The sequence below is a fragment of the Streptomyces sp. NPDC107522 genome, assembly GCF_055657525.1.
On the sequence record NZ_JBVKAU010000007.1, the window covers coordinates 1 to 111677 of the forward strand.

At 70.5% G+C, this 111677-nt stretch carries 109 protein-coding genes, 1 rRNA gene and 1 pseudogene (1 of these 111 running past the window's edge); 68 read left to right on the forward strand and 43 right to left on the reverse strand.

The window, feature by feature from the left end; all coding sequences use genetic code 11:
* The first annotated feature begins 142 nt into the window (after positions 1-142).
* The 10 genes from rrf (at position 143) to ACZ7L6_RS23230 (ending at position 8503) form a co-directional block, all read left to right on the forward strand.
* A 5S ribosomal RNA gene (rrf, locus tag ACZ7L6_RS23185) occupies positions 143-259 on the forward strand.
* 62 nt (positions 260-321) lie between these two features.
* Complete coding sequence (locus ACZ7L6_RS23190; RefSeq protein ID WP_471926841.1) at positions 322-966, forward strand: HAD family hydrolase; 645 nt, start codon at positions 322-324, stop codon at positions 964-966.
* Positions 967-1035: 69 nt separating this feature from the next.
* Complete coding sequence (locus tag ACZ7L6_RS23195; protein ID WP_471926843.1) at positions 1036-1767, forward strand: VC0807 family protein; 732 nt, start codon at positions 1036-1038, stop codon at positions 1765-1767.
* A gap of 81 nt (positions 1768-1848) precedes the next feature.
* Positions 1849-3099 (forward strand): MFS transporter, encoded by a 1251-nt coding sequence (locus tag ACZ7L6_RS23200; protein WP_471926845.1) that lies wholly within the window; start codon positions 1849-1851, stop codon positions 3097-3099.
* Positions 3050-4222 (forward strand): acetoin utilization protein AcuC, encoded by a 1173-nt coding sequence (locus tag ACZ7L6_RS23205; protein ID WP_471926847.1) that lies wholly within the window; start codon positions 3050-3052, stop codon positions 4220-4222. The genes ACZ7L6_RS23200 and ACZ7L6_RS23205 overlap by 50 nt, the downstream gene beginning before the upstream one ends.
* 481 nt (positions 4223-4703) lie before the next feature.
* Positions 4704-5519, forward strand: a complete 816-nt coding sequence (locus ACZ7L6_RS23210) for a phosphatase (protein ID WP_471926849.1) — start codon at positions 4704-4706, stop codon at positions 5517-5519.
* A gap of 129 nt (positions 5520-5648) precedes the next feature.
* Positions 5649-5861, forward strand: a complete 213-nt coding sequence (locus tag ACZ7L6_RS23215; protein WP_004984898.1) for a helix-turn-helix domain-containing protein — start codon at positions 5649-5651, stop codon at positions 5859-5861.
* A gap of 157 nt (positions 5862-6018) precedes the next feature.
* Positions 6019-6117, forward strand: coding sequence for a 30S ribosomal protein bS22 (locus tag ACZ7L6_RS23220; protein WP_003948845.1), 99 nt, complete (start codon positions 6019-6021; stop codon positions 6115-6117).
* 257 nt (positions 6118-6374) lie between these two features.
* A complete protein-coding gene (locus tag ACZ7L6_RS23225) occupies positions 6375-7436 on the forward strand; it encodes an NAD-dependent epimerase/dehydratase family protein (protein ID WP_433045179.1) in 1062 nt (353 codons plus the stop codon).
* Positions 7437-7450: 14 nt separating this feature from the next.
* Positions 7451-8503 carry a lysophospholipid acyltransferase family protein gene (locus tag ACZ7L6_RS23230; protein ID WP_471926851.1) on the forward strand — a complete coding sequence of 351 codons (1053 nt, stop codon included), beginning with the start codon at positions 7451-7453 and terminating at the stop codon, positions 8501-8503.
* Positions 8504-8658: 155 nt separating this feature from the next.
* Here the strand turns inward: ACZ7L6_RS23230 and ACZ7L6_RS23235 are convergent, their stop codons facing one another.
* The 3 genes from ACZ7L6_RS23235 to ACZ7L6_RS23245 form a co-directional block, all read right to left on the reverse strand.
* A complete protein-coding gene (locus ACZ7L6_RS23235) occupies positions 8659-9897 on the reverse strand; it encodes a DUF5667 domain-containing protein (protein ID WP_471926853.1) in 1239 nt (412 codons plus the stop codon).
* 251 nt (positions 9898-10148) lie between these two features.
* Positions 10149-10922, reverse strand: a complete 774-nt coding sequence (locus ACZ7L6_RS23240; RefSeq protein WP_433045185.1) for an ECF subfamily RNA polymerase sigma factor, BldN family — start codon at positions 10920-10922, stop codon at positions 10149-10151.
* Positions 10923-12250: 1328 nt separating this feature from the next.
* Positions 12251-13186, reverse strand: coding sequence for an HAD family hydrolase (locus tag ACZ7L6_RS23245; RefSeq protein WP_471926856.1), 936 nt, complete (start codon positions 13184-13186; stop codon positions 12251-12253).
* A 170-nt stretch (positions 13187-13356) separates the two neighbouring features.
* Here ACZ7L6_RS23245 and ACZ7L6_RS23250 point away from each other — a divergent pair, with 170 nt between their 5' ends.
* The 5 genes from ACZ7L6_RS23250 to ACZ7L6_RS23270 all read left to right on the forward strand — a co-directional run bounded on the left by ACZ7L6_RS23250 (position 13357) and on the right by ACZ7L6_RS23270 (position 19127).
* Positions 13357-13644: a glutaredoxin family protein gene (locus ACZ7L6_RS23250; protein WP_471926858.1), complete on the forward strand. Its 288-nt coding sequence runs from the start codon at positions 13357-13359 to the stop codon at positions 13642-13644.
* Positions 13645-13946: 302 nt separating this feature from the next.
* Complete coding sequence (locus ACZ7L6_RS23255) at positions 13947-14726, forward strand: redox-sensing transcriptional repressor Rex (protein WP_471926860.1); 780 nt, start codon at positions 13947-13949, stop codon at positions 14724-14726.
* Entirely contained in the window at positions 14723-16468 is a 1746-nt protein-coding gene (locus tag ACZ7L6_RS23260; protein ID WP_471926862.1) for a glutamyl-tRNA reductase, read from the forward strand. Before ACZ7L6_RS23255 ends, ACZ7L6_RS23260 begins: the two co-directional genes overlap by 4 nt.
* Positions 16465-17424 carry a hydroxymethylbilane synthase gene (gene hemC, locus ACZ7L6_RS23265; protein ID WP_471926864.1) on the forward strand — a complete coding sequence of 320 codons (960 nt, stop codon included), beginning with the start codon at positions 16465-16467 and terminating at the stop codon, positions 17422-17424. Before ACZ7L6_RS23260 ends, hemC begins: the two co-directional genes overlap by 4 nt.
* The gene (locus ACZ7L6_RS23270; protein ID WP_471926866.1) at positions 17421-19127 is read left to right on the forward strand and encodes a bifunctional uroporphyrinogen-III C-methyltransferase/uroporphyrinogen-III synthase; all 1707 of its coding nucleotides are present in this window, start codon (positions 17421-17423) and stop codon (positions 19125-19127) included. Before hemC ends, ACZ7L6_RS23270 begins: the two co-directional genes overlap by 4 nt.
* A 227-nt stretch (positions 19128-19354) precedes the next feature.
* On the opposite strand, the gene ACZ7L6_RS23275 is transcribed toward ACZ7L6_RS23270, so the two are convergent.
* Positions 19355-20764, reverse strand: a complete 1410-nt coding sequence (locus tag ACZ7L6_RS23275; protein ID WP_471926868.1) for an FAD-binding oxidoreductase — start codon at positions 20762-20764, stop codon at positions 19355-19357.
* A 235-nt stretch (positions 20765-20999) separates the two neighbouring features.
* Here ACZ7L6_RS23275 and hemB point away from each other — a divergent pair, with 235 nt between their 5' ends.
* Entirely contained in the window at positions 21000-21998 is a 999-nt protein-coding gene (hemB, locus tag ACZ7L6_RS23280) for a porphobilinogen synthase (RefSeq protein WP_471926870.1), read from the forward strand.
* A gap of 20 nt (positions 21999-22018) precedes the next feature.
* Here the strand turns inward: hemB and ACZ7L6_RS23285 are convergent, their stop codons facing one another.
* Positions 22019-22342, reverse strand: coding sequence for a hypothetical protein (locus ACZ7L6_RS23285; RefSeq protein ID WP_471926872.1), 324 nt, complete (start codon positions 22340-22342; stop codon positions 22019-22021).
* A 271-nt stretch (positions 22343-22613) separates the two neighbouring features.
* Here ACZ7L6_RS23285 and ACZ7L6_RS23290 point away from each other — a divergent pair, with 271 nt between their 5' ends.
* Positions 22614-23822, forward strand: a complete 1209-nt coding sequence (locus tag ACZ7L6_RS23290) for an aminotransferase-like domain-containing protein (RefSeq protein WP_471926874.1) — start codon at positions 22614-22616, stop codon at positions 23820-23822.
* 20 nt (positions 23823-23842) lie between these two features.
* On the opposite strand, the gene ACZ7L6_RS23295 is transcribed toward ACZ7L6_RS23290, so the two are convergent.
* From ACZ7L6_RS23295 to ACZ7L6_RS23305, 3 genes are read right to left on the reverse strand one after another with little or no spacing between them, the layout of a single operon-like run.
* Positions 23843-24631, reverse strand: coding sequence for a DUF4253 domain-containing protein (locus ACZ7L6_RS23295; protein ID WP_471926876.1), 789 nt, complete (start codon positions 24629-24631; stop codon positions 23843-23845).
* A 42-nt stretch (positions 24632-24673) separates the two neighbouring features.
* On the reverse strand, positions 24674-25753 hold the full coding sequence (locus tag ACZ7L6_RS23300; RefSeq protein ID WP_471926878.1) for a helix-turn-helix domain-containing protein: 1080 nt from the start codon (positions 25751-25753) through the stop codon (positions 24674-24676).
* The gene (locus tag ACZ7L6_RS23305; RefSeq protein WP_471926880.1) at positions 25750-26646 is read right to left on the reverse strand and encodes a peptidoglycan-binding protein; all 897 of its coding nucleotides are present in this window, start codon (positions 26644-26646) and stop codon (positions 25750-25752) included. Before ACZ7L6_RS23305 ends, ACZ7L6_RS23300 begins: the two co-directional genes overlap by 4 nt.
* Positions 26647-26962: 316 nt before the next feature.
* Here ACZ7L6_RS23305 and ACZ7L6_RS23310 point away from each other — a divergent pair, with 316 nt between their 5' ends.
* Positions 26963-27418: a peptidoglycan-binding domain-containing protein gene (locus tag ACZ7L6_RS23310; RefSeq protein ID WP_471926882.1), complete on the forward strand. Its 456-nt coding sequence runs from the start codon at positions 26963-26965 to the stop codon at positions 27416-27418.
* A 98-nt stretch (positions 27419-27516) separates the two neighbouring features.
* Here the strand turns inward: ACZ7L6_RS23310 and argS are convergent, their stop codons facing one another.
* Complete coding sequence (gene argS / locus ACZ7L6_RS23315; RefSeq protein WP_471926884.1) at positions 27517-29280, reverse strand: arginine--tRNA ligase; 1764 nt, start codon at positions 29278-29280, stop codon at positions 27517-27519.
* A 239-nt stretch (positions 29281-29519) separates the two neighbouring features.
* Here argS and lysS point away from each other — a divergent pair, with 239 nt between their 5' ends.
* Positions 29520-31262, forward strand: coding sequence for a lysine--tRNA ligase (lysS, locus tag ACZ7L6_RS23320; RefSeq protein WP_471926886.1), 1743 nt, complete (start codon positions 29520-29522; stop codon positions 31260-31262).
* A gap of 66 nt (positions 31263-31328) precedes the next feature.
* Here the strand turns inward: lysS and ACZ7L6_RS23325 are convergent, their stop codons facing one another.
* The 3 genes from ACZ7L6_RS23325 to ACZ7L6_RS23335 all read right to left on the reverse strand — a co-directional run bounded on the left by ACZ7L6_RS23325 (position 31329) and on the right by ACZ7L6_RS23335 (position 34900).
* Positions 31329-32765: a DUF2637 domain-containing protein gene (locus ACZ7L6_RS23325; protein ID WP_471926888.1), complete on the reverse strand. Its 1437-nt coding sequence runs from the start codon at positions 32763-32765 to the stop codon at positions 31329-31331.
* Positions 32766-32959: 194 nt separating this feature from the next.
* A complete protein-coding gene (locus tag ACZ7L6_RS23330) occupies positions 32960-33853 on the reverse strand; it encodes a DUF3558 family protein (RefSeq protein WP_471926890.1) in 894 nt (297 codons plus the stop codon).
* A gap of 138 nt (positions 33854-33991) precedes the next feature.
* Positions 33992-34900, reverse strand: a complete 909-nt coding sequence (locus ACZ7L6_RS23335) for a DUF3558 domain-containing protein (protein ID WP_471926892.1) — start codon at positions 34898-34900, stop codon at positions 33992-33994.
* Between the two features lie 215 nt (positions 34901-35115).
* Between ACZ7L6_RS23335 and ACZ7L6_RS23340 the strand changes: the two genes are divergently transcribed.
* On the forward strand, positions 35116-36309 hold the full coding sequence (locus ACZ7L6_RS23340) for an RtcB family protein (RefSeq protein WP_471926894.1): 1194 nt from the start codon (positions 35116-35118) through the stop codon (positions 36307-36309).
* Between the two features lie 58 nt (positions 36310-36367).
* Here the strand turns inward: ACZ7L6_RS23340 and ACZ7L6_RS23345 are convergent, their stop codons facing one another.
* Genes ACZ7L6_RS23345 through ACZ7L6_RS23355 form a run of 3 tightly spaced genes read right to left on the reverse strand, consistent with a single transcriptional unit; the run spans position 36368 to position 38564 of the window.
* Positions 36368-37633 (reverse strand): GNAT family N-acetyltransferase, encoded by a 1266-nt coding sequence (locus ACZ7L6_RS23345; protein WP_471926896.1) that lies wholly within the window; start codon positions 37631-37633, stop codon positions 36368-36370.
* 11 nt (positions 37634-37644) lie between these two features.
* Complete coding sequence (locus ACZ7L6_RS23350) at positions 37645-37788, reverse strand: hypothetical protein (protein ID WP_471926898.1); 144 nt, start codon at positions 37786-37788, stop codon at positions 37645-37647.
* On the reverse strand, positions 37788-38564 hold the full coding sequence (locus ACZ7L6_RS23355) for an SDR family NAD(P)-dependent oxidoreductase (RefSeq protein ID WP_471926900.1): 777 nt from the start codon (positions 38562-38564) through the stop codon (positions 37788-37790). The genes ACZ7L6_RS23350 and ACZ7L6_RS23355 overlap by 1 nt, the downstream gene beginning before the upstream one ends.
* Before the next feature lie 104 nt (positions 38565-38668).
* On the opposite strand from ACZ7L6_RS23355, the gene ACZ7L6_RS23360 reads away from it, so the two are divergent.
* Positions 38669-39097: an ester cyclase gene (locus ACZ7L6_RS23360; protein WP_471926902.1), complete on the forward strand. Its 429-nt coding sequence runs from the start codon at positions 38669-38671 to the stop codon at positions 39095-39097.
* A gap of 21 nt (positions 39098-39118) precedes the next feature.
* Here ACZ7L6_RS23360 and ACZ7L6_RS23365 read toward each other — a convergent pair whose 3' ends face one another.
* Positions 39119-39454, reverse strand: coding sequence for a YnfA family protein (locus tag ACZ7L6_RS23365; RefSeq protein WP_471926904.1), 336 nt, complete (start codon positions 39452-39454; stop codon positions 39119-39121).
* Between the two features lie 135 nt (positions 39455-39589).
* Here ACZ7L6_RS23365 and ACZ7L6_RS23370 point away from each other — a divergent pair, with 135 nt between their 5' ends.
* Positions 39590-40069, forward strand: coding sequence for a hypothetical protein (locus ACZ7L6_RS23370; RefSeq protein WP_471926906.1), 480 nt, complete (start codon positions 39590-39592; stop codon positions 40067-40069).
* 23 nt (positions 40070-40092) lie between these two features.
* Here ACZ7L6_RS23370 and ACZ7L6_RS23375 read toward each other — a convergent pair whose 3' ends face one another.
* Positions 40093-40500: a winged helix-turn-helix transcriptional regulator gene (locus tag ACZ7L6_RS23375; protein ID WP_471926908.1), complete on the reverse strand. Its 408-nt coding sequence runs from the start codon at positions 40498-40500 to the stop codon at positions 40093-40095.
* A gap of 132 nt (positions 40501-40632) precedes the next feature.
* Here ACZ7L6_RS23375 and ACZ7L6_RS23380 point away from each other — a divergent pair, with 132 nt between their 5' ends.
* Positions 40633-41523, forward strand: a complete 891-nt coding sequence (locus ACZ7L6_RS23380) for an NADP-dependent oxidoreductase (RefSeq protein WP_471926910.1) — start codon at positions 40633-40635, stop codon at positions 41521-41523.
* 260 nt (positions 41524-41783) lie between these two features.
* On the opposite strand, the gene ACZ7L6_RS23385 is transcribed toward ACZ7L6_RS23380, so the two are convergent.
* Positions 41784-42599: a DUF6597 domain-containing transcriptional factor gene (locus ACZ7L6_RS23385; RefSeq protein ID WP_471926912.1), complete on the reverse strand. Its 816-nt coding sequence runs from the start codon at positions 42597-42599 to the stop codon at positions 41784-41786.
* Between the two features lie 62 nt (positions 42600-42661).
* Between ACZ7L6_RS23385 and ACZ7L6_RS23390 the strand changes: the two genes are divergently transcribed.
* The 6 genes from ACZ7L6_RS23390 (at position 42662) to ACZ7L6_RS23415 (ending at position 48674) form a co-directional block, all read left to right on the forward strand.
* Positions 42662-43267, forward strand: a complete 606-nt coding sequence (locus tag ACZ7L6_RS23390) for a TIGR03086 family metal-binding protein (RefSeq protein WP_471926914.1) — start codon at positions 42662-42664, stop codon at positions 43265-43267.
* A 78-nt stretch (positions 43268-43345) separates the two neighbouring features.
* A complete protein-coding gene (locus ACZ7L6_RS23395) occupies positions 43346-44431 on the forward strand; it encodes an LLM class flavin-dependent oxidoreductase (protein ID WP_471926916.1) in 1086 nt (361 codons plus the stop codon).
* Positions 44428-45024: an FMN reductase gene (locus ACZ7L6_RS23400; protein WP_471926918.1), complete on the forward strand. Its 597-nt coding sequence runs from the start codon at positions 44428-44430 to the stop codon at positions 45022-45024. Before ACZ7L6_RS23395 ends, ACZ7L6_RS23400 begins: the two co-directional genes overlap by 4 nt.
* Before the next feature lie 99 nt (positions 45025-45123).
* Positions 45124-45852: a response regulator transcription factor gene (locus ACZ7L6_RS23405; protein ID WP_471926920.1), complete on the forward strand. Its 729-nt coding sequence runs from the start codon at positions 45124-45126 to the stop codon at positions 45850-45852.
* Positions 45853-47304 carry a HAMP domain-containing sensor histidine kinase gene (locus ACZ7L6_RS23410; protein WP_471926922.1) on the forward strand — a complete coding sequence of 484 codons (1452 nt, stop codon included), beginning with the start codon at positions 45853-45855 and terminating at the stop codon, positions 47302-47304.
* A 95-nt stretch (positions 47305-47399) separates the two neighbouring features.
* On the forward strand, positions 47400-48674 hold the full coding sequence (locus tag ACZ7L6_RS23415; RefSeq protein ID WP_471926924.1) for an ArgE/DapE family deacylase: 1275 nt from the start codon (positions 47400-47402) through the stop codon (positions 48672-48674).
* A 24-nt stretch (positions 48675-48698) separates the two neighbouring features.
* Here ACZ7L6_RS23415 and ACZ7L6_RS23420 read toward each other — a convergent pair whose 3' ends face one another.
* The 4 genes from ACZ7L6_RS23420 to ACZ7L6_RS23435 form a co-directional block, all read right to left on the reverse strand.
* Complete coding sequence (locus ACZ7L6_RS23420) at positions 48699-50717, reverse strand: tetratricopeptide repeat protein (RefSeq protein WP_471926926.1); 2019 nt, start codon at positions 50715-50717, stop codon at positions 48699-48701.
* 104 nt (positions 50718-50821) lie between these two features.
* Positions 50822-51211, reverse strand: a complete 390-nt coding sequence (locus ACZ7L6_RS23425; protein WP_471926928.1) for a hypothetical protein — start codon at positions 51209-51211, stop codon at positions 50822-50824.
* A 44-nt stretch (positions 51212-51255) separates the two neighbouring features.
* Positions 51256-51438 carry a DUF397 domain-containing protein gene (locus ACZ7L6_RS23430; protein ID WP_471926930.1) on the reverse strand — a complete coding sequence of 61 codons (183 nt, stop codon included), beginning with the start codon at positions 51436-51438 and terminating at the stop codon, positions 51256-51258.
* Positions 51439-51448: 10 nt separating this feature from the next.
* Positions 51449-52297: a helix-turn-helix domain-containing protein gene (locus ACZ7L6_RS23435; protein ID WP_471926932.1), complete on the reverse strand. Its 849-nt coding sequence runs from the start codon at positions 52295-52297 to the stop codon at positions 51449-51451.
* A 226-nt stretch (positions 52298-52523) separates the two neighbouring features.
* Here ACZ7L6_RS23435 and ACZ7L6_RS23440 point away from each other — a divergent pair, with 226 nt between their 5' ends.
* Both ACZ7L6_RS23440 and ACZ7L6_RS23445 read left to right on the forward strand, forming a co-directional pair.
* Positions 52524-52964: an ATP-binding protein gene (locus ACZ7L6_RS23440; RefSeq protein WP_471926934.1), complete on the forward strand. Its 441-nt coding sequence runs from the start codon at positions 52524-52526 to the stop codon at positions 52962-52964.
* Between the two features lie 77 nt (positions 52965-53041).
* Complete coding sequence (locus ACZ7L6_RS23445; protein ID WP_471926936.1) at positions 53042-53614, forward strand: hypothetical protein; 573 nt, start codon at positions 53042-53044, stop codon at positions 53612-53614.
* Positions 53615-53623: 9 nt separating this feature from the next.
* Here ACZ7L6_RS23445 and ACZ7L6_RS23450 read toward each other — a convergent pair whose 3' ends face one another.
* The 5 genes from ACZ7L6_RS23450 to ACZ7L6_RS23470 form a co-directional block, all read right to left on the reverse strand.
* On the reverse strand, positions 53624-54217 hold the full coding sequence (locus ACZ7L6_RS23450) for a CGNR zinc finger domain-containing protein (RefSeq protein ID WP_471926938.1): 594 nt from the start codon (positions 54215-54217) through the stop codon (positions 53624-53626).
* A 118-nt stretch (positions 54218-54335) separates the two neighbouring features.
* A complete protein-coding gene (locus tag ACZ7L6_RS23455; protein WP_471926940.1) occupies positions 54336-55979 on the reverse strand; it encodes a glycoside hydrolase family 13 protein in 1644 nt (547 codons plus the stop codon).
* Positions 55980-56017: 38 nt separating this feature from the next.
* On the reverse strand, positions 56018-56854 hold the full coding sequence (locus ACZ7L6_RS23460; protein ID WP_471926942.1) for a carbohydrate ABC transporter permease: 837 nt from the start codon (positions 56852-56854) through the stop codon (positions 56018-56020).
* Positions 56851-57891 (reverse strand): carbohydrate ABC transporter permease, encoded by a 1041-nt coding sequence (locus tag ACZ7L6_RS23465; protein ID WP_471926944.1) that lies wholly within the window; start codon positions 57889-57891, stop codon positions 56851-56853. Before ACZ7L6_RS23465 ends, ACZ7L6_RS23460 begins: the two co-directional genes overlap by 4 nt.
* Positions 57892-57902: 11 nt before the next feature.
* Positions 57903-59198: an ABC transporter substrate-binding protein gene (locus ACZ7L6_RS23470; protein WP_471926946.1), complete on the reverse strand. Its 1296-nt coding sequence runs from the start codon at positions 59196-59198 to the stop codon at positions 57903-57905.
* A 301-nt stretch (positions 59199-59499) separates the two neighbouring features.
* Between ACZ7L6_RS23470 and ACZ7L6_RS23475 the strand changes: the two genes are divergently transcribed.
* Positions 59500-60519, forward strand: a complete 1020-nt coding sequence (locus tag ACZ7L6_RS23475) for a LacI family DNA-binding transcriptional regulator (protein ID WP_471927508.1) — start codon at positions 59500-59502, stop codon at positions 60517-60519.
* A gap of 52 nt (positions 60520-60571) precedes the next feature.
* Here the strand turns inward: ACZ7L6_RS23475 and ACZ7L6_RS23480 are convergent, their stop codons facing one another.
* Positions 60572-61462 carry a LysR family transcriptional regulator gene (locus ACZ7L6_RS23480; RefSeq protein ID WP_471926948.1) on the reverse strand — a complete coding sequence of 297 codons (891 nt, stop codon included), beginning with the start codon at positions 61460-61462 and terminating at the stop codon, positions 60572-60574.
* A gap of 79 nt (positions 61463-61541) precedes the next feature.
* On the opposite strand from ACZ7L6_RS23480, the gene ACZ7L6_RS23485 reads away from it, so the two are divergent.
* From ACZ7L6_RS23485 to ACZ7L6_RS23500, 4 genes are all read left to right on the forward strand, one after another.
* The gene (locus ACZ7L6_RS23485; RefSeq protein WP_471926950.1) at positions 61542-62531 is read left to right on the forward strand and encodes an EamA family transporter; all 990 of its coding nucleotides are present in this window, start codon (positions 61542-61544) and stop codon (positions 62529-62531) included.
* 247 nt (positions 62532-62778) lie between these two features.
* Positions 62779-63426: an NAD(P)-dependent oxidoreductase gene (locus ACZ7L6_RS23490; protein WP_471927510.1), complete on the forward strand. Its 648-nt coding sequence runs from the start codon at positions 62779-62781 to the stop codon at positions 63424-63426.
* Between the two features lie 94 nt (positions 63427-63520).
* Positions 63521-63997 (forward strand): tautomerase family protein, encoded by a 477-nt coding sequence (locus ACZ7L6_RS23495; protein ID WP_471926952.1) that lies wholly within the window; start codon positions 63521-63523, stop codon positions 63995-63997.
* Complete coding sequence (locus ACZ7L6_RS23500) at positions 63990-64256, forward strand: alpha/beta hydrolase (RefSeq protein WP_471926954.1); 267 nt, start codon at positions 63990-63992, stop codon at positions 64254-64256. Before ACZ7L6_RS23495 ends, ACZ7L6_RS23500 begins: the two co-directional genes overlap by 8 nt.
* A 278-nt stretch (positions 64257-64534) precedes the next feature.
* On the opposite strand, the gene ACZ7L6_RS23505 is transcribed toward ACZ7L6_RS23500, so the two are convergent.
* On the reverse strand, positions 64535-64972 hold the full coding sequence (locus tag ACZ7L6_RS23505) for a hypothetical protein (RefSeq protein ID WP_003974483.1): 438 nt from the start codon (positions 64970-64972) through the stop codon (positions 64535-64537).
* Positions 64973-65555: 583 nt separating this feature from the next.
* Between ACZ7L6_RS23505 and hemL the strand changes: the two genes are divergently transcribed.
* From hemL to ACZ7L6_RS23545, 8 genes are all read left to right on the forward strand, one after another.
* Positions 65556-66875, forward strand: a complete 1320-nt coding sequence (hemL, locus tag ACZ7L6_RS23510; protein ID WP_471926956.1) for a glutamate-1-semialdehyde 2,1-aminomutase — start codon at positions 65556-65558, stop codon at positions 66873-66875.
* Entirely contained in the window at positions 66872-67603 is a 732-nt protein-coding gene (locus ACZ7L6_RS23515) for a histidine phosphatase family protein (RefSeq protein ID WP_471926958.1), read from the forward strand. The genes hemL and ACZ7L6_RS23515 overlap by 4 nt, the downstream gene beginning before the upstream one ends.
* Positions 67604-67726: 123 nt before the next feature.
* Positions 67727-69040 (forward strand): polysaccharide deacetylase family protein, encoded by a 1314-nt coding sequence (locus ACZ7L6_RS23520; RefSeq protein ID WP_471926960.1) that lies wholly within the window; start codon positions 67727-67729, stop codon positions 69038-69040.
* A gap of 66 nt (positions 69041-69106) precedes the next feature.
* A complete protein-coding gene (locus tag ACZ7L6_RS23525) occupies positions 69107-69712 on the forward strand; it encodes a TlpA family protein disulfide reductase (RefSeq protein WP_471926962.1) in 606 nt (201 codons plus the stop codon).
* A 1-nt stretch (position 69713) separates the two neighbouring features.
* A complete protein-coding gene (locus ACZ7L6_RS23530; protein ID WP_471926964.1) occupies positions 69714-70481 on the forward strand; it encodes a cytochrome c biogenesis CcdA family protein in 768 nt (255 codons plus the stop codon).
* A 3-nt stretch (positions 70482-70484) separates the two neighbouring features.
* Positions 70485-72236 carry a cytochrome c biogenesis protein ResB gene (gene resB, locus ACZ7L6_RS23535; RefSeq protein WP_471926966.1) on the forward strand — a complete coding sequence of 584 codons (1752 nt, stop codon included), beginning with the start codon at positions 70485-70487 and terminating at the stop codon, positions 72234-72236.
* Complete coding sequence (ccsB, locus tag ACZ7L6_RS23540) at positions 72233-73333, forward strand: c-type cytochrome biogenesis protein CcsB (protein WP_471926968.1); 1101 nt, start codon at positions 72233-72235, stop codon at positions 73331-73333. The genes resB and ccsB overlap by 4 nt, the downstream gene beginning before the upstream one ends.
* Before the next feature lie 62 nt (positions 73334-73395).
* Positions 73396-73800 carry an SRPBCC domain-containing protein gene (locus ACZ7L6_RS23545; RefSeq protein ID WP_471926970.1) on the forward strand — a complete coding sequence of 135 codons (405 nt, stop codon included), beginning with the start codon at positions 73396-73398 and terminating at the stop codon, positions 73798-73800.
* Between the two features lie 3 nt (positions 73801-73803).
* Here ACZ7L6_RS23545 and ACZ7L6_RS23550 read toward each other — a convergent pair.
* From ACZ7L6_RS23550 to ACZ7L6_RS23575, 6 genes and pseudogenes are all read right to left on the reverse strand, one after another.
* A pseudogene (locus tag ACZ7L6_RS23550) lies at positions 73804-74660 on the reverse strand (hypothetical protein); the annotation flags it as partial.
* Between the two features lie 203 nt (positions 74661-74863).
* Positions 74864-76297, reverse strand: a complete 1434-nt coding sequence (locus ACZ7L6_RS23555) for a condensation domain-containing protein (protein WP_471926972.1) — start codon at positions 76295-76297, stop codon at positions 74864-74866.
* A 112-nt stretch (positions 76298-76409) separates the two neighbouring features.
* Positions 76410-77396, reverse strand: a complete 987-nt coding sequence (locus ACZ7L6_RS23560) for an isopenicillin N synthase family dioxygenase (RefSeq protein WP_471926974.1) — start codon at positions 77394-77396, stop codon at positions 76410-76412.
* Positions 77389-77847: a nucleoside deaminase gene (locus ACZ7L6_RS23565; RefSeq protein WP_471926976.1), complete on the reverse strand. Its 459-nt coding sequence runs from the start codon at positions 77845-77847 to the stop codon at positions 77389-77391. Before ACZ7L6_RS23565 ends, ACZ7L6_RS23560 begins: the two co-directional genes overlap by 8 nt.
* 224 nt (positions 77848-78071) lie before the next feature.
* Positions 78072-78290, reverse strand: coding sequence for a hypothetical protein (locus ACZ7L6_RS23570; RefSeq protein WP_471926978.1), 219 nt, complete (start codon positions 78288-78290; stop codon positions 78072-78074).
* Between the two features lie 40 nt (positions 78291-78330).
* Positions 78331-79050: a MerR family transcriptional regulator gene (locus ACZ7L6_RS23575; protein WP_471926980.1), complete on the reverse strand. Its 720-nt coding sequence runs from the start codon at positions 79048-79050 to the stop codon at positions 78331-78333.
* 104 nt (positions 79051-79154) lie between these two features.
* On the opposite strand from ACZ7L6_RS23575, the gene uvrA reads away from it, so the two are divergent.
* Positions 79155-81623, forward strand: coding sequence for an excinuclease ABC subunit UvrA (gene uvrA / locus ACZ7L6_RS23580; RefSeq protein ID WP_471926982.1), 2469 nt, complete (start codon positions 79155-79157; stop codon positions 81621-81623).
* Between the two features lie 405 nt (positions 81624-82028).
* Positions 82029-82550 (forward strand): hypothetical protein, encoded by a 522-nt coding sequence (locus ACZ7L6_RS23585; RefSeq protein ID WP_471926984.1) that lies wholly within the window; start codon positions 82029-82031, stop codon positions 82548-82550.
* A gap of 11 nt (positions 82551-82561) precedes the next feature.
* On the opposite strand, the gene ACZ7L6_RS23590 is transcribed toward ACZ7L6_RS23585, so the two are convergent.
* The gene (locus ACZ7L6_RS23590) at positions 82562-83539 is read right to left on the reverse strand and encodes a quinone oxidoreductase family protein (RefSeq protein WP_471926986.1); all 978 of its coding nucleotides are present in this window, start codon (positions 83537-83539) and stop codon (positions 82562-82564) included.
* A 140-nt stretch (positions 83540-83679) separates the two neighbouring features.
* On the opposite strand from ACZ7L6_RS23590, the gene ACZ7L6_RS23595 reads away from it, so the two are divergent.
* A complete protein-coding gene (locus tag ACZ7L6_RS23595) occupies positions 83680-84015 on the forward strand; it encodes an ArsR/SmtB family transcription factor (protein ID WP_471926988.1) in 336 nt (111 codons plus the stop codon).
* 30 nt (positions 84016-84045) lie between these two features.
* On the opposite strand, the gene ACZ7L6_RS23600 is transcribed toward ACZ7L6_RS23595, so the two are convergent.
* Positions 84046-84372, reverse strand: a complete 327-nt coding sequence (locus ACZ7L6_RS23600; protein WP_471926990.1) for a PLD nuclease N-terminal domain-containing protein — start codon at positions 84370-84372, stop codon at positions 84046-84048.
* An 88-nt stretch (positions 84373-84460) separates the two neighbouring features.
* Between ACZ7L6_RS23600 and ACZ7L6_RS23605 the strand changes: the two genes are divergently transcribed.
* The 13 genes from ACZ7L6_RS23605 (at position 84461) to ACZ7L6_RS23665 (ending at position 96112) form a co-directional block, all read left to right on the forward strand.
* Positions 84461-85918 carry a menaquinone biosynthesis decarboxylase gene (locus ACZ7L6_RS23605; protein ID WP_471926992.1) on the forward strand — a complete coding sequence of 486 codons (1458 nt, stop codon included), beginning with the start codon at positions 84461-84463 and terminating at the stop codon, positions 85916-85918.
* Positions 85915-86817, forward strand: a complete 903-nt coding sequence (mqnP, locus tag ACZ7L6_RS23610; RefSeq protein ID WP_471926994.1) for a menaquinone biosynthesis prenyltransferase MqnP — start codon at positions 85915-85917, stop codon at positions 86815-86817. The genes ACZ7L6_RS23605 and mqnP overlap by 4 nt, the downstream gene beginning before the upstream one ends.
* Positions 86818-86863: 46 nt before the next feature.
* Positions 86864-87436: a Uma2 family endonuclease gene (locus ACZ7L6_RS23615; protein ID WP_471926996.1), complete on the forward strand. Its 573-nt coding sequence runs from the start codon at positions 86864-86866 to the stop codon at positions 87434-87436.
* Between the two features lie 56 nt (positions 87437-87492).
* Positions 87493-88143: a UbiX family flavin prenyltransferase gene (locus ACZ7L6_RS23620; RefSeq protein ID WP_471927512.1), complete on the forward strand. Its 651-nt coding sequence runs from the start codon at positions 87493-87495 to the stop codon at positions 88141-88143.
* A gap of 80 nt (positions 88144-88223) precedes the next feature.
* On the forward strand, positions 88224-88679 hold the full coding sequence (locus tag ACZ7L6_RS23625) for an Lrp/AsnC family transcriptional regulator (RefSeq protein ID WP_398819907.1): 456 nt from the start codon (positions 88224-88226) through the stop codon (positions 88677-88679).
* Between the two features lie 84 nt (positions 88680-88763).
* A complete protein-coding gene (gene mqnE, locus ACZ7L6_RS23630; RefSeq protein ID WP_471926998.1) occupies positions 88764-89927 on the forward strand; it encodes an aminofutalosine synthase MqnE in 1164 nt (387 codons plus the stop codon).
* Positions 89928-89951: 24 nt separating this feature from the next.
* Positions 89952-90527, forward strand: a complete 576-nt coding sequence (locus ACZ7L6_RS23635) for a hypothetical protein (protein ID WP_471927000.1) — start codon at positions 89952-89954, stop codon at positions 90525-90527.
* 60 nt (positions 90528-90587) lie between these two features.
* A complete protein-coding gene (locus tag ACZ7L6_RS23640; RefSeq protein WP_471927002.1) occupies positions 90588-91247 on the forward strand; it encodes a UdgX family uracil-DNA binding protein in 660 nt (219 codons plus the stop codon).
* Positions 91248-91263: 16 nt separating this feature from the next.
* On the forward strand, positions 91264-91788 hold the full coding sequence (locus ACZ7L6_RS23645; protein ID WP_471927004.1) for a GNAT family N-acetyltransferase: 525 nt from the start codon (positions 91264-91266) through the stop codon (positions 91786-91788).
* Positions 91789-91895: 107 nt separating this feature from the next.
* Positions 91896-92207: a DUF4229 domain-containing protein gene (locus tag ACZ7L6_RS23650; protein WP_471927006.1), complete on the forward strand. Its 312-nt coding sequence runs from the start codon at positions 91896-91898 to the stop codon at positions 92205-92207.
* Positions 92208-92402: 195 nt separating this feature from the next.
* Positions 92403-94061 carry an SPFH domain-containing protein gene (locus ACZ7L6_RS23655; protein WP_471927008.1) on the forward strand — a complete coding sequence of 553 codons (1659 nt, stop codon included), beginning with the start codon at positions 92403-92405 and terminating at the stop codon, positions 94059-94061.
* Entirely contained in the window at positions 94058-95389 is a 1332-nt protein-coding gene (locus tag ACZ7L6_RS23660; protein ID WP_471927010.1) for an SPFH domain-containing protein, read from the forward strand. Before ACZ7L6_RS23655 ends, ACZ7L6_RS23660 begins: the two co-directional genes overlap by 4 nt.
* Before the next feature lie 60 nt (positions 95390-95449).
* On the forward strand, positions 95450-96112 hold the full coding sequence (locus ACZ7L6_RS23665; RefSeq protein ID WP_471927012.1) for a TetR/AcrR family transcriptional regulator: 663 nt from the start codon (positions 95450-95452) through the stop codon (positions 96110-96112).
* Here the strand turns inward: ACZ7L6_RS23665 and ACZ7L6_RS23670 are convergent.
* Together ACZ7L6_RS23670 and ACZ7L6_RS23675 are read right to left on the reverse strand one after the other, a co-directional pair.
* Positions 96097-96975: a MaoC family dehydratase gene (locus ACZ7L6_RS23670; RefSeq protein ID WP_471927014.1), complete on the reverse strand. Its 879-nt coding sequence runs from the start codon at positions 96973-96975 to the stop codon at positions 96097-96099. The two genes, ACZ7L6_RS23665 and ACZ7L6_RS23670, sit on opposite strands and share 16 nt — an antisense overlap.
* Positions 96975-98309, reverse strand: a complete 1335-nt coding sequence (locus ACZ7L6_RS23675; protein WP_471927016.1) for a 3-oxoacyl-ACP reductase — start codon at positions 98307-98309, stop codon at positions 96975-96977. The genes ACZ7L6_RS23670 and ACZ7L6_RS23675 overlap by 1 nt, the downstream gene beginning before the upstream one ends.
* A gap of 84 nt (positions 98310-98393) precedes the next feature.
* On the opposite strand from ACZ7L6_RS23675, the gene ACZ7L6_RS23680 reads away from it, so the two are divergent.
* From ACZ7L6_RS23680 to ACZ7L6_RS23695, 4 genes are all read left to right on the forward strand, one after another.
* Positions 98394-99680 carry an acetyl-CoA C-acetyltransferase gene (locus ACZ7L6_RS23680; protein ID WP_471927018.1) on the forward strand — a complete coding sequence of 429 codons (1287 nt, stop codon included), beginning with the start codon at positions 98394-98396 and terminating at the stop codon, positions 99678-99680.
* A gap of 245 nt (positions 99681-99925) precedes the next feature.
* A complete protein-coding gene (locus ACZ7L6_RS23685) occupies positions 99926-101854 on the forward strand; it encodes an AMP-dependent synthetase/ligase (RefSeq protein ID WP_471927020.1) in 1929 nt (642 codons plus the stop codon).
* 113 nt (positions 101855-101967) lie between these two features.
* Entirely contained in the window at positions 101968-102612 is a 645-nt protein-coding gene (locus ACZ7L6_RS23690) for an RNA polymerase sigma factor (RefSeq protein ID WP_471927022.1), read from the forward strand.
* Positions 102605-103552, forward strand: coding sequence for a CU044_5270 family protein (locus ACZ7L6_RS23695; RefSeq protein ID WP_471927024.1), 948 nt, complete (start codon positions 102605-102607; stop codon positions 103550-103552). The genes ACZ7L6_RS23690 and ACZ7L6_RS23695 overlap by 8 nt, the downstream gene beginning before the upstream one ends.
* A gap of 105 nt (positions 103553-103657) precedes the next feature.
* Here the strand turns inward: ACZ7L6_RS23695 and ACZ7L6_RS23700 are convergent, their stop codons facing one another.
* Together ACZ7L6_RS23700 and ACZ7L6_RS23705 are read right to left on the reverse strand one after the other, a co-directional pair.
* The gene (locus tag ACZ7L6_RS23700; RefSeq protein WP_471927026.1) at positions 103658-104233 is read right to left on the reverse strand and encodes a hypothetical protein; all 576 of its coding nucleotides are present in this window, start codon (positions 104231-104233) and stop codon (positions 103658-103660) included.
* Between the two features lie 146 nt (positions 104234-104379).
* Entirely contained in the window at positions 104380-104916 is a 537-nt protein-coding gene (locus ACZ7L6_RS23705; protein ID WP_471927028.1) for a hypothetical protein, read from the reverse strand.
* 232 nt (positions 104917-105148) lie between these two features.
* Between ACZ7L6_RS23705 and ACZ7L6_RS23710 the strand changes: the two genes are divergently transcribed.
* Positions 105149-105682, forward strand: a complete 534-nt coding sequence (locus tag ACZ7L6_RS23710) for an EF-hand domain-containing protein (protein ID WP_471927030.1) — start codon at positions 105149-105151, stop codon at positions 105680-105682.
* Between the two features lie 458 nt (positions 105683-106140).
* Entirely contained in the window at positions 106141-107277 is a 1137-nt protein-coding gene (locus ACZ7L6_RS23715; RefSeq protein ID WP_471927032.1) for a sugar ABC transporter substrate-binding protein, read from the forward strand.
* A gap of 40 nt (positions 107278-107317) precedes the next feature.
* On the opposite strand, the gene ACZ7L6_RS23720 is transcribed toward ACZ7L6_RS23715, so the two are convergent.
* Positions 107318-108241, reverse strand: a complete 924-nt coding sequence (locus ACZ7L6_RS23720; protein ID WP_471927034.1) for a LysR family transcriptional regulator — start codon at positions 108239-108241, stop codon at positions 107318-107320.
* 200 nt (positions 108242-108441) lie between these two features.
* On the opposite strand from ACZ7L6_RS23720, the gene ACZ7L6_RS23725 reads away from it, so the two are divergent.
* Positions 108442-109014, forward strand: coding sequence for a DUF6817 domain-containing protein (locus ACZ7L6_RS23725; protein WP_471927036.1), 573 nt, complete (start codon positions 108442-108444; stop codon positions 109012-109014).
* Between the two features lie 37 nt (positions 109015-109051).
* Positions 109052-110818 (forward strand): 3-oxosteroid 1-dehydrogenase, encoded by a 1767-nt coding sequence (kstD, locus tag ACZ7L6_RS23730; protein ID WP_471927038.1) that lies wholly within the window; start codon positions 109052-109054, stop codon positions 110816-110818.
* Positions 110819-110920: 102 nt separating this feature from the next.
* Here the strand turns inward: kstD and ACZ7L6_RS23735 are convergent, their stop codons facing one another.
* Positions 110921-111677, reverse strand: partial view of an ABC transporter permease gene (locus tag ACZ7L6_RS23735; RefSeq protein ID WP_471927040.1) — the 3' portion only. The gene runs 59 nt beyond the window's last position; only the last 757 of its 816 coding nucleotides appear in the window; its start codon lies beyond the right edge, outside the window; its stop codon occupies positions 110921-110923.

A 111677-nucleotide genomic window follows, 5' to 3' on the forward strand; every position in this document is an offset into this window, starting at 1 on the left:
GTTGATAGGCCGGATCTGGAAGCACGGTAACGTGTGGAGGTGACCGGTACTAATAGGCCGAGGGCTTGTCCATAGAGGCTCGCGTCCACTGTGTTAGTTCTGAGGCAACGACCGTGTTGTGTCCGGTCTAACTTCATAGAGTTTCGGTGGTCATAGCGTGAGGGAAACGCCCGGTTACATTCCGAACCCGGAAGCTAAGCCTTACAGCGCCGATGGTACTGCAGGGGGGACCCTGTGGGAGAGTAGGACACCGCCGAACAAATCTTGAGAAAACCCCCGTGCCATTCGGCACGGGGGTTTTCTGCGTTTAGGCTCATGAATATGCGCCACGACCTCGTGATCTTCGACAATGACGGTGTTCTCGTCGACAGTGAGCCGATCTCCAACCGGCATCTCGCCGCCTATCTGACCGAGCTCGGGCATCCGACCACTTACGAGGACTCGATCCGGGACTACATGGGCTCCGCCATGCACCGGATCCATGACCTCGTCCTGGAGCGGAGCGGGCGGCGGTTGCCGGAGGAGTTCGACGATGTCTTCCATGCGCGGGTGTTCGCCGCGTTCGAGCGGGAGTTGCAGCCGGTGGCCGGTGTCGGGGACGTACTGGAGAAGCTGGCCGCGGACGGGCTTCCGTACTGTGTGGCGTCTTCCGGGAGTCATGAGCGGATCCGGGTGGGGCATCGGGCGACCGGGCTGGAGCGGTGGTTCGAGGACGGGCGGATCTTCAGTTCGCAGGATGTGGGGCGGGGGAAGCCGGCGCCGGATCTGTTTCTGTATGCCGCCGAGCGGATGGGGGTCGCTCCGGAGCGGTGTGTTGTCGTCGAGGACAGTCCGCTGGGGGTCCAGGCCGCTGTCGCCGCCGGGATGGATGTGTACGGGTTCACCGCGATGACGCCTGCCGACAAGCTCGGCGGTGCCACTGAACTCTTCTCCGACATGCGGGAGTTGATCGACCTGCTCGTCTGACATTTGTCATGCCGAGCTCCGGACGATCGTTTCTACTGGCCGACCTCGGCCGGGCGAGAAGCTGAGGGCATGACGACGAGGACGAGCATGAAGTCGGGCGAACAGTCGGGCGAGCGGACGAGCAATCGGAACACCTTCGGGCCGCTGATCGTGGACGTGGCCGTGCCCGTCGGGTCGTACTACCTCTTCAAGGAGGCATTCGGGACGAGCACGTTCATGGCGCTCGCCCTGAGCAGTGTGGTGCCGGCCCTGCGGACGGTGTGGTGCGCGGTCAAGGAACGGAAGACCAACGGGCTCGCCGTCCTCATCCTCGTCGTGAACGTGGTGTCGCTGCTGCTCAGTTTCGTCTCCGGGGACCCGCGGCTGATGCTCGCCAAGGACAGCGGCGTCAGCAGCACGATCGGCATCGCGATCCTGGTGTCGGTGGCGCTGGGCCGGCCGATGATGACCGAGGGGTTCAAGCCCTTCCTGGTGCAGGGCGACCCGGCCAGGCAGGCCGCCTGGGAGCGGCTGGCGGGCGGGTCCGCGGCCGGCTCGGCTGCGTTTCTGCGGTCGGAGCGGGTCTTCTCGGTGGTGTGGGGTGTCGTCCTGCTTGCGGAGTGCGTGGTGCGGGTCGTCGGTGCCTACACGGTGCCCGTGGACACCATGGTCTGGCTCGGGTCCGTCATCCTGATCGGTTCCATGGCGCTGGCCTTCGTGGTCAGCCGCACGATCGCCGCCGTGCCCATGGCGCGGCTGCTCGGCGCGGAGGTGAAGGCGGTGGAGACCGCCGCGCGGTCCGAGGTGGCAGTCGCCGCCTGAGGTGGTCGTCGGCAGAGCTGAGGGAAATTCACCTTTGGCTGGATCTACCCACGGGTAGGCCGGGGCCCTACGCTCGCCGCCATGACTGATGTGCTGCGGCGCGGTAGGGCCTCGTTGGCGTTCAGCTTCTTCGCTCAGGGTGTCGCCTTCGCGCTGCTCGTGACCCGGATTCCGGCCATTCAGGACCGGTACGGGGTCTCCGACGCGCTGCTGCCCGCCTTCCTCGCCGCCGTACCGATCCTGGCCGGCGTGGGGAGTGTGGCGACCGAGCGGCTGGTGCGGCGCGTACCGCCGAGTCGGCTGCTGCGGTGGTCCCAGCCTGTCGTGCTCCTGGCGCTGCTCGGGGTCGGGGCGGGGGAGCGGATGGTCGAGCTGGGGGTGGCGCTCGCCGCGTTCGGGTTGGCCGTGGGCGCGCTCGACGCCTCGATGAACATGCTCGGGGTGAGTCTGCAGCGGTCGTACGGGCGCAGCATCATGCTCAGCTTTCACGCCGCGTACAGCCTGGGCGGGATCGTGGGGGCCTCGCTGGCCTGGGTGGGGGCGCACTGGGAGCTGGCGCTGGTCGTGTCGTATCTGCCGGTCGTGGTGGTGTTGTTGCCGGCCGCGCTGGTGGGGAGTCGGTGGTACGTCGACGGGAGTGGCGAGGGCGGCGGGGGCGATGCCGGGGCGGAGGTGTCAGGGGAGTCGGGGGAGCGCGGGCCTGTCGTCTTCAAGGTGCTGCTGCCGTTCTGTCTTGTGATGACCTTCGCGTACATCGGGGACTCGACCGTCTCCAACTGGAGCGCGAAGTATCTGCAGGACGTGTTGGGGAGTTCGGAGCAGCTGGCGACCGTGCCGTACAACGTCTATATGGTCACCACCCTGTTGGGACGGGCCCTCGGGGACTTCGGGGTGCGGCGGTTCGGGGCTGTCGCTGTGGTGCGGATGGGGGCGCTGGTGGCCGCCGGGGGGTTCGCGGTCGTGGCCGGGGCGCCGGGGGCGTGGGTCGGGATGCTGGGATTCACGCTGCTCGGGGTGGGGTTGTGTGTGCTGGTGCCACAGACGTTCGCGGCGGCCGGGCGGCTCGCTTCTGAGAAGTACGGTCCTGGGGCTTCGGATGCGGCTATCGCGCGGCTCAATGTGTTCAATTACGTGGGGTTTTTGATCGGTTCGCCCTTGGTGGGGGCGCTGGGTGATGCGTGGAACTATCGCGGGGCCATGCTTGTGCCGATGGTGTTGGTGCTGGTGACGCTTGTGTACGCCCGGTCGTTCGCCGCTCAACCGGACCGATACGGTGGCGGGCATGAGCGGCCGCGCACAGCTGATGTGGGACGAGGCAGTAACGGGCTATGACTTCGGCCGGGACCATCCGATGGACCCGGTCCGGCTCGCCCTGACCAGGAGGCTCGTCGATGCCTTCGGGCTGGACAAGGACGTCGACGTCGTGGCGGCGCAGCCGGCCGGTGAGTCGACGTTGCGGCTGGTCCACCGGGAGGACTACATCGAGGCCGTGAAGGCGGCCTCAGCAGATCCCGGGGCGGCGGATCAGTCGTATGGGCTCGGGACGATGGATGATCCCGCGTTTGCCGGGATGCATGAGGTGTCCGCGCTCATCGCGGGGCAGTCGGTAGGGGCCGCGGAGGCCGTGTGGCGGGGCGAGGCGCTGCATGCGGTGAACTTCGCGGGCGGGCTGCACCATGCGATGCCTGGGGGCGCGTCGGGGTTCTGTATCTACAACGACGCCTCGCTGGCCATTGCCCGGCTGTTGGAGCTGGGGGCCGAGCGGGTCGCGTACATCGATGTGGATGTGCATCACGGGGATGGTGTGCAGGCGGCGTTCTGGGAGGATCCGCGGGTTCTGACGATCTCGCTGCATGAGCATCCGCGGACGTTGTTCCCGCAGACCGGGTGGCCGGAGGAGACCGGGGGCGAGTCCGCGGAGGGTACGGCTGTGAATGTGGCGTTGCCGGCCGGGACCGGGGATGCGGGGTGGTTGCGGGCGTTCCATGCCGTGGTGCCGGAGCTGATCGCCGACTTTCGGCCGCAGGTGCTGGTGACTCAGCACGGTGCCGATACGCACTTCGAGGATCCGCTGGCTCATCTTGCGGTGTCGTTGGATGCGCAGCGGGCTGTGCAGGTGGCCTGCCACGAGCTGGCGCACGAGTACTCCGGGGGGAAGTGGGTCGCGCTGGGTGGGGGTGGATACGCCGTGGTGGAGGTTGTGCCGCGGTCGTGGACGCATCTGGTGGGGATTGCGGCGGGGCGGCCGATTGAGCCGGAGCTGATGATTCCGGAGGGGTGGCGGCAGGAGGTTTTTGCGCGGACTCGGCAGTTGGGGCCGGTGCGGATGACTGATGGGCGGTGGCCGGTGGGGTGGGCCGGGTGGGAGGCGGGGTACGACCCTGCGGATCGGCTGGATCAGGCGGTGCTGGCTACTCGTAAGGCGGTGTTTCCGTTGCGGGGGTTGTTGGCGTAGGTGGGGGTGCGGTCGGGATTTCTCGCCCCGCCGCCCCTACCCGTCCCATCCTGAAGGGGCTCCGCCCCTTCGACCCCGCCAGGGGGCTCCGCCCCCTGGACCCCCGTCGGCCCTGAAGGGGCCTTGTCCTCAAACGCCGGACGGGCTGAATGGTGCGGACCGGCGTCGAGAGGTGGCTGGCTTCTGCGGGTGGGTGGGGGCTCGGGATGGTGGCGCCTCGTCCTCGAACGCCGGGCGGGTTGGATGATGCGGACCGGCGTCCAGAGGTGGCTGGCTCCTGCGGGTGGGTGGGGGCTCGGGATGGCGGCGCCTCGTCCTCGGACGCCGGGCGGGCTGAAAGATGCGATTCGGTGTCAAGAGTGGCCGGGGGTGGCGTGAGCGTCCCGTGCGGGTCGGTGCGGGGCTGGGCGCATTAGCCCAACTGTGCGGTGTTTCCCCGTTCCCACGCCCCCGTGCCGTTCCCTCCGTCAGCATCGCTGACGTGGTGAGTACCGGAGCCCTTCGGGCGCATCTCCTGGCCGTTCGGCTTGCCGGGGCTGTGGCTACCTCTCGGGAGGAGAGTCTCAGGAGTTATCGGCTTTTCGCTGCTCGTGATCCGCGGGTGCTCATGGGGCTGGATCCCGAGTTGAGCTGGCGGCAGCGGGATCTGATCGAGTTGATGGCGGACAAGTGTGGGGTTTCGGCCGATCCGGCGTGCACTTCCGGACTTGATGTGATCGATCCTGGGCGGACTTTGAGAGGTCTGGACGCCTTTGCCGATCGGATCGGTGCTGCCGCCCAGCGCGGCGCGCCCGTGCTGCTCGGTACCGGGCACCCCCATCGTCTGCTCGGTTTCTACGCCGCCTTGGCGGACGCGTTGTCGGCGGCGGGGTGTGCCGTCCTCACCCCCGCGCATGGTCGCTGTGTCGACATAACGACCCGGTTCGGCCTACGCACGTACAACCTTGACTACGTACGAGGAGTCGCGTTGGTGCGGGAACCCGGCGCTCCGTGCACCGGGCGTGAGACCGGCGCACACACCCATTCGCCCCTCCCGGTTCGTACCGCGCTCGCCGCCGCCGCGGAGGCCGGCGGCCCGCTGCCGGAGCTGGTGATCGGGGACCACGGGTGGGTCTGCGGGGCAGGTCAGCTGGGGTTTGAGGCCATTGGTCTCGCCGATACGAATGACCCCGCGCTCTTTGTGGGGGAGGCGGAGGGGGTTGTGTCCGCCGTCGTTCCGGTTGATGACGCTGTGCGGTCTGTTTACTACCGGCCGCTTACCCGCTACGTACTCAATCGAGCGTGTCTGTCACAGTAGGCCGCCGATGGGTGCACCTCTTCCCCACTCGCATCACCCGCCCCTACATTGGGGAGTGAGCACGCAGCGACGAAGAGTCACCGGAAGGGGAAGCCGGTGGCCGTCGAGTGCGGAAGGTTCAGGTGTGTCATGGCTGCAGCTGGCGAGAGGCCTCTGAACGAGGTTCAGTTCCTTACCGTGGCGGAAGTCGCCTCGGTGATGCGAGTGTCGAAGATGACCGTGTACCGGCTGGTGCACAGCGGTCATCTGCCCGCGATCCGGGTGGGGCGGTCCTTCCGCGTCCCGGAGCAAGCGGTTCACGAGTACCTCCGCGAGAGTTATGTGGGGGTGGAAACCGCCTGACGGCAGTGGGCGAAGGGGATCCTCAGGGCTGTTCGGGATTCCCTTCCGTCCCCCTCGATTACGACCTCAGCGCTCGGGCGGGTAGGCTAGCCCCTCGTAGGTCGTGTGGGCCCATGGCGCCCAAACACCGAGTGATGAGAAGTGAGCGAGGGTAGTCGTGGGCTCTGTTATCAAGAAGCGGCGCAAGCGGATGGCCAAGAAGAAGCACCGCAAGCTGCTCAAGCGCACGCGCGTTCAGCGTCGCAACAAGAAGTAAGCGACGCCGCGGAAGCGGCGACGTGCTTGTGGCCCCCCACCACACCCGGTGGGGGGCCACACGTGTATCGAGGTGATGTGCGAGGGGGCGAACTCTGTGCGTATGCCTGGACAAAGGCGTGACCCGTCTGGTCGTACGCAGGGAATTCTCGTCACTTCATGCATTGGGCGGTCATCACAGCGCAACATCGACCCGCTAAGTTGGCCGCACACGGGGAACTCGGCAGGGGTACGAGTGCTGGAAGGAAGGCGCTGATCTTGGGCAAGGTCGTGCTCGTGACCGGAGTGGCCCGTCAACTGGGCGGCCGTTTCGTACGACGGATCCAGCGTGACCCACAGGTGGACCGGGTGGTCGCCGTGGACGCGGTCCCGCCCGAGCATCATCTGGGCGGTGCCGACTTCATCCAGGCCGACATCCGGCAGCCCACCATCGCGCGGGTACTGGCCGAGAGCGGCGCCGACACCGTCGTACACATGGACGTGACCGGAACCGCGCTCGGCAGTGGCAGCCGGACCACGGTCAAGGAGACCAACGTCATCGGGACCATGCAGCTGCTCGGTGCGTGTCAGAAGTCGCCCGCCGTCAAGCGGCTCGTGGTCAAGTCCAGTACGAACGTCTACGGGTCCGCGCCCCGCGACCCGGCCGTGTTCACCGAGACGACCCCGCCCAAGTCCCTGCCCAGCGGCGGCTTCGCCAAGGACGCGGTGGAGGTCGAGGGGTATGTGCGGGGCTTCGCGCGGCGGCGGCCGGACGTCGCCGTGTGCGTGCTGCGCTTCGCCAACATCCTCGGGCCGAGCGCCGACACGCCCCTCGCCTCGTACTTCTCGCTGCCCGTGCTGCCGACCGTCTTCGGGTACGACCCGCGGCTGCAGTTCGTGCACGAGGACGACGTGATCGAGGTGCTGCGCATCGCCTCGCACGAGCCGGAGCGGGGCACGCTCAACAGCGGCACCTTCAACATCGCCGGCGACGGCGTCCTGCTGCTCTCGCAGTGCTCCCGGCGGCTGGGCCGCCCGACCGTGCCGCTGCTGCTGCCTGCGGTCACCTGGGCGGGCTCCCTGGTGCGTACGCTGGGCATGTCGGACTTCTCGCCCGAGCAGATCCGGTTGCTCACGCACGGCCGGGTCGTGGCGACGGACCAGATGCGAGAGACGCTCGGATTCAAGCCGAAGTTCACGACGGCGGAGACCTTCGCGGAGTTCGCGCGGAGCCGCGGCCCCGGTCTGCTGCCGCCGGAGGCCCTTGCGGGGGCCGTCGACCGGATCGCCGCGTTGCCCGTCCTGGGCGGCGGACACCCCCCGACGCAGAGCGCCAACTGAGGAGCGCATCAACGATGGCGGACGCCAAGGTCATTCCGTTCGACGACGACCGGTCCCGCGGAAGCGCCGTGCAACGGCCGCAGCGGCGCCGGAGCGCGGGGAGCCGGCGCAAGAACGGTGAATCCGCGCTGGTACGCGAGGTCCAGCCCCTCCCCGGACGGTCCTTCGCGCAGGATGATGTTCCCGTGACACGTGAGGAACAGCCGCCCCAGAAGACGCAGGACGACGGCGGCCTGGAGCGGCGCATCGCGAGCGGCCTGGCCTTTCTGCGCCGCCGCCTCACCGGGGACTACGAGGTCGACGACTTCGGGTACGACGAGGAGCTCACCGACCAGGTCCTGATGTCCCTGCTGCGCCCGGTGTACGAGAAGTACTTCCGGGTCGAGGTGAAGGGCGTCGAGAACATCCCGACCGAGGGCGGCGCGCTGATCGTCGCCAACCACTCGGGCACGCTGCCGCTGGACGGCCTGATGATGCAGGTCGCCGTGCACGACCACCACCCGACGGGCCGGCACCTTCGCCTGCTCGCCGCGGACCTGGTCTTCATGCTGCCGGTGGTCAACGAACTCGCCCGCAAGCTGGGCCACACCCTGGCGTGTGCCGAGGACGCCGAGCGGCTGCTGGGCGAGGGCGAGTTGGTCGGTGTGATGCCGGAGGGCTTCAAGGGCATCGGCAAGCCGTTCAGCGAGCGTTACAAGCTGCAGCGCTTCGGCCGTGGCGGCTTCGTCTCCACGGCCCTGCGCAGGGGCACGCCGATCATCCCGTGCTCGATCGTCGGGGCCGAGGAGATCTACCCGATGATCGGCAACGCGAAGACGCTGGCCCGCCTGCTGGGCTTCCCGTACTTCCCGCTCACCCCGACCTTCCCGTGGCTGGGCCCCCTGGGTGCGATCCCGCTCCCCACGAAGTGGACGATCCAGTTCGGCGAGCCGATCCCGACGGACGGCTATCCGCCGGAGGCAGCCGAGGACCCGATGCTGATGTTCAACCTGACCGACCAGGTGAGGGAGCAGATTCAGCACACGCTGTACAAGTTGCTGGTACAGCGGCGGTCGGTCTTCTTCTGACGCTGACTGGGTGACGCTGACGGAAGAAACGTTTGTACGTCGACGGATGGGGGGCGTCCGTCGACGTACGGGGACGGGGGCGCCCGTACGACGATGGGGACGCCCCCTGTGACGGGGGCGCCCCCATGGCCGTACGACTTGCTGCTCTGCGGCGGCTAGTTCGCGTCCTCGCCCTCGATGCCCAGGCCGGGGAGGAGGCCCGGGAGGAGCGGGGGGAGGGTGACGGCGGGGTCGGTGCTCGGGGTCGATGTGGACGGGGGCGTACTGCTGGTGTCCTTCGGCGGGTCGAGCAGGCCGCCCGTGTTTCCGCCGAGCAGGCCCTCGCTCTCGCTGCCGGAGCCCTCGGTCGACTTGCTCGGGCTGCTGGACTGGTTGCGACCGGAAGAGCCGCTGCCCTTGCTGGGGTGGGCCGACCGGTCGGAGCCGGAGCTGCCGGTCGACGTCGATCCCGAACCGCCTCGCCGCTTGCCCTCGCCGCCCTTGGCCGGGGGCTGCGGGAGGAGGGACTCCAGCGGGGCGACCTCCTCGTCTATGGCGTCGAACACCGACGACACCTTGGTACTGACGTCCACGAGCTGAAGGGGAAGCCGCTCGCGGAGGTTGCCCCACGCCGCTCGGTGCGAGCGGGAGAAGGCGGAGAGGGCCTGGATGGGGCCCAGGGAATCGGGGTGGCGCTGGTACGCCTCGCGCAGCAGGCGATGCCCCTCTGAGGCGTCGTGCTGCATGCCGGACAGGGCGCGGCGGATCTCTGCCAGCGACTCGTGGTCGAGCTGTCCGCCGCGGCCGCGCTCCATGAGCCGACGAGCCTCGCTCAGCCGGGTGGAGGCCTGGTCGAGGTAGGTGCGCCCGCGCTCGTCGTCGCCGTCGGCCAGGACGTTGAGCTTGAAGTCCTCGATGCCGCGCTTGAGGGGGTAGAGGGAGTCACCGGGCAGGGCGTCGGAACTCGCGGCGGCCACTCCACCGAAGGCTCCCGCGGCGACACCGACGCTGAGCCCGCCCGCGGTGAGGCCCTTGGCGAGCCGTGAGCGGGGCCGCAACTTCCCCAGCGGGGAGGCCCGATGAGCCCCCCGTGCCCGGTCCGAACGCTGCTCGGGCAGGGCGGGTCCCGCCTCGCCTCCCGCCGTGCCCTCCTGCAGCATGGCCTCCATCGCGGCCACGAGCTGGGCTCTCTGGACGACCTTGACCTCGGGGTCGAGTACGGGCTTGGGCAGCTCGCCGAGACCCTCGGTGAGGGCCAACAGGCGCCCCTGCTCGGTCTGTTCCGCAGCAGCCGGTGCCGGTGCCGATCCATCGGGCTGCTCGGCCTGCTCGGCCGCCGAGCCCCGGTCGGTCAGCTCCTCCAGGGCCTGGGCGAAGGCGTTCGCCCGCCGGTGTGCCGATACGTTCGCGATCACTGGCGGCACCTCCTCTCGTGATGACGGTCGGCTCCCCAGGGGGTCCTGAGGGTTGCACGCCCTGACCACATCCACGCGATCGAGTGAACGAAGTCGGCCAGGGAGTGACCACAGGGAGCCTGCATCCCGCACAACGAGCGGCTCGGCACTTGGGTTACGGACGGCGGATGAACGGACCGCGAAGTCAACGGACTTTTACTTACGGTGAGTTGGTGACTGCGGAGCGTGTCGGCTCGGGGTGGGTGGCGTGTTCAGCGCGCGTCGTCCGGGAGGAGTCGGGCGAGGGTGCGAACGGCCCGGTACTGGAGGGTCTTGATGGCGCCCTCGTTCTTGCCCATGACGCGGGCGGTCTCGGCGACCGAGAGGCCCTGGAGGAAACGGAGGGTGACGCACTCCTGCTGCTGGGGGTTGAGCCGGCGTACGGCGTCGAGGAGGGCGGCGTTGGAGAGCGACTCGAGGACCGAGTCCTCCGGGGAGCGCTCGACCTCGTTGGCGTCGAGCATCTCACCGGTGGTCACCTCCAGCCGGAAGCGGCTGGACTTGAAGTGGTCGGCGACGAGGTTGCGGGCGATGGTGACGAGCCAGGCGCCGAAGTCCCGGCCCTGCCAGGTGAAGGTTCCGATGCGTCGGAGGGCGCGCAGAAAGGTCTCGCTGGTGAGGTCCTCGGCGGTGGCCTTGCCTCCGACCCGGTAGTAGATGTAGCGGTAAACGGTGTCGCTGTACTGGTCGTAGAGCCGTCCGAACGCGTCGGCCTCGCCGGCCTGTGCGCGTTCCACGAGATCCATCATGCGAGCGCTGTCGCTGTCTGCGGCCGGCCGCCGAGCGGTCGCCGCGCCGGCCGAGCGTCCGCGTCTGCCGACGGCGGCGCTGCCGTCGGCGAGCGCGTAGCACGGGCCTACGGGCACGGTGGTTACGGCGAGGGCGGGGACGGCGTACGCGGTGGGGACGAAGCCGCGCAACAGGTCTTGGACCGTTGCGCGCAGCGTAGCCAGGCCCGAGGCGTCAACCCCGACGTGTGGGTACACGGGACTCCCAGAGGCAGAGCTTCCATCACGTGCAGTGCGGGACCGTTCACCCGTCGTAGCGACGGAGGGGTACCGGTTTGCGTCTGAGGAGAATAACGCTTCGTGCAGGCACTGCTACGCCCAGTTGCTCAAATCACCGATTGCGTCTCTTCTGTAACCGATTGACGGTCGATCAAGTGCCGCAGGGTGACCGGTTGTTGATCGAAATCGTCCGTGTTCCGGCTGACTCCGGGGCGTGTTGTGGCCGTGTGCAGCCAAGGGGACTGGACAGGGGGTTGTGGGGGTATGGAGTGCGGATTGGGCGCGTGACCGGGCGTGGTCAATCCAGCGCCGTGCGGAGTCTCGCCCCCGCCGCCCCTACCCGTCCCATCCTCCAGGGGCTCTGCCCCTTCGACCCCGGTCCCTGGGGGCTGCCGCCCCCAGACCCCCGCATCGGCCCTGAAGGGGCCTCGTCCTCAAACGCCGGACGGGCTGGATGGCGGGCCGGCGTTGGGGAGCCGAGGGCCCAGCGGGTGGGTGGGGGTTCGGGATGGTTGTGCTCGTCCTCAAAGGCCGGGCGGGCTGGACGCTGTGGGGCGGTGGCGTCGAGATCTGGCCCCAGGGTCGCAGTCGCCCTCGCCGCACGACGAAACCGTGGGCGCTGCGCGAACCCTCGGTCAGCCGCAGCGGCCGCCGCAGGCATACCTGCGCATCCCGCTCAGCCGCACAAGCCCGCCGCAGGGTTGGAGGCGTCGGCACGCGCACGCTCCCGCCACCCGGGTACCCCCGGGCCCGCTACCGCCTCACTGCCGGGCTGAGCGCGTAATCCCACTCAGCCGCAGGGCAGGTGTCGGCGCGTCCGCAGGCTCCCGCCACCCGGGCACTCCCGGGCCCGCTACCGCCTCACTGCCGGGCTGAGCGCGTAATCCCACTCAGCCGCAGGGGAGGTGTCGGCGCGTCCGCAGGCTCCCGCCACCCGGGTACCCCCCGGGCCCGCTACCGCCTAACTGCCGGGCTGAGCACGTAATCCCACCCAGCCGCAGGGGAGGTCGGCGCGTCCGTAGCTCCCGCCACCCGGGCACTCCCGAACCCGCTACCGCCTAACCGCCAGGCTGAGGGCGCAATCCCACCCAGCCGCAGGGGAGGTCGGCGCGTCCGTAGCTCCCGCCACCCGGGCACTCCCGAGCCCGCTACGGCCCAACCGCCAGGCTGAGCGCGTAATCCCACTCAGTGGCAGGGGGCAGACACCGGTGCGTCGTCAGTCGTGCGCTTCCCGCTCGGGCGCTACCGTCCCAGCCGCAGGGCTCGCCCGACCCCCAGCCGCACCGGCCCCAGGTACGCCCCCGTAACTACCGCCGGCGTCGGTGCAGGGCGATTGCCGCTGCTGTGCCTCCGGCTACCGCGCCCACGCCGGCGGCTGCTGGGATGCCTACCTTGGCTGCTTTTCGGCCTGTGCGGTAGTCGCGTAGGCGCCAGTCCAGTTGGCGGGCGTGTTTGCGGAGTTTGGTGTCGGGGTTGATGGCGTAGGGGTGGCCGACGAGGGAGAGCATGGGGATGTCGTTGTGGGAGTCGCTGTAGGCCGCGCAGCGGGAGAGGTCCAGGCCCTCCGCTGATGCCAGCGCGCGGACCGCCTCCGCCTTCGCCGGGCCGTGGAGCGGTTCGCCGACCAGCTTGCCGGTGTAGACGCCGTCCACCGATTCCGCCACCGTGCCCAGGGCGCCCGTCAGGCCGAGGCGGCGGGCGATCACTTGGGCGATCTCGACGGGGGCCGCTGTCACCAGCCATACCTTCTGGCCCGCGTCCAGGTGAGCCTGGGCCAGTGCACGCGTGCCGGGCCAGATGCGCTCGGCCATGTACTCGTCGTAGATCTCCTCGCCGATCGACATCAGTTCGGAGACCCGGTGGCCCTTGACGATCGACAGGGCCGAGTCGCGTGCGTCCTGCATGTGTTCCGGGTCCTCGACGCCCGCCAGGCGGAACCACGCCTGCTGCCAGGCGAACCTGGCGAGGTCGCGCGTCTCGAAGAACTTCCGCTTGTACAGGCCCCGCCCGAAGTGGAAGAGGGCGGCACCTTGCATCACGGTGTTGTCCAGGTCGAAGAAGGCGGCGGCCTTCTCGTCGCCGAGTACCGGGAACTCCGGTTCCGTCGAGGAGGTCTCCGGGACCTCCGAGGCCGTCGCTTCCTGCGACGACTTGCGCGCTGCCTCCGCAGAGGCCTCGCCTGCCAACACACTCCGCGCCGTGGCGGAGCGCCTACGGGGAGTGAGCCATCCGAGAGCGGCCATGACCGTGAGCATAGCCAGTTTGTTCGGTGCAACCGGAGTCGAGAGGTTTGAACGCTGTGAACTCTCCGCGACCGTGTCGTTAAAGAAGCGATCCGGCGGGCCGCCGGCCTCCGGTTCGCCGGTGGTCCTGGGGATCTCCGTCGGCGCCCTCCGCGGCTCGCCGCGCGAGAATGGCTGACATGAGCCCTCTCTTTCGTCGCGGCGCGGCCAAGTCGCCCCAGGACCGGCTGGTCACGCTCATCCGCAAACCCGGCTGCCATCTGTGTGATGACGCACAGATCGTCATCGAGAAGGTGTGTGGGGATCTCGGGGTTTCCTGGGAGGAGAAGGACATCACCGAGGACCCTCAACTCCACGACCAGTACTGGGAGCAGATCCCCGTGGTCCTCGTCGACGGCGCCCAGCACACCTTCTGGCGTGTGAACGAAGATCGCCTCCGCAAAGCCCTCACCGAGTAGTCCCAAGGACTGACCGACCAGTCCAACTGGGACGGAAACTGGCTTAGGATCGACGGCGACTTGGTCTCGGGGGCGGGGATCGTTGAGGAGAGTGTGCGGTTTTGCCCCCAAGAGATGAGGAACGGTGGTGCGAATGCGCCGGTTCCATATCAGTGCGCCGGGCGTGCGTGAGCCCGGTCACGTTGGGCGGGCAAATCGGACACCATCTTTGTGCACGCGTTCACAAAGACATAGCCTGCTTTCGACGGGGCGGTCTGTGGACGACTGACCGCCGGCAGTCCCGCTCTACCCGCAGGAGCACCGTGGCAACTGGCCGAACTCACCGAACGGCGACTCGCAGCCGAGGGATTCCCGAGGCCACCGTCGCCCGGCTTCCGCTGTACCTCCGCGCGCTGACCGCACTGTCGGAGCGCTCGGTACCCACGGTCTCCTCCGAGGAGCTCGCGGCCGCGGCGGGGGTCAACTCCGCGAAGCTGCGCAAGGACTTCTCGTACCTCGGGTCCTACGGGACGAGGGGTGTCGGGTACGACGTCGAGTATCTCGTGTACCAGATCTCCCGTGAGCTGGGGCTCACCCAGGACTGGCCGGTTGTCATCGTCGGTATCGGTAACCTCGGCGCCGCCCTCGCCAACTACGGCGGGTTCGCCTCCCGTGGCTTCCGGGTGGCCGCGCTCATCGACGCCGATCCGGCCATGGCGGGCAAGCCTGTCGCCGGGATTCCGGTGCAGCACTCCGACGACCTGGAGAAGATCATCCAGGAGAACGGCGTGTCCATCGGCGTCATCGCCACGCCCGCCGGTGCCGCCCAGCCGGTGTGCGACCGGCTCGTGGCCGCCGGGGTCACCTCCATCCTGAACTTCGCGCCGACCGTGCTGTCCGTCCCGGACGGCGTCGACGTACGCAAGGTGGACCTGTCGATCGAGCTGCAGATCCTCGCCTTCCACGAGCAGCGCAAGGCCGGCGAGGAGGCCCACTCCGACGGCACCGCACCCGCCGCCGTGACCCGCGAGGAAGCCACCGACGCCGCCGAATCCGCCGACCAGGGGCCCGACGGGGACGTACCCGCCGTGATGCCGGCATGAGTCTCCTCGTCGTAGGGCTGAGCCACCGCAGCGCCCCGGTCAGCGTGCTGGAGCGCGCGGCGCTGAGCGCGGACGCCCAGATCAAGCTGCTGCAGGACACGGTCGCCGCCGAGCCGGCCGCCGAGGCCGCCGTGCTGGCCACCTGCAACCGCATCGAGCTGTACGCCGACGTGGACAAGTTCCACGCCGGTGTCGCCGAGCTGTCCACGCTGCTCGCCCAGCACAGCGGGGTGGGGCTCGACGAGCTCACGCCCTATCTGTATGTGCATTACGAGGACCGGGCCGTCCACCATCTGTTCTCCGTGGCCTGCGGGCTCGACTCCATGGTCGTCGGCGAGGGGCAGATCCTCGGGCAGATCAAGGACTCCCTCGCCAAGGCGCAGGAGCTGCACAGCGCCGGGCGGCTGCTGAACGACCTGTTCCAGCAGGCCCTGCGGGTCGGCAAGCGCGCCCACTCCGAGACCGGCATCGACCGCGCCGGGCAGTCGCTGGTCACCTTCGGCCTGGAGCAGCTGGCCGCCGGAGCGGACGTGGCGGCGTGGGCCCACGGCAAGAAGGCCCTCGTCATCGGCGCCGGCTCGATGTCCTCCCTCGCAGCGGCCACGCTCGCGCGTGCCGGTGTCGCCGAGATCGTCATCGCCAACCGCACCTACGACCGTGCCGAGCGCCTCGCGCAGATCCTGACCGAGGCCGGTGACCTGGACGTGCCCGCCCGCGCGGTACCGATGGAGTCGGTGCCGGTCGAGCTGACACGTGCCGACGTCGCCGTCTCCTGCACCGGCGCGACCGGCCTCGTCCTCACGGCCGAGGAGATCGCGTCGGCGGTGGAGGGCCGTACCGGGCGGCCGGTCGCCTTCGCCGAGGGCGCGGGTGGCGGCCGTACGGCCGACAAGGCGCCGGCTCCCCGGACGAACGCCGACTCCACTGACGTACGGCAGACCCCGCTGCCGCCCACCAGTGTCGGCGCCGACGAGAACTGCCCGCTGGACCTCACCGCCGTGCAGGGAGGTTTCTCTGTCCTCGGGGAGGCCGCCGTCGCCGGTATGGACGCGGCCACGCTGGAGCAGCACGCGGCCTGGGCGGCGGGCAGTGCCGTCGACCGGCGGGAGGCCGCCCGGCGCAGCCCCGAGGCCGACGCCGAGCTGATCACCGCGCTCGCCGCGACCGTGGCCACCGTCGGCCGGATCCCCGAGCGCCGCAAGCCCGAGCCGGTCGCCGAGGCGCCCCGCCTCACGCCGGTCCTCTCGCTGCTCGACCTCGCCATGCCGCGCGACATCGACGCGGCCGTGCACCGGCTGGCCGGGGTGCGGCTGGTCGACATCGAGTCGCTGGCGGACGCCTCCGCCGACGCTCCGATGGCGGCCGACGTCGACCAGGTCCGCCGTATCGTCTCCGACGAGGTCGCGGCCTTCGGGGCGGCGCTGCGGGCCGCGCACATCACGCCCACCGTCGTCGCGCTGCGCACCATGGCCGCCGATGTGGTGGCCAGCGAGATCGCCCGGCTGGAGGGCCGCCTCCCGGGCCTCGACGACAAGCACCGCAGCGAGATCACGCAGACCGTGCGGCGCGTGGTCGACAAGCTGCTGCACGCCCCGACCGTCCGGGTCAAGCAGCTCGCTGCCGAGCCCGGCGGCGCCGGCTACGCGGACGCGTTGCGCACCCTGTTCGACCTCGATCAGGAGACGGTGGCCTCCGTCTCCCGGGCCGAGGACAGCACCGAGAAGAACCGAGGCCCACGATGACTCAGCAGCCACTACGGCTCGGCACCAGGCGCAGCAAGCTCGCCATGGCCCAGTCCGGGCAGGTCGCGGACGCCGTGCGCCGGGTGACCGGACGGCCCGTCGAGCTGGTCGAGATCACCACGTACGGCGATGTCTCCCGCGAGGCCCTCGCGCAGATCGGCGGCACGGGAGTGTTCGTCACCGCGCTGAGGGACGCGCTGTTGCGAGGCGAGGTCGACTTCGCGGTGCACTCCCTGAAGGACCTGCCGACCGCACAGCCCGAGGACCTGATCCTCGCGGCCGTTCCCCAGCGGGAGGATCCGCGCGACGTGATCGTCGCGCGGGACGCGCTGAAGTTCACCGACCTGCCGCGCGGCGCGCGCATCGGTACGGGTTCGCCGCGCCGGATGGCGCAGCTGAACGCGTATGCGCGCGGCCATGGGCTGGACATCGAGGCGGTGCCGATCCGCGGGAACGTCGACACGCGGATCCGGTACGTGCACGACGGTGAGCTGGATGCGGTGGTGCTGGCCGCGGCCGGCCTGAACCGCATCGGCCGCATCGAGGAAGTGACCGACTTCCTGTCGGTCGACACTGTTTTGCCCGCCCCCGGCCAGGGGGCCCTGGCGATCGAGTGCACCGCGGACAACGCGGACCTGGTCGCCGCGCTGGGCGAACTCGACGACCCGTTCACGCGGGTCGCCGTGACCGCCGAGCGATCACTGCTCGCCGCCCTGGAGGCCGGTTGCAGCGCCCCCGTGGGCGCGTTGGCCGACCTGTTGGCCGACGGGCAGATTGTCAAGGAAATGCGCCTGCGCGGCGTCGTCGGCACGACCGACGGCACCCGCATGGTGCAGCTGTCCACCACCGGTCCCGTGCCCGAGACGCACGACCAAGCGCTGGCGCTCGGTCGCGAACTCGCCACCGAGATGCTTGCCCAGGGCGCGGCCGGTCTGATGGGGGAGCGAGCACAGTGAGCCCCACCACCCTTCCCGCCGGCCTCGAACACGGGCACGTCACCTTCCTCGGTGCCGGACCCGGGGATCCGGGACTGCTGACCCTGCGCGCCGTCGAGGCGCTGGCGAACGCGGACGTACTCGTCGCCGAGCACGAGGTGCTCGACGTCGTACGCCAGCACGCCAGAGCCGGTGTCGCCGAAGTGCACACGGACACGGGTCCCCAGTCGGACCCCGCTCCGGGCACAGGCACGCCTCAGCTAGCGGTTGTTGACGGCGCGTCAACAACCGCTGGGCTACCCGCGGTGCGGGATGCCGCACATCTTGTCATGGAGGCCGCGCGCAGCGGCAGGCGGGTCGTGCGTGCGGTGTCCGGGGATCCCGGGCTCGACGCGTACGCCGCCGAGGAGATGCTGGCGTGCGCCGCGGCGGGCGTGCCGTTCGAGGTCGTGCCCGGTGTCGCCACGGCCGTGGGTGTGCCCGCGTATGCCGGGGTGCCGCTGCGGGACGCGCAGGGCGCCGATGTGCGGTTCGTGGACGCGCGCACCGCTTCGGACCGGTGCTGGACCGAGGTCGGGGCGTCGGACGGGACCGTGGTCGTGTCGACGACGCTGGACTCCGTGGGCGCGGCCGCGGGTGAGCTGGTGTCGGCGGGGCGTAAGCCCGATACGCCGATGACGGTCACGGTCGCGGGTACGACGACTCGGCAGCGGACGTGGACCGCGACGCTCGGCACCATCGCGCAGACGCTGAAGCAGGCCAAGGTGCTGCCCTCGCCGGAGGGCGGGCGGCCGGTGATAGCCGTGGTCGGTGAGCGTTCCGCCGCCGCTCAGCGTGAGCAGTTGTCGTGGTTCGAGTCCAAGCCGCTCTTCGGGTGGCGGGTGCTCGTGCCGCGGACGAAGGAGCAGGCGGCTTCGCTCTCCGACCAGTTGCGGTCGTACGGGGCCGTGCCGCACGAGGTGCCGACGATCGCCGTTGAGCCGCCGCGGACGCCTCAGCAGATGGAGCGGGCGGTCAAGGGGCTCGTCACCGGGCGGTACGAGTGGATCGCCTTCACGTCGGTGAACGCGGTCAAGGCCGTGCGGGAGAAGTTCGAGGAGTACGGGCTTGATGCTCGGGCGTTTGCCGGGATCAAGGTCGCTGCGGTGGGGGAGCAGACGGCGAAGGCGTTGATCGCCTTTGGTGTGAAGCCGGACCTCGTGCCTTCGGGGGAGCAGTCGGCTGCGGGGCTGCTGGAGGACTGGCCGCCGTATGACCCGGTGTTCGATCCGATCGACCGGGTGTTCCTGCCGCGGGCGGATATCGCCACGGAGACTCTGGTCGCCGGGCTGATCGAGTTGGGCTGGGAGGTCGATGACGTCACGGCCTATCGGACCGTGCGGGCGTCGCCGCCGCCGGCTGAGACTCGGGAGGCGATCAAGGGGGGTGGCTTCGATGCCGTTCTCTTCACGTCGTCTTCCACTGTGCGGAATCTGGTGGGGATCGCCGGGAAGCCGCACAACGTGACGGTGATCGCCTGTATTGGGCCTGCCACTGCGAAGACTGCTGAGGAGCATGGGCTTCGGGTGGATGTCATGGCTCCGGAGCCGTCTGTGCACAAGCTGGCGGAGGCGTTGGCCGACTTCGGGATGCGGCGGCGGGCGGCTGCGGTGGAGGCCGGGGATCCGGTGACGCGGCCTAGTGAGCGGCGGCCGGGGGCTCGGCGGCGGCGGTCCACGACGTAGGTGGGCGGCGGTGGGGTTTTTCGCCCCCGCCGCCCCTACCCGTCCCATCCTCCAGGGGCGCTGCCCCTTCGACCCCGGTCCCTGGGGGCTGCCGCCCCCAGACCCCCGCTTCGGCCCTGAAGGGGCCTCGTCCTCAAACGCCGGACGGGCTGAGTGATGTGGGCCGGCGTTGAGACCGGGCGGGCTGGAAGGCGTGGGCCGGTGTTGAGAGGTGGCCGTCGCTCGGGTCATGCGCTGGTCGGGGTTGTCTCGACCGTGTGGCCGAAGCGGAGGAGGTTGGCCGGGTCGTAGGTCGACTTTGTCTGTTGGAGGCGTTGGTAGACCTCGGGGGTCCAGGCTCGGGCGCGGTCCGGTTCGTCGCCCGGGGTGCCGTGGAGGTTGACCATGGTGCGGCCGGTGCCGTAGGGGGCCATCGCGGCACTGAGGGAACGGGTGGCCTGTTCTATCGCCTCGGCCATGGGGGGTGCGGCCATGACGCCCACCGCTTCCAGTAGAAACTCGGCGTCGCGGGCGCAGATTGCGTCCTCCACGGAGGCGGGGCGGGCCAGCGCGCCGCCCATGTGGCGGATCTCGACCAGGAGCAGCGGGCAGTCGGGGGCCTCGGGGCCCACCTGGGCGAGGAATGTGCTGATCGCGTCCGGGGACAGGTCGCGCAGCAGGGTGCAGGACTCGCGGGCGGGGAGTGGGTCCTGGGGGTCCATGAAGATGCGGTCCACATCCGTGTAGTCCATTTCCTCCACCGTGTCGATCACCACCGGGGGCGTGGCTGCGCGGAGTCGGGACAGGAGTTCTTCGCCCGCTGCCGTCTCGCCCGTCCAGGCCAGGCAGACCCTTGCCCAGAACCGGCCCCGGAACGGCTCGGGGATCTCCGGGAAGGGCGGCAGCCGCAGCAGGCTGAACGTGCTGCACATCTCCGGCGGGACCGTGCGACTCCAGTCCGCCCAGGCGCGCAGCAGTGGCTCGGCGTCCTCGCCCGCGCAGTAGATGCCGCCGCCGAGGAGGCGGGAGATCGCGGGCAGCTCGGTGACCAGGGAAGTCACCACTCCTACGTTCCCCTTGCCGCCGCGCAACGCCCAGAAGAGGTCCGGCTCGTGCGTCGCGTCCACCTCGCGGAGCGTGCCGTCGGGTGTGGCGACCTGGAAGGAGCGGACCAGGTCGGCCGCGTAGCCGTAGGTCCGGCCGAGGACCGGCAAACCGCCGCCCAGCGTGTAGCCGACCACGCCCGCGTCCGTGGACGAGCCGCAGAGCGCGCCGAGGCCGTACGGCGCCGCCGCCTCCAGGACGTGCCGCCACTTCGCGCCGGCCGCGACCGTCGCGAGGCGCTCCTGGGGGTTGACCCGTACTTCGGTCATGCGGGCCGTGCTGATGAGCAGGCCGTGGTCGATCGGGAAGTTCGCGCCGTGGCCCGTCGACTGGACCGCGACCGGGGTGTTGGTCGCTGCCGCCCAGCGCAGGGCCGTCACTATGTCGTCCACGCCCGTCGCGCCCACCACCACGTCCGGTGTGTGCAGCGCGGCAAGGTTGAAGCCGGTGACCTCGTCGGCGTAGGCGTCCTCGCCGGGGCGCAGGACCGGGCCGTGGATCTCGGAGAGGGCGAAGAGGTCGGGGGTCTGGTGGAGGTGGTGGGTGGCGGGCATCGCGTCCTCCGTGGTGCGCGTACGGAGGGACGGCGGCGGCGAGGCGTGTGGGGCGCGCCGTCGGGTCCTTGCGTTCGGGGAAGTATCGGCTCGGGGAGGGGATCTCTTGGCGTACGGGGCTTTTGTTCAGGATGGACCCGGTTCGGGAGGGGGCGCATGCGGGCAGCCGGGCCGTACCTCGGTGCCGACGGCTCGTCGGCAAAGGTGCTGTCGGGGCGGGCGTAGCGTAGGGGGCATGACGACGTACGGATCCTTCCCCGGCACGCGGCCGCGGCGTCTGCGGACCACTCCCGCCATGCGGCGCATGGTCGCCGAGACCAGGCTGCACCCCGCCGACTTCATCCTCCCGGCCTTCGTGCGCGAGGGCGTCAGCGAGCCCGTGCCGATCGCCGCCATGCCGGGCGTGGTCCAGCACACGCGGGACAGCCTGAAGAAGGCCGCCGCGGAGGCCGTCGAGGCCGGTGTCTCCGGGATCATGCTCTTCGGGGTGCCGGAGGAGTCCAAGAAGGACGCGCTCGGGACGCCGGGGACCGATCCGGACGGGATTCTGCAGGTCGCCATCCGGGATGTGCGGGCCGAGGTCGGGGACGACCTTCTCGTCATGTCCGACGTGTGCCTCGACGAGACCATCGATCACGGGCATTGCGGGGTGCTCGACGCGCAAGGGCGCGTCGACAACGACGCCACCCTCGAGCGGTACGCCGAGATGGCCCAGGTGCAGGCCGACGCCGGCGCCCATGTCGTGGGCCCCAGCGGGATGATGGACGGGCAGATCGGCGTCATCCGGGATGCCCTTGATCAGATCGGGCGGGAGGATGTCGCCATCCTCGCCTACACCGCCAAGTACGCCTCCGCCTTCTACGGGCCCTTCCGGGAGGCCGTCGCCTCCTCGCTGAAGGGCGACCGGAAGACGTATCAGCAGGACCCGGCGAACGCGCGGGAGGCCCTGCGGGAGTTGGCCCTCGATCTGGAGGAGGGCGCCGACATGGTGATGGTCAAGCCGGCCGGTCCCTACCTCGACATCCTGGCGCGGGTCGCCGACGCCGTGGACGTGCCGGTCGCCGCCTACCAGATCTCCGGCGAGTACTCGATGGTCGAGGCCGCCGCCGAGAAGGGCTGGATCGACCGGGACCGGGCGATCTTCGAGACCCTGACCGGCATCAAGCGGGCGGGTGCGCGCAACATCCTCACGTACTGGGCAACCGAGGCGGCGCAGAAGCTGGGGCGCCAGTAACGGCCGTACGTCGTCTGTCGTCAGCGTCCGTCCGACGTCGGGGGCGCCTTGGGCGTCGCTGGAGTCGCGGGACTCGCTGGTGTCGTGGCGGTCGGGCTGGTCGGGGTGGACGGGCCCTCGTCGCGCAGGCCCTCGCCGTCCTCGCACGCGGTGAGCGTGAGGGCGGCGATCGCCACCAGCGTGGCGGCGAGCAGCGCGGGCGCCTCGCCGGCAGTGCCGCGATATGCCGTCTTTCGTCTGCGGCGCCGTCGTGGTTGGTCGCGCAGTTCCCCGCGCCCCTTTACGGCGTTGCCGTGCAGCGTCGTTTGACCGGGCTGCTTGGTGGGGTGTGCGGACGCGGACATGGTGCTGCCCTCTCCGTGTGGGGGGTGGTCTGGCCTCAGACTGCGTGGTCACTCGGCCCGGCCGCCACCTTCCGCCGGGAATTCGGGACGCTCGGGTGGTGGGACCGTGGCTGACCTGCGGGGATGGCGTGTCCCGCGGGCTCGGTGTGGGACGCCGCCGAACAGTGAGTCCGTATCGCGGAAACCTGCTTGTAGGTGACATGTAGTTCTCTAGGCTGCCCGGCACGAGCCGTCACCCCCCCCTCGTCGTCGTAGCCGAAGGAGCCGTGTCATGACCGTCGTCGAACCCGCGCCCCACGCCCACACCGCCGCCGTGCCTCCGCTCGCCGCGCGGACCGGGGCGGTCGGGGGTTCGCCCGTGCGGGAGATCCTGGCCGTCACCGCCCGTCCCGAGGTCATCAACTTCGCGGGCGGGCTGCCGGCCCCGGAGCTGTTCGACCGGGAGGGCATCGCGGCCGCCTTCCGGGACGTGCTCGCCGAGACGCCGGCGCAGGCCTTGCAGTACTCCACGACGGAGGGCGAGCCGAGCCTGCGGGCCGGGCTCGCCGCGCGCATGTCGGCGCGGGGTCTGGCCACGGGGGCCCACGACCTGCTCGTCACCACCGGCTCCCAACAGGGTCTGTCGCTCCTCGCCACCGCGCTGCTGGATCCCGGCGACACCGTCCTCGTCGAAGACCCCTGCTATCTGGCGGCACTTCAGGCCTTCGGGCTCGCGGGAGCGCGGGTCGTGGCGGTGCCGGGGGACGCGGAGGGGGTGGATCCGCGGGCGCTGGAGGAGTTGGTGGCCCGGGAGCGGCCCAAGTTCTTCTACACCGTGCCGACCTTCCAGAACCCGACCGGCAGAACCCTGCCCGCCGAGCGCAGGGCGGCCGTCGCGGAGGTCGCCGCCCGGTGCGGGGTGTGGATCGTCGAGGACGACCCCTACGGCGAACTCCGCTACGACGGTGAGCGCGTGCCCTGGATCGCCTCGTACCCGGGCGCCGAGGACCGCACGGTGCTGCTCGGCTCCTTCTCCAAGGTGATGGCACCGGGGCTGCGGCTGGGCTGGCTGCGCGCTCCCGCCGCGCTGCGCCGTGCCTGTTCGGTCGCCAAGCAGGCCGCCGACCTGCACACCCCGACCGTCAACCAGCTCGCCGCCGCCCGCTGCCTCACCGGCCTCGACGCCCACGTGACCCGTGTCAGGGACGTCTACCGCGAGCGCCGCGACGCCATGCTGGCGGGGCTGGCCGAGGCACTGCCGGACGGCTCGACGTGGAACCGTCCGCAGGGCGGCATGTTCCTCTGGGCCCGCCTGCCGGGGTCGTACGACACGACGGCCCTGCTCCCGAAGGTGGTGCGGCACAACGTGGCGTACGTCCCCGGCGCGCCCTTCTACGCCGGTGAGCCCGACCGGTCGACGCTGCGGCTGTGCTTCGTGACGCAGACGCCGGAGGAGATCGGGGAGGGGCTGAGGAGGCTGGGGGAGGGGTTGCGGGGCTGAACCGAGGGCGTCGCGGCCCGTCAGTCCCACCAGAAGTGCCAGGCCGGTTGGTTGAGAAGCTGGTGTGCGGCGTACGCGGTGAGGGTGGGGTCGCTGCCCTGCCAGATGTTGTCCGGGCAGAACGCGAAGTGCTCGGCGGCCAGGGCCTCCGCCTCGGCGAGGGTGGTGGGCGGGGCGGCGACGGTCACCAGCAGGGTGTCGAAGCCGAGCGCCACGACCCGTATGCCGAACCGGTCCTCCCAGGAGCGGAGCACCGCGGACAGGCGGCCGGTGTCGTTCTCGTGGTTCGCCGGGCCCGTCCAGCCGATCGCCGCGGGGATGTCGGCGCTGCGGCGGGCCGGGACGAGGGCGAGACGGGGGTCCTTGAGAGGGCCACCGCCGTCGAGGAGGGAGTCCACTACGTCGGAGGCGACGGATTCGGCGGAGTCGGGGTCCGGGGCGGCGTCGGCGGCGTGCTCGGTGCCGGCCAGGCCGGGCCAGTCCGCGTTCTCCTCCGCGCACTCGTCCCAGAACTCCTCCAGTACCTCCTCGGCGTCGTGATCCCCCGGGTACGACATCTCGCCGGGCATCAACTCCCACAGCTCCGGCCTGCCGTGACCGGCGCCGACGTCCAGGACGACCGGGAGCAGGCCGACGGACGGCGCCGTCCGCCGCAGGGCGGCCCAGTCGCCGGGAGCCGCCCGGCCGTCCGCCAGCCACAGGAGCGGCTCGTGCCACCGCCCGTCGTCGGTCGCGTCGACCAGCCCGCCGGGCGGGAGCCGCAGACCGAGGGACGCGAGTTTCGGCAGGGGGTTCGGAAGAGTCGCCATGCCGTGGACTGTAGGCGGTGGCACTGACAACGAGCGGCCCGCTCACCCGGCCACCCGGCCGTCGAAGCATTCCCCCTCGCCGCCCGCCGCGGGCCGGAGGCAGGCCCGCACGACGGTTCCGGGGCGGGTCGCGGTCATGGGGGTGTAGACGTAGGAGTCCGCGTCGACGGCGTCCTGGACCTCCGCACTGCGGACGGGACCCGCAGGATCCTCGGGACCGTCCTGCCCCACCGCCGTCATCTCGATCCGGTCGCCGATCCGCGTGCCCCACATCCGGGCCCAACTCGTCCCGCATTCCTCGCTGTAGCGCAGTTCCATCCAGGCGCCGCCGGCCGTGCGGTGCTCGGCGAGAGTCGTCGGCGTGACGCCGCACTTCATGTGCATCGGGTCCTTGCCCTCACAGACCGCACCCCGGCAGCGCGGCTCGGTCGCGGCCGGAGGCGGGGACAGGGACGACCGCGGTTCGCCGCCCGCGTGCGGCAGCAGGAGGGCCACCGCCGCCACGCCCCCGACCGCCACGGCACACACGGACGCGAGCACGGCCACGGCCGCCGCGGTCCGGTGCACGGCACCGGCATCGGCGTCGGCATCAGGAGCGCCACCGGCGGACGTGACCAAGAGATGGGGAGCTGGGGAGGTGGGCGGAGGCGGAGACCCCGATGGAGGGGAAGGCGGAGGTGGAGGTTGAGGCGGGGGCGGCGATGAGGCAGGGGGGCGGGACGAGTTGGAAGTCGGGGATGAGGTGGCACTCCCGGACGAGTCGGAAGTCGGGGAGGAGCCGGGAGTCGGTGACGAGGCGGGAGTCGTGGACGATGCGGGACTCCCGGACGAGGCCGACGACGCGGATCGTCGCCCCTCCGGCGGACGTCCGCTCCGTCCGCTCCCCTCCGCCTCCGCGATCTCCCACAGCGCCACACAGCGCCCCTCCGGCTCGCCCGCGAGGCGGCACAGCTCCTGCACCGCGTCGCGCGGTGGCAGCGTCCTGCCGTTGAGGTAGCGGTCCCAGGAGGACTTGCTGAACGCGGTCTTCGCCGCGAGGCCGGCCAGGCTCAGCCCGGTGCGGGTCTTCAACTCCCCCAGCGCGGCGGCCAGTCGGGCCCGTTCCGGCGACGGTGTCGTCATCGCCGCAGCGCCTTCCAGGTGTGTGGCCCGACGATGCCGTCCACGACCAGACCCGCCCGCTTCTGCAGCTGCCTGACCGCGCGTTCCGTCAGCGGGCCGAAGATCCCGTCGATACCGCCGGGCGAGATGCCCGCCCTGCGCAGCAGACACTGCACCTCGGCCACCTCCTGTCCCGCGTGACCGTACGCCAGGACGGCGTCCCGGGTGCGGCTGTTGCCCGCGTACCAGCGGCCGTCGATCCGCTCGACCCGGCACCGGTACGGGGGCTCCGAGCGCGCGGCCGACGCCGGTGCCGACGCGGTGGACGTGCCGGGGCCGGCGGGCCCGGCCGGCGCGACGACGGGAGCCGCTGCTCCTTCTCCCCCGCCGCCGGCCAGCCGTACGACGAGGAGCACCGCCGTGCAGACGGCCACCATCAGTGCCACGGTCCCCGCCATGAGCGCGACGCGCAGCGAACTCCCCGGGGCGCGCGCCCGGTTGACCTCGACCGACAGGATCTCCGGCTCGGTCGGAACGGACTCCGGTGCGATGGGTTCCGGTGCAGTCGGGTCCGGTGCGGTCGGTTCTGGCGCCGTCGCGTCCGGTACGGGCGTGTCCGCGGCTGCCGCCGTCACGTCCTCGCGTCTCCTCGCCCACGCCTCCGCGGCGACCTCGTGCAACGCCAGCAACCGGGTCGGATCCTCGCCCCCCACCCGGGCCAGCGCCTCGACGGCCTCCCGGGGTGGCAGTGACCTGCCGCCCAGATACCGCTCCCAGGACTTCGGGCTGTACCCGGTCCTCCCCGCCAGCCGGCGCAGGCTCAGCCCGCTGTGGTCCTTCAGCCGGCGCAGCCGTACCACCAACTGCCGTACGCGCGGATCCAGTTCCGCGGGCAGCGCTGCCCAACGCGACATGTACCCCCCACTCGCGTTCACGGTCCGGGCCCGTGGTCCGTGGTCAGCGGCCCCCGCGCCCGGTCGCATTCTGCATCAGCATCCACGGCCCGCAGCGGAAGCGGGTTCCCGCACCGGTAAGGAATCGGCCACCGTGTGTCTCAGCCGTCCCGCCGTGGCGTCCCGGCGGGCGGCGTTCGCGCAGGTCAGCGGGTGGGGCGTCCCGTGATGACGTCGGTTGTGCGGCAACTGTGGCAACCCTCTCCGCCCGCCCCGCACTCTCGTCTCGCCAGCCGGCGGCAGGACCGCCATCCGAACCGGAGCGAGAGGGAAACGCATGCGACCCAATGTCTGGACGAGGACCCTCGTCAGTGTCAGCGCCGTCGTCGGCCTTGCCGCCGGAGGTGTCGCGACCGCGGGGACCAGCTTCGCCGCGTCGGAATCGAAGCCCGCCGTGAGCTCCGACGTCACCGTCCTCGCGGTCAACAACCTCGGCCTGAGCAACACCGAGGCCAAGTACGTCCAGTGCTGGATCCAGGACTACTGGGGCTACACCGGCGCCCTCGACGGCCAGCTCGGCACCAACAGCTGGAAGGCGCTGCAGCGCTGGCTCAAGGCGCACTGGGGCTACACCGACAGCATCGACGGGATCGTCGGCCCGAACACCATCAAGGCCCTGCAACGTGACCTGAAGGCGTACCACGGCTACACCGGCGCGATCGACGGCATCGCAGGATCGGGCACCAAGGCGGCGTTCAAGGACTTCGCGGCGGACTCCAAGCAGCACTGCTGAGCCGGCCGGTCGGCTCCATGGGCTGACACAGCACCGCGGCCCGTCCTCCCAGCGGGGGAGAGGACGGGCCGCGCGTGTTGTTTCACAGGCTCAGGCGCTCAGAGCCGCTCGGGAGTCCGGATGCCCAGCAGGGCCATGCCCCGGTGCAGGGTGCGGGCCGTGAGGTCCACCAGGAACAGGCGGTTCTCCGTCTGCTCCGGGGTGTCGGCCTTCAGGACCGGGCACTGGTCGTAGAACGTCGTCAGGTGCGTCGCCAGCTGGTACAAGTACGCGGCCAGCTTGTGCGGTGCGTACTCCGCGGCCGCCTCGAAGACCGTGTTGCCGAACGCGTCCAGGTGCAGGCCCAGCGCCCGCTCCGCCGGGGCGAGTTCGAGATCCGGGTGCGCGGCCGGGGCCGCCCCCTCGGCCTTGCGCAGGATCGACTTGATACGGGCATACGCGTACTGGAGGTAGACCGAGGTGTCGCCGTTCAGCGAGACCATCTGGTCCAGGTCGAACTTGTAGTCCCGGTTCGGCGAGGTCGACAGGTCCGCGTACTTCACGGCGCCGATCCCGACGTACCGGCCGTTCTCGACGATCTCCTCCTCGGTCAGGCCCACCTTCTCGGCCTTCTCGCGCACCACCGCGGTGGCCCGCTCGACGGCCTCGTCGAGGAGGTCCTCCAGCCGTACGGTCTCGCCCTCACGGGTCTTGAACGGCTTGCCGTCCGCGCCCAGGACCGTGCCGTATCCCATGTTGTGCGCGGTGACCTCGTCGGTCAGCCAGCCGGCACGGCGGGCCGTCTCGAAGACCATCTTGAAGTGCAGCGACTGACGTACGTCCACGACATAGAGCAGGGACGTCGCGTGCAGGTCGACGACGCGGTTGCGGATCGCGGTCAGGTCGGATGCCGCGTAGCCGAAGCCGCCGTCCGCCTTCTGCACGATCAGCGGAACCGGCTGGTCGTCCTTGCCGCGGATCTCGTCGAAGAAGACGACCAGCGCGCCCTCGGAGCGGACCGCGACACCCATCTCCTCCAGGAGGCGGGCGGTCTCGGGCATGCCCTCGTTGTACGCGGACTCGCCGACGATCTCCTCGTCGCGGATCTCCATGTCCAGCTTCTCGAAGACGGAGTAGAAGTAGACCTTCGACTCGTCCACGAACTGCTGCCACAGCTCCAGGGTCTCCTTGTCGCCGGACTGGAGCGCCACGACCCGCTTGCGGGCGCGCTCCTTGAACTCCTCGTCCGCGTCGAAGACCGCGCGGGACGCCTTGTACACCCGGTTCAGGTTCGACATGGCCTGCTCGCCGTCCACGTCCTCCGGCGGGGCCAGCTCGCCGGGGTGCTCGAACAGGTACTGGATGAGCATGCCGAACTGGGTGCCCCAGTCGCCGATGTGGTGTCGGCCGATCGTCTTCTCGCCGGTGAAGTCGAGCATGGCGCGCAGGGCGTCGCCGATCACCGCGGAGCGCAGGTGGCCGACGTGCATCTCCTTGGCCACGTTGGGCTGGGCGTAGTCGATGACCGTCGTGCCGGGCGCGTCCGCGTAGGGGACGCCGAGGCGGTCCGTGTCGGCGTACCGGGCCGCGAGGTTCTCGGTGATGGCCTTGTCCGTGATCGTCACGTTCAGGAAGCCGGGGCCGGAGACCTCTACGTCCTTGATCACGTCGCCGGTGACCACCTGGGAGACGACCTGCGTCGCCAGGTCACGAGGATTCGCCTTCGCCTTCTTGGCGAGCGCCAGAATGCCGTTCGCCTGGAAGTCGGCCCGGTCGCTACGTCGCAGCAGCGGGTCGACTCCGTCGGCTTCCGGGAGGGCGGAAGCGAGGGCGTCGGCGAGCTGCTTGTTGACGGAGTCGCTGAGGGATGTGACCGGGGCCATAGGAATGGGTGCCGTTCTCCTCGTGGGGATGGATAGACACGGTCAGTATCCCATGGGGGGTAAAGGGGTTTTTGCGGCTAGGAGCTCGGGGGTTCTGTGCATCGCCGGGTGCGGGTTGTGTGTGGCTCTTCGCGCAGTTCCCCGAGCTCTGAAAAGGCGTTTTCGTCGTTGCCGTCGGAGCTGGGACAATGGGGGCGCCAGCCGTTGACCGTACCGGCTGCTTCAGGAGAAAGAAGGACGTGCCGATCGTGGCTCAGAGCACCGAGACCACCGACTGGGTCTCCCGTTTCGCGGATGAGGTCATCGAGGAGTCGGAGCGTCGGGCCCCGGGCAAACCGGTCGTCGTCGCGTCCGGGCTCTCCCCCTCCGGGCCCATCCACCTCGGCAACCTGCGCGAGGTAATGACCCCGCACCTGGTCGCCGACGAGATCCGGCGGCGCGGGTATCAGGTCCGGCACCTGATCTCCTGGGACGACTACGACCGGTACCGGAAGGTGCCGGCCGGTATCGCGGGCGTCGACGAGTCCTGGGCCGAGCACATCGGCAAGCCGCTGACCTCCGTGCCGGCGCCGAAGGGCTCCTCGTACCCGAACTGGGCCGAGCACTTCAAGGCGGCGATGATCGACTCCCTCGCCGAGCTGGGCGTGGAGTTCGACGGGATCAGCCAGACCGCGCAGTACACCTCCGGCGTGTACCGCGAGCAGATCCTGCACGCCATGAAGCACCGGCACGACATCGACGCCGTTCTCGCGCAGTACCGCACCAAGCCGAAGGCCGGTGCCAAGAAGTCGCAGAAGCCGGTCGACGAGGCCGAGCTGGAGGCCGCCGAGGGGTCGGGCGCGGCCAGTGAGGACGACGGCAGCTCCGGGTCCGCCGGGTACTTCCCGTACAAGCCCTACTGCGGCAACTGCGAGAAGGACCTCACCACGGTCACCTCGTACATCGACGACACCACCGAGCTGTCGTACTCCTGCAACGAGTGCGGCTTCTCCGAGACCGTCCGGCTCAACGAGTTCAACCGCGGCAAGCTGGTCTGGAAGGTCGACTGGCCCATGCGGTGGGCCTACGAGGGGGTTGTGTTCGAGCCGAGCGGTGTCGATCACTCGTCTCCGGGGTCGAGCTTCCAGGTCGGCGGGCAGATCGTCGGGATCTTCGGCGGGAAGCAGCCGATCGGGCCGATGTACGCGTTCGTCGGGATCTCCGGGATGGCGAAGATGTCGTCCTCGCGGGGTGGGGTGCCCACCCCCGCGGACGCTCTGAAGATCATGGAGCCGCAGCTTCTGCGGTGGCTGTACGCCCGGCGCAGGCCCAACCAGTCCTTCAAGATCGCCTTCGACCAGGAGATCCAGCGGCTCTACGACGAGTGGGACAAGCTGGACGGGAAGGTGGCGGACGAATCCGCTCTCCCCGCCGACGTCGCCGCGCACTCGCGTGCCGTGCGGACGGCCGCGGGTGAGCTGCCGCGTACGCCGCGGCCGCTGCCGTACCGGACGCTCGCGTCCGTCGCGGACATCACCGCCGGGCACCAGGACCAGGCGCTGCGGATCCTCTCCGAGCTCGACCCGGAGAACCCGCTGGCGTCGCTGGACGAGGCGCGGCCCCGGTACGACAAGGCCGAGGCCTGGATCAACACCCACGTACCTGCCGACCAGCGGACGATCGTCCGGGACGAGCCGGACGCCGAGCTGCTGAAGTCCCTCGACGAGGCGTCCCAGCAGTCGGTACGGCTGCTGCTCGACGGGCTCGCCGAGCACTGGTCGCTGGACGGGCTGACCCACCTTGTGTACGGCGTGCCCAAGGTGCAGGCCGGGTTCTCCGCGGACGCGACGCCCAAGGAGCTGCCGGCCGAGATCAAGACGGCTCAGCGGTCGTTCTTCGCTCTGCTGTACCACCTGCTGGTGGGGCGGGACACGGGGCCGCGGCTGCCTACGCTGCTGTTGGCGGTGGGGCAGGAGCGGGTGCGGCGCCTGCTCGGTGAGTAAGGCTGTAAGCGGTACGGGAAAGGGGCCCTCGGATCGAGGGCCCCTTTCCTTGTTCCCTTGTGCCGGTCAGGCGATGTGCTCGTCCGTCAGTTCCGCGTTGAGGCGGTTGGAGAAGCGGTTCACCATGCGCTTGGCCTCGGCCTCGTCGAGCGTGACGCCGTACGTCGCCTCCACGTCGGCGATCAGGCCGCGCGGAGTGGGCGCTCCGTTCCCGCTCTTTATCGACTCACGGAAGACCAGGTAGTAGTCCTCCTCGGTCGGCTCCGGAGTGCCTCCGCCCTCCCCGAGCTCGCGGGTCCGGCCGGGAGTCACCGGGATGGGGAAGGTGCCGGTCTCCTCCGGAGCGGGCTCCTGGGGCGGCGGTTCCTCCTGGTACTGGTCCTGGTACTGCTCCGCCTGGAGCTGCTCCTGGTACCAGTCCTCGTAGTGTTCCTGGGGCTCGTACGTCGGGTTGTAGCTGCCGTGGTACTCGACCTGGCGGGGGGTGTTGAACCAGTCCTGCACGTATTCCGGTTGCTCGGCGTGCGGGTTGCTGCCGAGCTCGGGGCGCTGCCCGCCGTGGGGTGCCGCTCTCTGTGGGACGGGCGCCGCCCCAGCGGCACGACTGCCCGCAGCGGCGGCGTCGGCCGCGTTGCCCGGAGCTGCTACGGCAGCGCTGCCCGCGGCTGCGATGGCGGCGCTGCCCGGAGCTGCCGTGGCGGGGCTGGCCGTGGCTGTCATGCCCGCGCTGCCTGGAACTGCTCCGGCACTCCTGCCCGCCGCTACGAGCGTCGCATCCGCCATGCCCGCCGCAGGCGCTGCGTCCAAGGCCTGCTTCGGTGTCGGAGGGAGCAGGGCCGGCTCGATTCCCGCCGCCGCCAAGCCTGCCGGGGCCGTCTCCGCCAGTGGGACTCCGTACCGCGCCAGGCGCAGCGGCATCAGGGACTCCACCGGTGCCTTGCGGCGCCACGCGCGGCCGAAGCGGGAGCGTAGGCGGGCCTGGTAGACCAGGCGTTCCTGCTCCAGCTTGATGACCTGCTCGTAGGAGCGGAGCTCCCACAGCTTCATGCGGCGCCAGAGGAGGAATGTGGGGACCGGCGACAGGAGCCAGCGGGTCAGGCGTACGCCCTCCATGTGTTTGTCGGCCGTGATGTCCGCGATGCGGCCGATCGCGTGGCGGGCCGCCTCCACCGCCACCACGAACAGCACCGGGATCACGGCGTGCATGCCCACACCCAGCGGGTCCGGCCAGGCCGCCGCGCCGTTGAAGGCGATCGTCGCCGCCGTCAGCAGCCACGCCGTCTGGCGCAGCAGGGGGAACGGGATGCGGATCCACGTCAGGAGCAGGTCCAGGGCCAGCAGGACGCAGATGCCCGCGTCGATGCCGATCGGGAACACATAACTGAAGTTCCCGAAGCCCTTCTTGATCGCCAGCTCCCGGACGGCCGCGTACGAACCGGCGAAGCCGATGCCGGCGATGATCACGGCGCCGAACACGACCACGCCGATGAGAACGCGGTGCATCCGAGTCAGCTGCGGTGGCCCGGCCACTCGTACTCCCCTCCCCATGCATGTTGTTGCGCGCAACAGAGTGGCACATCCGTGCGGCGAACGGATTGCCGGGACGGCACGAGCCCGGTCCCTGGTGGGGGCCGGGCTCGTGCAAAGGGTGGGGCTGAGCTGCGACTTGTGACTCGGCGGTGGGGCAGGTGTGACGGTCAGCTCTTCTTTGCCGCTGACTTGGACGGGGAGCTCGACGCCGTCTTCGAGGGGCTGCTGGACGGGGACTTCGAGGGAGACTTCGAAGCCGACTTCGAAGGGGTGCTGCTCGGCGTGCCCGCGCTGCCGCCGCTGCCGTTGGCCTTCGCCACCGCGGCCACCGCCTCCTTGGCCGCCTTCTGGGCCAGCTTGTTCAGGGTGTCGGCGCTCGGGGTCTTGTCACCGGCCAGACCGGCGCCGTTGTAGTCGAGCGTCACGACGACGTTCTCGACCCGGGCCACGACCGTCTGCTGCTTGAAGGCGCCTTCCTTCTTCTTCAGGTCGTAGCGCACCGCCGTCGCCTCGTCGCCCACCCCGGCGACCGGCTCGGACTTCACGTTCTTCGCACCGCTCACCGACCGGGCGTCCTGGATCTGCGTCTCGTAGTAGTCCCGCGCCAGCTTGTCGGCCGATCCGCGTGTGACGTCCGAGTCGAAGCGCAGCAGGGAGACGTTGAGCCAGCGGAACTGCGAGCCCTTCACGCCGTTGTTGTCGAGGCTGCTCCAGGAGCAGGAGCCACGCGTCCCGATGTCGTCCGACGAGCCCTTCTTGCCCGACTTCGCCTTCGGGACCAGGTCCTCCAGCGTCTTCTTCGCCAGCACCTTGCACGGCTGCGGCAGCGACGCGTACGCGGCCGCCTGCACCGTCGGCGACGGACTCGCGGACGCCGACGCCGAGGCCTTCGCGCTGCTGTCCGCCGCGGCGTCGTCCGAACCGGAGTCCGAGGAACAGCCCGCGGCTATCAGCATCACGGGGACGACGCCCGCGGCGACAAGGACGCGGTGAAGACCCTTCACCCGCTGCTCACGCTGCTCACACCGCTCATGCTGGTCTCGCTCTGCTGCTCGCTGCATGGTTCCTTCACTCATGACTGACACTCGTGGTTCCTGCGGTTCGGATCGGGTCCGAGGGGCCACGGTACGCGGTGAAGAAGGTGTGTGGTCTCGTTTCGGTTACGTCGCACGCGGGTGCACGGGGGCTGCCGAGGGGCGCTACTCCGCCAGCGCGTCCGCCAGTTGCGCGGCCAGATTCCGGGCCCTGTCCTGCAATTCCTCGCTGTCCGGGACCGTGCCGACGGTCGCCGGCTGCTCCTCGTACACGATCCTCACGATCACGTTGGACGTGCGGAACGCCACAGTCACCGTGCGCTGCTGAGCCGTCGAACCGGAGCTGCCGAGCTCGTCGTCGATGAACGCCTCGTCCCCGAGATCGTCGAGGACACGGGGCTGAAGCTCGGCCGGGGTCGCGCCGTCGGTGGAACTGGAGGCGGAGGGATCGGACGAGGCGGAGGAGGAAGGGGACGAGCCGGACGAAGCGGACTTGGACGCCGAAGTCGAAGCCGAGGGAGAGGGCGAGCCGCTCGGACCGGTGGACGAGCCCCCTTCGGCGCCCTCGGCGCTCCCGGCAGCCGCGGCGCTCGCGCTGCCGTCGACGGCGCCGGAACTCGTCGGCACGGGAAGGTCGGCCGCCTCGCGCTGCGTCGCGAAGAGCTGCTCCGCCTGGGTGTCGTCGCTGACCGTCTTGTCGTACGACACCACGCGCTCGAAGTCGACGGAGAGGTGATCCGTCGCCTCCGCCGACTCCACCTTCCAACGGCAGCCGGCCTTGCGGTCCGTGTCGAAGGTCAGCGTCGGCGTGCCCTCGTACGCCTTCTCGCGCTGCTCCTCGTCCGTGAGCTCCTTGATGCCGGGCAGCAGCGCGTCGAGCGTGTCCTCGCCGACCACGCCGCACGGTTCGGGCAGCGTGCGGTACCGGCCGGGCTCGGCCGCCGCGGTCGCCGTACCGGCATCGCCGGGGTTGGAGTCGTCCGTCGTGCCGCCGTCGTCGGAGCTGCCGGTGCAGCCGGCCAGCAGTGCCGCGAGGAGCGCGGCGACGCCGGTTACGTACGCCTTCCGCTGCACGGTCAGGCTCCTCTCGACGGTGTCCGTGTGACCGGCGCGTTGCCGGTCTTCCAGTGTCCCCGCTGGTTATTCGCTTGCTGTGCGGGGGCGCTCCCTGGAGACAATGTGTATCGCACGCACTGCCGTGGACGCCGGTCCGTTGTCCCATTTCGCCGACCTGGCGCCGGTTTTGCGATTTCAGACTTGTGTTTTGTTTCCGGGGGATAGAGGACGATATGTCGTACGTGGAGATGCCGGGCGCCAAGGTCCCGATCCGTATGTGGACCGACCCGGCGACGGTCGAGGAAGTGGCCCTGCAGCAGCTGCGCAACGTCGCGACCCTGCCGTGGATCAAGGGCCTCGCCGTGATGCCGGACGTGCATTACGGGAAGGGGGCGACGGTCGGGTCCGTCATCGCGATGCGGGGGGCCGTGTGTCCCGCGGCGGTGGGAGTGGACATCGGCTGCGGGATGTCGGCGGTCAAGACGTCCCTCACGGTGAATGACCTGCCGGGGGATCTGTCGCGGCTGCGGTCGAAGATCGAGCAGGCTATTCCGGTGGGGCGGGGGATGCATGACGATCCCGTGGATCCGGGGCGGCTGCACGGGCTCCCCACCGCTGGGTGGGACGACTTCTGGGGGCGGTTCGACGGAGTTGCCGAGGCGGTCAGGTTCCGTCAGGAACGTGCCGGAAAGCAGATGGGAACGCTCGGTGGGGGCAACCACTTTGTGGAAGTCTGCACGGATACGACCGGTTCTGTCTGGCTGATGCTGCACTCCGGTTCCCGGAACATCGGCAAGGAACTGGCCGAGCACCACATCGGCGTGGCCCAGAAGCTCCCGCACAACCAGGGCCTGGTCGACCGTGACCTCGCCGTCTTCGTGGCGGACACCCCGCAGATGGCGGCGTACCGGAACGACCTGTTCTGGGCGCAGGAGTACGCCAAGTACAACCGCACGATCATGATGGCGCTCCTGAAGGACGTGATCCGCAAGGAGTTCAAGAAGGCCAAGCCGGCCTTCGAGCCCGAGATCAGCGCACATCACAACTACGTGGCCGAGGAGCGCTACGACGGCATGGACCTGCTCGTGACCCGTAAGGGCGCGATCCGGGCGGGCTCCGGCGAGTACGGCATCATCCCGGGCTCGATGGGCACGGGTTCGTACATCGTGAAGGGTCTCGGGAACCCGATGTCCTTCAACTCGGCCTCGCACGGCGCGGGTCGGCGCATGAGCCGGAACGCGGCGAAGCGGCGCTTCTCGACGAAGGACCTGGAGGAGCAGACGCGGGGCGTGGAGTGTCGTAAGGACTCCGGTGTCGTGGACGAGATTCCGGGTGCGTACAAGCCGATCGAGCAGGTCATCGATCAGCAGCGTGACCTCGTGGAGGTCGTGGCGAAGCTGAAGCAGGTCGTCTGTGTGAAGGGCTGACGAGTGAGGCCCCCGGCGGGAACCGGGGGCCTCACTCATGTCATTGATCCCTTGTGGGTCACGCGAGCCGCTTCTCCAGCAGCGTCACCGCGTACGGGCTGCCCGACCCGCCGTCCTTCGCCCGCTGTTCGCCGACGACCGTGTAGCCCGCCGACTCGTAGTACGCGCGCAGGCGTGGGTTGGAGGCGAGGCAGTCCAGGCGGGCGAAGGGGCGGCCCTCTGCCGCGATGCGTGCTTCCGCCTGGGCCAGCATGGCGCGGCCCGTGCCGGGTGGAGCCGTGTGAGGGGTGGTCATGAGGCGGTGGATGTAGCCCGCGTCGGCTGGGCGGGGGCCCCAGGCCGCGGGGTCGGTCCACCAGAGTTCCCAGGCGCCGGCGACATGGCCGTTCGCGTGGGCCAGCCAGACCTCGCCCTCCTCCATACGGTGGCGGAAGTGGGCCTCGTCCTTCTCGCCGGGGCGCCATTGGTCGATTCCGCGGGCGAGTTGCCACAGGGCGGCCGAGTCGCGGAGGTGGACCAGGAGGGCGGCGTCGGAGGGGGTGGCCTCGCGGTAGGTCAGGGGTGGCCAGGTGGTCGGGGATGGTTCCAGGAGGTGGGTGCGGAGGGTTCGGGCGAGGGAGGGTGCGTCGAGGTCCAGGGTGTGGGTGACGTAGTCCTCGACCGAGCCGTAGCGGGCGGTGAGGGACGACAGGAACAGGCGCATCACCGAGGCGGGGGCCCGGCCGTAGCCCAGCCATGTCGGTTCTCGGCCGTCGTTCCTCGCCCGCCAGTCGGCGAGGAGCGCCGGGGCCGCCAGCTCGGTGAGGCTGAAGTCCTCGATGACGGTGCTGTCGTCGACGCCGAGCAGGCCCAGGATCAGCGCTGCCAGCAGACCCGTACGGTCCTTGCCGGAGGCGCAGTGGAAGACCAGGGGTTCGTCCGCCTCCGCCGCCTCCGTCACGAGCTCCAGTGCCCTGCGGATCTCCTTCGTGCCGTCCTGCGCCACTTCCATGTAGCGCTCGGCCAGGTAGGGGCCGACGTCCACCTCGGGGCCCAACGCGGCCTGGTGGTACGGGCGGTGCTCGATGCTGAGGTTGTGGTAGGCGAAGGAGGCGTCGTGCGGGATGCGGCCGTTCCTGTCGATCTCCCAGGGGTAGCGCAGGTCGATCACCGTGCGGATGCCCAGGGAGCGGAACCGGGACCAGTCCGGGGTGGCTTCCGCCAGCTTGCCCAGGGAGTCGGAGCGGTAGAGGCGGCCGGGGCGGACACGGCGGCCGTCCGCGGCCGGGTAACCGCCCAGGTCGCGGAAGTTGTGCAGGGCGTCGAAGCGTATGTGTCTGTCCACGCTGCGTGACCCTACTTCGGTGCGTGCGTCACCGCGTAGATCATTACGAACGCCACGATGTGGATGCCGAAGAGGAAGTAGCCGAGCCACCACCACATCTGGCGTTCGTTGTGCGGGTCCTTCGCCCTGGTGTCGTCTCCGCCCTCGCCGGCCATCACAGTTCCCTGTGGACCTTCGTGTTGGAGGCCTGGGCGCGCGGGCGCACGACCAGGAGGTCGATGTTGACGTGGCTGGGGCGGGTGACCGCCCAGGTGATCGTGTCGGCCACGTCGTCGGCCGTGAGGGGCTCGGCGACGCCCTGGTAGACCTTCTCCGCCTTCTCCTTGTCACCGGCGAAGCGCGTGAGGGCGAACTCGTCCGTCCTGACCATGCCGGGCGCGATCTCGATGACGCGGACCGGGCGGCCGACGATCTCCAGGCGGAGGGTCTCGGCGAGGACGTGGGCGCCGTGCTTGGCGGCGACGTAGCCCGCGCCGCCCTCGTAGGTGGCGTGGCCCGCGGTCGAGGACACGACCACGACCGTGCCGTCGCCGCTCGCCTCCAGCTTCGGGAGCAGGGCCTGGGTCAGGTTCAGGGTGCCGATGACGTTCGTCTCGTACATCGTGCGCCAGTCGGCCGGGTCCCCGGTGGCGACGGGGTCGGCCCCGAGTGCGCCGCCGGCGTTGTTGACGAGGACGCCGATGGTCTTGAAGGCCGTGGCGAACTCGTCGACCGCGGCGCGGTCGGTGACGTCCAGCTGGTACGCCGTCGCCGATCCGCCGGTCGCGGTGATCTCTTCCGCCAGCGCCTCGATGCGGTCCTTGCGGCGGGCGGTCAGGACGACGCGGTAGCCGGCCGCGGCGAGCTGCCGTGCCGTGGCGGCGCCGATTCCGCTGCTCGCACCGGTGACGACGGCGATGCGGGAGGCGGCGGACGGGGCTGCGGTGGGCATGGCTGCTCCTCGTGCGTGGTCGAGTCGGGAGACTGTCCGGCCAGGATAGGCGGGCGGTGCGGTGGGACAATGAGATGGGTGATCCCCTGGAGCGGAGGTGGATCATGGGACAGGCGCGTGAGGTCATGGACCGGCTCACGGACGCGGTGACCACACACCCGGATCCGAAGGCCCTCGGCGAGCTGTACGCGGAGGACGCGGTGGCCGTCACCCCTGACGGCGGTGAGATCCGGGGGCGCGACAACATCGTCGCGTACTGGCGTCAGATGACGGAGGCGATTCCGGACGGGACGTACGAGACGCTGCATGCGTACGAGGTCGGGGACACGGCCATCGACGAGGGGTTCTTCAGCGGACGCAACACCGGGCCCATTCAGTTGCCCACCGGGGAGACCCTTCCCCCGACCCAGAAGGAGATCAAGATCCGCGGGGTGGACCTCGCCACCGTCAAGGACGGCAGGATCGTGGAGTACCGGCTCTACTTCGACGAGATGGACTTCCTGGAGCAGCTGGGGCTGCTTCCGCCGTCCTGAGCCGTAGTTCCCGGAGTTCTTTCACTCGCCCCGCGGCGCATACATGATCACGGCCATGCCCGCGAGGCAGATCAGCGCGCCCGTCACGTCCCAGCGGTCGGGGCGGTAGCCGTCCGCGACCATGCCCCAGGCGAGTGAGCCGGCGACGAAGACGCCGCCGTACGCGGCGAGGATGCGGCCGAAGTCGGCGTCGGGCTGGAGCGTGGCGACGAAGCCGTAGGCGCCGAGGGCCATGACGCCTGCCCCCATCCAGAGCCAGCCGCGGTGTTCGCGCACGCCCTGCCAGACCAGCCAGGCGCCGCCGATCTCGAAGAGCGCGGCGACGGCGAACAGGGCGGCGGAGCGGAGGATGAGCATGGGGGCAGCCTGGCATGCCGGTCGGCGGGGGTGGGCGGGGCCTCGCGTCACCTGTTGGACGGCGCCTGTCGGTGGCTCCGCGGGGGATACATCCGTACGACCACGAAGGCCACGGTGCGGTGAGGAGCGGGCGGTATGCGGAGGGTTGCAGGGGTGCTCGCGGGCTGCGGCGCGGCGATGGTGGCGGTGGGGGGCGCGGCTGTGGGCGCCTGGGCCGTGGGCGGTGCGGAGGCCGGGCTCGCCTATCACGGTTCCGCCGCCTTGTCGGCCGGCCGGGTCGACGTACGGTTCACGCCGCACCGTTCCGGGCCGAGCGCCCTGCCGGACTCGACGGCGACGGTACGGCTGCGCTGGTCGGAGCCGCTGGCGGAGCGGCAGGCGCTGCCGGAGGGGTGTGCGCGTGAGGGGGAGCGGGCTGTGTTGTGCCCGGTGGGGGTGCTGGACGCGGACGGGGTGGGGGAGCCGATCGATCTCGGGGTGCGGCTGCGGGGGACGCCGTCGGAGGTGCTGCTGGAGTTCGACACGGTGCGCAGCGGCACGGCGGTGGACGGTGACCGGAGCGAGGAGCGGCAGCGGGTGCTGGTGCTGGACACGGGGGACACGTACTACTTCTGACCGGCTGCGGTGAGGTGCGGGGCCTAGTTGTCCAGGTTCTCACTGTCGTAGCGCTCGCGGGCCTCGTGGACCTCGTCGAAGTGGGTCTCCGCCCAGTCCTTCACCGCGGTCAGCAGCAGGGCCAGATTGTGGCCCAGGGGGGTGAGTTCGTAGTCGACGCGGACCGGGACGGACGCGGTGACGGTGCGGGTGAGGAGGCCGTCGCGTTCCAGTGAGCGCAGGGTCTGGGTCAGCATCTTGGGGCTGACCCCGGCGATCTTGCGGCCGAGGTCGCTGTAGCGCAGGGGGCCGGGGGCGAGGGCGGAGACGACGAGGCTGACCCACTTGTCGCTGATGCGGTCCAGGAGCTGGTTGGTGGGGCAGCTCTTGAGGAACGCGTCGTACTCGATGCGCGCCTGTTCGCGGCGCTGGGCCGCCGTCATGGTCGCCATGGCTCACCTCCGAGGTACATACGCACTCTCAGGTAACTACTTACTAGAAGATAGTAGCTCTTCCTAGGGTTGTCGCAACGGCGGGAGAACATCCGAACTCCTGACGAACCTGACAAACCAAGGAGAGTCGCTGTGCGTGCTGTTGTGGTGAACTCGTTCGGCGGGCCGGAAGCCGTGGAGGTCGTGGAGACCGAGGTGCCGGAGCCCGGCGCGAGGGAGATACGGATCAAGGTCGCGGCGGCCGCGCTCAACCCGGTGGACGCAGGCGTGCGGTCCGGCGTCTTCGGGGGCGCGGGCAAGCGGATCGGGCTCGGCTGGGACGTCGCGGGGACGGTTGACGCGGTGGGTGTGGCCAGTTCCTGGCAGGTCGGGGACCAGGTCGTGGCGCTCGACTACGGCATGGTCAAGCCGCTGGGCACACATGCGGAGTACGTCGTCGTGGACACGGACGCCGCGGCCAAGGCGCCGGCCACGGTGGACGCCGTCCACGCGGCGACGCTGCCGCTGAACGCGCTGACCGCCGTACAGGCTCTGGATCTGCTGGAGTTGGCGCCGGGGCAGTCGCTGCTGGTGACGGGGGCGGCGGGGGCGGTCGGTGGGTACGCCGTCCAACTGGCCGCGCACCGGGGGATATCGGTGACCGCCCTGGCGCGGGAGGCGGACGAGGAGTTCGTACGATCGCTGGGGGCGGCGGAGTTCGTGAGCGGGGCGGTGGGAGCGGGGAGCGTGGACGCGGTGCTGGACGCGGCGGTGCTGGGGGAGCCGGCGTTGGGCTGGGTGCGGGACGGGGGCGTGTACGTGGGGGCCATTCCGCAGGCGCAGCCCGGTGCTGTGCGGGGGGTTCGGACCGATGCGGTCGAGGTGAGTGCCGATGGGGGGCGGTTGGCCGAGTTGGTGCGGCTGGTGGATGGCGGGGTGCTGACTACTCGGGTGGCTGAGACGTTCGCGCTGGAGGACGCGGCCAAGGCGCATGCGCGGCTTGAGGGGGGTGGGGTTCGGGGGCGGTTGGTGCTGGTGCCGTGAGTCGGGGGTGCCGGTGGGTGGGTGTGTCGGGCCGGTGGGCTGGGTGCCCGGCGTCGGGGCTGGCCGGGGGTGGGTCGCGCAGCCCGGCGCTGACGGGGTGCCGCTGCGCTGCCTCGCCCCCGCCGCCCCTACCCGTCCCCTCCCGGGCTGCCGCCCCCAGGCCCCCGCTTCGGCCCTGAAGGGGCCTCGTCCTCAAACGCCGGACGGGCTGAGATGCCGGGAGGCACAACTGCCCGCAGCTGAGTGGCATGGTTGCCGCCTCACCGCACCCCCTGTGCATACGCCGTGGGCGGCACCCCCACTGTCGCCGTGAAGTCCCGGACGAGGTGGGCCTGGTCGGCGTAGCCGAGGGCGGTGGCGAGGGTGGCCCAGTCGACGTCCTGTTGGGTGCCGGCGTGTTCCAGGGCCTCGTGGATGCGGTAGCGGAGGATGCACCACTTGGGGCTGACGCCGACGTAGGCGGAGAAGAGCCGTTGCAGGGCCCGCACCGACAGGCCCTGCGCGCGGGCGAAGTCGCCGACGCGGCGCACGGTGCGGTCGGTGCGGATGCGCTGGACGAAGGTGGTGGCGAGGTCGGCCTGGGGGTCCGGGGCGCAGGGGAGGGAGAGGAGGAAGGTGTCGAGGGCGGCCACCTTGGCTGGGTCGTCGGACCGGGTGACGATCGCATGGGCGGTGTCGGCCGTGGCCTGCGGGAAGACGTCCTGGGCGGGCAGTGCCGTGCCCGTCCAGCGGGACACCGGCGCGTCGGGGGCGTAGGGCCGGAAGCCGCCGGGGCGGAACTTGACCCCGCAGACCCGGCCCCGACCGGTCAGCTTCCTGGTGTACAGGCCGAGGGCGACCCCGGTGACCTCGCTGTAGGGCGGGCCTTCGTCCTCGTCCCACTGGAACGTGAGGTTGACGGCCGGGTGCGGGACGATGTGGGAGGCGTAGGGCTCGGGCAGGTCCCAGTCGATGAGCCAGTACCACTCGATGTACCGGCGCAGCGGCTCGGCGGGTTCGTGGCGGCGGAAGCGGACGCGGCTGAGCAGTCCGGACGGGTCGACGATCCCGCGGGTGTCGTGGCGGGGTTCGGCCATGACCGGATCGTACGTCGCGTTTCTTCAAGAAGGGCAGGCCTGCGTGTCCCTACGGTCGGGGTATGGACACGAAGAGCGCGAAGGCGAACGAGTACGGCATCGGTGAGCTGCTGGGCATGGCGCGGGAGCGGGCGGTTCCGGTGGTCCGTGGCATTCCCGACGCGGCGCTCGCCGCTCCCACGCCCTGTGCCGAGTACGACGTGAAGGCCCTGGTCAACCACCTCTTCCAGGTGGTCGTGCAGTTCCAGAAGCTGGCCGCGAAGGAGGCGTCGGACTTCGGTGAGACGCCCGACCGGGTCGGTGCGGGGCCGGACTGGCGCGAGCGGCTCGCGGACGAGATCGACAAGCTCGTGGCCGCCTGGTCCGCGCCCGGCGCCGAGGAGGGTGTGACCGGCGCGATGAACATGCCGGCGCGGCTCGTCGGGTCGATGGCACTGCTCGATCTGACCGTGCACGTGTGGGATCTGGCGTGCGCCACGGGGCGGGAGTACCGGCTGGGCGAGGCGGCGACGGCTGTCGTGGAGCAGCTGGCGGGCGCGGTCGACGAGCTGGCGCCGACGGCCCGGCAGATGGGTGTGTTCGGGGAGCCGGTGCCGGTGGCGGAGGGGTCCACGGACTTCGAGCGGCTGCTGGCGGCGACGGGGAGGGATCCGCACTGGAAGGGCTGAGAGAGGCGGAATAGTCGTGGGCCGGCCTCTGTTCTCCGGGTATAGTTGAACGGTCAACAACCTGGAGGGTGAGCGACCATGCAGTTCGGGATCTTCAGCGTCGGCGACGTCACGCCGGACCCGACGACCGGCCGGACGCCGACCGAGCGCGACCGCATCAAGGCGATGGTCGCCATCGCGCTGAAGGCCGAGGAGGCCGGCCTCGACGTCTTCGCGACCGGCGAGCACCACAACCCGCCGTTCGTGCCGTCGTCCCCGACGACGATGCTCGGCTACATCGCGGCGCGGACCGAGAGGCTGGTCCTCTCCACCTCCACCACGCTCATCACCACGAACGACCCGGTGAAGATCGCCGAGGACTTCGCGATGCTCCAGCACCTGGCCGACGGCCGGGTCGACCTGATGATGGGCCGCGGCAACACCGGCCCGGTCTACCCGTGGTTCGGCCAGGACATCCGGCAGGGCATCAACCTCGCCATCGAGAACTACGCCCTGCTGCACCGGCTGTGGCGCGAGGACGTCGTGAACTGGGAGGGCAAGTTCCGCAGCCCCCTGCAGGGCTTCACCTCCACGCCCCGCCCGCTGGACGGCGTACCGCCGTTCGTCTGGCACGGCTCGATCCGCTCGCCGGAGATCGCCGAGCAGGCGGCCTATTACGGCGACGGCTTCTTCCACAACAACATCTTCTGGCCGGCCGACCACACCAAGCGGATGGTCGAGCTGTACCGGTCCCGGTACGCCCACTACGGGCACGGCACGGCCGAGCAGGCGATCGTGGGGCTGGGCGGTCAGGTCTTCATGCGGAAGAACTCCCAGGACGCGATCCGCGAGTTCCGGCCGTACTTCGACGTCGCGCCGGTGTACGGGCACGGGCCGTCGCTGGAGGACTTCATGGACCAGACCCCGCTGACCGTGGGCTCCCCGCAGCAGGTGATCGAGAAGACGCTGAGCTTCCGGGAGTACGCCGGTGACTACCAGCGCCAGCTGTTCCTGATGGACCACGCCGGGCTGCCGCTGAAGACCGTCCTGGAGCAGCTCGACCTGCTCGGCGAGGAGGTCGTGCCGGTGCTGCGCAAGGAGTTCGCGAACGGCCGTCCGGCCGACGTCCCCGAGGCCCCCACCCACTCCTCCCTCAAGGCCGCCCAGGAGGTGACCGTCGCATGAAGCTCGTCGTCGTGTCCGCGGGGCTGAGCGTCCCGTCCTCCACGCGGTTGCTGGGTGACCGGCTCGCGGCCGCGGTCGGCCGGGAGACCGAGGCGGACGTCCAGGTCGTCGAGCTGCGCGACCTCGCCGTGGAGATCGCGCACAACTTCACCAACGGCTTTCCGGGGCGGAAGCTGGCCGCCGCGATCGAGCAGGTGACCTCGGCCGACGGGCTGATCGTGGTCACGCCGGTGTTCTCGGCGTCGTACAGCGGGCTGTTCAAGTCGTTCTTCGACGTGATCGACAAGGACGCCCTGTCCGGTATGCCGGTGCTGATCGCGGCGACCGGCGGCACGCCGCGGCACTCCCTGGTACTGGAGCACGCGCTGCGTCCGCTCTTCGCCCACCTGCGGGCCGTCGTCGTCCCGACCGGCGTCTACGCCGCCTCGGAGGACTGGGGCGCCGAGGGGCTGGACGGGCGGATCGAGCGGGCGGCGCGGGAGCTGGCGGGGCTGATGGCCGGGCTGTCGGCGGGGCGGACGGTGAAGGACGACCTCGCGGTGGTGCCGTTCGCCGAACAGCTGGCGGCGCTCTCCAGCCCGTCCGGCGGCTGAGTCCCAGGCGGCCCGTGTGAGGGTGAGAGCCCAGTAAGAAGGGTGACCGTAAGCTCCCTCACACGGCCGAACCGCCAGAGGCCTTGGCACACTGAACCCGTGTCCCAGACTGTTCTCCTCGCCGAAGACGACCGCGCCATCCGCAACGCGCTGGAGCGCGCGCTGACCCTGGAGGGCTATCAGGTCACCGCGGTCGCCGACGGTGTGGAGGCGCTCGCGCAGGCCCACAAGACGCCCCCGGACGTGCTCGTCCTCGATGTGATGATGCCCGGCATCGACGGGCTGCAGGTCTGCCGGGTGCTGCGTGCCGAGGGCGACCGCACCCCGATCCTGATGCTGACGGCGCTCGTGGAGACCCAGGACCGGATCGCCGGCCTGGACGCGGGCGCCGACGACTACGTGGTGAAGCCCTTCGACGTCGAGGAGGTCTTCGCCCGGCTGCGCGCCCTGCTGCGCCGCACCACGGAGACGAACGGCGCCCCCGTCGACGTACCGAAGCAGGCCCCCGACACTCCCGCGACGTCCGGCCGGCTGATCGAGGCGGCGGGCCTGCGGATGGACCCGCAGGCGCGGCGGGCGTGGCGGGGCGGGCGGGAGCTGGAGCTGACCCGGACCGAGTTCGAGCTGCTCGAGCTGCTCGTCCGCAACGCCGGCATCGTCCTGGACCACTCCACCATCTACGACCGCATCTGGGGCTACGACTTCGGCCCCGGCTCCAAGAACCTCGCCGTCTACGTCGGCTACCTGCGCCGCAAACTCGACGAGCCCGGCGCGCCGCAGCTGATCCACACGGTGCGCGGGGTGGGTTATGTGCTGCGGGAGGACTGAGTGCGCCGGGTCCGCCGTCGGCTCGGGCGGCTGCTGACGGGGCGGCGCAGAAGCGGGCTCGGCACCACCTTCGCCGTGTCCTTCGCGGCGGTGACGGCCGTCGTCACCGTCCTGGTCGGTCTGCTGTCGTACACCGCCGCCGCCCGGCTGGTGCGGGTGGACCAGGAGTCCGTGTTCGACGAGGTCGTGCAGGATCTGCGCGGCGAGGTGCGGGAGCGGCCGATGACACCGGAGGACTTCTCGTCCTCCGCGCCCGGCCACGATCTCGTACGGCCCGCCAGGACCGATGTGCAGGTGCTGGGCTCGGACGGTGCGGTCGTCGACCCCGGACGGCCGGGGCTGCCGGTCACGGCCGCAGACCGGCGGATCGCGGGGGACGCGACGGCCGGGCGGATGGTCCAGTACAAGGACGTGGGCGTCGGCAGCGACGTCTACCGCGTCGCGACCGTCGCGCTCGGTGGCGGACGGGGTGCGGTGCAGGTGGCCCAGGAGTTCAGCGACACGGAGGACCTGCTGCGGGCGCTGCAGCAGCGCACCCTGCTGCTGATGGCGGCCGTGGTCACGCTCGCGGGGCTCTTCGGCTGGTGGCTGGCCCGGCGCATCACGCGCCGCCTGGTCGTCCTCACCGCCGCCGCCGAGGACGTCGCCCGCACCCGGCGGCTCGGCATCCAGGTACCGGTCACTGGATACGACGAGGTCGGCCGCCTGGGCCGCGCCTTCGACCGGATGCTGGGCCGGCTGGCGCAGTCGGAGGAGGACCAGCGGCGGCTGGTGCAGGACGCGGGCCATGAGCTCCGCACTCCGCTGACGTCGTTGCGTACGAACATCTCGTTGCTGCGCCGCATCGACGAGCTGCCCCCCGCCACCCGCGACGAACTGGTGGCGGACCTGAGCCAGGAGGCGCGCGAACTGACCGACCTGGTCAACGAGTTGGTCGACCTCGCGGCCGGGCAGTCCGACACCGAGCCGGCCCAGCGGGTCGACCTCGCCGACATCGCCGAGGACGTCGCGGGGCTCGCCCGACGGCGTACGGGACGGCGGATCGAGGTCCGTGCGAGCGGTGACACGACGACGGACGGGCGGCCGGGGATGCTCCAGCGCGCGGTGACCAACCTCGTCGAGAACGCGGCGAAGTTCGACCGCGGCGGCACGGCGCCCATCGAGATCAGCGTCGCCGGGCCGGCGCGGCCCGGGACGGTTCGGGTGGAGGTCCTCGACCGGGGGCCGGGCATCGCCGAGGACGACCTGATCCGCGTCTTCGACCGCTTCTACCGCGCCGCCGACGCGCGGTCGCTGCCGGGGTCGGGGCTGGGGCTGTCGATCGTGCGGGAGGTGGCGCTGTCGCACGGGGGTGCGCCGTTCGCCTTCCGGCGGGACGGGGGTGGGACGGTGATCGGGTTCACGGTGGGTGGGTTCAGGGTGGACGGGTTCACGGTGGGCGGTTCCGTCTAGGCCCTGTCGGTTCTCCCCGGGTATGGGTGACGATCGGTCCGGCGTGCCGTGCGCGGCGGCCCGGGTCTGTCCGGGAGAGGGGAGGGGGCGTCATCGTGCTCAGTGACGTGGAGAGTGCCGTCCTGGCGGAGATCGACGAGGCCGCGATCGGGCGGACGCTGCTGGAGCTGATCGCGGTGCCGAGTGTCACCGGCAGCGCGGCCGAGTCGGAGCTGCAGCATCTGCTGGCGGGGCGGCTGGAGCGGCTCGGGCTGGACGTCGACCTGTGGTCCATGGATCTGGAGGCTCTGCGCGCGGAACCCGAGTTCCCGGGTACGGAGGCGGAGCGGGACGAGGCCTGGGGCCTGGTGGGCGTGACGGAGGACGGCGGAGACGGGCCTACGTTCGTCCTGCAGGGACATGTGGATGTCGTCCCGCCCGGGGATCTCGACGCGTGGGCCGGGGATCCGTTCGTGCCGAGGGTGGCCGGTGATGTCGTACACGGGCGTGGGGCCTGTGACATGAAGGCCGGGCTGGTGGCCCACCTCGCCGCGCTCGCCGCGATGCGGGCCGCCGGGGTGCGGCTGCGGGGGCGGGTGGGGGTGCACTTCGTGGTGGGGGAGGAGGACGGAGGCCTTGGTGCCTTCGGGACCTTGCGGCGGGGGCACAGGGGTGATGTGTGCGTCATCGCGGAGCCGACGGGTGGTGCGCTCGTCACCGCCAACGCGGGGGCGTTGACCTTTCGGCTGGCTGTGCCCGGTAAGGCGGCGCACGGGAGTGCGCGGGATCAGGGGGTGAGCGCGATCGATGCGTATGTGCCGTTGCATCAGGCGCTGGGGCGGTTGGAGGCCGAGCGGAATCGGGAGGTGCATCCGTTGATGGCCGAGCATCCGATTCCGTACGCCCTGTCGGTGGGGACCGTGCGCGCCGGGGACTGGGCGAGCAGTGTGCCTGATCTGCTGGTCGCGGAGGGCCGGTTGGGGGTGCGGCTGGGGGAGGATCCGGCGGAGGCGCGGGCCGCGTTTGAGCGGTGTGTGGCGGAGGCGTGCGCGGATGATCCCTGGTTGCGGGAGCATCCGGCGACGGTGACGTGGCCGGGTGGGCAGTTCGCGAGTGGGCGGTTGCCGGAGGGGCATGCGTTGCCGGGGGTGATGCGGGGGGCTTATGCCGATGCGGTGGGTGGCGGGGGCGGGGGCGGGTTGCGGGAGTGTGGGGCGCCGTACGGGAGTGATCTGCGGTTGTATGCCGGGGCTGGGATTCCTACCTTGCAGTTCGGGCCGGGGGATATTCGGGTGGCGCACAGTGCGGGGGAGCGGGTGTCGGTGAGCGAAGTGGTGGGGGTGGCGCGGGCGTTGGCGGTTGCGGTGTTGCGGACAGTGGGGACGAAGTGAGCGTAGGGGATTGCCAGTCGGCCACTATGCGCCGCGCGCGGAGTTCAGATTTGCACGCACCGTTTCCGTCATTGGGTGCTCGTGCCCGAGAACGCGTTCGCACGCGGCGAGGGTCTGCTCGTACAGCGGGACGGCGCGTGTCAAGTTTCCCGAGGACTCGTAGGTGGACGCCAGGTTGTTCCGCGAGCGCAGCGTGTTGGGGTGGTCCTCACCGAGCACCCGAACGCAATCGGTGAGGTTTTGCTCGTACAGCGGGACGGCGCGTGCCAGGTCTCCGGCCGACTTGTACGCGTACGCCAGGTTGTTCCGCGAGCCCAGTGTGTCTGGGTGGTCGTCACCGAGCAGGCGAATCCGGTCGGTGAGGTTTTGCTCGTACAGCGGGATGGCGCGTGCCAGGTCTCCGGCCGACTCGTATGCGCCTGCCAGGTTGTTCCGGGAAGTCAGCGTGTGGGGGTGGTCCTCACCGAGCAGGCGAATCCGGTCGGTGAGGTTTTGCTCGTACAGCGGGATGGCGCCTGCCAGGTCTCCGGCTGACTCGTATGCGCCTGCCAGGTTGTTCCGGACAGTCAGCGTGTGGGGGTGGTCCTCACCGAGCATCCGAACGCAATCGGTGAGGTTTTGCTCGTACAGCGGGACGGCGTGCGTCAGGTCTCCGGCTGACTCGTACGCGGCTGCCAGGTTGTTCAGGGAGGCCAGCGTGTCGGGGTGGACCTCACCGAGTACACGCTGGATGGTGGCATGAGCCCGGAGGAAGTATGCGATAGCAAGCTCTGTTGCGCCTTGGTCCTGTCGGAACGCGGCGGCTCGGTCCAGCAGATACGACATGTCGAGCGTGTCCTGCTCAGACGTGCTGTTCTTGGCCAGGGCGTCGACGTGCGGCAGCAGCAGCTGGCACTGGGGCCAGTGTTCGGGCAGTAAGACCTCGGAGGGGAAGGCGCTTCTTAGCCGGCTCGTGGCCTCCTCCTGGCCGCGGACGATGTCGGCGTCCTGGCGGTGGGGGTCCTCGTCCTGGTGAGTGCGGGCGAGGGCCTGCACGAGTCGATGGACCGAGAGGGTGCCGTCGTCGTTCTCCGTGATCATGCTGTACGCGGCCAGCCGCCCGACCGCTGCTGCGAGGACGGGCGGTGGGGCAAGGCCATCGAGCAGTGTGCGCGGGATGTGGTCGGGGGCGTACCACGCCAGGATCCGTAGTACCTGCCCTGTGAGGGGCATGTCCGCGAGGCGGTCGAGTGTGATGCGCCAGATCCGAGCCACCGTTCGCTCAGCGTCCGCACCCGCGGGACCGAGCGCGTATGTCTCGGCCGGCCACTGACGCAGCATGTCCAGGTAGGCGCGGGGCGTCGTGCCGCTCTCGTGGCAGAACGCGGCGGCCTGTTCCACGGCCAGTGCCAAGTGCCCGAGCTCGTCGCACACGTCACGCGCGCCGTCGGTCTCCCGCGGCCCGTCGTAGGTGAGGATGCGGGTGAACAGCTCGACCGACTCCGCCGGATCGAACACGTCCAGGCGGAGCGTGGTCGTCAGCCGATGCCAGCCCGTCGCCCGGCGCGTGGTGACCAGGATGCGCCCCTGATGGGGTACCCGGTCCAGCAGCGGGCCGATGTGGTCGGGGTGGTCGACGTTGTCCAGCACCAGCAACCAGTCCCCGTGACCGGCCAGCCACGCCACCGCCCGCTCCTTCTGCAGCTCCACCGGTAACCCGGCCAGCCCCGGCTGCAGCGCGCACGCCAGCTCAGCGAGCCCGGCGTCCACGGCGGCCGGGCTGTCGGCTGTGATCCACCACCGCAGCCGAGCCGTGGCCCGGTCCGCGGCCCAGCGTGCGGCCAGCGTGGACTTGCCCACCCCGCCCAGGCCGCTCACCGCCCGCAACACCACCCCGCCCGGAGCGGCGAGCGCCGCGTCCAGCTGATCAAGCGCCGAGTCCCGGCCGACGAACAGCTCTGTCAGGGGGATGTTCGACGCCCCGTCGGCCGCGGCGTCGTCCGGGATCGGACCGTACGCCTCCGGGGGCAGCGCCTGTTCGGCGTGCACCGCGACGGAGTTCACGACGTCGCGTCCGGCTGCGTTGGAGCCTGAGGAGGCCGATATCCCTGCGGGCATGGCCGGTTCGCTCGACACGTCTCTGCCGGGCTGCTGCTTGCGTTTCCCCATCACTGGCCGTGCTGCGCCGTCGACCCGTCGATGTCCCCACCGGCCGCGTTCGAGCCGCCGGTCGCCCGTACTCCGGGTCCGCTGTTCGGCGATGTGCCCGCGCCCGGCGCCGTGTCCCGCGCCTGGGCGTTGCGAATGTTGCCGCGAGCGGCGTTCGAGCCGGCCTCAGCGTGTACCGGCTCCACGGCAGAGGGTGTGCTCGCCGCCCCGGCCCTGAGCTGCCACAGCCCGACCCCCAACGCCGCGATTCCGGCCACCGAGCCGATCACGCCCGCGGCCTGACTCGACCGTTCCAGATCCGCCGTCGCCACCCACACCAGCAGCACGACCGCCGCGAGGGCGCCCACTGCGGCCAACGTCCACCAAAGAGCCTTTTGCCAGCCAGTCATGAGGACATGTTGGCCTTACGGGCAAGATCAAGCCGACGCTTCCGTCAATCTGCCTTCAGGGTGGTGAGCAGGGCGTGGAGGGCGGTGGGGGTGGGAGTGAGGACGTTGGTCGGGGCGTCGCTTTCGCGGAGGTGGAGGGTGGTGGGGGTAGCGGCTATCTCCACGCAGTCGGTGTCCTCGGGCCCTGCCGAGAACGACGACTTCTGCCAGTGGAGGGCTTCAGACACGGGTGGCCTTTCACAGTTCTTGGGCGATTCTGCGGATGAGGTCAAGTGAAGCATCCTGCGGGAGAGCAGTACTGTCCACGCGTTCGAGGAGAGCTCGGTAGCGGTTCAGTTGAGCGGTGGCATCGATGAACTCGGCCCCGTGCAGTGTGTCGATCTGCACGGTGTCGAGTTGTGGGATGACTCCGCCGAGGTACTGCATCGCGAGGCCCGCCCCTGCGAAACCGTCGGCCGCGAACGGGATCACGCGAATCGTGATGTTCGTCCGCTCGGACGCTCGGAGGAGATGTTCGAGCTGAGCCCGGGCGACCTTGGGGCCGCCGACACGCATGCGCAGTGCGGCCTCGTGGATGATCGCGTCATACGGCATCCCCGACTCGAGTACCTCCTGGCGTCGCATCCGGAACGAGACGCGTGCCTCATGCTCGCTCTCCGGACGGTTCGGCTCGACGAACATCGAGGCCGCGTGGACGTACTCCTCGGTCTGAAGGATTCCCGGGATATGCACGACCTGGAACGTGCGGATGTAGGAGGCGTGGTGCTCCAGCTCGGCGAGGTCGAGAGCCCGGGGGCGGATGATCCCGCGGAACTCTTCCCACCAGCCCTTGCCAGGGGACCACTTGGCCATCTCGACAAGCGCGTCGACGAGTTGTGGATCGTCGCAGGCGTAGAACCGGGCCATGCTGCGCAGCCGCTCTTCGCTGATCCCGAACCGTCCCGCCTCGATGTGACTGATTTGCGTCGGGCTGGTGTTCAGGAACTGGGCCGCCTGGCGGTTCGATACGCCCCCGGCCTCACGCAGCTTGCGCATCTCCGCCCCCAAGCGCACCTGACGGGCCGTGGGGTTGGCTTTCGCTGGCATTCAGTCCTCCTGGTGACGATGTCCGGGAAACGTTGAGGCGCCTCAACGTTTCCCGCTACTGTCGTAACGTACCTCACGGAGCGTGTCCGTCCCGTCACGCATCCGCAAGTCCCGCACGCCCTAAGCCCGTTGGAAGCGCCACCCCGGCCCGTCGACACCCGGGGCGCCGGACAGCAACGCGGCCAGGCTCGCCAAACCCATCTCAGCCCACCGGAGTTGATCCGCCATGCCCTCCTACACCCTCACCTGCCCGCCCCTCGACACCTCCCCCCGCATCGCCCGCGACTTCGTCGCCTCCGTACTCCGCGAACTCAGACTCGACACCGACCTCGTCGACGACGCCACGCTCTGCACCTCCGAACTCGTCACCAACGCCTGTGTCCACGCCAAGGGCGGTGACGGCGCCGCGCTGTGGCTGGGGGTAGAGGCCGGGCGGGTGCGTGTCGTCGTCTACGACAGGGACGAAAACCCGCCGGTGACCAGGGAGTCGACTCCACCGGAGTGGGAGACGGGCGGTCGGGGCCTGTACCTCGTGGACGCCCTCACCCACGGCCAATGGGGCCACGGCCCGGCCGTACCGCACGGAAAGGCCGTCTGGTTCGACCTCGCCCTGAAGACCCCCGCACCCCCGCCGACGACACTCGTGTGCATTACTCACCGTGCGTGATCCATTGCCGAGTGTTTGGCTGAGCCGAGGGCGCCGCGCTTGGCACCCTCTCCCCAGGCAAGGAGAGAAGCGCAGGCATGAAGATCGCGAAGAGGTCTGTGACGCGTACGGCCGCTCCGCTGCTGGTCGCGGGTGTGTCCCTGGCGGCGTTCGCTGTACCCGCCACCCCCGCCGTCGCGCAGGAGACTCCGGGCTCCGTGGTGGACCGGGTCGACGGCACCGTCCGGATCCTGGCCTTCGCCAACGTGGCGAACCATATGAGGGTCAGTGTCGCCACCGACGGACCACGGCAGGGACATCTGATCGTGGAAGACGACGCGCACATCCTCGCCCGCCCGGGCTGCACGGCGGTGCCCGGCACCGACGGCACCGCCGCCGACTGCGGCCTCGCCGCCGGGGTCAGCCGTATCAACTCCGCGCTGGGCAACTTCGGGGACAGCTTCTTCTCCACGGCCGACATCACGACCGTCATCAACGCCGGAACCGGCGGCGACTTCGTCCGCACCGGCGGCGCCAACGACACGATCGACCTCCGCGACGGCGTGATCGGCAACGACTCGGCGGACTGCGACGGCGGCGCCACCGACACGGTGGTCGCCAACCTGCGCGACCTGATCGCCACGAACTGTGAGCGGCGGGTGCGGGTCTAGCGGGTTCAGTCAGTCCGACGGGGGCCGCGTACGCCGGGCATACGCGCGTGCCGCGCGGGCGCGGTCGCCGCAGCGGGTCGAGCACCAGTGGCGGCGGCCGTGCCGGAGCAGGTAGCGGTTGCAGGGCGCGGAGCCGCAGGCCGTGAGGCGTTCGGCGTCGGGGGAGGTGAGCAGGTCGGCGGCGTCGGCGGCGAGGGTCGCCAGGGCGTGGTCGACGATCTCGGTGGTGGGGTGCGGGGCCGCGCGGTAGGGGCCGTTCTTGTCGTCCCACTGGAGGAGCGGGGCCGTGGGGACCCTGGTCAGCGCGTCGTTCACGGCGGCCAGGGCGGCGGGGAGGGCGGGCAGCGCCGCGACGCGGGAGTCGAACAGCGACCGGATCTGTTCCCGCAGCGAACGCAGCTGCGCCGCGCACATCTCCCGCATCCCGGCGTCGACGGGAGCCAGTCCGAGACCGACGAGCCAGTCGTTCGCGGCGGCCGGGGTGCCGAGCAGATCGACGTAGTGACCGCCCGGCAGCGCGATGACGGTGTTGACGAGGGCGAGCGACGGGTACTGCTCCGCGCCCGGCGCGGGCGGCAGCGGCGGCTCGACGGGCTCCTTCATGGCTGTCATGGTACGGAATGCCGGCATCCGTGAGAAAAGGTGTGGCGACGTCCGTCCCCTGAGCGCTCCGAGGTCGCAGGGGGGCGAGGCGCACCCCCGCCCCCCTGCTCGCCGATCGTCACACCGCCAGCCATGCCGCCTGGTCCGGCGCCAGTACGCTGCCCTCGACGGGGCCGCTGGTCAGCAGAACGGCGCTGTGGCCGGGCAGCCGGTACGGCTCGGCCGACAGGTTGACCACGCACACGAAACCCGGCTCGCGGCGGAAGGCGAGCACCCCGTCGGGGGCGTCCAGCCAGGTCAGCGTGCCGTCGCCGAGCGCAGGCGTGTCGCGGCGCAGGCGCAGGGCCGTGCGGTACAGCTCCAGCATCGAGGCCGCGTCGCCGGTCTGCGCGGCCACGCTGCGCCCGGCCCAGTCGGCCGGCTGGGGCAGCCAGGGCGCGGCGGTCGCGTCCTCGGGGCTGAAGCCGTACGGCGTGCTCTGCCCGGACCACGGGATCGGCACCCGGCAGCCGTCACGGCCGCGCTGGGTGTGGCCGGAGCGTTCCCAGATGGGGTCCTGCAGAACGGACTCGGGCAGGTCCTCGACCTCGGGCAGGCCGAGCTCCTCGCCCTGGTAGACGTAGGCGCCGCCGGGCAGGGCCAGCATCAGGAGGGCCGCGGCGCGGGCGCGGCGGGTGCCCAGGTCGAGGTCCAGGGGGCCTTCGGCGCGGTAGGTCTCGTTGGCCACCCAGCGCCGGGAGGGGGTCGGGCGGCCGTAGCGGCTGGGATGGCGTACGACGTCGTGGTTGGACAGGACCCAGGTGGCCGGCGCGCCCACCGAGCCGAGCATGGCGAGCGAGTCGTCGATGACCGTGCGCAGCTCCTTCGGGTCCCACATGGACATCAGGAAGTCGAAGTTGAACGCGGTGTGCAGGCCGTCCCGGCGGACGTAGGCGGCGAGCCGTTCGGGGGTGTCCGCCCACGCCTCGGCGACGAAGCACCGGTCGCCGGGGAACTCGTCGGCCACCTTGCGCCAGGCACGGTAGATCTCGTGGACCTCGTCGCGGTCCCAGTGCGGGTGGTCGACGTGCTGCCAGGGCCGCCCGTCGACCGGGTCCTGGCGTGGCGGCAGGTCGGGGAGTTCGGGGTGCTTGATCAGGCCGTGGGCGACGTCGATACGGAAGCCGTCCACGCCCCGGCTGAACCAGAACCGCAGGATCGACTCGAACTCCTCGCGGACCTCGGGGTGTTCCCAGTTGAGGTCGGGCTGCTCGGGAGCGAACAGGTGCAGGTACCAGTCGCCGTCGGGCAGCCGGGTCCAGGCCGGGCCGCCGAAGCTGGAGACCCAGTCGTTGGGGGGTTCGGAGCCGTCGGGGCCGCGCCCCGGCCGGAAGACGTAGCGGTCGCGCTCGGGGCTGCCGGGCCCGGCGGCCAACGCAGCCCGGAACCAGGCGTGCCGGTCGGAGGTGTGGTTGGGCACGATGTCGGGGATGACGCGGATCCCGTGCTCGTGCGCCTCGGCGATGAGCCGCTCCGCCTCGGCCACCGAGCCGAACAGCGGGTCGATCTCGCGGAAGTCGGCCACGTCGTAACCGTGGTCGGCCATCGGCGACTTGTACCACGGGTTGATCCAGATGGCGTCCACGCCGAGGTCCTTGAGATACGGCAGCCGGGAGCGCAGACCGGCGATGTCGCCGACGCCGTCGCCGTTGCCGTCGGCGAAACTGCGGATGTAGACCTGGTAGATGACGGCGCTGCGCCACCAGGGGGTGGTGGGGGACACGGGTGTGTGGCTCCTTGGGAGTTGAGGGGTTGGCGTGTCTACTTCGCCGCGCCGGCCGTGAGCCCGGCGACGATACGGCGCTGGAAGACCAGCACCATGACCACCAGCGGCACCGTGACGAGGACGCCCGCGGCCATCTGGCTGCCGAACGGGGTCTCGTACGTCGTCGCGCCGGTGAACTTCGAGATGGCGACCGGAGCGGTCTGCATGCCGGGCTTGTTGGTCATCGACAGGGCGATGAGGAACTCGTTCCAGGCCGCGATGAACGTGATGATCGCGGTGGTGAAGATGCCCGGCGCCGCGAGCGGGATGATGACCTTGCGGAACGCCTGGCCCCGGGTGCAGCCGTCGACCATGGCGGCGTGCTCCAGCTCGTCCGGCATCTGCCGGAAGAAGGTCGTCAGGTTCCACACCGCCAGCGGCAGCGCGAAGGACATGCTCGGCACGATCATGGCCTGGTAGGTGTTGATCCAGCCGATGTCCGTGAACAGCTTCAGCAGCGGAACGACGATCGACACCACCGGGAACATCGAGGTGGCGATGATCAGGGTCAGGATCAGCCGCTTGAAACGGAACTCCAGCCGGGCCATCGCATACGCCGTGAAGGTCGCCAGCAACAGTGCCAGGACGGTCGTGATGCCCGCCACCACCAGGCTGTTGAGCAGCGCGCGGCCGAACCCCTGCGCGGGGTCGAACACCGCACGGTAGTTCTCGAGCGACACGACGGACGGGAAGAGCGAGGTGTCGAAGATGTCCGAGGTGCGGCGCAGGCTGGAGACCAGCATCCAGTAGAACGGGGCCAGGCAGTAGGCCACGACCGCGATGACACCGGCGTACAGCAGGCCGCTGCGCCACTTCGCAGTGAGCGTCGTCATGCCGCCACCTCCGTACGGCGGCGCAGCGCCGGGATACGGCTGCCTTTCCGCTTACGGCCGCCGGCGCCGGCGTCTCCGATCAGGTCGGCGCCGAGCAGCCGTACGAAGGCCAGGGCGACGAGGAAGACGTAGAGGAAGAGAAGCACCGAGTACGCGGAGGCCGGTCCGAAGCGGACGTTGGACGCCTCGTTCTGCGCGAGCATCGACAGGGTCTCCACCGAGTGCTTCTGGGCGCCGATGAGGATGTACGGCAGGTCGAACATGCGCAGCGCGTCCATGCAGCGGAACAGCATCGCCACCAGCAGCGCCGGCTTCACCAGCGGCAGGGTGATGTGCCAGAACTGGCGTGGCGGACTCGCCCCGTCGATGCGGGCGGCCTCGTACACCTCCTTGCCGATGACCTGAAGCCCGGCCAGGACCAGCAACCCGATGAAGGGCGCCGTCTTCCACACCTCGGCGACGATGACGGCGACCTTGGCCTGGAAGCCCTCGGTGGTCCACAGGACCTGACGGCCGATCAGCGCGTTGGCGATGCCGTCGCTGTTGAAGATCCACCGCCACAGCAGCCCGGAGATGGCCGTGGGCACCGCCCAGGGGATGAGGATGCCCGCCCGGACCAGGCCGCGGCCCCGGAACGCCTTGTGCATGATCAGGGCCATCGCCACCCCGATCACCGTCTCCAGGGCGACCGTGACGACGGTGAAGAAGGTCGTGTTCCAGAAGGCGTTCCAGAACCGCTCCCCGGCCTCGCCGAAGATGTCGGCGTAGTTCCGCAGCCCGACGAACGGCTCGGTCGTGCTGATGAACCCGGTCTCCGGGTCCAGGCCCTTCGCCCCGTACAGCGACTCGTTGAGCGCCATGAGCGTCGGGTAGAGCACGACGATCGTCAGCACCAGCAGGGTCGGGGAGACCAGCAGGGCGGCCATTCGTGCCGAGCCGGCGGTCGCGCGGGACGGTCCTCGCGTACGGCGGTTCGCCGGCTCCCGGGGCTCCGGGTTCACCACCGGCGCCGGGGGCGGGATCTTGGTGTCGGCCATGACGCCGCTCCTCACTGCCCGGTGGACTTCTGCAGGGCTTCCTGCAGGTCCTTCAGCGCCTGCGCGCTGCTCTTGCTCCCGGTCAGGGCCGCGTACGCCTCCTGCTGGACTGCCGAGGTCACGTCGCCGTACTGCACGACCCGCGGGCGGGGCACGGCGCGCAGGATGGACTCCTTGAGCACCGGCAGATACGGGTACTGCCCGACCAGCGCCTTGTCGTCGTACAGGGAGGCGTACGGCGGGGCGAGGGAGGCGTCCTTGAGGAAGGTGGCCGTGTTCTCCTCGCTGCTGAAGAACTTCATGAAGTCCAGGGCCGTCGCCTTGTTCTTCGCGAAGGACGACAGGGCCAGGTTGTGGCCGCCGAGGCTGGAGGAGCCGGGGCCGTCGAGGCCGGGCAGCGGGGCGACGGCGTACTTGCCCTTGATGTCGCTCTTTCCGGCCAGGGAGTACACGTAGGGCCAGTTGCGCAGGAAGATCAGCTTGCCGGACTGGAAGGCCTGGCGGCCGTCCTCCTCCAGGTAGGTGATGCCCTCCTTGGGGATCGTCCCGTCCTTGACGGAGTCGACGAGGAAGTCGAGGCCCTTCTTCGCCTCAGGCGTGTCGACGTCCGGCTTGCCGTTGGCGTCGGTGACGACGCCGCCCGCGGAGTTCACGGCCTCGGAGAAGTTGACGGTCAGGCCCTCGTACTTCTGGAACTGCCCGGCGTAGCAGGACATGCCCTTGGCCTCGGGCAGCTTCTTCACCTTGGCGCAGTCGGCCTTCAACTCGGCCCAGGTGGTGGGAGGTTGGGTGATCCCGGCCTTCTTCAGCAGGTCGGTGCGGTAATAGAGCATGCCGCCGTCGGAGCTGGCCGGGACCGCGTACAGGCCGTCGCGGTACTTGGCCGTCTCCACGACCGGCTTCAGCATCTTGTCGAGCGGGAACCGCTGCTCGGGCAGCTTGTCGATCCACTGGTGGGCGGCGAACTCCGACGTCCACACGACGTCGAGCGAGAGCACCGTATAGGCGTCGGACTTCGTCTCCGCGTTCTGGATCATCTGCTGGCGCTGCGCGTCCGCGTCCGTCGGCAGCTGGATGAAGGTCACCTTCTCCTTCGGGTGCAGCTTGTTCCAGCGGTCGAGCATCGGCTGGACGGACCCGGTGGTGTCCTTGCCCGCCACGTACGTGATGGGGCCGCGGCCCTCGAAGCTCCCCGGCCCGGCCTGTCCGGCGGCGCCCTCGTCGGAGGAGCCGCAGGCGGTGAGGAGGAGGGCGCCGACGGCGAGTATGCCCACACACTGGGACGCTCTGGTGGTTGTGGTCTTCACGGTGTCTCCTGGTCGTACGTGGTCGTCTGTCCCTGGCACGAGACCGCGTTGTCATGCCTGTTGATGAATGAAACTTGCAGGTCAGATCCCATATGTGCGACTCAATGGGCTGACGCATGGCCTCGGCGTGACAACGCTTGCAAGCTAGGGGTCACTTTCGCCGGAAGTCAATGCGTTACTACGCAGTAATGCGATGCGGCAGATGCTTTACGGTGCATGAAAACGCTGTCACGAACGGCCCCGAAGTCCGTGTCATCTGTGCTACGGTCCGCTCATGCCACCAGCTCAGCGGCACCCCACGATGGCTGACGTAGCCGAACGGGCCGGGGTCTCCACATCCACCGTTTCGCGCACCCTGCGCGGCATGTCCACCGTCTCTGCGGAGGTCCGCGCGCGCGTCGAGCAGGCCGCACGCGAGCTGAACTTCGCCGTGTCACGGCAGGCTGCAAGCCTTGTCACGGGCAGGACCGGGAACGTGGCGGTGCTCGTGCCCACGCTCCAGTCGTGGTTCATGGGAGCCGCCCTGTCCAGCCTGGCACCGCTGCTGCGGGCGGCCGGCCTGGAACTGAACGTCTACGTCGTCCCCGACCTGGCCGCGCGCACCGCGTTCTTCGAGCGCCTCCCGGCCCGGCGCAACGCCGACGCGCTGCTGGTGTTCTGCTTCGACCTCACCGACGAGGAGACCGCGAGCCTGGACAACCTCGGCATGCCGGTCATCTACGTCAGCCAGCACGTCGAGGGACGGCCGAGCGTCTACGTCGACGACGTGGCCGCCGCCCTGCACGGCACCCGGCACCTGCTCAACCTCGGCCACCGGCGGATCGCCTTCGTCCAGACGGTCGGTGCCAGCGGCTTCTCCTTCAGCTCCAACGAGCGCCTGCTCGGCTACCAGCAGGCGCTCACCGAAGCGGGCATCCCCCTCGACGACGACCTGGTGGTCGCCACCGAGGTCGGCGACAAGCGCGCCGCCGCCGAAGCGGTGGGCAAGCTGCTGAGCCTGCGCGAGCCGCCCACCGCGGTCTTCGCCGAACAGGACGAGGTCGCCGTCGCCACCATCTGGACCCTGCGCAAGACGCAGATCCCGGTGCCCGAACGCGTCTCCGTCCTCGGCTTCGACGACCAGCCCATCGCCGACTGGTTCGACCTGTCCACCGTGGCCCAGTCACCCTCGGACCTCGGCCGCGAGGCCGGCGAACTCGCCCTCGCCCTCATCGACGACTCCGACGCGGACCACGTCCGGCACGTCGTCCTGCCCACGCACCTGATCCCCCGGGAGACCACGGCTCCGCCGCCCGCGGCTGAGGAAGGCCGGGAGATCTGAGACGGCGGGTCATCCGGATACGGCACCGCACCTGCCGACGCAGGACTGAGGCCTACGTCTGTCGTGGCACCCCGAGGACGTCGAGCATCGCCCGGGTGGCCGGGGTGGGGTTGAAGCGGCTCCACGCCAGATACTCGATGCGACGCGGTCCGTCCACGACCGGCAGCAGCGCCAGTTCGGAGTCGTCAGCGGCCAGCGGCCGGATGTACGCCGAGGGCAGGAGCGCGATGCCGAGCCCGCGCGCGACGAGGCGGGAGATCAGCTCGACGACGCCGGCCTCGTACGCGACGTCGCGGGCCAGACCCGCCGCGGCGAACGCCTGATCGGACTGGGCCCGGGCGGGCGTACCGGCCGCGAAGTCCACGAACGTCTCGTCGGCGATCTCCCGCAGCGTGACCCGGGAGACACCGGCGAGCCGGTGTCCGGCCGGTACGACGAGGACGTGCTCGTCGTGGTCGAGGACGACGGTTTCCACCCCGGACGGCCGCTCGCCCTCCGGCAGGCCGAGGAATGCGATGTCCAGATCACCGTCCCGGATCGCCGCGACCATCTCGTCACTGCGTCCGGAACGCAGGACGACCCGGACGTCCGGGTACCGGGCGCGATACCGCTGCAGCAGCTCGGGTACGTCCACGGCGGCCGCGGTCACGATCACACCGACGGCGAGTCGGCCGCGTACCACTCCCGTCGCGGCCGCGGCGTCGGCGACCGCGCGGTCCGCGGCGGCCAGGCACTCGCGCGCCGCGGCGACGAACGCCTCGCCGGCGCTGGTCAGTTCGACACGACGGCTGGACCGGGCGAACAGCCTGACCCCGAGCTCCCGTTCCAGACCGGCGATCCGGTGACTGAGCGACGACTGCACCACGAGGCAGCGCTCTGCCGCGCGGGTGAAGTTGCGGGTTTCGGCGACGGCGACGACGTAGCGCATCTGTTGGAGATCCACGGCAGTCATCGTTCTGATTCATGGCTGTGATGACAAGCATGCGTTGGTTTCATGGGGGACGCGTCCGAGACTTCACCGCATGCAGACCACGCAGACCCTGACCGGGCGGTCACCGGTCCCGCCGCGCGCCTCGCCCGCCCGGCAGGCGGCGGTCGTCGCACTGACCGCGCTCGCTCCCGCGTCCTGGGGCACGACGTACGCCGTGACCACGGAACTGCTGCCGTCCGGGCATCCGCTGTTCTCCGGACTGATGCGCGCCCTGCCCGCCGGGCTGGTCGGCCTGGCCCTCACCCGGGCGCTGCCGCGCGGGGACTGGTGGTGGAAGGCCGCCGTCCTCGGCGTACTCAACATCGGTGCCTTGTACCCCCTGTTGTTCCTGGCGGCCGAACGACTTCCCGGCGGCGTCGCCGCGACCCTCGGCGCCACCCAGCCGCTGCTGGTCGCCGGGTTGGCGATCGCCGTGCTGCACGACCGGCCGACGGCATGGCGATGGAGCTGGGGCGTGATCGGGGTGATCGGCGTCGGACTCGTCGTGCTCGGGCCCCGGGCGCGGCTGGATGCCGTGGGCGTGCTGGCCGGTCTCGGCGGTACGGCCGCGATGGCCTGCGGGATCGTCCTCATGAAGCGGTGGGGGCGGCAGGCGGGGGTCGGCCCCCTGACCCTGGCCGGCTGGCAACTGACCGCCGGGGGGCTGCTGTTGCTCCCGCTCACGCTGGCCGTCGAGGGGGCGCCGCCGCGGATCGACGTCGCAGCGGCCGTCGGTTACCTGTGGCTCGGCAGCGTGGGAGGGCTGATCGCGCACATGCTGTGGTTCCGCGGCATCGGCAGGCTGCCGGTCGGTGCGTCGGCCCCGCTGGTGCTGCTGTCTCCACTGGTCGCGGCCGCCCTGGGCGCCGCGCTGGGCGAGTCACTGAGCCTGCCGCAGACCACCGGGTTCGTCCTTGCGCTGGCCGCTTTGCTTGCGGCGCAGCTCAATGCGCCGAAGTCGGGGTGGATGCGGAAGGGGCGGAACGGGCGGAATGGGGCGTGGGTGAGTGTGGGCCGGTGGAAGCGCGATGGATGGATCTGAGGCGGGTGGATGCGGCGCTGGCGGAGGGGGAACGGGCGGACGCGGCGTGGTTGAGGGGGGCGGGCGGAAGTGCGGCGGGTTGATGTGACGGGGGGATGCGGTGCGGGCGGAAGTGCGACGGGTGGATGTGATGGAGATCGACGCGGTGCGGGCGGAAGTGCGACGGGTGGATGTGATGGAGATCGACGCGGTGCAGGCGGAAGCGCGACGGACGGGTGCGACGCGGATGGACGCGATGAAGAGCGGCATGACGATCGCCGTGCTCGGTGCCACCGGGATGGTCGGGGGCCGGGTGATCAGCGAGGCCGGTGCGCGCGGGCATCGGGTGCTGGCCCTGTCCCGGAAGCCCGCCGGTGAGGGCCTGGGCCCGAACGTGACGCCGGTCCCGGTCGACGCCAACGACGCACACGCCGTACGCGAGGCGCTCGGCACCGCAGGCGCGGACGCGGTGGTGGTGACGGTGCGGACCGACCCCGTCGACCAGGAGTTCCTGGTCGGTGCCACCCGCTCGGTGCTGGATGTCGCCGCACCGCTCGGGATGCGCGTCCTTGTGGTCGGCGGCGCCGGCGCACTGCGCAGCCCTGGCGACCGGGACCTGCGGGTCGCCGACAACCCCGCTTTCGTGCCTGCCGAGTTGAAGCCGATCGCCGCCGCCGGGATCGCGCAGCTGCGGGCCTGCCAGGCCCATGCCGACGCGGACTGGGTGTACCTGAGCCCGCCGGCCCTGCTGGAGCCCGGCGAGCGGACCGGGCGTTATCGGCGCGGCGGCGACACGCTGCTCACCGGCGCGGACGGGCGGTCGTGGATCAGTGCGGAGGATCTGGCCGTCGCCGTGGTGGACGAGGTCGAGGCGCCTGGGCGCGAGCGCCACATCACGGTCGTCCACTCGGTATGACAGCTCGGTACGGCAGCTCGGTATGACAGTCGTTATAGAACTGGGGTCGCCTGCCCGTCCTCACTGTCTGTAACGACTGTCATAGGAGACTGCCGTGACGATCATTACCGTGAACACACCCAAGGGGCGCCTGAGCCTGGAGCAGCGCCGCGAGCTGGCCGAGACGCTCACGGACGCCGTGCTGGTGCCCGAGGTGGGGCAGTTCGCACCGGCCGCTCGGGTCGGGTTCCAGGTGCACTTCGTCGAGCGCGAGCCGGACATGATGGCGATCGGGGGTCGGCTGCTGGTGGACGCCGGGCCGGAGCTCGACGTGATCGTGATCGACGTGGCGGTCATGGACGCCGCCTGGCAGCCGGAGGTCCGGGCCGAGGTCATCGAGCGGGTGTTGGCCGCGCTGGCGGCGGCATGCGGGATGGAGAGGCCGTCGCCGGCCTGGTGGGTCAACTTCCGTGTGATCGAGGAGGGGAGCTGGGGTTCCTCGGGTGGGGTGCTCTCCGTTCTGTCACTGCTGGACAGTGGGGTGTTCACGGAGGAGAGGGCCGAGGCGGTGCGGGCTGCGCTGGGTGCGTGAGCGGCTGGTCCATCGCCATAACTCCGACCGTGCCCCGCTGCTGCTGGTCGTCGGCACGGCCGACCACATCGTGCCCGCGGCGGTCGTCCGCGAGACCCACCGCCGTTACCGCCGCTCCGCAGCGCTCACCGAGTACCGGGAGTACCCCGGCCGGGACCACGGCACCGCCTTCCACGACGGCTGGGAAGCGGCCGCGGAAGACGCCCTCGACTGGGCTCTACGGACACGGCGACCCGCACCCTCCGCTCAGCCCGCATGAAGGAGCTCCCGCCGGCCGACGTCACCCAGCCCGCCGGTTCCGCGACCTGCTGGCCGGCCGCTTCGAGGAAGTCGTCCCCAGCCGCACCATATGGCGCAACACGCCCCCGGCCTTCGTCCTCCACGCCCGCAGACCTCGCCCATGACGACGCTTCCCGGGCCGTCGCGGGCTGCACGTTGGACGTACACGCGCCTGTCTCTTGGCCGGCTGACGGCGCTCCTGCGCATATGACAAAGGCGGGGTCCGAAAACCCCGCCCAAAACCGGCAAAGCCCCAGCTCAGGGCCACACCAAGCAGTACGGCTGATGCCCCGCCTCATGCAACCGATGGCTGAAGTCCTGCCACTCGTGCAGCAGCTGGTACACATTGAAGGCATCCCGGGGCCCACCACGGTCCGGCACCGTCGACCAGATGAAGGCGGCCGCGCCGACCGCTTCCTCTCCTATGCCCCGCAGCGGATCGACCACCGTCATCGGCAGCTTGACCACCGCGTAGTCGGGGTGCAGGACGACCAGTTCCAGCGGCGGCACCTTGTGCAGCGGGACGCCCTCGATGCCGGTCAGGACCATCGCGGCCATCGTCTCCGGCTTGATCTTGGTGAACATGCCGTTCATGCCGAGTTCGTCGCCGCCGAGTTCTTCGGGGCGCATCGAGATCGGGACGCGGGCCGCGGTCGCGCCGTCGGGCGCGCCGAAGTACTTGTACGTCACCCCCACCCGACCACCATTCCTGCTCGCCCTCAGCCGATCCATGCGACGGTCGGCCCGCTCTGACTCGTTCGGTGTACCAGGCATATCCGGTACTACGTGTCCCTGGCGTGCTTCGTTCGAATCCTCCGCGTCGCGCCGGTGCCTTCCCCGCCGGGCACGTCGAGGACCCAGGTCATCAGTCCCCTCGCCCAGTCCGCCACCGCGATGCATATCTCCACCCGACTGCTTTTCTAGGACGCGTGGCCCCGCCGCGCAACCCGATCATCGTGTCAGTGACCTCCCCCACGGCCGCCCGCCGAAACGTGCGTTGAAACACCTGTCCGCAGGATCTTTTCAGTCCCCGACCATCACACCCCGCATGAGCTGTGTGTATCACGACCAGTCTCGCAGATCGCGGGGGAGGGGAGGTCGGATGCCGGGTCAGGGCGGGCCCACAGCCGGTCAGCGGCGGCACCGCTGCCGGTCAGCGGCGGCACCGCTGCCGGTCAGCGGCGGCCCGCTGCCGTCACCTCCCGCTGGCCTACCCTGAGGAGGTCACTGGCAATCGGAGTCCGAGAAGTCGACAGAAGGTCGGAGAAGTCGCAGGCCCATGAGCGAATCGCCCTATCCATACGAAGCACCGGCCTCGCAGGCCCTGTTCGACCGTGCCGCCGCCGTCACGCCCGGCGGCGTGAACTCCCCGGTGCGCGCCTTCCGTGCCGTGGGCGGTACGCCCCGGTTCATGGTGTCCGGCACCGGTCCCTACCTGACCGACGCCGACGGACGTGAGTACGTCGACCTCGTCTGCTCCTGGGGGCCCATGATCCTCGGGCACTCCCACCCCGAGGTCATCGCCGCCGTCCAGGACGCCGTCTCCCGCGGTACCTCCTTCGGTACGCCCGGTGAGGGCGAGGTCGCCCTGGCCGAGGAGATGGTCGACCGGATCGAGCCGCTCGAGCAGGTGCGGCTCGTGTCCAGCGGGACCGAGGCCACCATGTCCGCCATCCGGCTCGCCCGCGGGTTCACCCAGCGGTCCAAGGTGATCAAGTTCGCCGGGTGCTACCACGGGCATGTCGATTCGCTGCTCGCCGCGGCCGGGTCGGGCGTCGCCACCTTCGCCCTTCCCGACACCCCCGGCGTCACCGGCGCCCAGGCCGGCGACACCATCGTCCTGCCCTACAACGACCTCGAGGCCGTGCACGAGGCCTTCCACCGGTTCCCCGGCGAGATCGCCTGTGTGATCACCGAGGCCTCGCCCGGCAACATGGGCGTCGTCCCGCCGCTCCCCGGCTTCAACCAGGGACTGAAGGACGCCTGCCAGCGCAACGGCGCTCTCTACATCTCCGACGAGGTCATGACCGGCTTCCGCACCAGCCGCGCCGGCTGGTACGGCATCGACGGGGTCCGGCCCGACCTCATGACCTTCGGCAAGGTGATGGGGGGCGGCTTCCCGGCCGCCGCCTTCGGTGGGCGCGCCGATGTCATGGCCCACCTCGCTCCCGCCGGGCCCGTGTACCAGGCCGGCACCCTCTCCGGTAACCCCGTCGCCACCGCCGCCGGCCTCGCCCAGCTGCGGCTCCTCGACGAGGCCGCGTACGACAAGGTCAACGCCGTGTCGGCGACCATCCAGTCCCTGGTCACCGAGGCCCTCACCAAGGAAGGCGTCACGCACCGGCTGCAGAACGCCTCCAACATGTTCTCCGTCTTCTTCACGGACCGGGCCGTCGAGAACTACGAGGACGCCAAGCGGCAGGAGTCCTTCCGCTTCACCGCCTTCTTCCACTCGATGCTGGCGCAGGGCGTCTATCTGCCGCCCTCGTCCTTCGAGTCCTGGTTCGTGTCCACGGCCCACGACGAGCGGGCGGTTCAGCGGATCGCCGACGCCCTCCCGGCGGCGGCCCGAGCGGCGGCGGAGGCCACGGCGGCATGAGCGGCGACATCACCGACAAGAGCGACAACAACAGCGAGCGCGACATCGACAACAACAGCGACGTCACCGTCGTCCACCTCATGCGGCACGGCGAGGTCGCCAACCCGGACGGGATCCTCTACGGCCGTCTCGCCGGGTACCACCTCTCCGAGCTCGGGCGGCAGATGGCCGACCGGGTGGCCGAGCACCTGGCCTCCCGTGACATCACGTACGTCTGCTCCTCCCCGCTGGAGCGGGCGCAGGAGACGGCGACGCCGATCGCCAAGGCGCACGGGCTGGACCTCGCGACCGACGCGCGGCTCATCGAGGCCGACAACGTCTTCCAGGGCAAGACCTTCGGGGTCGGCGACGGGGCGCTGCGGCGGCCCGAGAACTGGAAGCACCTGGTCAACCCCTTCAAGCCGTCCTGGGGTGAGCCGTACGTCGACCAGGTCATCCGCATGATGGGCGCACTCGACGCCGCCAAGGACGCCGCGCGCGGGCACGAGGCCGTTCTCGTCAGTCATCAGCTGCCGATCTGGATCGTGCGGTCGTACGTCGAGAAGCGGCGGCTGTGGCACGACCCGCGCAAGCGGCAGTGCACGCTCGCGTCCCTGACGAGCTTCACGTACCAGGGCGACAGGATCGTCTCCGTCGGCTACACCGAGCCCGCCATCGATCTCGTGCCCGCCCATCTCCGTGCCGGTGCCAGGCCGGTGAAGGGGAAGGACAAGGCCTTCGGGGCGTGACACCGGCGCCCAAGACGTGTTTGTGACATTTGTTGCGAATCCTCCGAGATCCGGAGGAACCTCCCCGTTCGTCGTGCCCTCTGACTGGGTGACCACCAGGCAAGCACGACGGATGGGGCACCAATGCGCAATGTCAGCCGAAGGGGACTCATAGGGCTCGGCGTGGGGACGGCCGCAGCTGTCGGACTCGCCGGCTGCGGCACCCTCACGTCGTCAGACGGGTCGAACCAGGGTGGAGGTTCCGGAAAGGGCTCGGACAACAACCCCGGCACCCAGGCCAACCGCGCCCGCCCCATCGGCGACGGCTCCACCTCCTACACCGGCAAGCAGCCCCACCAGCCTTCCAAGCCCGAGCCGCTGGAGCCCGGCCAGGAGCCGCCGCAGTTCGTCGTCTTCTCCTGGGACGGCGCCGGCGAGGTCGGCAACGGCCTCTTCCCGCGCTTCCTCGACCTCGCCAAGCAGCACGAGGCACACATGACCTTCTTCCTCTCGGGGCTCTACCTGCTGCCCGAGTCGAAGAAGCGGCTCTACGACCCCCCGAACAACCCGCGCGGCGCCTCCGACATCGGCTACCTCACCGACGACCACATCAGGCAGACGCTCAAGAACGTCCGCCAGGCCTGGCTCGACGGCCACGAGATAGGCACCCACTTCAACGGCCACTTCTGCGGCGGCACCGGCACCGTCGGGAACTGGACGCCCAAGCAGTGGCGCAGCGAGATCGAGCAGGCCAAGTCCTTCGTGAAGGAGTGGCGGACCAACAGCGGCTGGACCGATCTGCCGTCGCTGCCCTTCGACTACGACAAGGAGCTCGTCGGCGGCCGCACGCCCTGCCTCCTCGGCCAGGACAACCTGCTGCCCACCGCCCGTGAGCTGGGCTGGCGGTATGACGCGTCGTCGCCGGGCGGGCGTCAGGTGTGGCCCACGAAGAAGCAGGGGCTGTGGGATCTGCCGTTGCAGCAGATACCTTTCCCCGGACGTTCGTTCGAGGTCCTGTCCATGGACTACAACATGCTCGCCAACCAGTCGATCAACTCGACCAACGCGCCCAGCCACAACTACCCGGCCTGGCGTGAGCAGTCCGCGCAGGCGTACATCCAGGGCTTCAAGCGGGCATACGAGACAAACCGCGCACCCTTCTTCGTCGGCAACCACTTCGAGCAGTGGAACGGCGGCATATACATGGACGCCGTCGAGGAAGCCCTCAAGCACATCGCGCGGGAGAAGGAGAAGGGCGCCGACATCCGGCTCGTCTCCTTCCGGCAGTTCGTGGACTGGATGGACGTACAGAAGCCGGAGGTGCTGGACAGGCTGCGCACGCTCGACGTGGGACAGGAGCCCGCCGGGGGCTGGAACACGTTCATGAAGGGCGGCTCCGGCAGTTCCTCCAGCAGTTCCTCCACCGGCTCCTCCGAGAGTCCGCAAAACGCCGCCTGAAATGCGGGTTTACGTCCGAGAGGGGGGTGCGCAAGATCCCCAGAACGGGCATGCGAAACTTTTCACATGAGTGCCGCCCGTCGCGCCCGTAGCCGTGTCGCCCTGCTCGCCACCACCAGCGCCGCCGTCGCCGCGCTGACCTTGTCCGCGTGCAGTTCGGGCGGAACGTCCGGGGGCGGCGGCGACACCAACTTCGTCACCGGCAACAACGGCGTCGCCACGGTCGCGCAGGGCAAGCGCGGCGCGGCCCCCGAGCTGTCCGGCAAGACCATCGACGGCAAGCAGCTGAGCACCACCGCGTACAAGGGCAAGGTCCTCGTCGTCAACGTGTGGGGCTCGTGGTGCGGGCCCTGCCGGCTCGAGGCGAAGAACTTCGAGAAGGTCTACACCGACCTCAAGGGCCAGGGCGTCCAGTTCGTCGGCATCAACACCCGCGACACCAGCACCACCCCCGCGCTCGCCTTCGAGAAGGAGCAGGGCGTCACCTACCCGAGCCTGTACGACCCGACGGGCAAGCTGATGCTCCGCTTCAAGAAGGGCACGCTCAACCCGCAGCTGATCCCCTCCACGCTCGTCATCGACCGGGACGGCAAGATCGCCGCGCGTGCGCTGCAGCCCCTGGGCGAGGAGACGCTGCGGGACATGATCGAGCCCGTTCTCGCGGAGAAGTGACGTGAGCGGAGCGTTCACCCTCGCCGCGGAGAACAACGGCACCGTGCTGCACGGTGCCCTCCTGCTCGCGCTGCCGATCGCCGTGCTCGGCGGCCTCGTCTCCTTCTTCTCCCCGTGCGTCCTGCCACTCGTCCCCGGTTATCTGTCGTACGTCACCGGAGTCAGCGGCACCGACCTCGCTGACGCCCGGCGGGGGCGGATGGCCGCCGGGGCCTCGCTGTTCGTGCTCGGCTTCACCGTTGTGTTCGTCTCCGGCGGTGCCCTGTTCGGGTACTTCGGGCAGACGCTGCAGGACAACAAGGGCGTCCTGTCCAAGGTGCTCGGCGTGCTCATGATCCTCATGGGCGTCTTCTTCATGGGGCTGATGCCCTGGCTCACCCAGCGCGAGTTCCGCTTCCACAAGCGGCCGGTGGCCGGGCTGGTCGGCGCCCCGCTGCTCGGCGCGCTGTTCGGCGTCGGCTGGACGCCCTGCATCGGACCGACCCTCGCCTCCGTGCAGGCACTCTCCTTCGAGCAGGCCAGCGCCGGCCGCGGCGCCATACTGACCGTCGCCTACTGCCTGGGCCTCGGCATCCCCTTCGTGCTCGCTGCCGTAGCCTTCCGCAAGGCCCTCGGCGCCTTCGCCTGGGTCAAGCGCCACTACGTCTGGGTCATGCGCATCGGCGGCATCATGATGATCGCGACCGGCGTGCTGCTCCTGACCGGCGCGTGGGACCGCATCGTGCAGGAGATGCAGGTCTGGTCCAACGGCTTCACTGTGGGGATCTGATCGATGAGCAACACCACAACGGACAACACCCCGGGCCGGGCCGAGGACCAGGACCTGGGCGCCGCCGGCTCCCAGCTGTCCACCGCCCCCACCGAGGAGATCGCGAACCTTCCCTCCCTCGGTGTGATCGGCTGGGCCCGCTGGTTCTGGCGGCAGCTCACCTCGATGCGGGTCGCGCTGCTGCTGCTCCTGCTGCTGTCGCTCGGCGCGATCCCCGGCTCGCTCATCCCGCAGACCGGCATCGACGAGACGAAGGTCGCCGAGTTCCGCAAGGCGCACGAGACGCTCGCGCCGGTCTACGACAAGCTCGGCCTCTTCAACGTCTACAGCTCGGTGTGGTTCTCCGCGATCTACATCCTGCTGTTCGTCTCCCTCATCGGCTGCATCGTCCCGCGCACCTGGCAGTTCGTGGGCCAGCTGCGCAGCCGCCCGCCGGCCGCCCCCCGGCGGCTGACCCGGCTGCCCGCCTACACCACCTGGCGCACCGAGGCCGAACCCGAGCAGGTCCGCGAGGCCGCGCTCGCGCTGCTGAAGCAGCGCCGCTTCCGCGCCGACCTCGCCGGTGACGCCGTCGCCGCCGAGAAGGGCTATCTGCGCGAGGTCGGCAACCTCGTCTTCCACATCGCGCTGGTCGTGATGCTGATCGCCTTCGCCTGGGGCCAGCTGTTCAAGTCCGAGGGCAACAAGCTGATCGTCGAGGGCGACGGCTTCTCCAACACCCTCACCCAGTACGACGACTTCAAGTCCGGCAGCCTCTTCAGCCAGGACGACCTCGACCCCTTCAGCTTCACCCTGAAGAACTTCAAGGGCACCTATGAGGTGACCGGCCCCAACCGTGGCACCCCACGCACCTACGAGGCCGACCTCACCTACAGCGTCGGCGCCTACGGCAAGGACAAGAGGACCACCGTCAAGGTCAACGAGCCGCTGGCGATCGGCGACTCGAAGGTCTACCTCGTCAGCCACGGCTACGCCCCCGTCATCACGGTCCGCGACGGCAGGGGCAAGGTCGTCTTCCACGACGCCGTACCCCTCCTCCCCCTGGACGGCAACGTCACCTCCACCGGCGCGATCAAGGTCATGGACGGCTACCGCGACGCCCAGGGCAAGTGGGACCAGCTCGGCTTCCAGGCCTTCTTCCTGCCGTCGTACGGCGGCGCGGGCACCGCGGTCGTCTCGCAGTTCCCGGCGCTGCTGAATCCGGTGCTCAACCTCGAGGCCTACCACGGCGAACTCGGTGTCAACTCGGGCCTCCCTCAGAACGTGTACCAGCTCAACAAGAAGGATCTGAAGGGCTTCAAGAACTCCAAGGGCGAGCAGCTCCGGGAGAACCTCAAGCCCGGCGAGACCATGAAGCTCCCGAACGGTGCCGGCTCGATCACCTTCGAGAAGGAGATCAAGGAGTGGGCCGGCTTCCAGGTCGCCCGCCAGCCCGGCAGCGGCTGGGCGCTCGCCGGTGCCCTCGCCGCGATCTTCGGCCTCGCCGCCTCGCTCTTCATCCAGCGCCGCCGCGTGTGGGTGCGGGCCACCACCGGCGCCGACGGCGTCACCGTCGTCGAGATGGCCGGCCTCGGCCGCAGCGAGTCCGCCAAGGTGCCCGAGGAACTCGGCGAACTCGCCGGGACCCTGTACGAGCAGGCACCGGGCGCACCCGACCCCGACGACGACCCGCCGGGGGACAACTCGGACGACGACGCCCACACCCCCACCCCCGACCCCCAAGTCGCACCCGCCGAAGGGGCTGAGACGAAGTGACTCTCGCCGCCGCGACCGAGCTGGCCGCCGCCACCAACGAAAACCTCGCGAGCATCAGCAACACGCTGATCTACTCGTCGATGGCCGTCTACACCCTGGCCTTCTTCGCGTACATCGCCGAATGGCTCCTCGGCAGCCGCAGCAAGGTCGGCCGTACGGCCGCCGCGCTCACCCCGGAGAAGGCCAAAAAGGCCGCCGCGCCCGCCGTCACCGTGAAGAAGGGCGGCTCCACCGCCGTACTGGAACGGCCGAAGGTCGTCGTGCGGTCCACGGCCGGGCAGCGGGACGTGCCGGACGGGCCCGGGGCGCACGGTGGGGACGAGCAGGGCGACCTCTACGGGCGTATCGCCATCTCCCTCACCGCCCTCGCCTTCCTGATCGAGTTCGGCGGTGTGCTCGCGCGGGCTCTGTCGGTGCAGCGGGCGCCGTGGGGCAACATGTACGAGTTCAACATCACCTTCTCCACGGTCGCCGTCGGCGTGTACCTCGGCCTGCTCGCGCTGAAGAAGAACGTGCGCTGGCTCGGGCTGTTCCTGATCACCACGGTCCTCCTCGATCTCGGTCTCGCCGTCACTGTCTTGTACACCGCCAGCGACCAGTTGGTTCCCGCCCTTCACTCGTACTGGCTGTACATCCACGTCTCCACGGCGATCTTCTGCGGCGCGGTGTTCTACGTCGGCGCCGTCTCTACGCTGCTCTACCTCTTCAAGGACAGCTACGAGAACAAGCTGGCGAACGGCGGCACCCCGGGCCGCTTCGCGAACTCCGTCCTCGACCGGCTGCCCGCCTCGGCGTCCCTCGACAAGTTCTCCTACCGCGTCAACGCCGCCGTCTTCCCGCTGTGGACGTTCACGATCATCGCGGGCGCGATCTGGGCGGGCGACGCGTGGGGCCGCTACTGGGGCTGGGACCCGAAGGAGACCTGGTCCTTCATCACCTGGATCGCCTACGCCTGCTACCTGCACGCCCGCGCCACGGCCGGCTGGAAGGGCCGCAAGGCCGCCTACCTGGCCCTCATCGCCTTCGGCTGCTGGCTGTTCAACTACTACGGCGTCAACATCTTCGTCTCCGGCAAGCACTCCTACGCCGGGGTCTGACACGGCGCAGGTCAGCGGCCGTAAGGGGTGCATTTCGTTCCCGGTGGGGTCAGGCTGGTGTCATGACCGGTTCCGTAGAACAGGGCATCAGCCAGACCCACGGGAACACGCACATCCTGCACTTCCTGGTGCGCCTTCCCCGGTCGATGGAGACGGTCTGGCCGGCGCTCAGCACCCCCGAGGGGCTCGCGGCCTGGTTCACGTACGCCGACGTCCTGGAACCCCACCTCGGCGGCGCGGTCACCCTGCGTGACCTGGGCAGCGGGCGGGTCACGGCCTGGGACGTGGACCGGGTCGCCGAGTACACGGTCGAGGGCGGCGGGCGGCTCCGCTTCCACCTGGAACGGGACGGCGAGCAGGGCTCCGCCCTCCGCTTCACGCACGAGTTCCAGGGCGAGACGGAGTCGGAGCAGCGCTGGCGGGCCCGGTTCGAGCGGCTGATCGAGACCCTCGAAGAGAACCCCTGACGGCTACGACGCCGGCGGCAGGCACTCCTTCGCCGGTGGCTTCCCGTCGGACCAGGCCAGGGTGACGAAGCGCGGCCCTCCGGTGCGACCTCCACGATGGGTAAGGCCTTGTCGTACGGGTTGCCGTGCTTGTCCAGGCAGATCCAGCCGCTCGCCCCGTTCACCCGCTGCGAGCCCGTCATCAGCTCCCACTGATCGTGGACGTCGGCGAGGGTCGGGGCGTCCTTGCCGTCCGGCTTGGCCTTGCGGATGCCCTGGTAGGTCAGCGTCATCGCGTCGTAGGCGATGATCAGCTGGCCGTCGTCCAGGGTGACCGGACCGATGGGCCCGACCCGCTGCCCGCCCTGTGCCTGTGAGCCCTCCGTCTCCGGCTCGCGCGCCGCCCGCACGAGGTCCGCCAGGACCTTCGCGTCCTCGGCGGAGCCGCCGGTCGCGGGCGGGTCGTTCGTCAGCCAGGCGTCGGGGTGCGCGAGGGCCGTGCAGCGGACGGAGAGCTTGTGCTTGAGGGCGTCCCGGTCGAGGTCCTTGTCGCCGGTGAGGTACGAGCCCTCGTCGCCGGTGAGCAGGGTGAACGCCCGGTCCTGGCAGCCGCGTTCGCCGAGCGCGTTGATGAACTGGCGCAGCTGGGTGTGGCGTCCGGCGAAGAGGATGGTGTCGGTGTTCTCGGCGGTGTCGCAGACGAGGTGGGTGATCTGCCGGAAGTCGTTGGCGGTGGATCCCTCCTGGCTGCGGTCGGCGGGCGGGGTGAACGCCCACGGCTGGTACGGCGACCCCTTCAGCAGCCTCTCGAACGACTTCTGCAGCGTCGTCGTGTACGGGTCGCCCGGCTTGTCGTACACCAGCACCGGGCGTCCCGCAGCTCCCGCAGTACCGCCGACTTGCCGAGCCCGCGCGCACCGGTGAACACGACGAGGGGCAGCTCCTGCGGGTGCTCGACCTTCGCGGTCCGGTGCTGGTGCGGACGCAGTCCGACGAGCCGTGGGGCGAGACCGGCGGGCTCCGCGTCGAAGAGGGCTCCGCGCCCGTGCAACCGTCCGCCCACCAGCACCTCCCCCGGGTCCGCCTACGAAGCTGACGGGCGCGCTTCCGGAACGGGCGGGCGCGAGGACGGGACCGTGGAGACGATGACGTCCCGCAGCCGCTCCACGTACAGCCGCATGTTCTTGTGCGCGATGTCGGTGTCCGGGAAGCGGCTCGCGAACCACAGGCCCTCGTGGAGCCGGGTGATCCAGGCGCACACCTGGTCGCCGTACGACACCCTGATCAGCCCGTACGCCTTCTGCTCGGCCCAGCGCCCGGATCCGGGGACGCCGCGGGCGTCGACGTAGGAGACGATCGAGTACAGGTCGGGGGAGGTGGGGCGGAAGTCCGTGCCGAGCAGCCGCAGCACGCGGGCGAGCGGCATGCGGGCCAGGTGCCGGTTGGCGTGCAGCGCGGCGCGTACCGTCCGCAGGGCGCCGGGCAGGTCGCGGGCCTCGGTCATGGGGATCTCGATGGGGGCGCCGCCCACGTACCAGCCGACGGAGTCCGACCAGCGGGACTTCACCCGGGTGTGCAGGGGCACGACGGTGCGGTAGACGTCCTGTCCGCCGATGTCGTGGACGGCGAGGGCGGTGGCGGCCAGGACGCCGACCGCGGTGCCGCCGTAGGGACGGCAGTACGCCTCGAAGGCGGCGGCGGTGTCCGCGTCCGTGAGGCTCTCGCGCAGCAGCCGCTGGGTGGGCAGCCCGCCGTCGGGGTCCAGGCCGAGGTCGAGCGGGAAGTCCGGCAGCCTGCCGTCGCAGCGGCCGACGAACTCCCGCCAGCGGTCGACGATCTCGTGGCTGTCGTCGATCCGGTCCGCGTCCGTGCGCTCGATCTCGCAGAAGTCGACGTAACTGCCGACCGGCGCCAGCTCCGTGGCCCGGCCCGCGACGGCCGCCGCGTAGAGCTCCTGGATCTCGGCCGGGATGCGGTGGATGGAGTGACCGTCGACGTTGCTGTGGTCGAAGGCCATGTACACGCTGGTCGAGTCGGAGCGGACGACGGCCGCGTAGATGAGGTTGGGCCAGCGCAGCGCGTCCGCCGTGACGTCGAAGCGGTCCTGGAGGCGGCGGACCAGGTCCGCCGGGCGGGCGAAGTCACCGACCTCCGTGCGCTGCAGGGACACGGCGTCGGCGTCGAGCGTGAACCGGCGCATCTCGTCGCCCGGTTCGCCGGACCAGCGGAAGCCGCTGCGCAGCGTCTCGTGCCGCAGCGTCCAGCCGCGCAACGCCTCCTGAAGCGCGTCGAGGTCGGCCCGGCCCGGAAGGTCGAACGCCGTACCGAGCCAGGTCGGCACGAACAGGCCGTCGTCGCGCACGGACCGGGCGGTTCTGATGTGCGACTCCTGGATGTACGCCGGCGGCCTGGAGTCCTCCGGCAGACCCGTCGCCCTCGCGACGGTCGCCGGACTGAGCGTCCATTCGACGAGACGTCCGGGCCGGACCTCGCAGCGCTGGATGTCAGTGATTCGCACGGGCGGCTCCATTCGCGGCGGGGGACACACCCGAAAGGGTGGTATCTCGCCCAACGAGGCAACCCTTTCTCAGAAACGGTTCGCGGTGATCAGCCCAGGCCGGCCGACGGCGTCAGCCGACGGTGATCGAGTCCAGCTTCGCCCGCAGATACACATGCGAGTCGACCGGCTCGTACGCCACCCGCCCCACCGGCGCGGGCACGGACTCGACCAGCGTCCCGGGCGTGCACTCCCCGAAGTAGACGAGGGACATCAGCTCCTCGGCGGGCGCGTCCGCGGGCGGCGGCAGCACACGATGCCGCCCGGACCGCCACCGGTCACCCGTCCAACGGGCCATCAGATCGCCGATGTTGATGGTGAAGGCGTCCGGATCGTACGGCGCGTCCTCCCAGCCCCCGCCTCCGTCCGCGGGGTCCGTGTAGACCTGCAGCCCGCCCTTGCCCGCCTGCCGGTCGAGGATCGTCACCGTCCCGAAGTCGGTGTGCGGACCGATGCGGAACTGGCCGGGCTCGGGTTCCCCGACGACCTCGGTCCCCGGGTACCAGTTGATGTTGAAGCCGTACGTCGGGTGGTCCATGTGCCGGGTGAAGAAGTCGGGTTCGAGGCCGAGCGCCTCGCCGAGCAGGGAGAGCAGCAGGTTCTCCAGCTCGCCCATCCGCGTCAGGTACTCCTCGCACAGCGGCCGGAGTTCGGGCAATTCGGCCGGCCACACGTTGGGCGCGTACCACTCGGCGTTGACGACGGGGTCCTCGAACGGCTCGTGCGTCGCGAAGGTCAGCGACTCCTTCAGGTCCGGCGGGGTCTCGGTGCCCTCCGCATAGCCGTTGGCCTCGGCGCCGGGGCCGAGCCAGCCGCGGCCGCCGACCTTGGCCTCGTAGGCCTGCTTGACCTCGCCGGGGAGCACGAAGAAGGCACGGGCCGCCGCCCGGATCCGCGCGCGCAGCGCCGGGTCCACACCGTGCCCGGTGACCAGGAGGAACCCGGCCGTCTGCAGGGCCTCGTCGACGGTGCGGGCGATCGCCCCGCGCGCCTGCGCGTCGCCTTCGAGCCAGGGCCTGAGGTCGATCGTGGGGATGCGTGGCGTACGTGGCTTACTCACCGATGTCCTCGTTCCACAGGGCCGGATGGTTCTCGATGAAGTCGCGCATCATCGCGATGCACTCGGCGTCGTCCAGGAGCACGACGTCCACGCCGTGCTCGGCCAGCCAGTCGTGCCCGCCGTGGAAGGTGACCGCCTCGCCGATCACCACCCGGGAGATCCCGAACTGCCGGACCAGGCCGGAGCAGTACCAGCAGGGCGAGAGCGTGGTCACCATGGTCGTTCCGCGGTACGACCGCTGCCGTCCCGCCGCCCGGAAGGCGGCCGTCTCCGCGTGCATCGACGGGTCGCCGTCCTGGACGCGCCGGTTGTGCCCCCGGCCGAGGAGGGCCCCGTCGGGGCCGTAGAGGGCGGCCCCGACGGGAACGCCGCCTTCCCCGAGCCCGGCACGCGCCTCGGCCACGGCGGTACCGAGCCATGTACGAGCGGTCGCCTGCTCCAAGAGCTCCATGCCTCCCACTCTCCTGTGGGCACAACACGAGGGCAACGTATCCAGCCCGCCCGGCGTTCGAGAACGAGGCGTCACCATCCCGAGCCCCCACCCACCCGCAAGGGGCTCCGTCTCTCGACGCCGGTCCGCATCATTCAGCGCGTCCGGCGTTCGAGGACGAGGCCCTTTCGGGGCCGACGGGGGTCATGCCCTCTCCCGCGCCGGCTCCGGGGTCCGAGGTCCGGTCACTGCCGCCCGGGCGACATCAGGTCCTCCACCAGCATGACCAGGGCCGACTTCGGGACGCTCGAGCTCGACGCACTGTCTGGGGAGCCCGAGCCCTTGGTGTCGTTGACACCCTGGAAGATGCCGAAGTCGATGGGCCCGTCGTCCGCCGAGGCGGGGACGGCGGCGGCGAGCAGGGCCGCACAGGCGAGAGCGGCGGCGGAAGCGATGATCTTCATGCCCGGCCCAACGACGGGACCGGCACCAGGATGTTCTGCCCTACGCCTTTCGGCCGACGCACTCCAGGTAGTCGTCCAGACGCCCCGCCCCGGACAGCATCGCCCGCGTGCGGGCCGTCAGCATCTCGCCCCGTGTCGCGATCGCCGTACGCAGCGCCTCGGTGCTGCCCTCCCGGCGCAGCCCGTCCAGGACCGGGCGGATCTGGTCGAGGAGGTAGTGGCTGCGGCGCAGGGTGTGGATCAGACGGGCGTCGCGGACGTCGGCCGGGCGGTAGAGGCGGTACTTCGTGCCCCGCTCCCGTTCCGGTGCGATCAGTCCGGCCGCCTCCCAGACCCGTAGCGCCGACGTCCGTACGCCGAGCAGCGCGGCCACCTCGCCGATGCGCAGACCGGAGCGCGGCAGCTCCGCCGGGGGCGCCTCGGTCAGGGTCTCCAGGGCCTCGCTCGTCGCCCGCAGTGCGGCCCGCTCCCCGTGCAGCGCGGCGTGCGCGGCGTCGACGAGGGCGAGCGCGGCCGGGACGTCACCGGTGTGCACGGCCCGCATGATCCCGGTCGCCGTCACCGGCCCGTACCCGTGCAGCAGCGCGCGGTACGTCAGCAGCGCCCGCCGGTGCACCTCGGTGAAGGTCCGGTAGCCGGACGCGGTGCGCGCGGCCGGGGGCAGGACGCCGGCCTCCTCGTAGTTGCGGACCTGCTGCGTCGAGATCCCGGCGAGGCGGGCCAGGTCGACCGGCCGCAGTCGTTCGTCGTCGTTCCTCACGGGAGTTGAAGGTTACGCGGCAGGAATCCCCATGTCATCAGGGAGTCGTGCGGGAGGCATGCGGCCAAAGTCTCCACAAGCACTTCAATGGAAAACTTGAAGGCATGGAGGACTGCATCCGCATCACTGGCGCCCGTCTGCACAACCTCGACAACGTCACCCTCGCGATTCCCAAGAACAAGCTGGTCGTCATGACCGGCCTCTCCGGCTCCGGCAAGTCCACCCTCGCCTTCGACACCCTCCACCGGGAGGGCCAGCGGCAGTACATGGAGTCGCTGGGCATGGTCACCGGCCTCGTCAGCCGCCCCTCCGTGGACTCCATCACCGGCCTGTCCCCGTCCATCAGCGTCGACCAGCACCTGACCAACCGCAGCCCCCGCTCCACCGTCGGCACGGTCACCGAGGTGTTCACCTATCTGCGGCTGCTCTGGTCGAGGATCGGGGTACGGCCGTGTCCCGGCTGCGGGAAGGACGTCCCGCCGTCGCACGCGTACGAGTACGACGACGAGGACACCGAGGGCGAACAGGTCCCCTGCCCGCACTGCGGCACACCGGTCCCGGAGCTGGTGATGGGCTCCTTCTCCTTCAACAAGCCCGCCGGCGCCTGCCCGGCCTGCACCGGCCTCGGCGAGGTGATCCGGGCGGACGTACGACGCCTGGTCGACGGGCAGCGCTCGGTCGCGGAGGGCGCCGTACTGGGGTGGCACCCGAAGGCCGTAGAGCGCAATGTGCAGCTGCTGCGGGCGGCGGCCCGGCACTACGGGTTCACCTTCGACACGGACCGCCCCGTGAGCCAACTGACCGACCGAGAAAGGGACTTGCTGTTCCATGGCGTCGAGAGCCCGGAATTCCGCCGCCACTTCCCGGACGCCGAGCCGCCCGCCACCGTCACCGCCGGACGCTTCGAGGGCGTCGCCACCGCGCTGATGCGGCGCTACGCCGAGCGCATCGAGGACACCGAGTACCGCGAGCGCACGGAGAAGCAGGCGCTGGTGAAGGAGGTCTGCGGGGAGTGCGGGGGCGCCCGGCTGCGGGCGGAGAGCCGGGCGGTCACCGTGCACGGGCTGACGATCGTCGAGGCGGCCGGCGCGTCCCTCGACGAACTCGCCGCCTGGCTGGGCGGGTTGCGCGAGCGGGTCTCCCCGGACGAGTGGGTGTTCGTGGAGCCGGTCGTCGCCGACCTGACGGAGCGCGTACGGCGGCTGGTCGACGTCGGCGTCGGCTATCTGACCCTGGAGCAGCCGACGCCGAGCCTGTCGGCCGGCGAGGCACAGCGGCTGCGGCTGGCCGCGCTGCTGGGCTCGGGTCTCACCGGGGTGCTGTACGTCCTCGACGAGCCGACCATGGGGCTCCACCCTTCCGACACCGCCCGTCTGGTCGACGTGCTGCGCAGGCTGCGGGACCTCGGCAACACGGTGCTGGTCATCGAGCACGACCTGGACGTGCTGCGGGCGGCGGACCACGTGGTGGACGTCGGTCCGGGCGCGGGCCGGCACGGCGGGCGGATCGTGGCGCAGGGGACGCCGGAGGAGGTGGCGCGGGCGGGCTCGGGGGCCGCGAACTCCTCGGTGACCGGGGCATATCTGTCGGGGCGGCTGTCGGCGCCCGCCTCGAAGGGGCGGGGGGACGCCGACCGGGCGCTGGTGATACGGGGGGCACGGGCGCACAACCTCAAGGACCTCACCGTACGGATCCCGCTCGGCCGTCTGGTCACCGTCACCGGGCCGTCCGGGTCGGGCAAGTCGACGCTGCTGCTGGACATCCTGGGCCGGGCCGCGCGCAGGCACTTCCACAATGCGGGAGACCTGCCCGGCGAGCACGACGGGATCGAAGGCTGGGAGCACCTGGGCAAGGTGGTGACCATCGACCAGGAGCCGATCAGCCGGCTGCCGCGCTCGAACGCGGCGACGTACTCGGACGTCTTCACGCCGATCAGGGAGACGTTCGCGGCCCGCTCCGGGGGGCGGCTGACGCCTGGCGCCTTCTCCTTCAACGTCCCCGGCGGACGTTGCGAACGCTGCGAGGGTGCGGGCGTGCTGTCGGTCCACATGCACTTCCTGCCGCCGGTGGAGGTGAGGTGCCCGGGCTGCCGGGGCCGGCGCTTCCGGCCGGAGGTGCTGTCGGTGCGCCACGACGGGCACGACATCGCCGAGGTGCTTGAGGCGACGGTCGACGAGGCCCTGGGGATGTTCGCCGGCATCCCGGCGATCACCGCCCGGCTGCGACGCCTGTCCGACGTCGGCCTCGGCTACCTCCCCTTGGGCCAGCCGGCCACGACGCTCTCCGGCGGCGAGGCCCAGCGCCTGAAACTGGCGAAGGAACTGGGCCGCAAGGCGGCGGGCAGCACCCTCTACCTCCTGGACGAGCCCACCACCGGCCTCCACTCCGCCGACACCGCCCGCCTCCTCGCCGTACTCCAACGCCTCGTCGACACCGGCCACTCGGTCATCACCATCGAGCACAACCTCGACGTGGCCCACGCCTCCGACTGGCTGATCGACCTTGGGCCGGAGGGCGGGGCGGGCGGGGGGAGGCTGGTGGCGGAGGGGGCGCCGGGGACGGTGACGGGCTGAAGGCTGGGGGCCGGTCTTTGAGTCGGGAGCTCGGTGGGTTCGGGCTGCGCGGGGTGGTCGGGTGTGGGCCCGGGGGGCTGCGGTTCAGCTTGATGGCATGCGGTACTGCAGCCGACCCGGGGGCGCGGGGAACTGCGCGGCCGACCACCGACAACCCGCAGCCGTCGTCGAACCCGAAGTCCCGAGCTCCCGGGCGCACGCCCCGGGGGCAGACTGTTCGCCCGGGTCGATGACGAACTCGACACTCCCGACCGGGACTTCGCCGCCCTCGGCGCTTCGCGCACGCTCTTCGCCGTCCGGCGTCCGAAGCGGGCTGACCCGGTAATTCGGTGGCGGGGCGGTGGGCGGCCGGTGTTGGGTGACCTGGCTCGGTGGTCACGAGGAGCGCCGGGGTGGGGAGGCTTGATGGGCTGGTCGGTGATGGAGTGGGCCTGGCAGGTGGCCGAGCTGCGGCAGCGGGGCGGGGCCTTGGCCGCGTTCGTGGCCGCGTGTACCGACGACGCCGAACGAGCCCGCGCGGCCCGCAAGTTGGCGGCGCAGCTGCTCGCGTCGGACCCCGCCGACCTCGACGCGGCCCACGACATCGTGGCGACGCTGGTCGAATGGGCGGACGAACTCGCCGAGCACCCGCACCACCCGGGAGAACCCCGGCCCGACGAGGCCGACCCGCTGACCCGCGACCACCTCAAGGACGTCCTGCGCGACCACCTGGCGACCGAGACCCGCAACTGGATGTCGGGAACCAGGCTGTTCCTGGATGTCGATTTCCGCTCCCTGTGCGGAGTGCGAGGACTGGACCCGCAGACCCGTGAGGACATCTTCTACACGTACGGGCGCGGCACGATGGCCCTCGACCTCGGCCACCGCGCGGCCGCCGAGCGTGAGCTGGCACGCCTGAGGGAACTGTGCGAGGCCCACGCCGTGTAGGCGCCGTGCCCTCAGTCCCCCGACACCCGCAGCAGCAGCTTGCCCGTGCTGGCCCGCGCCCCCATCAACCGGTGCGCCTCGGCCGCCTCCTCCAGGCCGAACTCCGCCGTCACCGGCAGGGACACCGTCCCGTCGGCCACCGCGGCGAACGCCCGCCCGGCCAGCGCGCGAAGCTCCGCCGGAGCGGTCTTCGCCAAGGTCAGGATGGAGAAGCCGCCCACCGAGACGCCGAGCGGATACAGCTCGGGCTGCCCCACGCTCCACGGCCCGGCGGAGCTCGCGTTGCCGAAGGAGACCAGACGGCCGAACGGCGCGAGCGAGCCCAGGGAGGCCCGGAAGGTGTCGCCGCCGACCGGGTCCAGGGCCAGATCGACCCCGCGGCCACCGGTCGCCGCCCGCACCCCCTCCGCGAAGTCGCCGACGAACACCTCGTCGTAGCCGTGCTCACGGGCGTACGCCGCCTTGGCCTCGCCGGACACCACGCCGTACACCGCACCGGCGCCCGCCGCCTTCGCCAACTGGCCCACCACCGTGCCGATGCCGCCCGCGGCACCCTGCGCCAGCACCGTCTCGCCGGGCTGCAGTCGGCCCACGGCGTGGACCAGCGCGTACGCCGTCGGCAGCACCGTCGGCAACGTCGCCGCCGTTCGCAGGCCGACCCCCTCGGGGAGCGAGAAGACGGTCGCCGCGCCCGCGACGGCCACGTCCGCATAGGCGCCGCCCTCCGTCAGAGCGGTCACCTCCTGGCCCACGGCCAGGTCGGTCACGCCCGCGCCGACCGCCCTGATCCGCCCGGAGACCTCCAGGCCGGGGACGAACGGCAGCCGCGCCACCCGGTAGCCCTCCGCACGCGCCTTGAGATCGGCGAAGTTCACTCCCGTGTACGCCACGTCGATGCTCACCTGGCCGGGGCCCGGCTCGGGGACCTCCGCCTCCACGACCTTGAGGACCTCGGGACCGCCGTACTCCTGCACCTCGACCGCACGCATGACGACACACCTCATCTGAGTGTTCAACAGGGATCGAACACTCGGGAGTGTATGGTTTTCATCGAACACTCGGCAACCGGTCACGGATCCGCAGATCCACAGATCACAGATCCAGCCGGCGACAGGTCAGGGGGTACGGCATGGTCCAGCGCAGCGGCACCAGCCACCGGGTCGCCCCCGAGCACACCCACCCGGACGACGTCTCCGTCCAGACCGCTCTCGCCGCGCTCGCCGACCCCGTACGCCTCGCGCTCGTGAGGGAGTTGGCGGCGTCCGACGTCTGGTCCCGCAGCTGCGGCAGCTTCGACGTCCCCGTCGGCAAGGCGGCCCTCAGCCATCACTTCGCCGTGCTGCGCGGAGCCGGTCTCGTGGAGCAGCGCGACGAGGGACCGAGGCGCGTCAACCGGCTGCGGAAGGAAGAGTTCGACGCCCGGTTCCCGGGGCTGCTGGACCTGGTGTTGCGCGGCGACCTGTAGCCGTCGAGGACGCCGATGACCTCATCGGGGTCAGGGCTCGTCCCGCTTGTTCCGGTCGTCCTTCTTGCCGTCGTCGTCCTCGTCCAGGGACTTCAGGAACTCCGGGTTGTCGTCGGGGGCGACCCACTGCTGCCGCTCCCGGCCGGCCCGCATGCCGGACCAGCCGTCGGCGGCCGGGCTGCGCTTCTTGCCCGCGATCAGCCAGGAGATCGAGCCGACGAGCGGGAACAGCAGGACGAGGATGGCCCACAGCGGCTTGGGCATGTGGCGGATGTCGTCGTCCTTCGTGCTGATGCAGTCGATGAACGCGTACACGCTCAGCGCCAGTGGCACGAGGAACATCAGCACCCGGAGCATGGGCCCTCTCCAGCGAAACGGTCGTCGGTGCCGGGGGCACGGCCCCCGGGTTCAGGGCCAGGGTAGCCGCTCGGGGATACTTGACCCCATGGCTTACGACGATCTTCGTTCCCTGCTCAGGGCACTGGAGCGCGAAGGCGACCTCAAGCGCGTGAAGGCCGAGGTCGATCCGTATCTGGAGGTCGGGGAGATCGTCGACCGGGTCCAGAAGTCCGGCGGTCCCGCGCTGCTCTTCGAAAACGTGAAGGGGTCGTCGATGCCCCTCGCGATGAACGTCTTCGGGACGGACCGGCGGCTGCTGAAGGCGCTGGGCCTGAAGTCGTACGGCGACATCTCCGACAAGATCGGCGGGCTGCTCAAGCCCGAACTGCCGCACGGGTTCGTCGGCGTCCGCGAGGCCTTCGGGAAGCTCGGCGCGATGACGCACGTACCGCCGAAGAAGGTGAAGTCGGCGGGCGCTCCCGTGCAGGAGGTCGTGCTGCACGGCGACGAGGTGGACCTGGACCGGCTCCCGGCGCTGTTCACCTGGCCCAAGGACGGCGGCTCCTTCTTCAACCTGGGGCTCACCCACACCAAGGACCCGGAGAGCGGCGTACGGAATCTGGGCCTGTACCGCCTCCAGCGCCACGACAAGCGCACCATCGGCATGCACTGGCAGATCCACAAGGACAGCCGGAACCACTACCAGGTGGCGGCGAGGCGGGGAGAGCGGCTGCCCGTCGCGATCGCCTTCGGGTGCCCGCCCGCCGTGACGTACGCCTCCACCGCCCCGCTCCCCGGCGACATCGACGAGTACCTCTTTGCCGGGTTCGTCGCGGGCAAGCGGATCGAGATGGTCGACTGCAAGACGGTTCCGCTCCAGGTCCCGGCGCAGGCGGAGGTCGTGCTGGAGGGCTGGCTGGAGCCCGGCGAGATGCTGCCGGAAGGCCCCTTCGGCGACCACACGGGTTTCTACACCCCGCAGGAGCCCTTCCCCGCCCTCAAGATCGACTGCGTGACGATGCGCCGTCGCCCCCTGCTCCAGTCGATCGTCGTGGGCAGGCCTCCGACGGAGGACGGACCCCTCGGCCGGGCGACGGAACGCTTCTTCCTCCCCCTGCTGAAGATCATCGTCCCGGACATCGTGGACTACCACCTGCCGGAAGCGGGCGGCTTCCATAACTGCGCGATCGTCTCGATCGACAAGAAGTACCCCAAGCACGCGCAGAAGACGATGCACGCGATCTGGGGCGCCCACATGATGTCTCTGACCAAGCTGATCGTGGTCGTCGACTCCGACTGCGACGTCCACGACCTGCACGAGGTCGCCTGGCGAGCCCTCGGCAACACCGACTACGCCCGTGACCTCACGGTCGTCGAAGGCCCCGTCGACCACCTCGACCACGCCTCCTACCAGCAGTTCTGGGGCGGCAAGGCGGGGATCGACGCGACGAAGAAGTGGCCCGAGGAGGGCTACACCCGCGACGGCGGCTGGCCGGACATGGTGGAGTCCGACCCCGAGACGGCGGCGAAGGTCGACCGCCGCTGGAAGGAGTACGGACTGTGAGCAGCGCCTCCGCCGCGATTCCGCAGCCAGGACGGACCAAGGCGTTCCTCCGCCTCGTCATGATCGAGCACTCGGTGTTCGCGCTGCCCTTCGCGTACATCGCCGCGCTCACCGCGATGTTCCAGTGGGACAAGAACATCCACTGGGGCCGGCTGCTGCTGGTCACCATCTGCATGGTGGGTCTGCGCACGTTCGCCATGGCGGTGAACCGGATCATCGACCGCGAGATCGACGCGCGGAACCCGCGGACCGCCCAGCGCGAGCTGGTGACCGGCGCGATGTCGGTCCGCCACGCCTGGACGGGCGCCCTCATCGCCCTGGTGGTCTTCCTGGGCGCGGCGGCCCTGCTGAACCCCCTCTGCCTGGCCCTCGCCCCCATCGCGGTGATCCCGATGGTGGTCTACCCCTACGGCAAACGCTTCACGAACTTCCCCCAGGCCATCCTGGGCCTCGCCCAGGCGATGGGCCCGGTCGGCGGCTGGCTGGCGATCACCGGCTCCTGGTCCTGGGACGCGGTGATCCTCGGCCTCGCGGTGGGCATCTGGATCGGCGGCTTCGACCTCATCTACGCCTGCCAGGACGTCGACACCGACCGGGAGATCGGCGTCATGTCGGTCCCGGCCCGCTTCGGCATCCCCGCGGCGATCTGGGGAGCGCGGGTCTGCCACGCGGTGACGACGGGACTGTTCGTCTGGTACGCCGTGGTCACGGACGCGGGGGCCTTCTTCTGGATGGGCCTGCTGATCGTGGCCGGCGCGTTCCTCTACGAGCACTCGATCGTGCGCCCGCATGACCTGTCGCGCGTGAACAGGGCGTTCTTCAGCGTCAACGGGTTCATCGGGATTGCCCTGTTCGTGTGTGCGCTGCTTGATCTCTTGGTTCGGGGCCTGACCGTGTAGCTACGGTGCGGCCTACCATCGAGGGCAGGACCCCAGGGAGGCCACCGTGACCGTCTCGGGCATCGACCGCCTGCACTCGCAGCTCAGCAAGCTGGAGGACTTGTTCCCCGGCTATCTGACGGAGATTGTCGAGGGCAGCATCGTGATGAACCCGGTCAGGCCGTTCCATGGGAAGACCATCCAACGGCTGTGGTCCATCGTCGAGGACCAGCTGCCGTCGGGGTGGGCTCTCGTGAGCGATGTCGCTTTTCCCTTCGACGACGCCAACGAGTTCTGCCCCGACCTCGCGGTCATTCCGGCCGAGGCAGAGGCCGAGAACCGCAGTGCGTACCCGGCCGACCTGATCGAGTTCGTGGCCGAGGTGGTGTCGCCGGAAAGCGTCCGCCGCGACTACGAACTGAAGCCTTGCTGGTACGCCTCACGGGGCATCGCCAACTACCTGGTCCTCGATCCACTCCAGGGCCACGTCGTGACCATGTGGAACCCCGGCCCCGATGGCTACCGTGGCCGCGACACCATCCCGTACGGTCCCAAGCTGACCGTCGAGACCTCACTCGGCAAGCTGAGTCTTCCCACGGACCGTCTCCCCGTCGACCCCAAGGCGCCCCACCGGTCCTGAACAGACCCGGCCCCACCGGTAGGCTCGTTTGCGTGAACGCAGGAGAAAAGCAGCGCGTGCCTTGGATCGTGGGGGTATCCGGAGCATCCGGTACGCCGTACGCGGCTGCTGTGCTGCGTGCCCTGCTGGACGCCGGCGAGAGCGTCGACCTCGTGGTGTCCCGGGCCTCGCGGCTCACGCTGCTCGACGAGACCGGGATCTCCTTCCGGGACGCGCACTGGCAGGACGACCTGCGGGAATGGCTGTCGCGGGGGGCCGACGGCAAGCCGGGAACCTTCCAGGTGGACATCGAGGGCGTACGGCACTGGAGCGCGGGCGACCTCGCCGCCGGTCCGTCCTCGGGTTCGTACCCAGTGAAGGGCATGCTGATCGTGCCGGCCTCCACGGCCTGCGTGGCGGGCGTCGCGCTCGGCCTGTCGAAGGACCTGCTGCAGCGCGCGGCGAGCGTGACCCTCAAGGAGAGGCGCAAGCTGGTCGTGGCCGTTCGGGAGACCCCGCTGAACGGCCAGACCCTGCGGCACCTGGTCACCCTGGACGACGCGGGCACGACCGTGGTGCCCGCCTCGCCGGCCTTCTACGCGGGGGCGACGCACATCCAGGACCTGGTGGACTTCGTCGCCGGACGGGTCCTCGACGCGGCGGGCGTCGAGCACCGGCTCTACCGCCGCTGGAGGGGCGAACTCGGCGGCGCTGCCCGCACGACATGAACGCCCTCTGAGCAACTCGCAGTACCTCGCATCACTTCGGGAACCATTCAAGACCTCTTCAGCGGAAGGCTTCGAATCGCATGGACGCGGTGGACAGGCAGCTCATCCAGGCCCTGAGGGAGAACGGCCGGGCCTCCTACGCGGAGCTGGGACGCCTCGTCGGCCTGTCGGGACCCAGCGTCACCGACCGCATCAACCGGCTGGAGGCGGCCGGCGTCATCACCGGCTACCGCGCCACCGTCGACGCCGCCTCGCTCGGCCTCGGCGTCACCGCGCTGATCGGCATCTCGCTCTCCGACGCCACCGACCACGAGGACGTGGCGAACCGCCTGCGGGACCTGGGCGAGATCGAGGACTGCTGGTTCATCGCCGGCGACGACTCCTACATGCTCAAGGTGCGCGCGGCCGACGTGGACGGCCTGGAGAAGATCATCCGGCGGCTCAGCGGGACCAAGGGCGTCTCCCGGACCCGTACGACGATCGTGCTCTCCACGAAGTGGGAGAACCGGGTCGGGGAACTGCCCGAAGAGGCGTAAGCGCCTTTAGCGCCGTTTGGGGGCACCTCCCGCCCGAAGGGTGGGGGCGTACGGTTGGACAGGTTGTCGGAGAAAGGTGTGGGCATGGACGTCGGGCTCAAGCGCGAGCTGGAGGAGAAGGTCAGGGCCGGTGAGCGGCTGACCCGTGAGGACGGCATCGCGCTGTACGAGTCGGACGACCTGGCATGGCTCGGCGGCCTCGCGCACGAGGTGCGGACGCGCAAGAACGGCGACGTCGTGCACTTCAACGTCAACCGCCACCTCAACATGACGAACGTGTGCACGGCGTCCTGCGCGTACTGCTCCTTCCAGCGCAAGCCGGGCGAGAAGGACGCGTACACGATGCGCATCGAGGAGGCGGTGAAGCTCGCCAAGGGGATGGAGAGCGAGAACCTCACCGAGCTGCACATCGTCAACGGGCTGCACCCGAACCTCCCGTGGCGCTACTACCCGCGCTCGCTGCGGGAGCTGAAGGCCGCCCTGCCGAACGTCTCCCTGAAGGCCTTCACGGCCACGGAGATCCACCACTTCGAGACGATCAGCGGCCTGTCGGCGTCCGAGATCCTGGACGAGCTGATCGACGCGGGCCTGGAGTCGTTGACCGGCGGCGGTGCGGAGATCTTCGACTGGGAGGTCCGCCAGCACATCGTGGACCACCGAACCCACTGGGAGGACTGGTCCCGAATCCACCGCCTGGCGCACGAGAAGGGTCTGAAGACCCCGTGCACCATGCTGTACGGCCACATCGAGGAGCCCCGCCACCGCGTCGACCACGTCCTGCGCCTGCGCGAACTCCAGGACGAGACCGGCGGTTTCCAGGTCTTCATCCCCCTGCGCTACCAGCACGACTTCGTCGACATGAAGGACGGCAAGGTACGCAACCGCCTCCAGGCCCGCACCCAGATGGCCACCGGCGCCGAGGCCCTGAAGACCTTCGCGGTCTCGCGCCTGCTCTTCGACAACGTCCCGCACGTCAAGGTCTTCTGGGTCATGCACGGCGTCCAGACCGCCCAGCTGGCCCTCCAGCACGGCGCCGACGACATGGACGGCTCGGTCGTCGAGTACAAGATCACCCACGACGCGGACAACTTCGGCACGCCGAACAAGCTGACGCGCGAGGACCTGCTGGAACTGATCCGGGACGCGGGGTTCCGTCCCGTGGAACGCAACACCAGGTACGAGATCATCCGTGAGTTCGACGGACCGGACCCGTTGCGCCGCGAGTCCCCGCAGCCGATGCGGTTCTGACGGTCGTCTGCGGCTGGTGACGGGATGACCCGGAGGGTCACATTCGGCGGAGAAGCGGTCGTTTCCCTACCCGATGGCGATGTCCTGCGCGGTGCGATCGACGACCGGGAGCACTTGAGGATTCGGCGGGAGGACGGCTTCGGCGCCCCTGTCTGGGTGGCGGATCTCGGCGATCGCGGTGAGGACCCGAGTCTTCGACACGCCGATTCGCAGACCAGCGACTACGGCTGTCTCCACTGTGCGGCCACGGACACGATGGTGCTTCTCGGGGACGCGACAGCGCTGATCCTCAGTGCCGCGAGCGGTGCGGTGACAGCCTCCTACGAGCTGAAGCCCGTCGGTAGACCGTCGCTGGAAGTCTCGGGTGTCTCCGCCCTGCCAGAGGGCGATGGAATCGTGATCGCCAGCGCCAAGAGGGTGTGGGTGATCGACTCGGATCTGAAGCCGATCGTGCGCGTGGACGCCCTTTCTCTCCTGGCTTCGTTCCCGAGAGTCGAACACGGCTTCCTCGTTGTCGACGAGTACGACTTCGACAGCGCGGAAGGCGGAGTCCGCGCCCGGAGATTTCCCCTCGCTCACGGAGTGGACCAATCGGGCTGAGGGCGCCCTCGGATGCCCCTGGGTTGGGACACTCCCGGCAACCGGGGGTACCCGTCGGGCATGGTCACCACGAAGGCACCCGAGGACGCCTACACCGCAGAACCCTTCGTCCCGGACCGCGGCGGCCTCCCCGCCCTGCGTCGAGCCGCCGCCGAGTGCCGGGGCTGCCCCCTGCACCGCAACGCGACGCAGACCGTGTTCGGCGCCGGAGACAAGAACGCCCGTGTGATGCTCGTCGGCGAACAACCCGGCGACCAGGAGGACCGGCAGGGCAAACCGTTCGTCGGACCTGCCGGGCGCCTGCTGGACCGTGCGCTGGAGGAGGCCGGCATAGACCCTGCCGAGGCCTATGTGACGAACGCCGTCAAGCACTTCAAGTTCACCCAGGCCGAGCCCCGCAAGCGCCGTATCCACAAGGCACCGTCCCTGCGGGAGATGACGGCGTGCGGCCCCTGGCTGGCCGCCGAGCTCGCCGTCGTGGAGCCCGAGCTGATCGTGATCCTGGGAGCGACCGCGGGCAAGGCGCTGCTGGGCTCGTCGTTCCGGGTCGGCGAGGTGCGCGGGGCGCTGCTGGAGCGGGAGATCCACGGCAGGCAGGAGAAGCTGGTGGCGACGGTGCATCCGTCGTCGGTGCTGCGGGCGCAGGACGACGCGGACCGCAAGGCGGCGTACGAGGGGCTGGTCTCGGATCTGAAAGTGGCGGCACGAGCGCTCTCGTAATGGTTAAGATGGCGCGGTGTCCCTTACTTTCACTCTCGACCCCGCCGTCACTCCCGCCCTCCGCGACGGCATCCTCGACCTGTGGACCGACGTCTCCAACGCGGGCGGAGCCGTCGGCTTCGTGCCGCCGGTGACGCGGGAGGCGATCCGGCCGTCGCTCGTGAAGCACTTCGCGGCGATGGCGGAGGGACAGAGCCGGCTGCTCGTGGGGCAGGACGAGGCCGGCGAGGTGGCCGCGACCGCCTTCTTCACCTTCAACACGCACCACCTGATGACCCACTGGGTGTGGCTGTACACGGTGATGGTGCATCCACGGCACCAGGGCAAGGGCTACGGCCGCGACCTGCTGGCGGCCGCCGAGCAGTCCGCCCGCACCTTCGGCGGCATCGAGGCGATCCGCCTCACCTGCCGCGGCGGCCTCGGCCTGGAGCGCTTCTACGGCTCCAGCGGCTACAAGGAGGTCGGCCGGATCCCGGACGCCATCCGGGTCGCGCCGGGCGACGACCGCGACGACGTGATCATGCTGCTGCCGCTCGACTGAGCCCCGCCCGGGGCGCCCGTGAGCGGCGCCGACCCCCCTGCAAGATCGGCTGCCCCGCGTGCTTCACTGGACAGTGGCCCTTTTTGGAATCGGAAGAGTGGATTGAGATGCTCCGCTACACACTGATGCGCCTCGGGATCTTCGTGGGCTGCCTCGTGGTCGTCTGGGGCCTCGTCTTCTCCGGCCTCGCCCCGCGCGGCCTCGGCGACTCCAACGGCATGTGGATCATCCTGCTCGCCCTGGTGCTCTCGGCCCCGATCAGCTTCGTCGTGCTGCGCAGGGAACGCGACCGCGCCTCCGTCCGGATCGTCCAGAAGGTCGACCGGATGAAGGCCAACCTGGAGGCGAACCGCAGCCAGGAGGACGCCGCCGTCGACTCGGCCCGGGCGCAGGGGCAGGCTTCTTCCCAGAGCTCGTAGGTTCCCGGCGTCCGCAGGCAGGAGCCGCCGTACGGTCTTTCCGACCCCCGCCAGTGATACCGATGGGTAACTGTGCGGATGCGCCCCTTACCCTTGTCCGGATCATGGTGTGGGATGGCTGGAACCACATCGGGCCGACCGGTGTATCACCAGTAGGACCCGCATCCCACGGGCGTCGGAACACAAGGGGGAACTGTGGCACGAGCGAAAGCGCGCGCCAAGCAGGGCGCACAACGCGTTGCCGAGGCCGTCGCCTCCGGCACCGATCCGCGGACGGCCGCGCAGGAGGAACTGCGGCGGCAGACCGGCGGACGAGGGACACAGGGCGCCGGCGGCGAGGAGTACGACGCGCAGGGCTGGGCCATCGACCCGGCCGACTTCCTGGCCGCCCGCGAGCAGGGCGGCTCCACCGCCACCGTCATGCGGCAGAAGACGGTGCCGCTGGACGAGGCAGGCGAAGCGCTCGGCCGCAGCGAGCAGGTGCGCGAGGGCGGTGAGGTGGCGCACGCCATCTGCCCGATGGTGATGCCCAAGGGCCGCTCGTTCATCTCCATGTTGCCGGTGCTGACGCTGCTCGTGCTGGGCGCGGTGGGTGCGGGAGTCGTGGGCGCCGCCGGTGCCGACGTCCTGACCAACCCGCTGTTCGGCGTGCACTACTGGGTCATGGCGGTGCTCGCCGTCGCCTTCGTGTGGTGGCGGCAGGGCATGGTGATGGTGCCGGAGGGTTGCCAGGCGCTGATCACCCGGTTCGGCAAGCTCGAGAAGATCGTCGGCCCGGGCCGGGTCGTGCTGCTGAGCCCGTGGAAGCGGGTGTCGTACATCGTCAACACCACGCGCGAGTACCCGTTCAACGCGCCGGTGCGCGAGGCCCCGACCAAGGGCGGCGTGAAGGCGTCGATCGACCTGTTCATCCAGTTCCGGATCAGCGACCCCACCGAGTTCGTCTACACGCTGGGCGCGGTGCGCGGCTTCGAGGAGAAGCTGAGCAACGCGGTGAGCGAGACGATCCGCACCCTGGTCTACGAGCAGGAAGCCGCCGGCATCTACGACATGGTCGGCGAGGACACCGGCCGGCTGCTGGAGCAGCTCAACCAGCAGTTCCGCCCGGCCGTCGAGCTGACCAACGCCAACATCACCCACGCCGAGCCCTCCGACCAGCGCTACCGCATGGACCTGGCGGCGCCCGAGATGGTGCGGGTGGCCAAGGAGGCATACACGCACGAGTACGCGCTCCAGCTCCGCAAGGAGCAGGACGAGGGCGACCTCACCCGGGAACTCGCCTCCAGTCTCGAGACGCTGTCCGCGATCCAGGCCGACATCGCCCAGTACCAGGCGCAGATGGACACCGCCGTGGAGCGCGAGACCAACCGCGCCGAGGCGCTCGCCCGGCAGCGCTACGTCCAGGCCGAGTCGGAGGCGAAGGCCAACGCGGCCCTGCTCGAAGCACAGGCGCTGGACATCCGCGCGGTGACCGCGGCCGAGGCGCCGGAGATCCTGGAGTACCGCTACCAGCAGCAGGTGCTGGACACGCTGGAGCAGGTCGCCGACCACCTGCCGCGCCTGGTGCGCATCGGCGGTAGCGCGGACGCCGGGATCGACTTCCTGGAGCTGGCCCGCGAACTGGTCGGCGAGCGCGGCACGGAACTGTTCACCGACGAGGACATGGCCGCCGTACGGTCGCGGCTCGCCGAGGTGTCCGAGCGGATCGCCGCGCGCGAGACGGAGATCGGCGCGCTGCTGGCCGCCGAGCGGCCCACGGTGCCGCAGGTGCCCGAGCAGGCCGAGCGGCCCGATCCGCCCGAGTCGACCGACAGCTCCGACCGCTCCGACGTGTCCGAGGAGGCCGCCCAGTGAGCAGCGCCCGTTCCCACCGCCGTTCGGTCATCTCCGAGTCCGTCGCCCCCTGGAGCGAGATCGCGCGGCTGCTGCGCGGCGGCGAGGCCGACACCCTGATCCCGGTCATCATCCCCCGCCACCGGCGCCGCCTGTGGTGGATGCTGCCGCTGTGGCTCGGCGTCTACGCCCTGCTGACGGGCGTGATGCTGTCCCTGGGCGAGGCGGACTCGACCGCCGGGGACCTCGCCTACGACACCCTCGCCGTCCTCTCCTACATCGGCGGCGTCGTGCTGCTGCTGATCGGCGCGCTGTGGTGGTGGCGCTCCTCGATCGTCGAGATCGAGCAGGGCACCAACGGCGTGCTGACCCGCTACGGCGCCGTCACCCGCACCCTCGACGCCGGCCGCCACTACCTGTGGCACCCGTGGTCGCGGGTCGACTTCGTCGTCGACGTGGCCACCGAAATCCCGTACTCGGCGCCGGTGATGGCCTGCCCGACGCAGGAGAACGTGCCGCTGCGGTCGATCGAGTTCTTCCTGAAGTTCCGCATCACCGACGCCGTGCTGTTCGTCCGCACCATCGGCGCGGGCAACTTCGACCTGGTGCTCTCCAGCGCCGTCCAGGACGCGATCCGGCAGCGCGCCCGCAAGATGCGCACCGAGCGGGCGTACGACCTGCGTGGCTCGGACGTGGCCGACATGCAGGAACTGCTCAACCGCCAGCTGTCCGGCTACGGCGTGCGCATCACCGGCTCCAACATCCCTGACGTGCAGCTGCCGGCGCAGTACCAGCAGCACCTGGCCACCCGGGAGCGGGTCGCCAAGGAGCGCACCGCGTACGAGCAGGAGTGGGGCCTGATCCGCAAGCGCCGGATCGACCAGCTGGGCATGGACATCGAGCGCGCCAAGAAGGTGCGCGACGCCCGGATCGTCGAGGTCAAGGCCGCGCTGAACCGGGCCCGCGAAGAGGTCGCCCAGCTGCTCGAGCAGCAGGAGACCAACGCCCAGCGCGTGCGGTTCGAGATCGAGACGCGGGGCCGCAGCGGTCTGATCGCCGCCGAGAACGAGGCCCGCGCCCAGCGCGCCCTCGCCAAGGCCTACCGCGACAACCGCGCCGTCCTGCAGTACGAACTGGCCCGGCGCCGACTGGAAGTGGGCGCGAAGCTCGCCGGGAAAGCCCCGCAGCCGGTGGTCGTCCGGACCGACGGCACGGGCGCCGACACCTCCGCGCTGTCCACCCTGCTCACCGCGCAGCTGCTGCCCCGGCTGACGGCCCTGCCGACGGTGGACGGCAGGGCGTTGACCGACCGGATCGCGCGGTTCCAGGACGACGGGAACGACGAGTAGAAGACGGCGGATGCAGCGGGCCGGGTGGGATCGCCCCTCCCGGCCCGTACGCTAATCGCCATGGGTGCTGTGAAGACCAAGCGGATGCCGCGTGCCGTCCGTGAGCAGCAGATGCTGGACGCCGCCGTGCAGACCTTCGGTCAGCGGGGATACATGGCCGCGTCGATGGACGAGATCGCCGAACTCGCGGGCGTGTCGAAGCCGTTGGTGTATCTGTACCTCAACTCGAAGGAAGACCTCTTCACCGCCTGCATCCGGCGGGAGGCCGCCGCGCTCACCGAGGCCGTCCGCACCGGCGTGCGGCGGGATCTGCCCGCCGACCGCCAACTCTGGGAAGGGCTGGGCGCGTTCTTCGCGCACACATCCCAGAACCCGGATGGCTGGTCCGTCCTGCATCTGCAGGCCCGCACCCATGGCGAGCCGTTCGCCTCCGAGGTCGCCGCCATGCGCGCGGAGATCGTCGCGTTCGTGACGCAACTGATCCTCGCGGCGGCGCGGGAAGCCCATCGCGACCCCGACCTCCCCGAGCGCGAGGTCGCCGGTCTCGCCGAGGCCCTGGTCGGCGCCGCCGAGTCCCTCGCCGACTGGGCCAACGCCACGCCCGGCGTGACGGCGAGGGAGGCGGCGGCCACCCTGATGAACTTCGCGTGGTCGGGGCTGGCCAACCTCATGGGCGGCCGGCCCTGGACGCCGCCGGAGGCCACGGCTCAGGCGAGCGGATGAACCCGGCCGGCCACGTGCACCCGCTCCGCTGACCCACTCCGCAGCTCGAACCGCCCACCCTCGGCCGCGTACGTCACCGTCCCCGGCAGCAGCACAGGCGCCCTGAACTCGGCCTCCACCAGGGCCGCTTCCGGAGCGCCGTGCGCGGCGAGGCAGCGGGCCACCGTCCACATGCCGTGCGCGATGGCGCGCGGGAAGCCGAACAGGCGGGCGGTGAGGGGGTGCAGGTGGATGGGGTTGCGGTCACCGGAGGCGGCACCGTAGCGGCGGCCGACGTCCCCGGCGATGCGCCATTCGGCGACCTCGGGCAGCGGCTTGCGCACCTCCTGCGGCTCCTGCGACCCCTCCACCTCCGACACCTCCCGCGCGGCCTCGGGGGCGCGCTGCCCCGTGCGGTGCCGGGCCAGATAGGTGCTCCGCGACTCCCATACGACCTCGTCGCCGGCCCGCATCTCGGTGATCACCGCGGCCTCCGTACCGCGCCGGTGCGGCGCCAATCCGTCGATGCGCACGGAGAGTTCGTACAGGCCGGTGGCCGTGAGGGACTGGTGCCGAGTGATCGTGATCGACGTATGGACGAGTCCGAGCAGCGGCAGCGGAAAGTCCCGGCCGCTCATCAGCCGCATCGCCAGCGGGAAGCCGAGCACATGCGGATACGTCACCGGCAGGGCGTCCTCGCCGGTAGGGAACCCGCACACCCTCTCGTACGCCGCGAGCCGGCCGAGGTCGACGCGCAGGTCGGGCAGAACGAGTCGGGTTCGCGGGAACTCCGCGTCGGGGCTGGGGCGTTTGAAGGGTGACAGCAGGGCGCCCCGGGCGAGCAGGGGCGGAAGGGAAGGAGCACTGGTGAGGACGAGGGACATCACGCCCCCAGCAGGCTCTGGCCGCATACGCGTACGACCTGGCCGTTGACGGCCCCGGACGCGGGATCGGCCAGCCAGGCCGTGGTCTCGGCGACGTCGACCGGCAGTCCGCCTTGCGCGAGGGAGTTCATCCGGCGCCCCGCCTCCCGGATGAACAGGGGAATCGCGGCGGTCATCTTCGTCTCGATGAAGCCCGGCGCGACCGCGTTCACCGTCACCCCGTGCTCGGCGAGCGCACGCGGAGCGAGGGAGCGGACCAGGCCGACGACGCCCGCCTTGCTCGCGCCGTAGTTGGTCTGACCGGCGTTCCCCGCCAGCCCCGCGATGGACGCCGTCGCCACGATCCGGCCACCCCGCCGCAGCGTGCCGCTCGCCAGCAGCGCGTCCGTCGTGCGCAGCACGCTCGCGAGGTTGACGTCCAGCACCGAACTCCAGCGCTCGGCGGGCATGTTGACCAGTCGCCGGTCGCGGGTGATCCCGGCGTTGTGGACCAGGACGTCCAGCCCGTCGGGCAGCGCGGCCGCGATGCGCTCGCCCGCGTCGGGGGCGGTGATGTCGAGCGCGAGGGCGGTGCCGGCGAGCCGGTCGGCCACGCGCCGCGCGTCCTGCTCGGCCTGCGGCACGTCCAGGACGACGACCCGGGCGCCGTCCCTGGCCAGCGTCTCGGCGACCGCCTCGCCGATGCCGCGCGCGGCGCCGGTGACGAGGGCGGTGCGGCCGGTGAGGGGGCGGTCCGGGTCGGCGGGCGGGGCGGTCTCGTCGTAGTCGTGGGGGCCGACTTCGATCATCTGACCGCTGACGTACGCCGATTTGGGGGAGAGGAGGAAGCGGAGGGTCGACTCGGCGGCGCGTGCGTCCGTCAGCCGTACGAGATTCACCGTCCGCCCGCGTCCGATCTCCTTGCCGAGCGAGCGTATGAAGCCCTCCAGGGCCTGCTGGACGGCCGCCTGGTGGTGGTCGGCGGCGTCGAGGGGTGCGCCGAGGACGACGATCCGGCCGCTTGCGGCGACCGACCGTACGACGGGGTGGAGCGCGGCGTGCACCTCGGCGAGCGTCTCGACGTCCCGGACGCCCGTGGCGTCCAGCAGTACGGCGGCCGGCTTCTCGGAGGAGGCCGTCAGGCCGAGGCCCAGACCGCCACCGCCACCGCCACCGGTATCGGCATCGGCGAGGGCGAGGTCCGACTTGCCGGCCGTGAGCAGCAGCCGGTCGCCCTCCAGCGCGGGCCGCTGCGGTGACCAGCGTTTCAGCGCGGCGGGCTGCGGCAACCCGAGGCGGCGGGCGAGGAAGCGACCGGGCGCGGTGCCGGTGAAGGTCAGATAGCGATCGGCCATGTCCAACTCCCAGTGCCCTCCGGTGCTGACTCCGGAGTAAGGTTACCCGAGGTAAGCCAAGGTAGACGTGAGGAGTGGGTGGAGATGAGCTCTCTGATGGCGCCGGCGGTACGGCGCGTCGCGATCATCGGCGGCACCCGCGTCCCGTTCGCCCGCTCGGACGGCCCGTACGCCACCGCCTCCAACCAGGACATGCTCACGGCTGTCGTCGACGGCCTCGTGGAGCGGTACGAGCTCGGTGATCCGGGCGCGGTCGGCGAGTTCGTCGCCGGGGCCGTCCTCAAGCACAGCCGGGACTTCAACCTCGCCCGCGAGACCGTGCTCGGCTCGAAGCTGGACGCGCGCACGCCGGCGTACGACATCCAGCAGGCCTGTGGCACGGGCCTGCAGGCCGTCATCGCCGCCGCCAACAAGATCGCGCTCGGGCAGACCGAGTCGGCGATCGCGGGCGGCGCGGACACGGCGAGCGACGCGCCCCTCGGCGTCAACGACGAACTGCGCCAGATCCTGCTCCAGGCCCGGCGGGCCCGGTCGCTCGGCGGGCGGCTCAAGGCGCTGACCCATGTCCGGCCCACTCACCTCGTCCCCGACATCCCCCGCAACGCCGAGCCCCGCACCAGGCTCTCGATGGGCGAGCACGCCGCTGTCACCGCCCGCGCCTGGGGCATCACCCGCGAGTCCCAGGACGAACTGGCGGCGGCGAGTCACCAGCGGCTGGCGGCGGCGTACGAGCGCGGCTTCTTCCAGGACCTGGTCGTGCCCTTCCGCGGCCTGGACCGGGACCAGAACCTGCGTCCCGGCTCGACGCCGGAGAAACTGGCGGCGCTGAAGCCGGTGTTCGGCCTCGACCGGCCCGATCCGACGATGACCGCGGGCAATTCGACGCCGCTGACGGACGGGGCGGCGGTCGTGCTGCTGGCGAGCGAGGAGTGGGCCGAGGCGCGGGGGCTGGAACCCCTGGCGTACCTCACCGCGTACGAGACGGCGGCCGTCGACTTCGTGCACGGCGATGTCGCGGGCGGCGAGGACGGGCTGCTGATGGCACCGGCGTACGCCGTCCCGCGCATGCTGGAGCGGGCCGGACTCGCCCTCCCCGACTTCGACTTCGTCGAGATCCACGAGGCCTTCGCATCCCAGGTGCTGGCCACCCTCGCGGCGTGGGAGAAGCGGGGTCTCGCCCCGGTGGACCGCGCCCGCCTGAACGTGAACGGATCCTCCCTGGCCACCGGTCACCCCTTCGCCGCGACCGGGGCGCGGATCGTGGCGACGCTGGCCAAGTTGCTGGCGGAGAAGGGCGGTTCGGGCCGCGGACTGATCTCCGTCTGTGCGGCTGGTGGGCAAGGGGTGACCGCGGTCCTGGAGCGGGCGTGACGGGGAGGGAGATTCGAAGCTGAGGACCCCTCACATAACCCCCGACGTTGCACATACCCGGCCCCGGACCACCGCCGAACCCGCACAACCCCCACACGCCGGAGCCGTACGATCACCTGCCTAACCAGCGGTAACCCTTTCCGCACGCCTCCGCAGGCCTCCGCAGGTGAACGCCACGGTGCGCGAGGCACGTACGTCATGCAGCAAGCAGTTTCTTCGCTGCACGCCCGCCGCAGGAGCCGCCCGTGTCCACCCCGCTTCCCTCCTTCGCCCCCTCGGCCGCCTTCGACGACTCTCCCGGGCCGACCCTGGTCCAGCCGGAGACGCGGCGGCTGGACGGGGCCGTACGGGAGGCGTACGTACCGCCGTTCGCGCCCCCGGTGACCCACGGGTCGCTCGCGGACCTGCCGTTCGACAACGCGGCCGCGGTTCCCGACGCGGTGGTGCTCAGCCGCAAGGCCGAGGACGGGCGGTGGGCGGACGTGACGGCGACTCAGTTCGCCGACCAGGTACAGGCGGTGGCGAAGGGGCTGATCGCCGAGGGGCTGATGCCGGGGGACCGGATCGCCGTCATGGCGCGTACGCGCTACGAGTGGACGCTCCTCGACTTCGGCGCGTGGGCCGCCGGTCTGGTGACGGTCCCCGTCTATCCCACCTCCTCCGTCTTCCAGACCCGCTGGATCCTCCAGGACTCGGGCGCGGTCGCCCTGGTCACGGAGACCGCCGCCCAGGCGGCCGCCCTCGGCCCCGAGCTGGACCGGGTGCCCGACCTGCGCCACATGTGGGTGATGGAGAAGGGCCACGTGGAGCGGCTGGCGGAGTTCGGCGCCCAGCAGCCGGACGGGGAGGTGGCCGTACGGCGGGGCATGCTGGCGCCGGACACGCTCGCGACGCTCATCTACACCTCGGGCACCACGGGCCGCCCCAAGGGTTGCGCGCTCACGCACGGCAATTTCTTCGCCGAGGTGGACAACGCGATCGAGCTGCTCTACCCGATCTTCAAGGCGAGGACGAGCGAAGAGGCGTCGGTGCTGCTCTTCCTGCCCATGTCGCACGTCTTCGGCCGCATGGTGGCGGTGGCCTGTGTCCGGGCCCGGGTCCGCCTGGGCCACGCGCCGAGCCTGAAGGCCGAGGACCTGCTGCCGGACCTGGCGGCCTTCCGGCCCACCTGCCTCCTGACGATCCCCTACATGCTGGAGAAGGTCTTCAACTCCGCCCGCGCCAAGGCCGAGGCGGGCGGCCGGGCGTCGTCCTTCGACCGCGCGGCATCGGTGGCCGAGCGCTACGGCGAGGCGCTGGAGGCCCGGCAGGCGGGGACGGGCGCCGGCCCGAGCACGGCGCTCAAGACGGCCCGCGCCTTCTACGACCCCCTGGTGTACCGCCGTATCCGCAACGCGATGGGCGGCCGCGTGAGGTACGCGATCTGCGGCGGCTCACCGCTCGGCCGCCGCCTGGCCGCCTTCTACACCGGCGCGGGCATCGAGATCTACGAGGGCTACGGCCTCACCGAGACGACCGGCGCGGCGACCGTGACGCCCCCGCTCAAGCCCCGCCTGGGCACGGTGGGCTGGCCCCTGCCCGGCACCCGGGTCCGGATCGCCGCGGACGGCGAGATCCTCATCTCCGGCGAGCAGGTGCTGCGCGGCTACTGGGACCCGGCGGCGGGCGGCGTGGTCCCCGCGGCGGCCGAGGGCTGGCTGGCGACCGGCGACATAGGCGAACTCGACGACGAGGGCTACCTGACCATCACCGGCCGGAAGAAGGAGATGCTGATCACGGCGGGCGGCAAGAGCGTGGCCCCGGCGCCCCTGGAGAACTGGCTGCGCTCGCACCCGCTGATCTCGCAGTGCATAGTCCTGGGCGACCGCCGCCCCTACGTCTCCGCCCTGATCACCCTGGACATGGACGGCGTCACCCACTGGCGCCGGATGAACGGCAAGCACCCGGTCCCCGCCGAACTCCTCGTCAACGACGACGAGTTGCGGGCGATCCTGCAACGCGCCGTGGACGAGGCCAACAAACTGGTCTCCCGCCCGGAGTCCATCCGCCGCTTCGCGATCCTGCCGACCGACTTCACGGAGATGGACGGCCATCTGACACCGTCCATGAAGCTGCGGCGGGAGGCGGTGCTGCGGGACTTCGCGGCGGAGGTGGAGGCGTTGTACGCCAAGTAGCGTGTGAGGCACGTCACTCTGCGGGGTGGAACTCGGCGGCGGGTGTCGGCGAACAGCGAGAGACCATGACACCCGGTCTTCGAGGGATACGACATGAACCACAGAGGTAGGACGTGACGCTCGCGCCGAGCTCGGGCGCCGCCTTCGACACGGCAACGGAGGCGAACGGCGGCTCCGACGGCTCGGTCATCGAACGCTCCTGGGAGACGCCCGACGCGTTCGCCGTGATCTTCGACCGCCACGCCGACGACATCCACCGCTACATCGCACGACGTCTGGGCTCCGACACCGCCGACGACCTGATGGCGGAGACGTTCGTGATCGCCTTCCAGCGCCGCAGACGCTACGACCTGGCGCACGCGCACGCCCGGCCCTGGCTGTACGGCATCGCCACCAACCTGATCGGCCGCCACCGCAGGGAGGAGGCCCGCCGGCTGCGGGCCCTGTCCCGCATGGCGGCCCTGCCACCGGGCCGGGAGGACGGCGGTCCCGAGGAGATCGTCGAGAGGCTCGACGCCGGGCGGGCCGACGGCACGGTGGCCGGCGCTCTCGCCGAACTGCCCGCCCGGTACCGGGACGTGCTGCTGGTCATCGCCTGGGGAGAGCTCGACTACGAGGAGGCCGCGCGGGCCTTGGGAGTCCCCGTCGGCACGGTGCGCTCCCGCCTGCACAGAGCCCGCACCAGGCTGCGACGGGCCCTCGGCGGACCGGACCGTACCCCCTCTACCGCACCTCAGAAGGAGACCGACCATGGATGAACTGACGATGGTGCGCGAATGGGACACGGGCCGGGGCGGGCCCTCCGACCAGGCCCGCGCCGCCGCCCGAGCCCGCCTCCGGACCGCCATCGACGAGGAGTCCCGCAGCGCCGCGTCCCGCGGCCGTGCACTGAGCCGACGCGTCATGTTCCGTGCCTCGCTCGCCGGCCTGAGCGCGGCGGCGGTGGGCGTCGCCGTCGTCGTGGCCCGCGGCGACGAGGACGACAGCAAGCCGCACCTGAGCACGGTCAGCGCGACGGAGGTGCTGCGCCGGGCCGCCGAGAGGTCCCGCGACCAGGGCAGCGACCTGCCCGTGCCGCGCGATGACCAGTACTTCTACACCAGGACCTACATCACACGGACGCCGGTGAAGGGCGGCAGGACCAGGACGTGGACCGACGACAGCTGGATGTCGGTGGACGGCTCCAAGCCCTCCCTGCGCGAGGAGTACGGCAAGATCCACCACGATCCTCCGCTCGGCAAGCACGAGGTGAGATGGCCGCCCACCGTCTACTCCGAGCTCCAGAAGATCCCGACGGACCCCGACGAACTCCTGAAGTGGTTCAGGCGCATCGGCGCGGACTCGCCCAAGGCCGACATGATTGCGTTCATGGAGGGTTGCATGCTGATGATGGGGCCGCGTGTGATGCCCCCCGGCCTGCAGGCCGCCGCCTTCGAAGCGCTGTCGAAGCTGCCCCGGATCCGCCTGGACTACGACGACGTGGACGTCGTGGGCCGCAGCGCCGTCGGCGTCTCGTACCCCGGGGCGAACTGGACCTTCCTCTTCGATCGCCGGACGTACGACTACCTGGGCCTGCGGACCAAGGGCAGCGTGCCGAAGAAGGTGGGCAAGGACGACTGGGTGCAGGGCGACTGGTACTGGGAGACCAGGACGCTGCAGGACATCCAGGTGGTCGACCGCATCGGACAGCACGCCTGAGCCCTCGTACCGCCCGGAACCCGGAAGCCGGAAGCCGGAAGCCGGAAGCCGGAAGCCGGGAGCCCGGAAGCCCGGAAGCCCGGATCGCCTCCCGCCCCCCCCCGCTCAGCCCGACTGCTTGGCGGTCTTCAGCGCCCTCTCCAACAGCCGGTCGGCCAGGTCCGTGAAGGCCGTGCTCAGGGACTTGTCCGTGGTCCGCTGGGCATAGGACTGGAACACCAGTGCCGCCGTGGCCTGGACGGCGGGGGAGACGCGGTCCGGGACGAAGGCGAGCTGCTGCTGGAGCTGCACGGGCACGGGCCACTTCTTCGGCCAGGGCATCTTGGGCGGCTCGGGGCAGATGTCGTCCCCGACTTCCTTCACCACGTCGGCGGGCTTGCGCCCTGCCAGGCTGGCGGCGATCGTCGCCTCCGCCACCGAGACGGCCATGGTGCGGACGGCCGGCAACAGGCCGTCCGCGGGCGGGAGCGGCTGCGGGTTCAGCCGCGCCCCGTCCGCGGCCGCCGATCGGAAGCCGATGTCGAGGCCGGGGTCGCTGATGGGGTGGGGCGGGACCGGCGGCGGCACGCTGATCGGGTGGGGCGGGACCGGCGGCTCGACGATCTCCCAGAGCCGGGGGTCGAGATGGGCCAGCATCTCCATGACCTCGACGGTCGACGCCGCACGCGAGACGGTTGCCATGGGGCTCCCTTCCTGGAACTGGAACTCGGGTGACAGTGCGAGACCGTAGGTCGGGTGGGTACGGCTGTTCGGGCATTGACCTGATCGAGGGCGCGCCCGTCAGCGGCGCGGGCGTCAGCAGTACAGCCGCGCCCGGCGGCTCCGCCCTACGCCAGGATCTCCAGCCGAACCGCGCTTTCGGTCCCCCGCAGGCCGGAGGTGAGGCAGTCCGTGGGCAGCTGCCGGGGCAGTGAGGTCACGGTCCGGCGTACGACGTGACCAGCGCCGCGTCCCTCCACGACCCGGCCCGACTGCAGGACGACCAGGACGCCCGCGACACGGGCGGTGGTGGCACCGTCGATGACGATCAGCGACCGGCTGCCGTCGGCGTAGCGCACGGTTTCGGTGCCCCGCGCGCCGGCCAGCGAGACGCAGGACGCCGACGGCGCGACGGCGTGGAAGGAGCCGGTGGCCGGGGCGGTGTGCCCGGATGCGGTGGTGCATGTGTAGCGCACGTCCGCGTGGTTGTGGGTCTTACGGGGCTGGAGGATGAGCGGCGGTTCGTAGCGACTGACGGCGTCGCCCGTACACGTGACGGCCTCGTGCCCGCCTGTCCCGGCCTGACTGGCCGGCGCCCCCACCAGTGCCGAGACCCCGAACACCAGGGACCCCAGCGTGACTGCCGTACCGCGCTTGCCGAACACATGCCCTCCCGCACGTCGTGCCGCTACTGGTGCGTCAACTGCCCAGCGCTCCCCGCTGCTTCGGGCGCTTCGAAGTGCGCCACCGGCGCAGGCCCGCCCTGTGCGCCGAAGCGCACGCGTCTGCTCCGGGCGGGTCGCGTGGAACCCGGAACGCGCAGGGTAGGAAGCGGCGGACGATTCCTCGTCGAGCTGGAGCAGGGGCAGAGCAGGACCCGAGCAGGAGGAGACCCGAGTGAGCCGAACCACCCCCACCACGCCCCCCACCACCGCAGCAGCGACGACGGCGCGCGAGCGCGTGTTCGCCATGATGGACGCCGACGGGGACCGGGTCGTCACCCGGCACGACTACCTCTCCCGGATCGACCGGACCGTCCTTGCCACGGGGCGTGCGGAGGACGATCCGCTCGTCGTCGCCGCCCGCGCGGAAGGCCTCAAGGCATGGGGTGAGATGGACGCCGACGGCGACGGGAAGCTGACCTTCGACGAGTACAACGCCTGGGTGGGCGCCGACAAGTTCGACAACATCTGCCGGTTCGCGCTCGGCGCGCTCTTCGACCTCGCCGACGCGGACGGGGACGGCGCCCTGGACAAAGCCGAGTTCACGACACTGCGCACCGCACTGAACAACCCACCCGGCAACGCCGCGGCCGCGTTCGACGCTCTGGACACCGACGGCGACGGCCGGGTCGGCCGCGACGCGTACCTGGCGTCCATCCGCGCCTACATCGTGGGGGACAGCTCTCCCATGGGCGAGGTTCTGTACTAGGCACCGGCGGTCGGCCGACGGGCCGGCGCGGAAAATTCTCCGAGCGGGCCGCCCCCGCTGACCTGTCCCGCTACGGTCCTGCCGATTCACCGCCCGCCCCGACCGACCGCTCTCCGCCCGCTTCGAGAACCAGTACGTGCGGCAAGCCCCGGAAACGCACGTGCTGTCGCCGGAGGAGACGGACGAGGCGTTAGCGCGACGGACGAGAGCGCAGCCGACTTCCTCCGGGATCGCGCCGACAAGGCCACAGTGGCCGCAGCGGAGGCGCTGGCGCCCCTCGCCGGCCAACTCCCCTGACGGTGAGGGCGGGAATCGCCCTCCAGCGTGCGGTTTGAGTAATTGAACAGCAAACGGTTGCCGTCTCGTTACGACAACCGCTTGACGTGACATGCCCCGGCCGCGTTGGCTACCGCCAACCCGGGTAGCAACGCCGCTCCTCCGCTCGGAAGGCCCCGCACGTGAACGCTCGTTCCCCCCACCCCATAGCTGTACGCCGCATCGGCATAGCCCTCGCAGCCTCCGCCTCCGCCCTGTCGCTCGCAGCGTGCGGTGTCATCGACGGCATCGGGGGTGGTGACAGCTCCGCGTCGCCGGAGAAGGGCGACGACATCACGGTGGGGCTGCTGCTGCCCGACAAGGACACGGCTCGCTTCGAGAAGTTCGACTACCCGCTCATCAAGAAACAAGTCGCTTCCCTCACCCACGACAAGGGCAAGGTCCAGTACGCCAACGCCGAGGCCAGTCCGGACAAGCAGAGCCGGCAGTTCCAGCAGATGATCGAGGACCAGGTGGACGTCATCCTGATCGACGCGCTGGACGCCAAGGCCGTCGCCTCGGACGTGCAGAAGGCCAAGGACGCGGGTATTCCGGTCATCGCGTACGACCGCCTCGCCGAGGGGCCGATCGACGCGTACGTCTCCCACGACAACGAGCTCGTCGGCGAGGTGCAGGGCCGCTCCCTCGTAGAGGAACTCGGCTCGAAGGCGGCGTCCAGCAAGGTCGTCATGATGAACGGCGACCCCGCCGATCCGAACACGGCCCGGTTCAAGCAGGGCGCGCTCGACGAACTCGAGGGCGAGGTCGACATCGTCAAGCGGTACGACACCGACAAGTGGTCGCCCGAGGTGGCGAAGAAGAACATGCAGAGAGCGATCGCCTCCGTCGGGCTGAGCAACATCGCCGCCGTGTACTCGGCCAACGACGGTATGGCGGGCGCCGTCATCGATGCGCTGAAGGAGGCCGGCGTCAGCAAGATGCCGCCGGTGACCGGGCAGGACGCGAACCTGGACGCGATCCAGCGGATCGTCGCGGGCGAGCAGTTCATGACGGTGTACAAGCCGTTCGCGCAGGAGGCGACCAACGCCGCGAAGATGGCCGTGTACAAGGTCCAGGGGCGCGACATCGAGTTCGACGCACTGACCCAGGACTCGGTCAGCAGCGCGTCGCAGGACGACATTCCGGCGCAGCTGGTGTCGGTGGTCGCCGTCACCCGGAAGAACATCGAGGACACGGTGATCCAGGACGGTGTCTACACCGTCAAGGACATCTGCACCGCCGAGTACGCGGCGGACTGCGCGGCGATCGGCCTCAAGTAGGCCGGGAGTCGGCCTGCAGTGCCGGGAGCCTGCCTGCCGGTCAGCCCTGTGTGCCCCGCCGGTACCCCTCCACCAGGTCCGCGAACGCCCTGGCCGGCGGGCTGAGCGCATCCCAGCGCCGTACCGCCCAGCCGACGGGGAGGGGCCGCAGGGCGGGCACGGGGATCAGGCGCAGCTCGCCGTCGCCCCAGGCGCTGTCGCCGCCGTCCCCGGCGACGGGCAGTCCCGGCAGCGCGGGCACGAGCGCCCGCCCCACCCCCAGCTCGGCCAGCAGCAGCGCCGTGTCCCAGTCGGCGACGCTCGTGTCAGGCGCGAACCGGACGCCCGACTCCGCGCAGGCCGCGTCCAGATGAGCGGCCGAGGCGGAGTTCGGTGGCAGCCGGATCAGCCGTACGTCCCGCAGGTCGGCGCCGGCATCGACGTACGGCCGCTGCGCCAGCGGATCGTCGGCCCGCACCGCCAGCACCCACGGCAGCTCCACCACCGGCCGCTGCTCGATGCCGCGCACGGGCGGGCCGAGGGTGATCCAGGCCAGGTCGAGCGTGCCGTCGGCCAGCGCGTCGAAGCTGCCCCGGCCCGAACTGACCGTGCGGAACTCCAGGTTGACCCCGGGGTGCCGGCGGCGGTACGCGACGACCGCCTCCGACATGAAGTGCCGTACGGTCGTCGCCCCCGTCGCCACGCGTACGTACCCGCTCTGGCCGTCGACGAGATCCCGCAGCTGCCGTATCGCGAGATCCAGCCCGGATATCCCCTCGGCGGCGGCCGCCTCCAGCACCCGCCCCGCCTGCGTCGGTACGACGCCCCGAGGCTGCCGCTCCAGCAGCGCGACCCCGGTCTCCCGCTCCAGCCGCTTCACGTGCTGACTCACCGCGGACTGGGTGCACCCCAGCTCCCGGGCCACCGAGCTCAGACTCCCGGCCCGGCACACGGCGACGAACACACGCAGATCATCGAGGGTCACAACCCCCAAGCTAACACTGGGGGTTAGGCAGAAATCCCAAGGATTGACTGCACTCCGGGGGCTGTACGACGATCCTCACGGGCCCGGGCGGCAACCCGCTCCACACCCTCGCCGGAGTCCGGACCAGTGCGGGGGAGGGAGCGGGTGCCGACCCAAGACGACCACGAGCGCCACAACCGGATGCGCCGAAAGGACCGCACGTGTCGATTCCCGCTGCTCAGGCCGAGGCCCTGCTGGAGGATCTCGGCGCCGCCGAGATCCCGCACCCCGGAGGCACCCTGCTCGCCCACCTGCGTCGGGTGCGGGCTCGCCTCGCCGCCTGGAACGCCCGCCCGGCGCTTCAGCTCGCCGGTCTGTGCCACGCGTTCTACGGCACCGACGGCTTCCCGACGGCCCTGCTGCCCCTCGATCGCCGCGGCGAGCTGGTGGGGGCGATCGGCGCGGAGGCGGAGTCGATCGTCCACTTCTACGGCGCCTGCGACCGCAAGGCCACGTATCCGACCCTCGCGGATCAGGGCTCCGAGGTGCGCGATCGCTTCACGGGCCGGTGCTGCACACCGGAGATACGTCTGCGCCGCGACTTCGCCGAGATCACCGCCGCCAACGAACTCGACCTCGCCGACCATGATCCGAAGTTCCGTGAGCAATACGGTGCCGACCTGTTCGCCTTGTTCAGTCGCTTCCGGCCGCTGCTGAGCGAGCCGGCCTGGAAGGACTGTCTGACCCTTGACTTCACAGGGCGGTCGCGTCACATTCGCATTTCTGACACATAGTCAGACAGGGTGGACGGCCCAGGGCGGGAGCGGCGACATGAACAGTGACGTGAACCCCTCGCGAAGACACGTACTGGCCGCCGGCGCCGCGGGGACGGCCGCAGCCCTCGTGGGCGCGTCCCAACAGGGCGCGCAGGCCGCCGACTTACCCCTCCTCGGCACCTACGACGTCGTCGTCATCGGCTCCGGAGCCGCCGGCATGACCGCCGCCCTGACCGCTGCCAAGCAGGGCCTGAGCTGTGTGGTGCTGGAGAAGGCGGCCACCTTCGGCGGGTCCGCCGCCCGGTCCGGTGCCGGGATCTGGATTCCCAACAACTCCGTGATCCTCGCGGCCGGCGTGCCGGACACGCCCGCGAAGGCCGCCGCCTACCTCGCCGCCGTGGTCGGCCCGGACGTCCCCGCCGACCGGCAGCGGGCCTTCCTCGCCCACGGCCCGGCGATGCTCTCCTTCGTCATGGCCAACAGCCCGCTGCGGTTCCGCTGGATGGAGGGGTACAGCGACTACTACCCCGAGCTGCCCGGCGGCCTCCCGAACGGCCGCTCCATCGAGCCCGACCAGCTCGACGGCAACCTCCTCGGCGCCGAACTGGCCCGGCTGAACCCGCCGTACATGAATGTCCCCGCCGGGATGGTCGTCTTCAGCGCCGACTACAAGTGGCTGGCCCTGGCCGCGGTGAGCGCCAAGGGGGCCGCCGTGGCGGCGGAGTGTCTCGCGCGCGGTACGGCGGCCGCCCTGCGTGGGGAGAAGCCGCTGACCATGGGGCAGTCGCTGGCGGCGGGGCTGCGGCTGGGCCTGCGGTCCGCCGGGGTGCCGGTGTGGCTCGACACACCGCTCACCGAGCTGTACGTCGAGGGCGGCGCCGTGCGCGGAGCGGTGGTGAGTCGGGGCGGCAGTCCCGCTCTGGTCCGCGCCCGCCGGGGCGTGATCGTCGGCTCCGGCGGCTTCGAGCACAACGCGGCGATGCGCGAGCGCTACCAGCGGGCGCCCATCGGCACGGACTGGACGGTGGGCGCGAAGGAGAACACCGGCGACGGCATCCAGGCCGGGCAGCGGATCGGCGCCGCCCTCGGCCTCATGGACGACGCCTGGTGGGGCCCGGCGATCCCGCTCCCCGGCCAGCCGTACTTCTGCCTCGCCGAACGCACCCTCCCCGGCGGCCTGCTGATCAACGCCGCCGGCACCCGCTTCGTCAACGAGGCCGCCCCCTACAGCGACGTCGTCCACACGATGTACGACGTCAACGACACCAGCCCGGCCATCCCTTCCTGGCTGATCGTCGACCAGAACTACCGGAACCGGTATCTCTTCAAGGACGTCGCCCCGACCCTGCCCCTCCCCGCCGGCTGGTACGACTCGGGCGCCGCGCACAAGGCGTGGACCCTCGACGCGCTCGCCACCTCGATCGGGGTCCCGGCGACGGCCCTGCGGACGACGGTGGACCGCTTCAACTCCCAGGCGCTGAAGGGGAAGGACCCCGACTTCCACCGGGGTGACAGCGCCTACGACCACTACTACACGGACCCGTCGGTCCTCCCCAACTCCTGCCTGGCCCCGCTCTGGCTCCCCCCGTACCACGCCTTCCGGATCGTCCCCGGCGACCTGGGCACCAAGGGCGGTCTCGTCACGGACGCCCGCGCCCGCGTGCTGCGGGAGGACGGCTCGGTGATCCCCGGCCTGTACGCCTCCGGGAACGCCAGTGCGGCCGTGATGGGGCACAGCTATGCGGGTGCCGGTTCGACGATCGGCCCGGCGATGACGTTCGGGTACCTCGCGGCGCGGGACATCGCCGGGCTGTCCGGATGACGTCCTCTGTGACGGACAGGGCGGCGCACTCCGACGGGGTGTCGGTGTACGCCGCCCTGAGGTGGGACGCGTTGCGGGAGATGGCCCGCGTTGTCATGCCGGTTATTTCGGGTCGTCGTTGAACCTCGCGGTCGACCAGAAGTAGCCGAGCACCGCCAGGCCCAGGCACCAGGCGACGGCGAGCCATCCGTTGTGGCCGATCCCGGTGCCGAGCAGCAGGCCGCGCAGGGTCTCGATGGCCGGCGTGAACGGCTGGTACTCGGCGATCGGCTGAAACCAGCCGGGCATGGAGTCGACCGGGACGAAGGTGCTGGAGATCAGTGGGAGGAAGATCAGCGGCATCGCGTTGTTGCTGGCCGCCTCGGCGTTCGGGCTGACCAGGCCCATGCCGACGGCGATCCAGGTGAGCGCCGTGGCGAAGAGCACGAGCAGTCCGAACGCCGCCAGCCACTCCAGGGCCGTCGCGTCCGTGGAGCGGAAGCCGATGGCCACGCCGACGGCGCCGACGAGCACCACGCTGGCGACCGACTGCAGGACGCTGCCGATGACATGTCCGATGAGCACGGAGCTGCGGTGGATCGCCATCGTGCGGAAGCGGGCGATGATGCCCTCGGTCATGTCCATGGAGACGGAGACCGCGGTGCCGATGGTGGTGGAGCCGATGGTCATCAGGAGCAGGCCCGGCACGAGGTAGGCGATGTAGGCGGAGCGGTCGGGGCCACCGCTGATGCCCGCGCTCATGGTGTCGCCGAAGATGTAGACGAAGAGCAACAGCAGCATGATCGGCGTGAGCAGCAGGTTCAGCGTCATGGATGGGTAGCGCCGGGCGTGCAGGAGGTTGCGGCGCAGCATCGTGGAC

Excerpts from the sequence above, each read along its gene's own strand:
- ACZ7L6_RS23190 (WP_471926841.1), top strand. The coding sequence starts at position 322 with ATGCGCCACGACCTCGTGATCTTCGACAATGACGGTGTTCTCGTCGAC.
- ACZ7L6_RS23195 (WP_471926843.1), top strand. The coding sequence starts at position 1,036 with ATGACGACGAGGACGAGCATGAAGTCGGGCGAACAGTCGGGCGAGCGG.
- ACZ7L6_RS23200 (WP_471926845.1), top strand. The coding sequence starts at position 1,849 with ATGACTGATGTGCTGCGGCGCGGTAGGGCCTCGTTGGCGTTCAGCTTC.
- ACZ7L6_RS23205 (WP_471926847.1), top strand. The coding sequence starts at position 3,050 with ATGAGCGGCCGCGCACAGCTGATGTGGGACGAGGCAGTAACGGGCTAT.
- ACZ7L6_RS23215 (WP_004984898.1), top strand. The coding sequence starts at position 5,649 with ATGGCTGCAGCTGGCGAGAGGCCTCTGAACGAGGTTCAGTTCCTTACC.
- ACZ7L6_RS23230 (WP_471926851.1), top strand. The coding sequence starts at position 7,451 with ATGGCGGACGCCAAGGTCATTCCGTTCGACGACGACCGGTCCCGCGGA.
- ACZ7L6_RS23245 (WP_471926856.1), bottom strand. The coding sequence starts at position 13,186 with ATGGCCGCTCTCGGATGGCTCACTCCCCGTAGGCGCTCCGCCACGGCG.
- ACZ7L6_RS23250 (WP_471926858.1), top strand. The coding sequence starts at position 13,357 with ATGGCTGACATGAGCCCTCTCTTTCGTCGCGGCGCGGCCAAGTCGCCC.
- ACZ7L6_RS23260 (WP_471926862.1), top strand. The coding sequence starts at position 14,723 with ATGAGTCTCCTCGTCGTAGGGCTGAGCCACCGCAGCGCCCCGGTCAGC.
- hemC (WP_471926864.1), top strand. The coding sequence starts at position 16,465 with ATGACTCAGCAGCCACTACGGCTCGGCACCAGGCGCAGCAAGCTCGCC.
- ACZ7L6_RS23275 (WP_471926868.1), bottom strand. The coding sequence starts at position 20,764 with ATGCCCGCCACCCACCACCTCCACCAGACCCCCGACCTCTTCGCCCTC.
- hemB (WP_471926870.1), top strand. The coding sequence starts at position 21,000 with ATGACGACGTACGGATCCTTCCCCGGCACGCGGCCGCGGCGTCTGCGG.
- ACZ7L6_RS23285 (WP_471926872.1), bottom strand. The coding sequence starts at position 22,342 with ATGTCCGCGTCCGCACACCCCACCAAGCAGCCCGGTCAAACGACGCTG.
- ACZ7L6_RS23290 (WP_471926874.1), top strand. The coding sequence starts at position 22,614 with ATGACCGTCGTCGAACCCGCGCCCCACGCCCACACCGCCGCCGTGCCT.
- ACZ7L6_RS23295 (WP_471926876.1), bottom strand. The coding sequence starts at position 24,631 with ATGGCGACTCTTCCGAACCCCCTGCCGAAACTCGCGTCCCTCGGTCTG.
- ACZ7L6_RS23300 (WP_471926878.1), bottom strand. The coding sequence starts at position 25,753 with ATGACGACACCGTCGCCGGAACGGGCCCGACTGGCCGCCGCGCTGGGG.
- ACZ7L6_RS23305 (WP_471926880.1), bottom strand. The coding sequence starts at position 26,646 with ATGTCGCGTTGGGCAGCGCTGCCCGCGGAACTGGATCCGCGCGTACGG.
- ACZ7L6_RS23310 (WP_471926882.1), top strand. The coding sequence starts at position 26,963 with ATGCGACCCAATGTCTGGACGAGGACCCTCGTCAGTGTCAGCGCCGTC.
- argS (WP_471926884.1), bottom strand. The coding sequence starts at position 29,280 with ATGGCCCCGGTCACATCCCTCAGCGACTCCGTCAACAAGCAGCTCGCC.
- ACZ7L6_RS23325 (WP_471926888.1), bottom strand. The coding sequence starts at position 32,765 with ATGCACCGCGTTCTCATCGGCGTGGTCGTGTTCGGCGCCGTGATCATC.
- ACZ7L6_RS23330 (WP_471926890.1), bottom strand. The coding sequence starts at position 33,853 with ATGCAGCGAGCAGCAGAGCGAGACCAGCATGAGCGGTGTGAGCAGCGT.
- ACZ7L6_RS23340 (WP_471926894.1), top strand. The coding sequence starts at position 35,116 with ATGTCGTACGTGGAGATGCCGGGCGCCAAGGTCCCGATCCGTATGTGG.
- ACZ7L6_RS23350 (WP_471926898.1), bottom strand. The coding sequence starts at position 37,788 with ATGGCCGGCGAGGGCGGAGACGACACCAGGGCGAAGGACCCGCACAAC.
- ACZ7L6_RS23355 (WP_471926900.1), bottom strand. The coding sequence starts at position 38,564 with ATGCCCACCGCAGCCCCGTCCGCCGCCTCCCGCATCGCCGTCGTCACC.
- ACZ7L6_RS23360 (WP_471926902.1), top strand. The coding sequence starts at position 38,669 with ATGGGACAGGCGCGTGAGGTCATGGACCGGCTCACGGACGCGGTGACC.
- ACZ7L6_RS23365 (WP_471926904.1), bottom strand. The coding sequence starts at position 39,454 with ATGCTCATCCTCCGCTCCGCCGCCCTGTTCGCCGTCGCCGCGCTCTTC.
- ACZ7L6_RS23370 (WP_471926906.1), top strand. The coding sequence starts at position 39,590 with ATGCGGAGGGTTGCAGGGGTGCTCGCGGGCTGCGGCGCGGCGATGGTG.
- ACZ7L6_RS23375 (WP_471926908.1), bottom strand. The coding sequence starts at position 40,500 with ATGGCGACCATGACGGCGGCCCAGCGCCGCGAACAGGCGCGCATCGAG.
- ACZ7L6_RS23385 (WP_471926912.1), bottom strand. The coding sequence starts at position 42,599 with ATGGCCGAACCCCGCCACGACACCCGCGGGATCGTCGACCCGTCCGGA.
- ACZ7L6_RS23390 (WP_471926914.1), top strand. The coding sequence starts at position 42,662 with ATGGACACGAAGAGCGCGAAGGCGAACGAGTACGGCATCGGTGAGCTG.
- ACZ7L6_RS23395 (WP_471926916.1), top strand. The coding sequence starts at position 43,346 with ATGCAGTTCGGGATCTTCAGCGTCGGCGACGTCACGCCGGACCCGACG.
- ACZ7L6_RS23400 (WP_471926918.1), top strand. The coding sequence starts at position 44,428 with ATGAAGCTCGTCGTCGTGTCCGCGGGGCTGAGCGTCCCGTCCTCCACG.
- ACZ7L6_RS23425 (WP_471926928.1), bottom strand. The coding sequence starts at position 51,211 with ATGACTGGCTGGCAAAAGGCTCTTTGGTGGACGTTGGCCGCAGTGGGC.
- ACZ7L6_RS23435 (WP_471926932.1), bottom strand. The coding sequence starts at position 52,297 with ATGCCAGCGAAAGCCAACCCCACGGCCCGTCAGGTGCGCTTGGGGGCG.
- ACZ7L6_RS23440 (WP_471926934.1), top strand. The coding sequence starts at position 52,524 with ATGCCCTCCTACACCCTCACCTGCCCGCCCCTCGACACCTCCCCCCGC.
- ACZ7L6_RS23445 (WP_471926936.1), top strand. The coding sequence starts at position 53,042 with ATGAAGATCGCGAAGAGGTCTGTGACGCGTACGGCCGCTCCGCTGCTG.
- ACZ7L6_RS23450 (WP_471926938.1), bottom strand. The coding sequence starts at position 54,217 with ATGAAGGAGCCCGTCGAGCCGCCGCTGCCGCCCGCGCCGGGCGCGGAG.
- ACZ7L6_RS23460 (WP_471926942.1), bottom strand. The coding sequence starts at position 56,854 with ATGACGACGCTCACTGCGAAGTGGCGCAGCGGCCTGCTGTACGCCGGT.
- ACZ7L6_RS23465 (WP_471926944.1), bottom strand. The coding sequence starts at position 57,891 with ATGGCCGACACCAAGATCCCGCCCCCGGCGCCGGTGGTGAACCCGGAG.
- ACZ7L6_RS23475 (WP_471927508.1), top strand. The coding sequence starts at position 59,500 with ATGGCTGACGTAGCCGAACGGGCCGGGGTCTCCACATCCACCGTTTCG.
- ACZ7L6_RS23485 (WP_471926950.1), top strand. The coding sequence starts at position 61,542 with ATGCAGACCACGCAGACCCTGACCGGGCGGTCACCGGTCCCGCCGCGC.
- ACZ7L6_RS23490 (WP_471927510.1), top strand. The coding sequence starts at position 62,779 with ATGACGATCGCCGTGCTCGGTGCCACCGGGATGGTCGGGGGCCGGGTG.
- hemL (WP_471926956.1), top strand. The coding sequence starts at position 65,556 with ATGAGCGAATCGCCCTATCCATACGAAGCACCGGCCTCGCAGGCCCTG.
- ACZ7L6_RS23515 (WP_471926958.1), top strand. The coding sequence starts at position 66,872 with ATGAGCGGCGACATCACCGACAAGAGCGACAACAACAGCGAGCGCGAC.
- ACZ7L6_RS23520 (WP_471926960.1), top strand. The coding sequence starts at position 67,727 with ATGCGCAATGTCAGCCGAAGGGGACTCATAGGGCTCGGCGTGGGGACG.
- ACZ7L6_RS23525 (WP_471926962.1), top strand. The coding sequence starts at position 69,107 with ATGAGTGCCGCCCGTCGCGCCCGTAGCCGTGTCGCCCTGCTCGCCACC.
- resB (WP_471926966.1), top strand. The coding sequence starts at position 70,485 with ATGAGCAACACCACAACGGACAACACCCCGGGCCGGGCCGAGGACCAG.
- ACZ7L6_RS23545 (WP_471926970.1), top strand. The coding sequence starts at position 73,396 with ATGACCGGTTCCGTAGAACAGGGCATCAGCCAGACCCACGGGAACACG.
- ACZ7L6_RS23565 (WP_471926976.1), bottom strand. The coding sequence starts at position 77,847 with ATGGAGCTCTTGGAGCAGGCGACCGCTCGTACATGGCTCGGTACCGCC.
- ACZ7L6_RS23570 (WP_471926978.1), bottom strand. The coding sequence starts at position 78,290 with ATGAAGATCATCGCTTCCGCCGCCGCTCTCGCCTGTGCGGCCCTGCTC.
- uvrA (WP_471926982.1), top strand. The coding sequence starts at position 79,155 with ATGGAGGACTGCATCCGCATCACTGGCGCCCGTCTGCACAACCTCGAC.
- ACZ7L6_RS23585 (WP_471926984.1), top strand. The coding sequence starts at position 82,029 with ATGGGCTGGTCGGTGATGGAGTGGGCCTGGCAGGTGGCCGAGCTGCGG.
- ACZ7L6_RS23590 (WP_471926986.1), bottom strand. The coding sequence starts at position 83,539 with ATGCGTGCGGTCGAGGTGCAGGAGTACGGCGGTCCCGAGGTCCTCAAG.
- ACZ7L6_RS23595 (WP_471926988.1), top strand. The coding sequence starts at position 83,680 with ATGGTCCAGCGCAGCGGCACCAGCCACCGGGTCGCCCCCGAGCACACC.
- ACZ7L6_RS23600 (WP_471926990.1), bottom strand. The coding sequence starts at position 84,372 with ATGCTCCGGGTGCTGATGTTCCTCGTGCCACTGGCGCTGAGCGTGTAC.
- ACZ7L6_RS23605 (WP_471926992.1), top strand. The coding sequence starts at position 84,461 with ATGGCTTACGACGATCTTCGTTCCCTGCTCAGGGCACTGGAGCGCGAA.
- ACZ7L6_RS23625 (WP_398819907.1), top strand. The coding sequence starts at position 88,224 with ATGGACGCGGTGGACAGGCAGCTCATCCAGGCCCTGAGGGAGAACGGC.
- mqnE (WP_471926998.1), top strand. The coding sequence starts at position 88,764 with ATGGACGTCGGGCTCAAGCGCGAGCTGGAGGAGAAGGTCAGGGCCGGT.
- ACZ7L6_RS23635 (WP_471927000.1), top strand. The coding sequence starts at position 89,952 with ATGACCCGGAGGGTCACATTCGGCGGAGAAGCGGTCGTTTCCCTACCC.
- ACZ7L6_RS23640 (WP_471927002.1), top strand. The coding sequence starts at position 90,588 with ATGGTCACCACGAAGGCACCCGAGGACGCCTACACCGCAGAACCCTTC.
- ACZ7L6_RS23650 (WP_471927006.1), top strand. The coding sequence starts at position 91,896 with ATGCTCCGCTACACACTGATGCGCCTCGGGATCTTCGTGGGCTGCCTC.
- ACZ7L6_RS23665 (WP_471927012.1), top strand. The coding sequence starts at position 95,450 with ATGGGTGCTGTGAAGACCAAGCGGATGCCGCGTGCCGTCCGTGAGCAG.
- ACZ7L6_RS23670 (WP_471927014.1), bottom strand. The coding sequence starts at position 96,975 with ATGTCCCTCGTCCTCACCAGTGCTCCTTCCCTTCCGCCCCTGCTCGCC.
- ACZ7L6_RS23675 (WP_471927016.1), bottom strand. The coding sequence starts at position 98,309 with ATGGCCGATCGCTATCTGACCTTCACCGGCACCGCGCCCGGTCGCTTC.
- ACZ7L6_RS23680 (WP_471927018.1), top strand. The coding sequence starts at position 98,394 with ATGAGCTCTCTGATGGCGCCGGCGGTACGGCGCGTCGCGATCATCGGC.
- ACZ7L6_RS23695 (WP_471927024.1), top strand. The coding sequence starts at position 102,605 with ATGGATGAACTGACGATGGTGCGCGAATGGGACACGGGCCGGGGCGGG.
- ACZ7L6_RS23700 (WP_471927026.1), bottom strand. The coding sequence starts at position 104,233 with ATGGCAACCGTCTCGCGTGCGGCGTCGACCGTCGAGGTCATGGAGATG.
- kstD (WP_471927038.1), top strand. The coding sequence starts at position 109,052 with ATGAACAGTGACGTGAACCCCTCGCGAAGACACGTACTGGCCGCCGGC.